The organism is Actinacidiphila paucisporea (assembly GCF_900142575.1).
GTDB classification, from domain to species: Bacteria; Actinomycetota; Actinomycetes; order Streptomycetales; family Streptomycetaceae; genus Actinacidiphila; species Actinacidiphila paucisporea.
The window spans coordinates 169,307-284,323 of record NZ_FRBI01000007.1 but is presented as its reverse complement, the minus strand read 5'-3'; the positions used below and the strand labels follow the sequence as shown (position 1 = coordinate 284,323).

Genomic DNA, 115,017 nt, shown 5'->3' with positions numbered 1-115,017 from the left:
GGCCGCTGATCACCTTCTACGACGACGCCACGGGCGAGCGGGTCGAACTGTCGGTGGCCACCACCGCGAACTGGGTCGCCAAGACCGCCAACCTGCTCCAGGACGAGCTGGGGGCACAGCCCGGTGACCGGCTCGCGCTGCTGCTGCCCGCGCACTGGCAGACGGCGGTGTGGCTGCTGGCCTGCTTCTCCACGGGCGTGGTCGTCGAACCGGGCGGCGACCCCGCCGGCGCCGACCTCGTCGTCAGCGGACCCGACACGCTCGAACAGGCACGGGCCTGCGGCGGCGAGCGCGTGGCGCTGGCGCTGCGCCCGCTGGGCGGCCGCTTCCCCCAGGCGCCCGTCGGCTTCGTCGACTACGCCGGCGAGGTGCCCGGGCAGGGCGACCGCTTCGTGCCGTACGCGCCCATCGGTGCGGGCTCGCCGGCGATGCGGCTCGCCGGCGAGGGCGCTCTGACCGGCGGGGAGGTCGTGGAGCGGGCCGTCGCCGCCGCCGAGGCGCACCGGCTGGCGCCGGGGGCGCGGGTGCTGTCCCGGCTGCCCTACGACACGTGGGCCGGGCTGGCGGCCGGGCTTCTCGCGCCGCTCGCCGTCGGCGGGTCGGTCGTCCTGTGCCGTAACGCTGCCGCTTTGGGGCCCGAACAACTCGCGGCGCGCGAGGCGACTGAGCGGGTCACGCTGACCCTCTGACCCGCGCCCCTTCCGGGCGGCCCCCGTTTCACGCGCACGGTCCGCTGTGGCTTGTCGCGCAGTTCCTCGCGCCCCTGAGGGGGTGCCCCTTGCCGGGGCGTTGTCTCTTTCCCGCCGTCGGGGCTGGGCGCGCGGTTCCTCGCGTCCCCAGGGGTGCTCAGGGGGTCTCTGGGGCTGGAGAGGCAGGGGGTTGGGGCCCCTGAGGAGCAGCTCGCAGGGGGAGGCAACCAAGGCGGGGATTCGAGTGTCTGAACGAGTGGCGTACCGGCGCACGAGTCCGGGGGGGCGCATGGATGAGGGATGGGCGGAGACGTGACGTCAGCAGAGCCTCCGGCGGAGGACGTTTCGGATCCGGCGCCGCCGCGTCGGAATTACCGGTGGCTCAAGGTGCTGGCGGCTGTCACCGCCCTGGTCGTGCTGGCCCTCGCCGGAGGCGTCTGGTACCTGTACCAGCGGCTGGACGGGAACATCACCACGGACACCGCGACCGAGGTCCAGTTGAAGGTGCACGCCTCGGAGCGGCCCACGCAGGGGCCGACGTCGGCGGAGAACATCCTGCTGCTGGGCTCCGACAACCGCGGTGACGGCAACGAGAAGTACGGCGAGGACAGCGGCACACAGCGCTCTGACACCGCGATCCTGCTGCACCTGGCGGCGGACCGGCACAGTGCGACGGCGATGAGCATTCCGCGCGACCTGATGGCCCATGTGCCGAGCTGCGACAAGCCGGGCGGGGGCAAGACCGAGGCGAGGCTGGAGCAGTTCAACTGGGCCTTCGAGTTCGGCGGCGCCGCGTGCACGATCCGTACGGTCGAGGACATGACCGGCATCCGTATCGACCATCACCTGATCGTGGACTTCTCGGGGTTCAAGAAGATCGTGAACGCGATCAACGGCGTCGACGTGTGCCTGGCGGAGCCGGTGCACGACACGAAGGCGCACCTCGACCTGCCCGCGGGCCGGCAGACGCTGAACGGCGAGCAGGCGCTCGGCTATGTGCGGGCCAGGCACGGTTTCGGGGACGGCAGCGACACGGAGCGGATGGACCGTCAGCAGGGCTTCCTCGGGTCGCTGTTCTCCAAGGTCAGCAGCAACGGCGTGCTGCTCAACCCCACGAAGGTCTACCCGGTGCTGTCGGCGGCGACGTCGTCGCTGACCGCGGATCCGGGCCTGGACTCGCTCAGCGAGCTGTACGGCCTGGCGCGTGACATCCAGCGGATACCCGCGGGGCAGCTGCGCTTCCTGACGGTGCCGCGCGAGCAGTACACGCTGGACCGCAACCGCGACCAGTTGGTGCAGCCCGCCGCTGACCGGCTCTTCGCGGCGCTGCGTGACGACGTGCAGGTCACGGTGACGCCGGACGGGAAGGCCGACAGCGGGAAGCCGGGCTCGACCGGCACCGCGGCCCCGGGCGGCACGCCCACCGCGAGCGGTACGCCGGGCACCACGGCGCCCGTTTACCGCGGTACGACCGCTGATGCCGACATCTGCGGCAAAGCCTGATGAACTAGAGTGAGCGGTCGGCCGCCCGTGGACGGAGGGACCCGATCGACCGTGGACGCGGAGGAGTCCGGGTACGTCGACCCGGCTGACCAGTGGGTGCTCGACCCGGTGACCGGCCTGTACGAGCTGCGTCTTGACGCGCCGTCGGAACCGGTGTCCGCCCCCGCACCCGCGCCGGCCGAGCCCGTGCCACCACGACGCGCCCGGTCCGCCGCCGTACGCGCTCCGGCCGGCCGCGCGGGTCGTGGCGGGCGGCGGGCCGCTCCCGCGGCAGGCTCGCGCCGCCGCAAGGCCAGGTCGCGCAGGCCGCCGGCCCTGGTGTGGGCGGTGGGCGCGGCCTGCGCCGTGCTGGTCGCCGGCGTGATCGCGGGGATCGCCGCGCTGGGGCGGGGCGATGGGCCGAGCATCCACACCGTGGACATCGGCGCCGCCGGCAGCAAGGACCCCGTCCACACCGGTGCGATGAACGTCCTGGTGCTCAGCCGCAAGCCGGCGGACACCGCCGTGCTGCTGCACCTTGCCGCGGACCGCGGCAATGCCACGGCGCTGGGCATTCCGCCGGCATTGGTGACGGACATCCCGGACTGCCGGGTCGGGGGCGGCACGGTGAAGGGCGCGAAGCAGCAGCCGTTCTCCGCCGCGCTGGCCGGGCGCGGCCCGGGCTGCGCCCTGCGGGTGGCCGAACAGGCGACCGGGCTGCCCGTGGACCACGTCGTGCTGGTCGACTACGCGGCGGCGCGGGCCGCCTCGACCGGGATCGCAGCGGCTGACCTGTGTGTCGACCGCACGCTGGCCGACCCGCGGAATCTGACCGCGCTGGCCCGTACCGCGCCTGCCGCGCTCACCACCGACGCCCCGCTGGGCAGCGTGAAGGCGCTGGGGGCGCTGGCCGGCGCGATGGGCGCAGCCGATCCCGAGCACCTGACCTTCGCGACGGTGCCGGTGGCCGACCGGGCGAAGGCCTCGCAGCTCTACGCCCTGCTGGCGCACGATGTGAACCTGTCGCCCGACCACCCTGCCGCGGCCGACCCGAAACTGGTCGGCCCGAAGGCGACACCGCACAACACCCGGGTGGAGGTCTACAACGGCACGGGGGTCTTCGGCGCCTCGCAGGACGTGCTGACCTGGCTGCAGAACAGCCAGGGTGTCAACCGGTCGACCAACGGCGGCGACGCCCATGGCAGAGCGCCGAGGACGACTCTGCAATATGCACCCAATCAGGCCGACCAGGCCCGCTCTCTCGCCGCGATGATGGGCCTGCCCGCGTCCGCGCTGGTCCCCGGCACGAAGGACGCGGCGCCCCGGGCGAACATGACGCTCACCTTGGGCGCGGACTTCACGGCGCCCGGCGTCCCGGTCGGGCCGCCCACCGCGCCGCCCAAGGGCGTGGCGCTGACACCCGCGTCCGCCGTCCACTGCTGACCCCGCAATGCAGGCGCACATACGTGCGAAGACGGACATCCGCAGCAAAGAACGGTGAAAAGCTGCTGAAAGACCACGCCAATTCCGGGCGGAGTTGCGGTCATTTGTCCGCTTGTCAGTGGATCGGACCTCCCGGGATCATCCTCCGGCGCCACTTCGGGCGACTACTGTAAGCGATCCGGCGGTTACCAGACGGAGGGCCCGAGGGACCGTGGACACGCAAGGCCGAGACGACATCGATCCGGCGGACCAGTGGGTCATCGACCCGGCGACCGGCGCCTACCGACGGCGGCAGCGACCGGAGCAGGACCCGGCGCGGAAGGCCGGCCTGCCGCGGCAGGCCGGCCGCGCGCCCACCGCCCCCGCGACCGTGCCGGCGCCCAGGACCCGCCGCACACCCGGCGCCGATGGTCCCGCGGGGCGCAGGAAGGGGCGCCCGCCCGGCAGGGGCCCGTCCCGGCGCAGGAAGGCGCTGCTGTGGACGGCGGGCTCGCTGGGCCTGGTCCTGGTCGCCGTCGGGGTTGGCGGCTACCTGGTCTACGAGCACTTCAACGGCAATCTCACCACCGTGGACGTCGGCGACGCGGGCAGCAAGGACGTCCTCGGCGACGGCCCGCTCAACCTGCTGGTCATCGGCACCGACAGCCGCCAGGGCACGGGCGGCGCCTACGGCGACCCGGACAACCTCGGGCACGCCGACACCACCATCCTCTTCCACGTGTCGGCCGACCGCGGCAATGCCACCGCGATGAGCATCCCGCGGGACATCGTCACGAGCATCCCGGCCTGCCCGACCCGGCACAAGGACGGCACCACGACGGTGATCCCCGGCATTCCCGCCGGGCCGACCACTCCCAAGTTCAACGAGAGCCTGGGCGTCGGCGGGCGCGACCCGGGCTGCACGATGCGGGCGGTGACCGCGCTGACCGGGATCCCGGTGGACCACTTCATGATGGTGGACTTCGAGGCGGTCAAGGCACTGTCGACGGCCGTCGGAGGGGTCGACGTGTGCCTGGCCAGGCCGCTGGTCGATCCCAAGTCGCATCTCGACCTGAGCGCCGGGCCGCACCGGATCGAGGGCGAGCAGGCGCTGCAGTTCGTCAGGACCCGGCACGCGCTGCGCAACCAGAGCGACCTGGACAGGATCAAGCTGCAGCAGCTGTTCCTCGGCGCGATGATCCGCAAGATCAAGTCCAGCGGGACCCTGACCAACCCCGGGAAGCTCTTCACGCTGGCGAACGTGGCGACCCGGGCCCTCACGGTGGACAGCGCGATCGGCAGCGTCTCGAAGCTGACCAGCCTGGCCAAGGGCCTTAGCAAGGTCGACGCCAGGCACATCACCTTCACCACCCTGCCGGTGGTCGACAACCCCGCCGAGAAGGTCCACGCCACGGTCGTGGTCGACCAGGCCAGGGCGCGGCGGCTGCTCACCATGATCAAGGACGACGTCCCGCTCAGCAGGCGCAGGAAGCGGCCGAGGAGCGACGCCCTGCTGCGCGGCCCGAAGGCCGCGCCCGCCGACGTCCGGGTCCGGGTCTACAACGGCAGCGGCATCCTCGGGGCGGCGCGCGGCACGGTGGCCTGGCTGCGCGGCACCGAGGGCGTCGGCAGCCCCGCCAACGGCGGCAACGCCCCCGCACCGGCCGCGCGGACCACCCTGGTCTACGCCCCGGAGCAGGCCGCCCAGGCCCGGGCGCTGGCCGCGATGCTCGGGCTGCCCGGCTCGGCGCTCAGGCCGTCGCCGGGGGCCGGCGGCGCCGGGGGCACGGACCCGGCGGGCACGGCCGGCACAGGGGCCATGGCGCTCACCCTCGGCGCCGACTTCACGCGGGCCGGCGTCCCGGTCGCGGACCCCGACACGCCCCCCGACGGCCTGGACCGGACGGAAGCCGACAACTCGTCCTGTGTGAGTTGATTCACGAAACCTCCCCGTTACCCACGTCGTGTTAAGTCGGGGCCCCTGGACTGCAACTCCGTGCGGCCGAAGGCCGTCTGACAGGAGGACGACCGAGATACGGCCGGCGCAGGGGAGGGTTCTTGATGCGGGACGGGGCAACGGGGGGCCAGGATGCCGCGTCGAACCATGGCGAATACGGCTGGGACGAGGGCCTTTACCGGGACGACGCGCGCGCGTACGCCCCGCAGGGGACGGACTACGGGAGCGCTCAGGTGCCGGGGCCGAGAAGCCCGCACGGCAGCGGCGACGGCCCCGAGCCGATACCCGGCGGACCTGGCGCGGGCGGCGCCGACAGCGGCCCCGCGGGGCACGGCGGCGGGCGCGGCCGGGGGCATGCCGCCGGCCAGGGCAGCGGGCACCGCAGGGGCGGCCCGCGGCGGCAGCGCAGCCGTAAGCGCAAGGTGCTGCGCTGGGTGGCGATCGTGGCCGCGGTGGGTGTGCTGGGCACGGCGGGGGCGGCCTACGGCTACTACGAGTACCTGTCCGGCAAGATCCGCAAGGGCGAGCGGGTCAGCGGCAAGACGACCGTGGCCAAGCCGAAGGCCAACGCCAACGGCAGCACGGCGATGAACATCCTGATCCTCGGCTCCGACAGCCGGCTCAGCGCGGACGACCAGAAACTCGGCGGCGCCGCGGACAGCGAGGGCGCACGGGCGGACGTGATCATGATCGCCCACCTGTCCGCGGACCGCAGCAACATGTCGGTGGTCAGCATTCCCCGCGACACCCGGGTGGACATTCCCGAGTGCGAGGACCCCAAGACCCACCACGTCTATCCGAAGTACAACAGCATCATCAACGCCTCACTCGGCCGCGGCGGCCCCGGCTGCACGCTCGCGACCGTGCAGAACCTCACCAACGTCTACATCGACCACTGGCTGATGATCGACTTCTCGGGCGTGGTGAAGATGGCCGACGTCCTCGGCGGCGTGGAAGTGTGCGTCCAGCACAGCGTCTGGGACCGCCCCACCAAATACATCGCCCACGGCGGGTCCGGGCTGAAGCTCCCCAAGGGCAAGAGCATCATCAAGGACAAGCAGGCGCTGCAGTGGCTGCGCACCCGCGACGCCTTCGGTGACGACTCGGGCCGCGCCAAGGCCCAGCACATGTACATGAGCTCGCTGATCCGTACCTTGCGCGGCCAGAACCTCTTCACCAGCCCGGCCCGGCTGAACAAGATCGCCACCACCGCGATGGGCGCCTTCGCGTTCTCCTCGGAGATCGGTACCCCGAAGAAGCTCTACGACCTCGGCATGGAGCTGAAAAGCATCTCGCCGTCCCGGATGACGATGCTGACCATGCCGCACGACGCGGACCCGAAGGACCCGAAGGCGCACTACATACCGTCCGCGGACGCGAGCACCGTGTGGTCGCTGCTGCGCAACGACGTGCCGATGGACGCGGGCGGCAAGGCGAAGGTCCCGGGGGCGGCGAGCGCGTCGCCCACGCCGAGCACCACGACGGGCCCGCCCGCCGCGGCTCCCGCGACGATCCCGGTCACCGTGGTCAACGGCACGGCGGGGACAGCGGGCAACCAGGCCGTCGGCCACCGCGCCACGGCCATCGCGACGGCTCTGAAGACCGCGGGCTTCACCAAGGCCGAGCCGAGCCAGACCGCCGTCCCCAGCCCCGGCACCAGCGTGGTCTATCCGGCCGCCTCCGGTGACCAGGGCAAGGCCGACGCGGCCTCGGTGGCGAAGGCGCTGAAGATCCCGCTGAGCAACGTGAAGCCGTCCACCACCGCGCAGGCCATCACCCTGACGGTCGGCGCTGACTGGAAGCAGGGCACCGACTACAGCTCGACGCTGCCCAAGGCGGGTGGCGTCCCCAAGACCGCGGACGTCGTCAACGGCGCGGACACCACGGGCTGCATGCCCATCCAGCCGATCTACCGCTGGGCGGGCTGACCGGGCCGCACGCGTACGGGAGAGGGGTCCGCCGGAAGCTTCCGGCGGACCCCTCTCCCGTACCGGCGCAAGTGCCTACGGGCGTACGGTCACGCGTCGGCCCGCGCCGACTCCTCGGCGGTTGCGGTGACGGCGGGGCGGCGGCTGGCGATGACCGTACGGGCCAGCGAGCGCGGGCTGGTCAGGAAGCCGTAGCCCCAGCTCATGTGCATGGTGGCCAGCGCGAGCGGTATGCGCAGCCGGGCGCCCGCGCCAAGGCCGCGGCCGGCCGGGAGCGAGCCGACGGTGACGGCCGCGAGATAGGCCGCGGGCACCAGCAGCGCCCACGGCGTCAGCACGGCGCCGACGACGATGCCGGCGGCGTTGGCCAGCACGGCGGCGGGCGCCGCCAGATACCGCAGGTTGACCGAGCCGCGGTGGTAGCGGGTCACCACCCGGCGCCACCGGCCGTAGTCCTTGTACTGCTTGGCCAGGGCGCGGACGGTCGGCCGCGGCCGGTAGGAGACGCGCAGCTCCGGCGAGAACCAGATGAGGTGGCCGGCCCCGCGGATGCGGTAGTTCAGCTCCCAGTCCTGGGCTCGGATGAATTCCACGTTGTAGCCGCCCTGCTGTTCCAGCACCTCGCGGCGGAAGACGCCGAGATAGACGGTGTCGGCGGGGGCGGCGGCGCCACCGGTGTGGAAGGCCGCGTTGCCGACGCCGATCTTCGCGGTCATGGCCGCGGCGACGGCTTCCTCCCAGGCGTTCTCGCCCTCGGCGTGCATGATGCCGCCGACATTCGCCGCGCCCGTCTCGTCCAGCAGGCGTACGGCCGTGGCTATGTAGTCCGGCGAGAGCATGCCGTGGCCGTCGACGCGCACCACGACCGGGTGGCGGGAGGCCTTGATCGCGGCGTTCAGTGCGGCGGGCGTGCGCCCGGTGGGGTTGGGCACCGTGTGGACCCGGGGGTCCTCGGCGACCAGTTCGGCCGCGATCGCGTCGGTGCGGTCCTTGGAGGGACCGAGCGCGATGACGACTTCCAGCTCGCCCGGATAGTCCTGTTCCAGGATGTGCCGGACGGAGTTGCGCAGGTGGCGCTCCTCGTTGAGCACCGGCATGATCACGGAGACGGCCGGGAGCGCGGGGGCATTGGCGGCGTTCATCGCGGCAAACGTTACCGCCAATGGGGGACCCCAGCGCGTGGGGGCAAGGCTGACAGTCCTATTTGTCCCTAGCCTGAACGGGTCTTCCTGCCTGTCCACCGCGGAGGGAACCCGTGCCGCCGACCAGCCGACGTCCAGTCCGCCCCCAACGGCCGCAGCCAGGACGACGGCCGGCGCCGGGCCGGCGTCCTCCCGTCCGGCGCCCTCCCGTCCGGCTGAGCACCCGGATCGTCGGCGGGATCGCGCTGCTGGTGATCACCGCGAGCGGCATCGGCCACGCGGTGGTGACCGGGGTGAACGGGGCGATCGGCCGGGTGGACGCCTTCGGCGGCATGCAGGGCCGCCCCGACGGCAGCAAGGGCATGAACTTCCTGCTGGTCGGGACGGACGACCGGGACAACCTCGCCCCGGACGAGAAGAAGCGCTACCACCTGGGCGGCGCCCCCTGCCACTGCACGGACACGATCATGCTGGTGCACCTGTCGCAGGACCGCTCCCGGGCCAGCGTGGTCAGCATCCCGCGCGACACCTACGTCCTGCTGCCCACCGGGCCCGCGACGCCCGCCCCGAAGGCCGGGACGAAGGACGGCACCAAGGACAGCGCGAAGACCGGCGCGAAGGCCGCGAGCGACGGCAAGAACGCCGAGGAAGGCGCCGGGCCCACCGCTACACCCACCCCCGCCACCAAGCCGGCCAAGCTCAACCAGGCCTACGCGCTGGGCGGCCCCCGGCTCACCGTGCAGACCGTCGAGCAGCTGACCGGCGTCCACGTCGACCACTACCTGGAGGTGGATTTCACCAGCTTCATGAAGACCGTCGACGTCATCGGCGGCGTCCCGGTCTGCACCTCCCGCCCGCTCAAGGACCCCTTCTCGGGCCTGGACCTGCCGGTGGGCACCACGACGCTGAACGGCGGCCAGGCGCTGCAGTACGTGCGCTCCCGGCATCTGGACCCGGCCGCCGACCTCGGGCGGATGCAGCGCCAGCAGCGCTTCCTCGCCCAGGTCATCCACAAGATCACCAGCAGCGGCACGCTCTCCGACCCGCTGCGGCTCGGCAGGGTCGCCTCCACCGTGCTCGGCTCGGTCCGCGCCGACCAGGCCCTGGACAGCCAGGACCTGATCGGCCTCGGCCGCGCCATGAAGGGCTTCTCGCCCGGCTCGTCGGAATTCACCTCGGTGCCGCTGAGCGTCACCAGCTCCAACGTCCCCGGCGTCGGCTCCACCGTGAAGTGGGACGCCCTCAAGGCGGGCCGGCTGTGGGCGACGATCCGCGCCGACCGGCCGCTCACCGCGCCGCGCCCGGCCCCCGGCGGCAGCAGCACGCCCGCGGGCGTGCAGATCGCGGTCGACCCGGCGAAGATCCGGGTACGGGTCGCGAACGGCACCTCCGTCGGCGGGCTGGCCGCGAGCACCCAGCAGGCGCTGCGCGCCACCGGCTTCGCCACCACCGGCGTACCGGCCACCGCGTACCGGCACGTGCCGCACACCGTCATCCGCTACGACCCGCGCTGGGACGACTCGGCCAGAGCGCTGGCCGTCGCCCTGCCGGGCGCGCAACTGGTGCCCGCGGCCGGGCAGGGGCCGGTGATGCGGGTCACGCTCGGCCCGGACTTCGCCATGGCCAGGGTGCGGCCGGTCACCGCGCCGCTGCCCGATCCCGGTGCGCAGCCGGCGCAGGGCGCGCTCACCGGCGACCAGGTGGGCTGCGGCTGAGGCGCGGACCGGCGCCGGCGGGGCCGGGTCAGTCGTCCAGGCCCTCGGCCGCCCGCTCCCTGCGCAGCTCCAGGATCGCCCGGCGACGGGCCAGCCGGTGCGTACGGCGGATCTGCGCCTCCTGCCAGCGGCGCCGGTCCTGCGCGGTCTCCGGCAGGACCGGCGGCACCCGGCGCGGGTGGCCCTCGGCGTCCACGGCGACGAAGACCAGATAGGCGCTCGCGACCTGCTTGGCGGGCCGCCCCGCCTCGTTCCAGCGCTCGGCGACGACCCGGACACCGACCTCCATGGAGGTCTTGCCCGTCCAGTTGACCTGGGCCTTGACCTGGAGCAGGTCGCCGACCCTGACCGGTTCGAGGAAGGCCATCTCGTCCATCGCGCCGGTCACCGCGGGTCCCTCGGAGTGCCGCCCGGCGACCGCGCCCGCGGCGTCGTCCACCAGTTTCATCACCACACCGCCGTGGACGGTGCCCAGCAGGTTGGTGTCGTGGGCGCTCATGATGTGCGACAGCGTGATGCGGGCGGCGGACGTCGGCTTGCCCGGGATCACCGGGACCTGCGCGATGTCCGGGGCTTGCTGGGCCTGCGGCGCGGCAGGCGTCCCCGGGGTGCCGGAGCCTGCGGATGGATCGATCATGACAGCTACTTTATGTCCGTTACGAAACCGCTGCGGCCGGTGGCCGAATGCATCGGATCTGCTACAGAACCGCCCTGGATTCAAGGTCCCACGCCGCAGCCGGGCACACTGACGGACATGAACGGTTGGAGCGATGACACCGAGCAGCGCAGGCTCTCCGAGCCTCCGCTGCCCCCAGAACTGTCGCCGCGCCGGGCCGCCGCTGCCTCGGGCGGGGTCCCGGCGCAGCCCACTCGCCGCCCCGCGCAGGGAGACCGGCTGCCGCCCGGCGCGATCCCGCAGCCCGGCAGCGGAGGCGACGGCTACGGCCCGCCGGCCACCGGCGGCCCCGGCGCCGCGGGACCGCGTGCCCCGCGCTGGAGCACCCGCAGGAAGATCGGCTACACGGCCCTCGGCCTCGTCGTGGCGCTGCTCGTGGTGTCCGTCTCGACGTACTTCTGGGCCGACTCCAAGGTGCGGCGCGAGGTCGACCTGAGCAAGGTCGAGGACCGCCCGGCGGCCGGCGAGGGCACCAACTACCTGATCGTCGGTTCGGACAGCCGCGAGGGGCTGACCAAGCAGGACGAGAAGACTCTGCACACCGGTGCCGCGTCGGGCCAGCGCACGGACTCGATGATGATCCTGCACACCGGCAGCAACGGCACCACGATGATGAGCCTGCCGCGTGACTCCTACGTCACCATCCCGGCCTTCACCGGGCAGCAGTCGCACAAGCGGTACGCGGCCTCCACGCACAAGCTGAACCGCGCGTACTCCGACGGCGGCCCGGAGCTGCTGACCAGGACCATCGAGTACAACACGGGCATCCACATCGACCACTACGCCGAGATCGGCTTCGCCGGCTTCGTGAACCTGGTCAACGCGCTCGGCGGGGTGAACATGTGCCTGGACAAGCCGCTGCACGACAAGGCGTCGGGCGCGGACTTCGCCGCGGGCTGCCAGAAGATGAACGGCCAGCAGTCGCTCGCCTTCGTCCGGCAGCGCCACCAGGAGGCCGACCAGGACCTCGGCCGGATGCGCAACCAGCAGAAGTTCCTGTCGACCCTCGCCCACCAGGCGGCGTCGCCCTCGACGGTGCTGAACCCGTTCAAGCTCTACCCGGTGATCGGCTCGGGCCTCGACACGCTCGTCGTGGACAAGAAGATGAGCCTGCACAATCTCGTGTCGATGTTCTGGGCCATGAAGGGCGTCACCGGCGGCAGCGGAAACTCCGTCACCGTGCCGATAGCCAATGCCAACTACCGGACGTCCAACGACGGTGACGCCGTCAAGTGGGACATGACGAAGGCGAAGACGCTCTTCGGCGAGCTGATCCACGACGACAAGGTCACCGTGACCAAGTAGCCGCCAAGGCCCCCGTGCCGACATGCCGACGGCCCCGGCTCCCCCGCGATCGACGCGGTGGGAACCGGGGCCGTCCGGCGTGTTACGCCGCCTGCCGGGGTGCGGATGTCAGTGACGGCCGGCCGGGTTGCGGCGGCGCAGCATGAAGACCGTGCCGCCACCGGCCGCGACGAGCACCGCGGCGACACCGGCGATCATGCCGGTGTTGCTGCCGCCACCGGTCTCGGCGAGGTTGGACGTGCCACCGGCCGGCGAGGGCGCGTTGGTGTCGGCGACAGCCGCGGCGGGCGCGGTGGTGGTCGCCGTCGGCGTGGGCGCCGCCGAGCTGGCCGTGTCGGACGGCGTCGGAGACGCGGTGGTCGGCGACGGGCTGGGAACGGCGCACGCCGTGGCGGGCGTGGTCACCTCCTTGGTGCCGACGTCACCGCCACCGGTCTTGGTGACGTTCACGGTGTAGACCGTGTTGGGCGCCCACTCGACGGGGAAGGTGAAGGTGACGCCTTCCCTGGTGCCCTTGACGTTCTTCTGGGAGCCGACCGGCGTCGTCCCCTGGGAGACCGTGATGTCGACAGCGGTACCGGAGCCGTCCTGGTCGAGGACCTGGATCACGCCGTGGTGGCTGTCGTCGCACGACGCCGAGGGGGTGAACTCGGTGATGGAGCAGGCAAACGCGCTGCCTGCGACGCCCAGCGCAAGAGCGGCTGCGGCGGAGGCGACGCCGATGGAACGCACCGCTATCGCGGTGCGGCGGTTAATGGACACGTCTTCCCTTCACGGGATCGGAACACAAGCGCGGAAAGAGCCGGTCAGCGAACAGTGCGGCCCCCCGCCCCGCTGATGGCCCCACAGCTTTACAAGCCCCCACGTCCGCTTGTCAATTGATCACAAACCGACCACAACTCGACCCCAAACCCACAAAGAGCACCCGAGTGGGGTGCTCTTCGTGGGGCTGCTGTTACAGAGTTGCTACGCGGGCAGGTTGCGTGCCATGACGATCCGCTGGACCTGGTTGGTGCCCTCGTAGATCTGGGTGATCTTGGCGTCGCGCATCATCCGCTCGACCGGATAGTCGCGTGTGTACCCGTATCCGCCGAGGAGTTGGACGGCGTCGGTGGTGACCGACATGGCCACGTCGGAGGCGTAGCACTTGGCGGCGGCGCCGAAGAAGGTGAGGTCGGGGTCGGAGCGCTCCGACCTGGCCGCGGCGGCGTAGGTGAGCTGGCGGGCGGCCTCCAGCTTCATGGCCATGTCGGCCAGCATGAACTGGATGCCCTGGAATTCGGCGATGGCCTTGCCGAACTGCTTGCGCTCGGCCACATAGCCCTTCGCGTAGTCCAGCGCGCCCTGGGCGATGCCGAGGGCCTGGGCGGCGATGGTGACGCGGGTGTGGTCCAGGGTCTTCATCGCGGTGGCGAAGCCGGTGCCCTCCTCGCCGATGATGCGGTCGGCGGGGATGCGGACGTTGTCGAAGTAGACCTCGCGGGTCGGCGAGCCCTTGATGCCCAGCTTCTTCTCCGGGGCGCCGAAGGAGACGCCCTCGTCGCCCTTCTCCACCACGAAGGCCGAGATGCCCTTGGAGCGCTTGTCGGGGTCGGTGACCGCCATGACGGTGTAGAAGTCGGAGACCCCGGCGTTGGTGATCCAGCGCTTGACGCCGTTGAGCACGTAGGTGTCGCCGTCGCGTACGGCCCGGGTCTTCATGCCCGCCGCGTCGGAGCCCGCCTCGGGCTCCGACAGGGCGTAGGAGAACATCCCCTCCTTGCGGGCGAGCGCGCCCAGGTACTTCGTCTTCAGCTCCTCCGAGCCGGACAGCTGCACCGGGAGCGAGCCGAGCTTGTTGACCGCGGGGATGAGCGAGGAGGACGCGCAGACCCGGGCGACCTCCTCGATCACGATGACGGTGGACAGCGCGTCGGCGCCCGATCCGTCGTACGCCTCGGGGACGTGCACCGCGTGCAGGTCGTTGGCCTCCAGCGCGTCACGCGCCTCCTGCGGGAAGCGGCCCTGCTCGTCCACCTCGGCGGCGAAGGGGGCGATCTTCGCCTCGGCGAGGGAGCGCACGGCGTCCCGCAGCATGTCGTGCTCTTCGGAGGTCCGGAAAAAGTCGAAGTCCGAGGATCCGGCCACAGAGTCTCACTCCCGATGCTAACTACCGTTAAGTAACCGTACAATCCTAGGGCCGGGCCCATGATCAGGCCTACGTGACGTTCCCGACATGAAGGCCGCCGGCCGCCCGACCCGCCCCTCACGACACCCGGCTGCCGAGCGTGTCGAGGCTGTGGGTGGCCACGAAGCCGGCCATAGTGTCGTTGCGCATCGCCTCCCACAGCTCCGCGCCGCCGTTGGCGTCGAGCAGCACGACCGACTGCTTGCCGATGGAGTCGAAGCCCGCGACAGGCGTGTTCATGAAGGCCATGTCCGAGGCGCGCACCGAGCGCAGGTCCCACACCAGGTTGCGCAGCGCCCCGTCGGACAGCCGGTCGTCCACGCTGACCACCGAGGTGACCTGGTCCAGGGTGCGCTTGAGCTTGAGCGGATTGGTGACCGTGCCGCCGGAGAGCGTCTTCGCCAGCACCGCCCGCAGGAAGTTCTGCTGCCGGTGGGTACGGTCGAGGTCGCCGTTCGGCAGGCCGTAGCGCTCGCGTACGTAGTCCAGCGCGTCGGCTCCGTCCATGTGGTGCGGGCCCGCGGTCCACACCCCGCCGGGGCCGTTGCGGCGCGAGACGGTCCTGTCGACGGTGATGTCGACGCCGCCGACCGCGTCGGTCAGCTCCCTGAAGCCGCTCCAGTCGATGACCGCCAGGTGGTCGATCCTGACCTTCGTCAGCCGCTGCACGGTGTCGATCAGCAGCGGCGGGCCGCCCCATGAGAAGGCGGCGTTCAGCTTGGCCATGCCGTGGCCGGGGATGTTCACCCAGGAGTCACGGGGCAGCGAGACGACGTAGGCGTGCTTGTGGTCGGCCGGCAGGTGCACCAGCATCATCGTGTCGCTGCGCTGGGCGCCCGGCTTCCACTCCGGCGCCTCGGCGTCGTTGCCGGTGGTGGGCAGGTCGGAGCGGGAGTCCAGGCCGACCAGCAGGAAGGTCTGGCTGCCGCTCTTCGACGGTGGCGGGAGCGCGTCGGCCGGCACGTCGGTGGGGAAGGCGTGCGGGATGCGCTGGACGCGGCCGGTGTAGTGCTCGTACGCCCAGTAGCCGGTGCCGGCGATCAGCAGGGCGCCGGTGCACAGCAGGATGAGCGCGCCGAACAGCACCCGGCGGGTGCGGCGCCTGATCCGGGCGCGGCGGTCGGGCGGCCCGGGTTTCGCGCCCGGCTCGGAAGGGCCGGCCACCTCGGGTACGTCGCCCGGCTCGGAAGGGCCGGCTGCCCCGGGTGTGGCGCCCGGCTCGGGTATCTCACGTGGCTCAACTGTGTCGCCCGGCTCGGGTATGTCACGTGGCTCGGGAATGTGCGCCGGCTCGGCTATGTCCCCCGGCTCGGCTGTGCCGCCCGGTTCCGCCGTGTCGCCGGGGCCGGGCGCGCCGGGCGGCTCCGCATCCCCTGCCACGCCGGCTCTGTCGTCGTCCTTACCAGCCACGATCGCCCCCACCCCTGCCGTTCCCCACCCCTGTGGTCGAGTCACCGCATTGTGGACCGGCCGACCTGCACGCGCCCCCCGTTTGGCCCAGCCTGTGCCGACTATGCTCTGGCCCATGCCACTGAAGCTCACCGTCATCGGTACCGGCTATCTCGGCGCCACCCACGCCGTCGCCATGGCCGAACTCGGTTTCGACGTGCTCGCGCTCGACATCGAGCCGCGAAAGATCGAGATGCTGTCGCAGGGCCGGGTGCCGATGTTCGAGCCGGGTCTCGAAGAGCTGCTCGCCAAGCACGTGGCGGGGATCGAGGGGTCGAGCGGGCGGCTGCGCTTCACCCTGTCGTGGGAGGAGGTGGCCGAATTCGGCGACGTGCACTTCGTGTGCGTCAACACCCCGCAGAAGCAGGGCGAGTACGCCTGCGACATGAGCTACGTGGACCGCGCCTTCTCGATGCTGGCCCCGCATCTGCGGCGGCACGCGCTGGTGGTCGGCAAGTCCACCGTGCCGGTGGGCAGCGCGGCCCGGCTGGCGGCGCTGCTGGCCGAGCTGGCGCCGGCGGGCGCGGGCGTGGAGCTGGCGTGGAATCCGGAGTTCCTGCGCGAGGGCTTCGCGGTGCAGGACACCCTGCACCCGGACCGGATCGTGGTGGGCGTGACGAGCGAGCGCGCGGAATCCCTCCTGCGGGAGGTTTACGCCACACCCATCGCAGAAGGCACTCCTTTCGTCGTCGCCGACTATCCGACGGCCGAGCTGGTCAAGACCGCGGCGAACGCCTTCCTCGCCACGAAGATCTCGTTCATCAACGCCATGGCCGAGGTCAGCGAGGCGGCCGGCGGCGACGTGGCCAAGCTCGCCGAGGCGATCGGCTACGACGACCGGATCGGCCGCAAGTTCCTGCGGGCCGGCATCGGCTTCGGCGGCGGCTGCCTGCCCAAGGACATCCGCGCCTTCATGGCCAGGGCCGGCGAGCTGGGCGCCGACCAGGCGCTGACCTTCCTGCGCGAGGTCGACTCCATCAACATGCGGCGCCGCACCCACATGGTGGAGATGGCCCGCGAGGCACTGGGCGGCGGTTTCCTCGGCTGCCGGGTCGCGGTGCTCGGCGCGACCTTCAAGCCGGACTCCGACGACGTACGGGACTCCCCCGCGCTCAACGTGGCGGGCCAGATCCAGTTGCAGGGCGGTCAGGTCACCGTCTACGACCCCAAGGGCATGGACAACGCCCGCTCGCTCTTCCCCACCCTCGGCTACGCACAGACGGCTCTGGACGCGGTACGGGGCGCCGACATAGTGCTGCACCTGACCGAGTGGCGGGAATTCCGCGAGCTGGACCCGGGCGAGCTGGCCGACGTGGCGCGCGGCCGCTCGGTGCTCGACGGCCGCAACTCCCTGGACCCGGCCGTGTGGCGGAAGGCCGGCTGGACCTACCGCGCGATGGGCCGCCCGCACGCGTAGGGCAGAGGGCTCGCAGTAACGCGGGCGCAGCGAGCTGCGCAGGCATAGAACCGGTAAAGCCGGGGTGGTCGGCGGCGGTGCCCCCGACCACTTCGTCTACAGTCCTGTAGACGCCGGGTCGAACCGGGAAGTGGCTGCGGCGCACCGGCGCCGGGAATGGCGGTGCCCATGAACGACTCCAGGCCGGGCGGGACCGGCACCCGCCACCGGCGGACGGCCGTACCCCGCGGCGGTGCCGCCGCCGCCACGGCGTGGACCAAGGTGCCGGCCAGGATCACCGTCGGCTTCTGGGTGACCAAGGTGCTCACCACCGGCATGGGCGAGACGACGTCCGACTTCCTCGGCCGCGCCATGAGCCCGGTGCTCGCGGGCGCGATCGGGCTGCTCGGCCTGGCGGCGGCACTGATGCTGCAGTTGCGCGCCCCGCGCTATTCGCCGTGGATCTACTGGTCGGCCGTCGTCATGGTCAGCGTGTTCGGCACCATGGCCGCCGACGTCATCCATGTCGTCGGCGGCATCCCGTACGCCGTCTCCACCGTCGCCTTCGCCCTGCTGCTCGCGGGAGTGCTCATCGCCTGGTACCGCAGCGAGGGCACCTTGTCGATCCACAGCATCAGCACCGTGCGCCGGGAGCGGTTCTACTGGGCGACGGTGCTCACCACCTTCGCGCTCGGCACCGCCACGGGCGACCTGACCGCGGGCACCTGGCACCTGGGCTACTTCTCCTCCGGTGTCGCCTTCGCCGCGCTGATCGCCGTCCCCGCGCTGGGACGGCTGGCCGGCATGAGCGCGGTGGCCACCTTCTGGTGGGCCTACGTGCTGACCCGCCCGCTGGGCGCGTCCTTCGCCGACTGGATGGGCGTGCCCGTCTCCCGTGGCGGGCTCGGCTGGGGCACGGGGCCGGTGAGCCTGGTCCTGGCCGCGGTGATCGCGGTAGCGGTCGGCCTCACCGCCGCCGCGCACCGCAGGTCCGGCGCCGCGGCCGGGGTCAGCCCGCTTCCGGCGCGCTGACCCGCCCGTTCTTCCGGTAGGTCCGCATCTTGGCCCGGCTGCCGCAGATCGCCATCGTGCACCAGCGGCTGCGGCCCGCCGGGCTGCGGTCGTAGTAGACCCAGCGGCAGGTGCCGGCGGCGCAGGCCTTCAGCCGCGGCCAGGTGCCGTCGGCGGTGGCCCGCACGATGGCCGCCGCCACCGCGGCGGCCAGCTCGTCCGCGCCGGCGAGCCCGCCGGCGGGGACCACGGTCGCGCGACCCTCGGCGTCGACGGCCAGCCGCAGCGGTGCGCGCGCCAGCAGCCGGTCCAGGGCGGCCGTGGTGGCGGCGGGGACGTCGGTGCCCGCGTGGGCCGCGCAGACGTCCCGCAGGGCCTCCCGCAGCGTCAGGACGTCGGCGAGGGCGTCCGCGTCGTAGCCGCGCCCCGACAGGCCCCGGCCGCGCGCCCAGTCCGCGGCCTCCTCGGCGGTACGCAACTCCTCGCTGCCGCCCTCCAGGTCCACGGTGTTGACCAGGTCCTGCACGAGCCGCAGCGGTTCGGGCGCGGGATCGCGTACTCCGGGCTGCTCCACCCTTGCCACGTTACCGCCGTACCGCCATCATGAAGTAACGGTTACCGGTAGCACGCCTAAGCCGGTAACACCGTTCCGACGAAAGGACCCGCATGATCGGCCGGCTGAGCGCCGTCGTCCTCGACTGTCCCGACCCCGCCGCCCTTGCCGCGTTCTACGCCGAGCTGGTGGGCGGCACCGTCGAGGTGGAGGACGAGACGTGGGTGGAACTGAACCGCGAGGACGGTCCCGCGCTGTCCTTCCAGCTCGCCCCAGGACACCGGGCGCCCGAGTGGCCCGACCCTGAGCGCCCGCAGCAGTTCCACACGGACATCGCGGTGCCGCGCCCGGAGATGGACGACGCGGAGAAGAAGGTGCTCGCGCTGGGCGCGACCCTGCTGGAGGGCGACCTCGAAGGCACCCGCAACTGGCGGGTCTACGCCGACCCCGCCGGGCACCCCTTCTGCCTGTGCGCCTGCTGAGGCCGCCCGCGCGGCCCTGACCGGGGCCGGACGGGGTCAGCCGACCGGCTGCGCCATGGTCGACGGCCCGCGCTTCACCCGGAGCGCGGCCGCGGCCGACTCCGCGTCGCGCAGCACCCGCACCGCGTTGTGCCACGTCAGCTTGGCCAGGTCGGCGTCCGACCAGCCGCGGCGCAGGAGCTCGGCGACCAGGTTCGGGTAGCCGGCCACGTCGCTCAGGCCGTCGGGTGTGAAGGCGGTGCCGTCGAAGTCGCCGCCGATGCCGATGTGGTCGACGCCGGCCACCTCGCGCATGTGGTCGAGGTGGTCCGCGACGGTCGCCGCAGTGGCTGCCGGGCGCGGGTGCGCCGCTTCGTAGGCCCGCTGGACGGCCATCCCCCGCGGGGTGGTGTCCAGCGGGTGCAGCCCGTGCGCGCGCATGTTGTCGTCGGCCGCCGCGGTCCACTCGATGGCCGCGGGGAGGATGAACTTCGGTACGAAGGTGGCCATGGCCACGCCTCCGTTGACGGGCAGTCGGGCGAGCACGTCGTCGGGGATGTTGCGCACGTGGTCGCAGACCGCGCGGGCCGAGGAGTGCGAGAAGAGCACCGGCGCCTCGGCCACCCGCAGGGCGGCGCGCATGGTGTCGGCGGAGACGTGCGAGAGATCCACCAGCATGCCGAGCCGGTTCATCTCCCTGACGACCTCCTCGCCGAAGGCGGTCAGGCCGCCGGCGGCGGGCTCGTCGGTGGCGGAGTCCGCCCACGGGGTGTTGTCGTTGTGGGTGAGCGTCATGTAGCGCACGCCGAGGGCGTGGAAGGCCCGCAGAACGGCCAGGGAGCAGTCGATGCTGTGACCGCCCTCGGCGCCCATCAGTGAGGCGATACGGCCCCTGCCACGGGCTTCCTCGAGGTCGTCGGCGGTCAGCGCGAGCATCAGGTCGTCGGGATAGCGCTCGGTCATCCGGTGGACGACGTCGATCTGCTCCAGGGTCGCGGTGACCGCGTCCGCGCCGGCCAGTTCCACCGACACGTAGACCGACCAGAACTGGCCGCCGACGCCGCCGGCCCGCAGCCGGGGGATGTCGGTGTGCAGCCGGTCGCTCTGGTCGGCCGAGATGTCCAGCCGGTCGAGGTCGTAGGAGACCTGCTTGCGCAGCGCCCAGGGCAGGTCGTTGTGCCCGTCGACGACGGGGTGGGCGGCGAGCAGGTCGCGGGCGCGGGCGAGGAGGTCCATGCAGGCCAGCCTATGCGGCGGCATACGCCGTCACGCCGCCGCACACGGCGGCGGCGCACACGGCGGCGGCCTACTTGGCGAAGCCGAAGCCCGCCGCGCCGGTCACCTTGGCGCGCAGCCGGCGGCCCTTCTCGGTGGCCTGCTCGTTGAGCGATGCCTGGAAGTCCCGCATCCGCGCCTGCAGCTCCTGGTCGTGCGCGGCCAGGATGCGGACCGCGAGCAGCCCGGCGTTGCGCGCGCCGGCCACCGAGACGGTCGCGACCGGCACACCGGCCGGCATCTGCACGATGGACAGCAGCGAGTCCATGCCGTCCAGGTACTTCAGCGGCACCGGCACCCCGATGACCGGCAGCGGGGTGACCGAGGCGAGCATGCCGGGCAGGTGCGCGGCGCCGCCGGCGCCCGCGATGATCACCTGGAGCCCGCGGCCGGCGGCCTGCTCGCCGTAGGCGACCATCTCGTGCGGCATGCGGTGCGCCGAGACGACGTCGACCTCGAAGGTGACGTCGAACTCCTGCAGCGCGTGGGCGGCGGCCTCCATCACCGGCCAGTCGGAGTCGGAGCCCATGACGATGCCCACCGCGGGCACGGCCGTCCCGCTCGCTTCACTCATCGATCGTCCCTCGCAGGTAGTCGGCCGCGTGACGGGCGCGCTCGCGCACGTCGTCCAGGTCGTCGCCGTAGGTGGTGACGTGGCCGACCTTGCGGCCGGGCTTCACGTCCTTGCCGTACATGTGGATCTTCAGCCCGGGGTCGCGGGCCATGCAGTGCAGATAGCCGGCGTACATGTCGGAGTAGTCGCCGCCGAGCACGTTCGCCATCACCGTCCAGCGGGTCCGCGGCCGCGGGTCGCCGAGCGGCAGGTCGAGCACGGCCCGCAGGTGGTTGGCGAACTGCGAGGTGGCGGCGCCGTCGATGGTCCAGTGGCCGCTGTTGTGCGGGCGCATCGCCAGCTCGTTGACCAGCAGGCGGCCGTCGGCGGTCTCGAACAGCTCGACGGCGAGATGGCCCACCACGCCGAGCTCGCGGGCCACCGTGAGCGCGAGGCGCTGGGCCCGCGCCGAGAGAAGGTCGGGCAGGCCGGGCGCCGGCGCGATCACCGTGTCGCACACCCCGTCGACCTGCACGGACTCCACCACCGGATAGGCCACCGCCTGGCCGTGCGGCGAGCGCACGACGTTCGCGGCCAGCTCGCGCACGAAGTCGACCTTCTCCTCGGCGAGCACCGGCACCCCGGCGCGGAAGGCGTCCGCCGCGTCCGCCTCGGCCCGGACGAACCACACGCCCTTGCCGTCGTAGCCGCCGGTCACCGTCTTGAGGACCAGCGGGTAGCCCGCGGTCTCCGCGGCGAACCGGGTGACGTCCGCCGGGTCGGCGACGATCCGGTTGCGCGGGCAGGGCACGCCGATCTCGGCGAGCCTGGCCCGCATGACGCCCTTGTCGTGCGCGTGCAGCAGCGCGTCGGGCCCCGGGCGTACCACGACGCCGTCCGCCTCCAGGGCGCGCAGGTGCCCGGTCGGCACGTGCTCGTGGTCGAAGGTGATCACGTCGCAGCCCTGGGCGAAGGCGCGCAGCGTGTCGAGGTCGCGGTAGTCGCCGACGGTGACGTCCGCGGCGACCAGCGCGGCCGAGTCCTGTGCGGTGTCGCTGAGAATCCTGAACCTGATGCCGAGCGGGATGCCCGCCTCGTGGGTCATACGGGCGAGCTGGCCGCCGCCGACCATGCCGACTACGGGGAATGTCACGTTTTTTCCTGCCGGTGGTGCACGGGGGCCGATCCCCCGATGATGGCCCTACCAGCGTATCCGGCGTACGACCGCCCGAACGCCGGACGGCTCCGCGGCGACTTCCGGGGGGCGGTTAGCATGAAGGACACCGAAATCCTGCCCCGCCGACCGGCGGCATCGACCATCCCCGACAGACAGGGCCCGAGCGATCACCATGACCGGATTCAGCGCCCTGCGCGGCAAGCTGGCCCTGATGTACCGCGAGATCGCGAAGTTCGGGGCAGTGGGCGGTGTGGGCGTCCTGGTCAACATCGGGGTCTTCAACCTGGTGCGGCACAGCACCGGGCTGCAGACGGTCCGGGCCAGCGTGCTGGCGACACTGGTGTCCATCGCCTTCAACTACCTGGGCTTCCGCTACTTCACCTACCGGGACCGCGGCAAGGCAGGCCGCACCAAGGAGCTGGGGCGCTTCCTGGGCTTCAGCTGCATCGGCCTGGTGATCGAGAACGGCGTGCTGTTCGTGGCGACGTACGGCTTCGACTGGGACAGCCAGCTGCAGAGCAACATCTTCAAATTCGTCGGCATCGGCGTCGCGACGCTCTTCCGCTTCTGGTCGTACCGCACCTGGGTCTTCCGGGCGGTCCCCGCGGGGGACCCGGTGGAGCAGGCCGAGTCCTTCCTGACGGCGGGCGGCGGCGCGACGTGCGCCGGCGCGACCGGCGTGTCCGGGGATCGGCGCAGGCGGCGCAAGGCCGGTGCGAACCGGCGCGTCTGACCGCCGCACGGCCGCCGGCGCTCAGCTGACGATGTCCTCGCGGGGCGGCGGGGGCTGCATCTGCCGGGCGAGGAAGAGGGCGAAGACCGGGGGGTGCTGCTGGAGCAGTTCGAGCCGGCCGCCGTCGGCCTCGGCCAGGTCGCGGGCGAGCGCCAGGCCGAGCCCGGTCGAATTGCGGCCGCTGACCGTGCGCTCGAAGACCCGCGCGCCCAGGTCGGACGGCACCCCGCGGCCCTCGTCGGTCACCTCGACGACCGCCTGGTTGCCGGTCACCCGGGTGCGCAGCCCCACCGTGCCCGCGCCGTGCATCAGCGAGTTCTCGATCAGGGTGGCCAGCACCTGCGCGACTGCCCCCGGGGTGCCCACCGCCCGCAGCGCGGGAGTGCCGGAGCGGACGATGGCCCGGCCCTCGTTCTGGTACGCCGGGCGCCACTCCTCGACCTGCTGCTTGATGACCTCGTCGAGGTCGAAGTAGACCGCGGACCCGGTCCGCGGGTCGCGCGCGTTGGTCAGCAGCCGCTGCACCACGTCGGTGAGCCGCTCGACCTGGCCGAGGGCGATCGTCGCCTCCTCCTTGACCGTCTCCTGGTCGTCGGTGGCCACGATCTCCTCCAGCCGCATCGACAGCGCGGTCAGCGGGGTCCGCAGCTGGTGCGAGGCGTCGGAGGCGAGCCGGCGCTCCGCGGTGAGCATCCGCCCGATCCGCTCGGCGCTGGCGTCCAGCACGTCGGCGATCCGGTCCAGTTCCGGCACGCCGTAGCGGCGGTGCCGGGGGCGGGGGTCACCGGAGCCGAGGCGTTCGGCGGTCGCCGCGAGGTCGCTGAGCGGGCTGGCCAGCCGCTTGGCCTGGCGTACGGCCAGACCGACCGCGGCCAGCACGGCGAGCAGCGCGACGGCCAGGATCACCAGCAGATTGCGGCCGATCTCCTCGCTGACGGTGGAGCGCGACTGCTCCACGGTGACGGACTCGCCGTGGTCGCCGCGCTGGGTGGAGGTGATGACCTTGCCCTTGGGCCGGGCGCCGAGGGTGACCTGCGGGTGGCCGGGCACCTGCACCACCGCGTAGCGGTCGGCGGCGATCTGCCGGTCCAGGCCCTTGGCGTCGATGCTCTCGCCGGCCACGATGCGGTTCTCCACGATGCCGACCAGCCGCACCGCCTCGGACTCGACGCCGTCGCGCGCGCTGCTCTCGATGGTCCTGGTCTCCACGAAGATCAGGGACAGCCCGAAGACGGCGATGACGACGAGCACCACGGCCAGCGTGGAGGAGATGAGACGGCGACGCACGGCGGCGGCGGGTCAGTTCTTCTCGAACCGGAAACCGACTCCGCGAACCGTGGAGATGTACCGCGGGTTGGCCGCGTCGTCGCCGAGTTTCTTGCGCAGCCAGGAGATGTGCATGTCGAGGGTCTTGGTGGACGACCACCATGTGGTGTCCCACACCTCGCGCATCAGCTGCTCGCGGGTGACGACCCGGCCCGCGTCCCGCACCAGCACCCGGAGCAGGTCGAACTCCTTGGCGGTGAGTTGCAGTTCGTCGTCGCCCATCCAGGCGCGGTGCGACTCGACGTCGATCCGCACCCCGTGGGTGGACGGCTGCGCGGGCTCGGTGGTGCCGCGCCGCAGCAGGGCGCGCACCCGGGCCAGCAGTTCGGCAAGCCGGAAGGGCTTGGTCACGTAGTCGTCGGCGCCGGCGTCCAGGCCGACGACCGTGTCGACCTCGTCGGCGCGGGCGGTCAGTACCAGCACCGGGAAGGTGTGGCCCTCGGTGCGGATCCGCCGGCACACGTCGAGGCCGTCCATCCCGGGCAGGCCCAGGTCGAGCACCACCAGGTCGACGGAACCAAGCAGCGCCGCCTCCAGCGCGGTGGGTCCGTCCTCGCGCACCTCGACCTCGTAACCCTCGCGGCGCAGTGCGCGCGCGAGCGGTTCCGAGATGGATGCGTCGTCCTCGGCCAGAAGTACGCGGGTCATGGGCTTGATGGTAGTCCGCGCCCCCCTGGCCCGAGGTGGTGGTACGCCGCTGTCCGCTCACGCCCCCCGCGGCCGCCCCGTGCCGGCCGCGGGGCGGTCAGGACAGCGGCCAGGGGCGCGCGGTGGCGCCCAGCCTGTTCCAGGCGTTGATGACGGTGATCGCCCAGATGAGTTCGGCCAGTTCCTGGTCGCTGAACCGGGCGGCGGCGCGGGCGAAGACCTCGTCACCGACCTGCCCGTCGGCGAGCCGGGTGACGGCCTCGGTCAGCTCCAGCGCCGCCCGTTCGCGGGCGGTGAAGAACGGGGTCTCCCGCCACACCGGCAGCGCGTAGAGGCGGCGTTCGCTCTCGCCGCCCTCGCGGGCGTCCTTGCTGTGGGTGTCGACGCAGTAGGCGCAGCCGTTCAGCTGCGAGGCGCGGGCCCTGACCAGTTCGAGCAGCGGGACTTCGAGGCTGATGTCGCGGGCGGCGGCGTCCAGCGCGTTCATGGCCCGGTTGACGTGCGGGACGAGGGTGTCCACGGCGAGGCGGACGGCGGGGACGACGAGGTCCCCCTCGGTGGTGGCGGCCTTCACGGCGGTGGCGGTCTCAGTGCTCATGACAGTGAATCTACTGACCGAGTGGATCCTGGGTAAGGTCCACTTTCATGGATGATTCCTGGCCCACTTCAGCGGCGGGCGAGCACCGGGAGACCGGTGTGGACCTGCATCTCGACCTGCCGCCCGGCACCTCCCAGGGCCGCAGGGCGGCCCTTGAGCGGGCGCTGCGCGACGCCGTGCGCCACGGCCGGCTCGCCCCCGGCAGCCGGCTGCCCTCCAGCCGCCGGCTGGCCGAGCAGACGGGGCTGTCCCGCGGCACTGTCAAGGCGGCCTACGACCAGCTCACCGCCGAGGGGTACCTGACCGCCCGCCAGGGCTCGGGCACGGTGGTCGCCGACCGCCCGCAGGGACCGTCGCCGCAGCCGCCCGGCAGGTCCGCCGCCACGCGCCCGCCGCGCCACGACCTGCGGCCCGGCAGCCCCGACGTCACGTCCTTCCCCACCTCGGCATGGCTGCGCGCCACCCGCCGCGCGCTGGGCGCCGTGCCGTCCGCGGCCTACGACTACGGCGACCCGCGCGGCAGGGCCGAACTGCGGGCGGCACTGGCCGAATACCTCGGCAGGACCCGCGGGGTGGTCGCCGACCCCGACCGCATCGTGGTCGTCTCCGGTTACGTGCAGGGCCTGGCGCTGCTGACAGCGGTGCTGGGGCGCCCCGTGGTGGGTATGGAGGACCCGGGGCTGCCCTTCCACCGCGAGGTGGTCCGGCGGGCCGGCGGCCGGGTGGTACCGCTGCCGGTCGACGAGCACGGCGCGGGCGCGGGCGGGGACCTGCCGCGGATGGACGCGGTGGTGGTCACCCCGGCCCACCAGTACCCGACCGGCGTCACCCTCCATCCGGCCCGCCGGCACGCGCTCACCGACTGGGCACGGGCCGGCGGCGGTCTGGTGATCGAGGACGACTACGACGGCGAATTCCGCTACGACAGGCAGCCGGTGGGCGCACTCCAGGGCACCGCCCCCGACCAGGTCGTCTACCTGGGCACCGCGTCGAAGACGCTGGGGCCCGCGCTGCGGCTCGGCTGGATGGTGCTGCCGCCGCACCTGGTGCGGCCGGTCGCCGAGGCCAAGCTCTACAGCGATTACCACACCGGCGCCGTGGGCCAGTTGGCGCTGGCCGACCTGATCGCCGACCACGCCTACGACCGGCACGTCCGCGCCTCCCGGCTGCGCTACCGGCGCCGCCGCGACCTGCTCGTCGAGCGGCTGGAAGGCGCCGCGGTGCGCCCCGGCGTGGAACTGCGGGGCATCGCGGCCGGGCTGCACGCGCTGGTCAGCCTGCCGCAGGACGGCCCCGACGAGGCGGCGACGCTGCGCCGGGCCACGGCCGAGGGCCTCGCCGTCGACGCCCTGGGCGGGCACTGGCACGGCGCGGACGGCGGCGACCGCTCCTCCCCCGGTCGCCCGCGGGGACTGATCGTCGGCTACGGCACTCCCGGGGAGGGCGCTTACCCGGCGGCGCTCGCCGCGTTGACGCGCGTGCTGCGGCCTTAGGGCCTACCGGCGCGCTGCGGCCTTCGGGCCCACCGGGGCGTCCTGCGGCCGTAGAACCTGCCGGCGTCTACTGCGGCGGTACGTTCGGCCGGTTCAGGACGGGGCTGCCAGCTCCGCCCAGACGGTCTTGCCCGGCTGGTCGCCGTTGCGGACGACGCCCCAGTCCAGGCACAGGCGCTGGACTATGAACATCCCGTGGCCGCCCGGACGGCCGGCCCGGTGCGGGGTGCGGGGGGCGGGCTCGCCGGGGCCGCTGTCGACGACTTCGAGGCGCAGGGACTTCGGACCGCGGCGCAGCAGCAGCTCTTCCGGGCCGCCGGCGTGCAGGCACGCGTTGGTGACCAGCTCCGAGACCACGAGCAGTACGTCCTCTGCGGCGGCTCTGCGATCGGCGGTCGCGGCGGGCAGCCAGCCCCAGTCGCGCAGCGCCTGCCGGGTGAAGTCCCTGGCCCGTGGCACGATGCCGCTCTCGCCGGTGAGCCGGAGCCGCCGCGCGGTCTCCGCCTCACGGGTCTCCGTCTCGCCGACCTCGGCGGGCTCGCCCGAATCCGGCTCACGGTCATCCGCGGCGAAGGGCCGGGTGGTGCTCATCTAGGCCTCACCTCACGGATGTACGTCTGGGTCCGAACTTCTTCTGCCCGAAGGATCTCCCGGAACACGTCCGGGCGACCACCAAACCTGGGCTGCCTTGCGGCACCGGCCGCGCGTCCCGCCCCCGTAAGCATCCGGCTACTCCCTGAGCGCCTGGTCAAGGGTGTCGTGCAGGGTGAAGACCGCCTCGGCGCCGGTGATCTCCAGCACCCGGGCGACGGTGGGCCGCATCGCGACCAGGTGGACGGCGCCGCCTTCCGCCTCGGCCCGCAGCCGCGCGCTCAACAGCACGTTGAGGCCTGTCGAGTCGCAGAACTCCAGCTGCGAGCAGTCGATCACCAGCCGGTTCGCGCCGGCGTCCATCGCCGTGCCGAGCGGCTCGCTCAGCAGATCGGCGGTGTGGTGGTCGAGCTCACCTGCCGGAGTGAAGACCGCGGTGTGGCCATGCTGCGCGACCTCGACATGCAGCCGGCCGAGACCCGCTGTGTCGACCGCTTCGCGGTCCATTCGCACTCCTTCGCCCTTCGTGACCGACGCGATTGCTGACCCTACGCGTTCCGCCCGTGCGGCGGTAGTCGTCATCATGACGCAACCAGCTCCGCAATGTATCGCACTCACGTACGATAACGCCGAATGTACGGTCAGTGACCACCCGCACCCGGTAGAAACGCCGAAAACTCCCCGATAACTTGCGACTCCCCCGGCAACAGGCGTAGGGGTGGAGGTACGGCATCGGCAATCGGCACAGCCGACCGCCGCAAGAAAGGGAGGACCATATGGCACCCCGGCTCGGCCTGGATCACGAGGACCAAGCGCTGGAGCAGTGCGAGGGGCTTGAGGGGCTCCCGGAGATTCCGCCCTACGACGAGATCGGACCGGTGGACGCGCGCGCCCTGTCCAAGACGCTCTTCGCGCGCCTGCACGGGCTTGAGGAGGGGACCGAGGAGTACGCGTACGTCCGCAACACGCTCGTGGAGCTCAACCTCGCCCTGGTGAAATTCGCCGCGTCCCGGTTCCGCACCCGCAGCGAGCCGATGGAGGACATCATCCAGGTCGGCACGATCGGCCTGATCAAGGCGATCGACCGGTTCGAGCTGAGTCGCGGCGTCGAGTTCCCGACCTTCGCGATGCCGACGATCGTCGGTGAGATCAAGCGCTTCTTCCGCGACACCAGCTGGTCGGTCCGGGTGCCGCGGCGGCTTCAGGAGCTGCGGCTGGACCTGGCGAAAGCCGGCGACGAGCTGGCCCAGCAACTGGACCGCACGCCGACCGTGCGCGAGCTGGCCGCCCGGCTCGACCTGCCCGAGGACGAGGTCATCGAGGGCATGGCGGCGAGCAACGCCTACACGGCCAGCTCGCTGGACGCCCAGCCCGCCGAGGACGACCCGGAGGGCGCGCTCGCCGACCGGATCGGCTACGAGGACCGCGACCTCGAAGGCGTCGAGTACGTCGAGTCCCTCAAGCCGCTGATCGCGCGGCTTCCGCAGCGCGACCGGGCCATCCTGTCGCTGCGCTTCGTCGGCAACCTGACCCAGGCCGAGATCGGCGACGAGCTGGGCATCTCGCAGATGCACGTGTCGCGGCTGCTCACCCGGACGCTGTCACGGCTGCGCCGCGGGCTGCTCGTCGAGGAGTAGGCCGCCGGGCCCCCGCGGGGTCCGCAGCACGCCGTCCTTCCACACCGCCGCCGCCAGGGGCACGCCCGGACGGTAGGCCAGATGGACATGGCTGGGCGCGTCGAGCAGCAGCAGATCGGCGCGGGCGCCCGGGGTGATCCTGCCGATGTCGCTGCGGCGCAGGGCGCGCGCACCGCCGTGGGTGGCGGCGAGCACCGCCTCATCGGGGGTCATGCCCATGTCCCGGACGGCGACGGCGACGCAGAACGGCATGGATGTGGTGAAGGACGAGCCCGGGTTGCAGTCGGTGGACAGCGCGACCGTGGCGCCCGCGTCGAGCAGCCTGCGGGCGTCGGGATAGCGGGCGCGGGTGGAGAATTCCGCGCCCGGCAGCAGCGTGGCCACGGTGGTGTCCGCGGCGCTCGCGAGCGCGTCGACGTCGGCGTCCGCCAGATGGGTGCAGTGGTCGGCCGAGGCCGCCCCCAGCTCGACGGCGAGCTGGACGCCGGGGCCGGGGCCGAGCTGGTTGGCGTGCACCCGCGGGATCAACCCGCGGGACATGCCCGCGGTGAGGACGGCGCGGGCCTGGTCGCCGTCGAAGGCGCCGCGCTCGCAGAAGACGTCGACCCAGCGGGCATGCGGGGCGCACGCGTCCAGCATCGGCCCGGTGACCAGGTCGACGTAGCCGGCCGGGTCGTCGGCGAATTCGGGCGCGACGACATGGGCGCCGAGGTAGGTGACCTCGTCGGTGTGCCGGGCGGCGATCTGCAGGGCGCGGGCCTCGTCGTGGACGGTGAGGCCGTATCCCGACTTGGTCTCCTGGGTGGTCGTGCCCTGCCGGAGCGCCTCGGCCAGGAAGCGGGTGAGGGTCGCGGCGAGCTCCGCGTCGGTGGCGGCGCGGGTGGCGGCGACCGTGGTGCGGATGCCGCCGGCCGTATAGGGCCTCCCCGACATCCTGGCGGCGAATTCGGCGCCGCGCTCCCCGGCGAAGAGCAGATGCGAGTGGGAGTCGACGAAGCCGGGCAGCAGCGCGCGGCCGCCGGCGTCGACCCGGTTGTCGGTGGCGGGTGCTTTGCTGGACGCACCGACCCAGGCGATGCGGTCGCCGTCGATGACGACGGCCGCGGCGCCCGGGATCAGCCCGAGGGGGTCGCGGCTGCCGCCGCTGCCAATCGCGAAGAGGGAGGGATCGTTGGTGACCAGGCTGCCGATATTGGTGATGGCCGTGCTGGTCGCCTTGCCTGCCGCCGCGGCGGTCGTCGTCGTCATCCGTGCTCTCGCTGGCCGGTGGGGTCTGGTCGGGGTCGTCTGGCGGGCCGCACCCGGCGTCGGGGGCGGCCCGCGGGCGCGGGTCAGTCGCGGAGGGCGCCGATCGCGTCGGCCAGCGCGGCCGGCACGTCCTGGACCGACTGGTGCTGCCCGTCGCGGACGATCTGCCGGCCCCCCACCACCGTGTGGCGTACGTCGGCCGCCGTCGCCGCGAATACCGCGGTCTCACCGGCCAGCCGGGCCGGCGGCCCCGCGGTGCGTACGGAGTCCAGCGCGATCGTGGTGAAGTCGGCGAGGGCGCCCGCCTCCAGCTTGCCCGCGTCCGGCCAGCCGAGGCTCGCGTGGCCGTCCTCGGTGGCCGCGCGCAGCAGTTGGGCCGCGGTCCAGTGGCCGCGGGTCCTGGCTCGCAGCCGCTCGTTGAGCTCCACCGCCCGTGCCTCCTCGAAGAGGTCGATCACCGCGTGGCTGTCGCTGCCCAGGCTCATCGGGCAGCCGGCGCGGCGCAGTTGCGGTGCCGGGCCGATGCCGTCGGCCAGGTCCCGCTCGGTGGTGGGGCACATGCACACGGTGCTGCCCGCGGCGCCGAGCAGCGCGGTGTCGCCGGCGGTGAGGTGGGTGGCGTGCACTGCGGTGGTGTTGCGCTGCCAGAAGCCGGAGTCGGCCAGCAGCCGGGTCGGGGTGCGGCCGTGCAGCGCGAGGCAGGCGTCGTTCTCCGCGGTCTGCTCCGACAGGTGGACGTGGGTGGGCACCTCGGCGGTGCGCTCGGCGAAGACCCGGTAGCCGTCGCGGTCGGAGAAGGCCCGCACCGAGTGCACGGCGGCGCCGATCTTCGCGTGGCCCTCGCCCTTGAGCTGCGACCAGCGGTCGTACCAGCGGTCGGCGGTGCCGTCGCCGAAGCGCAGCTGCGGGCCTTCGAGGGGGCGGTAGGAGGTGCGGGTGAAACCGCCGTGCAGATAGGCGGCGTCCAGCAGCGTGATCCTGATGCCGGCCTCGCCGGCGGCGGCGATCAGCGCCTCGCCCATGGCGTTGGGGTTGCCGTAGGGCGTGCCGTCGCCCTGGTGGTGCAGATAGTGGAATTCGCCGACGCAGGTGATGCCGGCCAGCGCCATCTCGGCGTAGACGGCGCGCGCGAGGGTGAAGTAGCTGTCGGGGTCGAGGGCCTGCGCGACGCCGTACATGACGTCGCGCCAGCTCCAGAAGGACGTCGGCGCCGACAGCCGGCCGCCGGCGGGCGCCTGCCCCCCGGCCTCCGAGCCGATCTGCGCGGTGCCGCGCAGCGCCCGGTGGAAGGCGTGGCTGTGGGCGTTGGCCAGGCCCGGCAGGGTCAGGCCGCGCAGCACGGCCGCGCCGGCGGGCGGGCGTTCGACTCCGGTACGGACCTCGGCGATCCGGTCGTCGGCCACGGTCAGGGCGATGCCCGGTTCGGCGTGTGTGCCGAGCCAGGCGTTCTCCAGCCAGTACGTCACCTGCACGCGAGACCTTCCAATACGTCGGCGAGCGCGGACACTCCGGCGAGACAGTCGTCCTCGGCCGCGCTTTCTGCCGGGGAGTGCGAGACGCCGGTGGGGTTGCGTACGAACAGCATGGCGGTCGGAACGGCCGCCGAGAGGATTCCGGCGTCGTGTCCCGCTCCGGTCGGCAGAACGGGTGCCGGTGAACCCGCTCCGAGCAGGGCGGCAAGCCGATCACGCAGGTCGTGGGCGAATTCGACCACCGGGGTGAACGACTCGCGTACGACGCTCACCTCGACGCCGTCCCGGGCGCCGCGCTCCCTGGCCGCGTGCTCGATCGCGGCCACGACCTCGGCGAGCGTCTCCTCGTCGGCGGCCCGTGAGTCCAGCCAGCCGCGGACCCGCGAGGCGATGGCGTTGACGCCGCCCGGCTCGACGGCGACCTTGCCGAAGGTCGCCAGCGCGCCGGCGAGCCGGGCCTTCTTCCTGGCGGCGAGCACCGTGGTGGCGTAGGTCAGCATCGGGTCGCGGCGGTCCACGAGCCGGGTGGTGCCCGCGTGGTTGGCCTCGCCGCGGAAGTCGAAGCGCCAGCGGCCGTGCGGCCAGATCGCCGAGGCGACGCCGACCGGCCGGCCCAGCAGGTCCAGCGCGCGGCCCTGCTCGACGTGCAGCTCGACGAAGGCGCCGATACGGGCCAGGCGCTCGGGGTCGGGGCCGATCGCCGCCGGGTCCCGCCCGGCCTTCTCCATGGCCCGCGCGAGGCTGACGCCGTCGGCGTCCACCAGGTCCCTGGCGTCCTGCGGCGCGAGCCGGCCCGCGGTCAGCCGGGAGCCGACGCAGGCCACGCCGAAGCGGGCCCCCTCCTCGTCCACGAAGTTGACGACGGCCAGCGGCCGCCGCGGCCGGGCGCCGCGGCCGCGCAGCTCGTCGAGGGCGGCGAAGGACGAGACGACGCCGAGCGGCCCGTCGAAGGCGCCGCCGTCGGGCACGGAGTCCAGGTGGGAGCCGGTGACGACCGCGTCGCCCGCCGCGGGATCACCGAGCCAGGCCCACTGGTTGCCGTTGCGGTCCGTCTCGTAGGCCAGGCCCCGGTCCTCGGCCTGCGCCCGGAACCACTCCCGGCAGTCGGCGTCCGCGGGCGTCCAGGCGTAGCGCCTGTAGCCGCCGGTCCCGGCGTGCCTGCCGACCGCGGCCAGCTCCCGCCACATGGTGGCGAAGCCGGCGCCCTCGGCGGCGGACGTCATGAGGATTCCCGCATCGGTACCCGGACGCCGCGTTCGGTGGCGATGTCGCCGGCCCGGTCGTAGCCGGCGTCGACATGGCGGATGACGCCCATGCCCGGGTCGTTGGTGAGCACCCGGCGGATCTTCTCGCCGGCGAGCGCGGTGCCGTCGGCGACGGTGACCTGGCCGGCGTGGATGCTGCGGCCGATGCCGACGCCGCCGCCATGGTGGATCGACACCCAGGACGCGCCGGAGGCGACGTTGACCATGGCGTTGAGCAGCGGCCAGTCGGCGATCGCGTCGGAGCCGTCGAGCATGGCCTCGGTCTCGCGGTAGGGGGAGGCCACGGAGCCGCAGTCGAGGTGGTCGCGGCCGATCACCAGGGGGGCCTTGAGCGTGCCGTCGGCGACCATCTCGTTGAAGCGCTCGCCGGCCCGGTCGCGCTCCCCGTAGCCGAGCCAGCAGATCCGGGCCGGCAGGCCCTGGAAGTGGACGCGCTCGCCTGCCAGCTTGATCCAGCGGGCCAGCGACTCGTTCTCCGGGAAGAGGTCGAGGATGGCGCGGTCGGTCCGGTGGATGTCGGCCGGGTCGCCGGACAGCGCCGCCCAGCGGAAGGGGCCCTTGCCCTCGCAGAACAGCGGGCGGATGTAGGCGGGGACGAAGCCGGGGAAGGCGAAGGCCCGCTCGTAGCCGGCGAGCTGTGCCTCGCCGCGGATGGAGTTGCCGTAGTCGAAGACCTCGGCGCCGGCGTCCTGGAAGCCGACCATCGCCTCGACGTGACGGGCCATCGACTCGCGGGCGCGCCGGGTGAATTCGGCGGGCTCGGCGGCGGCGTAGTCAGCCATGTCGGCGTGCTCGACGCCGAGCGGGAGGTACGCCAGCGGGTCGTGGGCCGACGTCTGGTCGGTGACGATGTCGATGGGCGCCTGCATGGCCAGCAGTTGCGGTACCAGCTCCGCCGCGTTGCCCAGGACGCCGATGGACAGCGGGCGGCGCGCGTCGCGGGCCTCGGTGGCCAGCCGCAGCGCGTGGTCGAGGGAGTCGGCGCGCACGTCGAGGTAGCGGTGCTCGATGCGGCGCTCGATGGCCCGCGGGTCGACGTCGACGCACAGGGCCACGCCGCCGTTCATGGTGACGGCGAGCGGCTGGGCGCCGCCCATGCCGCCGAGGCCCGCGGTGAGGGTGATGGTGCCGGCGAGCGAGCCGTCGAAGCGCTTGGCGGCGACCGCGGCGAAGGTCTCGTAGGTGCCCTGCAGGATGCCCTGGGTGCCGATGTAGATCCACGAACCCGCGGTCATCTGGCCGTACATCGTCAGGCCCAGCGCTTCGAGGCGGCGGAATTCCTCCCAGGTGGCCCAGTCGCCGACCAGGTTGGAGTTGGCGATCAGCACCCGGGGCGCCCACTCGTGGGTCTGCATGACGCCGACCGGGCGGCCGGACTGGACCAGCATCGTCTCGTCCTGCTTCAGGCCGCGCAGGGTGCGGACCATCGCGTCGAAGGAGTTCCAGTCGCGGGCGGCCTTGCCGGTGCCACCGTAGACGACGAGCTTGTCGGGGTGCTCGGCCACCTCGGGGTCGAGGTTGTTCTGCAGCATGCGCAGCGCGGCTTCCTGCTGCCAGCCCAGGGCGCTCAGTTCCGTACCGCGCGGCGCGCGTACCGGCCTCGGTCCCGTCATCGGTGCGGCCTCCTCGTCATGGCATTGAATATTCACATCCTGGCCAGCTGAATAGCTCTAGTCAACAAGGCCCCGCCCCGTGCCCGCCGCGGCTCGCGCGCGGGTGGCGTCGCGGCAGGCCGGGATGGTGGGATGGCGTCCATGACGGACGAGGCGGCGGCACGCAGGGACGACGCGCTGCGCTCAGCGGTGGACAGCGGCCTGGTGAGCGAGGCGGAACCGGTCGTCGGGCTGCTGGACATCGCCGGCATCCGGCAGTCGGCGACCTCCCTGCACGCCGCCTTCGCCACCCCCGGTGTCGCCGTCGAGCACACCTTCGCCGTGAAGGCCGCCTCCCTGGTGCCCGTCCTCGCGCTGCTCGGGCAGTACGGACTCGGCGCGGAGGTGGCCAGCCCCGGCGAACTGGCCCTCGCCCGGGCCGCCGGGATCCCCCCGGAGCGCACGGTGCTCGACTCCCCCGCCAAGACCACCGCGGAACTGCGCGAGGCGCTGGCCCTCGGTATCGCCGTCAACGCCGACAATCCGCAGGAGGTCGCCAGGATCGACGCCCTGCTGGCCGCCGCGCCGTCCGCCTCCCCGATCGGGCTGCGGGTCAACCCCCAGGTCGGCGGCGGCAGCATCGACGCGATGAGCACCGCGACCGCCACCTCCAAATTCGGCGTGGCGCTGCGCGACCCGGGCGCCGAGGAGTGGGTGCTGCGCACCTATGCCGAGCGGCCCTGGCTGAACCGCCTCCATACCCACACCGGCTCCCAGGGCGTGCCGCTGCGGCTGATGGCCGCCGGTGTGCGGGCCGCCTACGACCTGGCGGAACGCATCAACGCCGCCGCCGGCCGCCGGCAGGTCACCGTCCTGGACATCGGCGGCGGCCTGCCCGTCAACTTCGGCTCCGACGACATCACCCCCACCTTCGGCGAATACGCCGACCTGCTGCGCGCGGAGGTCCCCGGGCTCTTCGACGGGCGCTACGGCATCGTCACCGAATTCGGCCGCGCGCTGCTCGCCAAGCACGGCACGGTCCTGGCCCGGGTCGAATACGCCAAGTCCGCCGGCGGGCGGGCGATCGCCGTCACCCACGCCGGCGCTCAGGTCGCCACCCGCACCGTCTTCGCCCCCGACGCCTGGCCGCTGCGGGTCCTCGCCCTGGACCCGCGGGGCCGGCCCAAGGACGGCGACCCGGTGGTCCAGGACGTGGCGGGGCCCTGCTGCTTCGCCGGCGACCTGGTCGCCCGCGGCCGTACGCTGCCGCGACTGGACGCCGGCGACCATGTCGCGCTGCTGGACACCGGCGCCTACTACTTCTCGACGCACTTCGCCTACAACTCGCTGCCCCGCCCGGCCGTCTGGGCCTACACCACCACTGCCGGCTCCGCGCCCGCCTTCTCCCCGGTCCGCCGGGCCCAGTCCCTCGCCGACCTCCTCACCGAGAGCGGCGCGGACCTTCCCCCGCTCACGCCGTAGGACACCACCCGGGACCGCCGGGCTCAGCGCCGGCGGCGGCCGCCGCCGGGTGCGGCGTCACCGGCGGCTATGCCGGTGAACTGGTAGGCGGCCGGGTCGCCGTCGGGCCGCACCCACAGCAGCGCGTCCTTGGTACGTTCGATGCGGGCCAGCCGCAACGACTTGGCGAACAGGCCCGCCCCGACACCGCCGAGGAGCATGCCGCCCGCGCAGGGCAGCACCAGCGAGGACGCCGCCGCCACGACGAAGGCCGCGACCAGCCACCACCGGCGCCGCCGCGTCCAGGCGCGGGCGGTCACCTTGCGGTCCTGCAGGTAGACCGACTTCGCCGCCTTGGTCGCCGCCTCGCCGCGGGCGGCATACCGGCCGCCGCGTACAGCGAAGGCGGCCACCGCGGCGATGATGAACAGCGCCGCACCGGCCATGACGCCGATCCGCCGCCCGGTCGGACTGAACGTCACCGCCGTCCCCGGCACCGCCGCGACGACACCCAGCCACCACAGCCAGGTCCCCGCCGTCCGCACCGTCACCGCCACCCGCGCCAATGTGTAGGCCCCGCGCACCACGTCGCGCCTCCTCCTCCGCCGCGTCCACCGCACGGCATCGCCTGACAAGTGCTGGGAGGCTACTTCGGAATTCTCAGATTTTCGTTAAGACGTACGGATTCGGCCGGCGTCCGTTCGCTCCGCCCGTTCACTCCACGAAGACCCCGCGCGCCGCGGCCTGCGCGTCGAACTCCTCCAGCCGCGCCTGGGCGTCGGGCAGTTCGTCACACATCGACTCCAGCAGCACCCGGCCGAGCAGCATCGGCGCGCACGCCGTGTCGAACGCCAGCCCGGTCCCGACCGCGGCCGGCAGCAGCAGGTCGCTGTGCGCGGCGACCGGCGCGAACGCGCTGTCCGCCACGGTGACCACGGTCAGCCCCGCCTCCCGCGCATGGGCCAGCGCGTCGATCACCTCCCGTGGATGCCGCGGCAGCGCGAAGCACAGCAGGGCGCTGGCGCCCGCCCGCGCGGCCGCGTCGATCCGGTCGGCGAGCATGGTGCCGCCCTCGTCCAGCAACCGCACGTCCGGGTGCACCTTGGCCGCGAAGTACGCGAAGCCGCGCGCCTGCGCCCCGGCCGCCCGCAGCCCCAGCACCGGCAGCGGCACCGAGCCGGCGAGCAGCGCGCCGGCTCGGGAGACCGGCCCGGGGTCGGCGAGCACCGCCGCGAGATGCCGCAGGTTCTCGATCTCGGCGATCACCGCCTGCTGGTACTCGTTGCAGCCCACCTCCGGCGCGGTGGAGGAGGGCGCCACCTCCCGCAGATGCCTGCGCAGCGCCGGATACCCGTCGAAGCCGAGCGCCACCGCGAACCGCGTCACCGACGGCTGGCTGACCCCCGCGAGTTCGGCCACCTCCACGCTGGACAGGAAGGGCGCGTCGCCGGCCCTGCGCACCAGGCAGTGCGCGATCCTGCGCTGGGTGGGGGTCAGCCGGTGTGCCTCGAAGAGCTTCAGCAGCCGGCCCCCGGCACCGCCCGCCGCGCCCGAGGCCCCGCTCTCACCCCCGGCCGCGTTACTCATCGCCGCCCCTCCCTGAACCCGCCCACCGGCACTTATTCACTAGCCCAAGACTCTGCATGACGGTATGCAATTCCGGCAAGAGCCGCGACCGTGCCCGCCTGCCGTACCGCCCGCGTCCGCCCCGCCCATGGCGAGGCCCGTCAGGTCACTCATGCCCGCCCCATGCCCCCTCTTTCGCGTCCCCCGTCGACCGTCGTGGCGCCGCCCGGCCCGCCGGTCACTCACTGCTGTCTCAGCGTAACCGAAAGGGCCGGACAGGTGATCGACACCTGTCCGGCCCTGTGGATAACTCGGCTACCGCAGAAGAACCCGCAGCTCAGCGCCTCTGCGAATCGTCCAGCTCCGAGTCGCGTGCACCGCCGGGACCGCCCCGGCCGGCGCTCCCGCCGGCGCCGGCGACGCTCGCCGAGGCCGTTCCCGCCGGCTCGGTGGCCCGGTCGGCATGCCCCGGCCACCACGCCGCGTGACCGATCAGCGCGGTGAGGCTCGGCGTGAAGAACATCGCCATCACGAAGGCCGCCATCACGATGCCGAAGGCGACCGCGAAGCCCATCTGGGTCAGGAAGGAGTTGCCCGACAGCATCAGCGTCGCGAAGGTGGCCGCCAGGATCACCCCGGCCGCGCCGATCGTCGGACCCGCGTGCCGCAGCGCCATGCTGGCCGCCTCCCGCGGGTCGCGGCCCTCCTTGGCCTCTTCCCTGAGCCGCGCGATCATCAGGATGTTGTAGTCCGTGCCGATGGCGACCACGAACAGGTACATGATGATCGGCAGCAGGAAGATCAGCCCGTCGCCGCGGCCGAAGATCAGCACCGTCGTCCCGAGGGTCGCGCCGAAGCCGAGGCCGACCGACGCGATCAGGTACCAGGGCGCGATCACGCTGCGCAGCAGCAGGCCCAGGATCAGCATGATGAGCACCGCGGCGACCGGGAAGACCGTGCGGTAGTCGTGGTTGACGGCGGCGTTGATGTCCTTGAAGACCGACGAGGAACCGCCGACCAGGGCCTCGGTTCCGGGCGGCGCGCTCTCGTGCGCGACCGTCCTGACGTCGCCGACCGCCTTGATGGCCTGGTCGGTCGCGGCCTCGTACTTGAGCGTCACGGTGAAGTTGGCCGTCGTCCCGGCCTTGTTCAGGTCGGTCTTCCGGTCGAAGGTGACGTCAGCGACGCCGTCGGCCCCGTGCAGCTTGTTCGCGTAGGCGGTGAAGTCACCGGTCAGCGGCTTGCCGTCGGTGCTGGTGAGGTAGACGTCGGTCGGCTCGGCGGCGCCGGCGGAGTAGGCCTTGGCCAGGGTGTCCTGGACGACCATCGACTCCTTGGTCTTCGGGATCGAGCCGGATGCCAGGTCGTAGGACGCCTTGTAGCCGAGGGTGCCCAGCGCGAGCAGCACCATGACCAGGCCGGAGACGATCGCGACCATCCCCGACCTGCGGCCGACCAGCCGGCCGATGGCGGCGAAGCGGGTGCCGGTGGGCTCCTGGTGCCACTTCTTGCCGGGCCAGAACAGGGCGCGCGGCGGGATCACCGAGCAGATCGCCGGGAAGAGCGTCAGACCGGCCACCAGGGTGACGGCGACCAGGATGGCCAGCGCGGGACCGAGCTGGGTGAGGAAGCCCAGGGTGGACAGCGCCAGCGCGCAGAAGGCGATGATGACCGCGCCGGCGGCCGAGGCGATCGCCTCGCCGACCCTGGTGACGCTGTTGATCATCGCCTGCTTGGGTTCGTCACCCGCCCGCAGCCGTTCCCGGTAGCGGAACATCAGGAAGAGGAAGTAATCGGTGCCGACACCGAGCACCACCACGATCAGCAGCGCGGAGATCGAGCTGTTGGCCTGCAGTCCGAAGACCTTGGTCGCGTCGGCGATGAGCGCGTTGGAGACCGTGAAGACCACGCCGAGCAGCAGGATCAGCGGCATCACGGCGATCAGCGGGGACCTGAAGATGATCGACAGCGTGATGATGATGATCAGCAGCGAGCCGATCAGGGCCACCGCGTCCGAGGTCTTGCCCGCGTCCTGCTGGTCCAGGTTCTGCGCGGCCTGACCGCCGACCTGCACCTTCAGCGCGGTGCCCTTTGCCAGCGCCGTGGAGTCGGTGCGCAGCTCCTTCGCCGCGTCGGCCTGCTTCGGCTGGCCCTGGGACTTCTTGTCCATCTGGACCAGCGCGGTGTCGTACTTGCCGTCCTTGGACGGCGAGCCGCCGGTCACCTTCTGGACCTGGTCGATCTTCTTCTGACCGAGTTCCGTGGTGATCCTGGCGATGTCGGCCTTGTCGGTCGCCGTCAGCTTGCCCTGGTCGGCGCGCTGGTAGAGCACGATCGCGGACGGAGTGAAGGCCGAGGGGAAGGCCTTCTCCTGCAGGTCCATGGCCTTGATGGATTCGTAGCTGCTCGGCAGGAAGCTGCTCTCGTCGCTGTTGGACGGCAGGCCGGGCGCGGTCGCGATGATCGCGACCGCCGCGATCAGCCACGCGACGATGGTCCATACGGGATGGCGGACGACTGTGCGTCCGATGCGGTGGAACATGCGGTGCTGCCTCCATGGCAGGACGTATCACCGCCACCCTTCGGAGCGGGACCGGGGTATCGGCGACCCGGGCGGCCTGGGGCGGCCACCCGGTTGGTGCGGGCATCGTTGTCTGGGCCTGAGCTTACTTGCCGCCCGGCTAGCAGCAACCGCCGGGTGGGACGGCCCCAGCGGTCCTGAGCGGCCCGCGCGCACAGACCCGTGGCTCTACCCCTATCCCGGTCAGGCGGGGGGCAGCAACCGCTTTTGCGGCTTGCCCATGGCATTGCGCGGCAGCTCAGCGAGGAAATGGACGGTACGCGGCCGCTTGTGCACCGACAGCCGCGCGGCCACGAAGTCCGTCAGCTCCGCCGCGCTCACGCCCTCCGCCACCACGTAGGCGACGATCTGCTGCCCCAGGTCCGGGTGCGGCGCCCCGACGACGGCCGCCTCCCGTACCGCCGGATGGTCGAGCAGGGCGTTCTCCACCTCTCCTGCGCCGATCCGGTATCCGCCGGACTTGATCATGTCGGTCGACGCCCGGCCGACGATCCGGTGGGTGCCGTCCGCGTCGACCGCCGCGATGTCGCCGGTCCGGAACCAGCCGTCCGCGGTGTACGACGCCGCCGTCGCCTCGGGCCGGCCCAGGTAGCCGTCGAAAAGGGTGGGGCCTTGCAGTTGGAGCTCGCCGACGCCGTCGGCGGAATCGGCGATCCGGGTGGTGATCCCGGGCAGCGCGGTGCCGACCGCGCCGGGCCTGCGCTCGCCGTCTGCCCGCGCGCTCACCGTGATCAGCGTCTCGGTCATGCCGTAGCGCTCCACCGGCTCGTGCCCGGTCAGCGCCCGCAGGTCGCGGAAGACCGGCGCGGGCAGCGGCGCGCTGCCCGACACCAGCAGCCTGGCGCCGGCCAGCGCCCTCGCCGCGGCCTCGTCGCGCACCACCCGGTGCCAGACGGTGGGCACCCCGAAGTAGAGGCTGCCGCCCGCCGCCGCGTAGGCCTGCGGGGTGGGCCTGCCGGTGTGCACCAGCCGGCTGCCGGTACGCAGCGCGCCGAGGACGCCCAGCACCAGGCCGTGCACATGGAAGAGGGGCAAGCCGTGGACCAGGGTGTCGTCCGCGGTCCATTGCCACGCCTGCGCAAGGGCGTCGAGGTCGGCGGCAATGGCCGCGCGCGAGATCATGACGCCCTTCGGCGGCCCGGTGGTGCCCGAGGTGTAGAGGACCAGTGCCGCGTTCCCGTACGGCGCCGCGTCCGTGTCCGTCACCGACGCGGCCGTGCACGCGCGCGCCGGGAAGTCCGCGCGTTCGGCGAAGTCCACCGGCACGACCTCGGCGCCGGAGTCCCGCAGGATGTGCTCGCTCTCCGCGGGACCGGCGTCGGGCGCCAGCGGCACCACGGGCACCCCGGCGAGCAGCCCGCCGACCACCGCGGCCACCGTCTCCAGGGACGCCGTGGCCCTGACCGCGAAGGCCTCGGCCCCCGCCACCCTGCGGGCGACAGCGCCGGCCGCGCCGAGCAGGTCCTCGTAACCGCAGCTCCGCCCGTCGACGGTCAGCGCGTCCGCCCGGTCCGTTCCCCCGTGAAGGGCGGTCAGCAGCGGTACGTCGGCCATGGCGGGGTCCTCCTGCGGGACGGCTGGCCCCCGGGGAAGTCGGGGGCTAACCCCAGTGTCGCCCACCGTCCGCGCTCTCTACGGTGGGCGCATGGACGCCCGCGACCCGGAACTCAGCAAAGAACTCTCCGCCACCTTGCAGGCCCGCAAGGATCTCGGAGCGGAGTACGAGTCTGAACTCATCGACTCGTTCATGGAGAAGGTGACAGAGCGGCTCGACAACCGTGTCGAGCAGCGGGTGCGCCGCGAACTCGCGCAGCAGCAGACATCCTTCGCCCGCGCCGACCGCCGCTCGATCGGCCCTCCGCAGCCCAGCGCGCGCTTCGCCCGCTACGGATTCGCCGGCTTCACCATGATCCTGGCGATCCCGCTGTCGGCCATCGGCGCGGTGAACGCCGGCACGGCAGGGCTGTTCATCAGCTGGGCGGGCATCGTGGGGGTGAATCTCGCCCAGGGGCTGAGCAGCGCCTGGGCGAAGGCCCGTCAGGACGAGGACTGACGGGCGGACATGTTGATCGCGGGGACCGCCGCACCCCCGGAGCGAGTCCGGAGGGCGGGACGACGGCGGTCCCCGCGAGGGACGCGAGCCGGGTCAGGACCGGGCGAGCGCGTCCGGGTCACCATGGAGTCCGGGAGCCGCTCCGGAGGTCCTTGGCGCCGTTCGCGTGCCGTCCGGGCCGGCGAATCGCCTGCCCTTTCGACATCACCCAATCTGCCGGACGCTTGTTAAGCCCGTGCTGCGCGTACGTGTCGCGGGTGTACCAGTTCCGCGAATCCCCGCCGCCTCCGCGCATACCGCGGGGACCGGCGGGGCAACGGGCGCATCGCTCAGGCCGCGCCGTGCCCGGCCAGGAAGGCCAGCAGGTCCTGGCGGCTGACGACACCGGTCGGCTTGCCCTCGACCAGCACGATCGCCGCGTCGGCACCCTCCAGCACGGTCATCAGGTCGGCGACCGGCTCGCCGGAGCCGACCTGCGGCAGCGGCGGGCACAGGTGCTTCTCGAGCGGGTCCTCCAGGGTGGCGCGCTTGGAGAACAGCGCGTGCAGCAGGTCGCGCTCCACGATCGAGCCGATCACCTCGGCGGCCATCACGTCGGGGTGTCCGGCGCCCGGCTTGACCACAGGCATCTGCGACACGCCGTATTCGCGCAGCACCTCGATCGCCTGTCCGACCGTCTCGTCCGGGTGCATGTGGACCAGTTGCGGCATGCCGCCGTCCTTGTGCGCCAGGACGTCGGCCACCCGCGCCTCGCCCTCTCCCTCGTCGAGGAAGCCGTGCGAGCTCATCCAGACGTCGCTGAAGATCTTCGACAGGTACCCCCGGCCGCTGTCGGGCAGCAGGACGACGACCACGTCGTCGGGGCCGAGCCGCTCGGCGACCCTGAGCGCCGCCACGACCGCCATCCCGCACGAGCCGCCCACCAGCAGGCCCTCCTCGCGGGCCAGCCGCCGGGTCATCTGGAAGGAGTCCTTGTCGGAGACCGCCACGATCTCGTCGGCGATGTCCCGGTCGTAGGCGCTCGGCCAGAAGTCCTCGCCGACGCCCTCGACCAGGTACGGCCGCCCCGAACCGCCGCTGTAGACCGAGCCCTCGGGGTCGGCACCGACCACCTGGACCCGGCCCTCGCTGACGTCCTTGAGGTAGCGGCCGGTGCCGGAGATGGTGCCGCCGGTGCCGACGCCCGTCACGAAGTGCGTGATCCGCCCGTCGGTCTGCTGCCACAGCTCGGGTCCGGTGGACTCGTAGTGCGACAGCGGGTTGTTGGGGTTGCTGTACTGGTCGGGCTTCCAGGCGTTCGGGGTCTCGTGCACCAGGCGGTCGGACACGTTGTAGTACGAGTCCGGGTGCTCGGGGTCGACGGCCGTCGGGCAGACGACGACCTCGGCCCCGTACGCCCGCAGGACGTTGATCTTGTCCGTGGACACCTTGTCCGGGCAGACGAAGATGCAGTGGTAGCCCTTGCGCTGGGCGACCAGGGCCAGCCCCACACCGGTGTTGCCGGAGGTGGGCTCGACGATGGTGCCGCCGGGCTTGAGCTCGCCGCTTCGTTCCGCGGCCTCGATCATGCGCAGTGCGATGCGGTCCTTCACCGAACCGCCGGGGTTGAAGTATTCGACCTTGGCCAGGACGGTCGCCTGGATGCCCTCGGTCACACTGTTGAGCTTCACCAGCGGGGTGTTGCCGACGAGGCTGATCATCGAGTCGTGAAACTGCACCGTAGTGTCTCCGGGTTCTCCGTGTTGGTGGGGCAAGCCTAGGCGCTCGCACACGGTCGGAGGCGAAACGTGGACGACGCGGACACCGTTGACGTTGCCGGGGATGCTCTTCTGGGCAACAGGTTCTTGTACCGGCTAGTACACAGGAGGTGAGCGGGCTCGATGTCGAGGGCGAGGGTGGCACGGCGGATCGCGACCGCGGCGGCGTTCGGCGGCGGCGGGATCAGCCTGCTGAGCGGGGCGGCGGTCGGCCTGGTGCTGGCGGAGGTCCGGCTGGCCAAGCGCGTCGTCGGCGGCTCGGGCGACGTGCCGCCGCGGGCCGACGGCCGGTACGGTTCCGCGTTCGCGCACCGCAGGGGCGAGCCGCCGCTGCGGCTGGTCTTCCTCGGCGACTCGACCGCCGCGGGGCAGGGCGTGCACCGGGCCAGGGAGACCCCTGGAGCACTGCTCGCCTCCGGGCTGGCGGCGGTCGCCGAGCGGCCGGTGAAGCTGGTCAACGTCGCACAGCCCGGCGCCCAGTCCGACGACCTGCCGCGCCAGGTCGAGCTGGTCCTCGACCCGGCGGCGCCGCCGCCCGACGTGGCGGTGATCATGATCGGCGCCAACGACGTCACCCACCGTATGCCGCCCGCCCTCTCGGTTCGGCTGCTCTCCGACGCGGTACGCCGGCTGCGCGCGGCCGGCGCGGAGGTGATCGTCGGCACCTGCCCGGACCTGGGATCGGTGGAACCCGTCTACCAGCCGCTGCGGTGGCTGGCCCGGCGGATGAGCCGGCAGCTGGCCGCCGCGCAGACCATCGCCGTGGTGGGGGTGGGCGGGCGCACGGTCTCGCTCGGCGACCTGCTGGGCCCGGAGTTCGAGGCCAGGCCGCGCGAGCTGTTCGGGCCGGACAACTTCCACCCCTCGGCCGAGGGGTACGCGACCGCCGCCATGGCGATGCTGCCGACGCTGTGCGCCGCGCTCGGCGTGTGGCCGCAGGCCGACGAGCGGCCGGACGTGCGGCGCGGCGAGGGCTTCCTGCCGGTCGCCCAGGCGGCGGCCGAGGCGGCCGCGGAGGCCGGCACCGAGGTCACCCCGGCGCAGGAGGCGGTGTCCGGGCCGCGCGGGCGCTGGGCGCTCATCAAGCGGCGCAGGAGGCGGCTGCTGTCGCAGGAGCACCCCGAGCAGGACGCCGGCGACGCGACGAACGGGGGCGCGACCGACGAGGAGGACGCCGCCCACCGGTCGGCTTAGCTCCCGTCCGGACAGGGTACGGGCGTAACATCATCGGGTAAGCAAGCGCTCAGAAAGTAGCCCGCATCACAGCGGCCGCCTGGTGACTCACTGCGATACGTACGGGTAACTTTCCAGAGAGTCCGCGCCTGCGTACCGGCGGCCAGGCAGTGGGGACACTGCAGGCGCCGCGCAGCCGCCGCACCGAGCACCACGCCCGCCCGCAGCTCGCCGAGGAGTGTCGCGATGCCAGAAGCCGTCATCGTCTCAGCCGCCCGTTCGCCCATCGGTCGCGCCTTCAAGGGGTCGCTCAAGGACCTGCGACCCGACGACCTGGCCGCCACGATCATCAGCACGGCGCTCGCCAAGGTGCCGCAGCTCGACCCGCGCGACATCGACGATCTGATGCTGGGCTGCGGCCTGCCGGGCGGCGAGCAGGGCTTCAACCTGGGCCGGATCGTCGCGGTGCAGATGGGCATGGACCGCCTGCCGGGCTGCACCGTCACCCGCTACTGTTCCTCATCCCTGCAGACCACCCGCATGGCGCTGCACGCCATCAAGGCGGGCGAGGGCGACGTCTTCATCTCGGCGGGCGTCGAGATGGTCTCGCGGTTCACCAAGGGCAACTCCGACTCCCTGCCCGACACGATGAACCCGCTGTTCGGCGACGCCGTCGCGCGTACGGCGGCGCGGGCCGAGCAGAGCGGGGCGGACTGGCACGACCCGCGCGAGGACGGCCTGGTGCCGGACGCGTACATCGCGATGGGGCAGACGGCGGAGAACCTGGCGGCACTCAAGGGCGTCACCCGACAGGACCAGGACGAATTCGGCGTGCGGTCGCAGAATCTGGCCGAGAAGGCGCTGGGCAACGGATTCTGGGAGCGCGAGATCACCCCCGTCACGCTGCCTGACGGCACCGTGGTGGCCGCGGACGACGGTCCGCGGGCGGGAGTGACCCTGGAGGGCGTCCAGGGCCTCAAGCCGGTCTTCAGGCCCGACGGCACGGTGACCGCGGGCAACTGCTGTCCGCTCAACGACGGCGCCGCCGCGCTGGTGATCATGTCCGACACCAAGGCGCGCGAGCTGGGCGTCACCCCGCTGGCCCGGGTGGTCTCCACCGGCGTGTCCGGGCTGTCCCCCGAGATCATGGGCTACGGGCCGGTCGAGGCCTCGCAGCAGGCGCTGCGCCGGGCCGGGATGTCGATCGGCGACATCGACCTGGTCGAGATCAACGAGGCCTTCGCGGCGCAGGTCATCCCGTCCTACCGCGACCTGGGCATCGACATTGACCGGCTGAACGTCAACGGCGGCGCCATCGCGGTCGGCCACCCCTTCGGCATGACCGGCGCGCGCATCACCGGGACGCTGATCAACAGCCTGCAGTTCCACGACAAGCAGTTCGGCCTGGAGACCATGTGCGTCGGCGGCGGGCAGGGTATGGCCATGGTGATCGAGCGGCTGTCGTGACCCTGCGCGATCGACCGACTCCGCAGTGCGGAGCTGTGACGTAAGTCGCAATCAAATCGCCCCCGGGATGTGATTTTCTCCCGGGGGCGGCGCATTGTTGCAGGTCAGACTCTATATACAAAAACTGGACAGCCTCCCAGAACCACCCAACTCATGACTTTCCGCACTGCGGAGGCCAGGGGTTTACCGGCACAGTGATGTGAGGGGAAAGTTTCGTCCACTGCTCAGGTGGGCATTGCTCGGGTCGCGTCAATCGGGAGAACGTCAGTGAGTGCCAACTTCACCGTCCTGCTGGTCGCCGCGGGTCTCGCCGTGGCGGCGGGTTCCGCCGCTCTGCTCTCCACCCGTGGCGTGCGCCGCGAGCTGTCCGCGCTGCGTCAGGACCTGGCCGGCCTGCGTCTGCCGGAGCAGCGTGCGTCGGCGGGCGACATCAGGACCGCGGTGGCCGACGCCCTGGCCGACGAGCGGGAGCGCGAGCTGGCCGAGGCCCGCGCCTTCTGGGCCGAGCAGGAGGCCCGTGAGACCGCGGGCGACGGCCCCCATCATTTCCGCGGCGGCCTCTACGGCGCCGCGGCGGACGGCGCACTGGCCGGCGGCGACTACGAGGTGCCGCCGGTGCTGCCCTACCTGCCCCGGCAGGCCGACTTCGCCGGACTCGACGCCGCGTATGACGCCGGGCTCGAAGGCGACACGGCGGAGGCACCCGAGGCGACGCTGCCGGCGCCGGGCGTGATCCCGCACCCGTCGGGCCCCGACTACGCGCCCTCCCCGGTGGTCGCCTCGCAGGACCAGACCGCGGAGCGGCTCGCGGACCTCGCCGACGCCCGGGTGCCGCTGTCCGACGTCCGCCCGGGTCCGCTCGGCACGCTCGACGTCTACGTCTTCGCCGACGGCACCACTTTGTGCATGACGCCGGGACACCGCGAGACCGCGCTGCGGCTGTGCGACGCCCTGGACCGCGGTGACGTCCCGGTGCTGCGCGGCGGTTCCGCGATAGCCGGCGCCTACGCGCTGACCTTCGCCTTCGGCGAGGAGAGCGTCTACGTGCTCGCCGACCGGGTCGTCGCCTCGCTGTAGAGCCGTGGCTCCGCGCGGCTGCCGCTCAGTCGATCGCCCGGGCCGCCCGCGCCACCCGCTCGCGCGCCTCGACCAGCAGGGCGCGGTGCTCGGGAAGCCGCGCCGCGGCGATCAGCTCCCGCCCGGCGAGGGCGAGTTGGTCGCCCACCACGAAGACACCGTCGTCCGGCATGACGTACGGCTCGCGCCCGGGGAATTCCAGCGACTGCGCCTCGTGGTCCAGCCAGCGCGCCAGTTCCAGTCCCGTGGCCGCGGCGCCCGCCTGGAGCCTGCGCTGCGGAAGTGACCGCAGGCGCCCCGCGAGCCGCTCCACGGCGGCGCCCAGATCGCCGCGCGGGTCGGTGTGCGGGTCGGCTTTCTGATCGGCGTTCTGATCGGTGCGCTCCGGCATGACGCGACCCTACCGGGGTACGGAAGTCAGCCTCGCACCCATATCCGCACGTCCACGATGGTTGCCAACGGCCGACCACTGGGGCACGGTGGGGTGACCGGACCACATACCGGAGGCGCCGATGTCCCAAACGCACTTCTCCGAGGAAACCCACCGGAATCTGCTCGACCGCATCCCGCACTGCACCGGCCGCGAGGTCAGCGACTGGCTGTCGGCCCTTGCCGACGGGCCGTCGTTCTTCCGCTTCGACGAGAAGGTCAGTTGGCTCCGCTCGGAGCACGACCTCTCGTACGGCCACGCCAAGGCCATCGTCCACGAATACGATCTGCGGCGGGCCGCGCGCAATCTGCTCTGACCCCGCCCCACACGGCGCCGACGGGCTGCCGGGAAGCGGTGCTTCCCGGCAGCCCGTTCAGCCGTCCGACCGGCCGGCTGTCGCAGCGTCAGCCGCACCGCATCGCGGTCAGTCGCGCAGGATCGCGATCAGCTGCAGCAGCTGCACATAGATCCACACCAGCGACAGCGTCAGCCCGAAGGCCGCCAGCCAGGACTCCTGCCGCGGAGCGCCACCCCTGATGCCGTCCTCGACCTGCTTGAAGTCCAGGGACAGGAAGAAGGCGCCCAGCGCGATGCCGATCAGGCAGAAGACGATGCCCAGGGGGCCGGTGCGCAGCCCCAGGCCGTCGGCACTGCCGAAGGCGGCGAAGAGCAGGTTGACCACCATCGCCAGGACGAAGCCGATGGCGACGGCGAGGCCGATCCGCTGGTAGCGGGCGGTGACGCGGATGATCCGCGCCCTGTAGGCGACGAGCATGCCGGCGAAGATCGCCATGGTGCCGAGCACCGCCTGCACCGGGGCGCCTTGCCACGCCTCGTTGTAGACCCGGCTGAACACTCCGAGGAAGACACCCTCGAAGAGGGCATAGCCGAGAATCAGCGCGGGTACGGGCCTGCGCTTGAAGGACTGGACCATGGCCAGCACGAACGCGAGAAACGCCGCGCCCCCGGCCAGGCCGATGTGGTCGGGCAGCGCCACCCAGCCGAGGACCGCGCCCACCACGAGGGTGCCGAGCGTCAAGCCGGTACGCGTGACGACGTCGTCGATCGTCATCCGCCCGGTCTGCGCGGGGCCCGCGGCCGGCGCCGCGTACATCTGCTCCATGCCCTCGGCGGTGAGGGGCCGGTCGTAGGGGTTGCGCGGCGCCTGCGCATAGGGGTTGCCGCCCTGCGGGATGCCGCCGGGCACGCCCTGGGCGCCGCGGGCACCCTGCGCCTCGAAGCCGGCGTAATCATTCCCGCGGGTGAAGCCCCGCCGGGAGAAGACCGGGTTGCTGCTCCTCATCTCACTCCTCCATGGCCGCGTCCTGCAGCTCTGCGTCAAGGGTAATGGCTTGGCAAAGAGTCGGCCCGCCTCCGAACGGTGATCTTCCCCGCATGCCGATCCGCACTCCCGCCACCCCGGCATTCCCCTCGCACGCAGGACGCGGTCCACACGTCCGGCGCTATTCACGGTGGACGGCGGCGCTCCGGCGCGGTATCACTGAGGAGTGCAGACGAACGTGCGTTCGAACACCAGGGAGCAGGCCATGCCACGCCCCGATCACACCCGCGCCCTGCACGCGGCCCTGCTGACCGCCGCCCGCGGTCTGCCCGTCATCCCGCTGTCCCGTACCAAGCTGCCCGCGGTCCGCTCCCCGCACCGCGACGAGCCGCGATCCGCGGCAATGTGCCGCGGCGAGTGCGGCAGGCCCGGGCACGGCGTGTACGACGCCAGCACCGACCCGGTCCGTATCCGCGCCCTCTTCGCCGTGGCGCCCTGGGCCACCGGCTACGGGGTCGCGTGCGGTCGCGGGCCGCATCATCTGATCGGCCTCGACCTCGACGTCAAGCACGGCGCCGACGGGATCGGCGCCCTGCGCACGCTGGCCGAGGCGCACCGTTTCGCGGTGCCCGACACCGTCACCGTGGCCACCCCCAGCGGCGGCCGCCACCTGTGGCTGACGGCGCCGGGTCCGGTGCCCAACTCGGCGGGCAGGCTCGCCCCCGGCATCGACATACGCGGCGAGGGCGGTTACGTGGTCGGCCCGGGTTCGCGCACGGTCGCCGGCCGCTATCTGCTCGCCCCCGGCTCCGCCGGCCACCCGCTGGCCGCGGCACCCGACGCGCTGCTGCGGCTCGCCGCTCCCCCGCCGTCGCCGCACGAGCGGCAGCCCCGGCATGCGGCAGGGCCGCGCCATCCCGCCGAGAAGCGGGCCGCGGCCCTGGTCAGGTTCGTCCTGGACTCCCAGGAAGGGGAGCGCAACGGGCGGCTGTTCTGGGCCGCCTGCCGCGCCTACGACGCCGGACTCGGCGACGCGCTGGCGCCGGCCCTGGTGACGGCCGCGGTGCACACGGGGCTGAGCGAGCGCGAGGCCGCCGCCACCGTGGCGTCGGCCGGACGGCTGCGTGCCGCCCCGCACCGGTGATGCGGGGCGGCCGTCGCCGGCCTGGCGTCAGGCGCCGTCAGGCGAGGACGCGCTGGTGCAGGGCGGTCACCGCCTTGCGGGCCGAGCTGAACGCCCCGTGCTGCCAGGCGTCCATGTAGGTGAGCCAGTCACCGGCGAAGTAGACGTGCCCGGTGGGTTCGTTGAGCGGCCTGTACCGCACGTGGTCGGGGCCGCCGGGAGTGCTGTGCCAGGCCGCCTCCTGGTAGGGGAACTGCCGCCAGTGGTGGGAGAAGGACGTGGCCAGTTCGCTGCGGTATTTCTCTCCGTATATCTTCACGCCCGCCGCCACGGCGCGCGCCTCCCGCTCCTTGGGGCTGAGCGGGGCGTAGGAGTCCGCGCGGGAGCCGGTGTTGTAGTAGCCGATGAGCACACCGCGCTCACCGTGGAAGCCGTACGACGGGTGCCAGATGTGGGTGACGTCGAGATCGGTCTCGGTGATGCCGCCGTAGATCCGGTGGTCGGTCTCCCACCAGCGGGAGCGGTATTCCAGGCCGATCTTGGCGGCGGAGGAGGGCGTGATGGCCTGCAGTGCGCTCTGCACGTCCTGGCCGAGGTTGTGCGGGACCTTGGCCAGGATGTTCGGCGGCATGGCGGCCACGCAGTAGTCGGCGTCGAGGACCCGCGTGCGGCCGCCCTGGGTGTAGGTCACGCTGACGCCGTGCGCCTTGTCGGTGATCTGGGTGACGGCGCAGCCGGTGCGCACCTTGTGCGTCCCGATCGCCCCGGCCAGTGCGTGCGGTATACGGTCCATGCCGCCGACCGGCTGGAACATCAGCATGGCCTGGTCGAATTCGAACTCGAAGGCGAAATAGCGCCCGACTCCCGAGGCGAAGATCTCCGACGCGCTGGGTACGTCGCCGTTCACGATGCCCGGAGTGCCGGCGGCAGCCGGCCAGACGGAATAGCCGCGACGGGAACTGCCGGTGTAGTCCAGCGTATTGCCGAGGTCCCCGTAGTCCTTGAGGAATTCCATCAGGCGTTCCCGGTCGGCCGCGGTGAGTGCCTGGTCGAGAGCGCCCTGGTCGGAGGCCTTGGCAAGGAGCTCGGTCACGTAGCCGAAGACGTCCGCCTTGGCCGCCCGGTAGCGCATCGGCGCGGTCATGCCGGCCGACTCGTTGTAGAGGTAGGTGTCCGCGTTGACGTTGGTGAAGACCTCGATGGGCACGCCGAGTTCACGGCAGTAGTCGAGGGTGATCATCCACTGGGCGATGCGCGCGGGGCCGGCGTTCATGTACTGGCCGTCGGAGAAGCGCGCGGTCTGGTGGTTGCCGTACAGGTCGGTGGTGCTGTCGCCGCCTCTGACGGTGAAGTTGCGGCCGCCCGGCCGGTCGCGCGCCTCCAGGATCGTACAGTCGTAGCCCGCCTTGCCGAGTTCGTAGGCGGTGGTCAGGCCCGCTATGCCGCCGCCGAGCACGACAACCTTGGCGGCGGCCCTCCCGGTGAGGGTGAAGTCGCCCCGTCGCGGGGCGCGGAAGGCCGCGTCACGGGACGCCGCCTCTGCGGTGGGTGTGAGGCCGAGTGCACCCATGGTGGCGAGCATCGCGCCCGCCCCTCCTGTCGCGCCGACGGCACGCAGGAAGGCACGTCGATTGAACTGGGTCATCTGTCATGTCCCCTTTCACTACTGGCGCAGGGGACTTTGGCAGCGCGGCGTTACACGTGATCGTTCGGCACATGTCGCCGATGTAAGGGGAAGCTCCCCCAGGCGCCCACTACAGGGCTTCCGCAACCCGCCCGCGGGGCCGTGCGGCCGGCCGAGAACGGCCGACCGTGGCATGCCGGAGCACGGGCGCCACAGGACGCCGTGCGGTGCGTGCGGTGCATATGGTGCGGGAAAGCCGGTGCTGCCACAGGGTGCCGCGTCGCCCGGCGTTCGGGGGCGCCACGCGCCCTTCCCGCCCTTCTCGCGGACCTACCACCCTGGGGTGAGGTGCCCGGAGCCGGACTTGAACCGGCACGCCCACGACGGGGCAGCGAGGTTTAAGCTCGCCGTGTCTGCGTTCCACCATCCGGGCCGGCGGGGCGCAGAGAAAAGCGTATCGGGGACGGCGGATCCGAACAGGGCGCCTCAGTTGTCATGTTGTCTTATTTTAGGGGTTACTGACGTCGCATCAGCCTCTTCAAAGGACAAGTCAGGCTGTCCAGGACGTCAACACCGCGTCCACAGTTGCCCCGCGCAAGTGACGTGAAATCGCTCCCCCAACCACCGCAAACGCGCCAACACAGCCCTCCCGGTGGCGCGTCCCGGCCACGCGCCTCGGCTGGGTCCTGTCAGGCGCGTCCCGTCCGGCCGGCGCCGCCTAGAACAGCCAGCCGCGGCGGGTCGGCGGCATGGCGGACGTGCCGTCCGCGTCCGTGCGTACCGCGAGCACCTGGTTGACGCCGATCCGGTTGCGCTCGAAGGACAGCGCGGACGCCGCCATGTAGAGCTGCCAGACCCTGGCCCTGCCGACGGTGGCCGCGCGCGCGGCCTCGGCCCAGTGCGCCTCCAGGTTGGACACCCAGGCGCGCAGGGTGCGCCCGTAGTGCTCGCGCAGCGCCTCCATGTCCCGCACCTCGAAGCCGGCGTCCTCCAGCCGGGCGACGGTCGCGCCGACCGGGGCGAGTTCACCGTCGGGGAAGACGTAGCGGTCGATGAAGTCGTCGACGCGGTACGCCTCCTCGTCGCGCATCGGCCGCCGCGCGATCTGGTGGTTGAGCAGCCGCCCACCGGGCCGCAGCAGGCCGTACAGCGTGCGCGCGTACTCCAGGTACCGCTCGCTGCCGACGTGCTCGGCCATGCCGATGGACGAGATCGCGTCATAGGGGCCGTCGTCGACGTCGCGGTAGTCCTGCACCCGGATGTCGACCCGGCCGCTCAGCCCGGCCTCCGCGACGCGCTTGCGGGCGAAGGCGGCCTGCTCCGCGGACAGGGTGATGCCGGTGGCGTGGACGCCGTAGTGCTCTGCCGCGTGCAGCACCATCGAGCCCCAGCCGCAGCCGACGTCCAGCAGCCGCTGCCCCTCGCGCAGGCTCAGCTTGCGGCACACCAGGTCGAGCTTGGCATATTGCGCGGCTTCAAGTGTGGTGTCCTCTCCCGGCCACACAGCGCACGAATAGACCATGCTCGGTCCGAGGAGCAGCGCGTAGAAGTCGTTGCCGACGTCGTAGTGGTGGGCGATGGCCGCCTTGTCGCGGCGCTTGGTGTGGGCGATGCCGGAGCGCCGGCGCACCTCCTCGGGCGGCGGCGGGGGCGGCAGTCCCGGACCTGCCAGCGCCAGGGCCTCGCGGACCAGGCGGTAGCTGCCGGGATCGCGCACCAGGTCCGCGAGGCGGCGGGCGGTCCGCACGACGCCGCCGGCCGCCGGGTCCGGCTCGTCGCGCCCCCACAGCAGCCCGGACATCCGGTCGAGGACCTCGTAGAGATCACCGTCCACCGTGAGGTCGCCGGCCACCCAGCCGCGGGCCAGGCCCAGTTCGCCGGGCCGCCACAGCAGCCGGCGCAAGGCGCGGCGCCGGCGGAACACCAGGACAGGTGCGCCGGGCGGCCCGGCCTCGCTGCCGTCCCAGGCGCGCACGCGCAGCGGGAACGGTCTGGAGAGGGCGTGTTCGGCGAGCTCGAAAATGCGATAAGCCGCGTCAGCCATGCTTCTGAGCCTACGACTGAAAACCGCCGTTGGCCCGTGAATCTACATTGCGGATACACGCACTTCGCTCGGACGGCGGTTGCCACCGGGTGCCAGGACGCCGTAAGGGCGCCCGCACCACGGATGGCGGGCGCCCTTACGGCGTTGTGCACGGTGCGGCCTGCGCCGCGTGGCGGGTCAGGCCGCGCCGGCCTTCTCGGTCTCGGCGGCCTTCGGCTGCTGGACGACGGCCGGGGCCGGGGCCGGTCGGGCTGCCTCGTAGAACTCCTCGCGGGGGTTCTCGATGGCGCCGAGCGAGACGACCTCGCGCTTGAGGAACATCCCCAGGGTCCAGTCGGCGAAGACCCGGATCTTGCGGTTCCAGGTCGGCACCGCCATGCCGTGGTAGCCGCGGTGCATGTACCAGGCCAGGCGGCCCTTGACCTTGATCTTGGCCTTGCCGACCACGATCATCGCCACGCCCTTGTGCAGCCCGAGCCCGGCGACCGCACCCTTGTTGGCGTGCTTGTACTCCTGCTGCGGGAAGCCGCGCAGCCGGGAGATCACGTTGTCGCCGAGCACCTTGGCCTGGCGCAGCGCGTGCTGGGCGTTCGGCGGGCACCAGGCGCCCTCGCCCGCGGCGAGGTCGGGGATCTGGGCGTTGTCGCCCGCGGCCCAGATGTAGTCGGTGCCGCGCACCTGGAGCGTCGGGGCGGTGTCCACGTGGCCGCGCGGGCCGAGCGGCAGGCCGAACTTCGCCAGAGCCGGGTTCGGCTTCACGCCCGCCGTCCACACGAGGGTGGAGGCGTCGACCTCAAGGCCGTTGGCGAGCACCACGTGCTTGTCCACGCAGGACTTCATCGAGGTGTTGAGGTAGACCTCGATACCGCGCTCCTGGAGGTGTTCCAGGCCCCACTTGCCCAGCTGCGGCCCGACCTCGGGAAGGATCTTGTCGGCGGCGTCGACCAGGATGAAGCGCATGTCCTCGCGCTTCACGTTCGGGTAGTACTTGGCCGCGTCGCGCGCCATGTCCTCCACCTCGCCGATGGTCTCCGCACCCGCGAAGCCACCGCCGACGAAGACGAAGGTCAGCGCCTTGCGGCGGATGTCCTCGTCGGTCGTGGAGTCGGCCTTGTCCAGCTGCTCCAGCACGTGGTTGCGCAGGCCGATCGCCTCCTCGACACCCTTCATGCCGATCCCGTTCTCGGCCAGGCCGGGGATCGGGAAGGTCCGGGAGACCGCGCCGAGCGCCATCACCAGGTAGTCGAAGGGAAGCTGGTAGGACTCGCCGACCAGCGGCTCGACCGTGGCGACCTTGCGGTCCTGGTCGATGTCGACGACCCGCCCGGTCAGCACCTCGGCCCCGGGCAGCACGCGCCGCAGCGGGACGACGACGTGACGCGGGGAGATGCTGCCTGCTGCCGTCTCGGGAAGGAAGGGCTGGTACGTCATGTACGAGCGCGGGTCGACGACCGTGACGGTCGCCTCGCCGTACCGCATCTTCTTCATGATGCGACGCGCCGCGTACAGGCCGACGTAACCGCCGCCTACTACGAGGATCCGTGGACGCTCCGTGGTGCTCATGCATCGAGTATCCAACACCTGCGGGGGGGTACCTCGTGAGCCCCTTCACAAGGACCTGGACACCCTGTGCTACCCTGCCCGGTTTCGCGACCAGGCACGACGTGCCCCGCACCCGCCGCACCGCGCTCGGCAACCTTGCACCGGGCGCTGATCAGCACGAATCGCGCGGTGTTCAACGGTCGGCGGGGCCCTTGTCACACCACCGAAACACACCGCGGCCAAGGATTCCCCGGGTCCCGCGGGCTCACGCCTTGGAAAATCGGGCCGCGGAACGGGAACTTCATGTGAAGAGTTTCACAAAGCTTTCTCCGTGGACCCGCCGGCCGCGGCGAAGGCGATGCCGTCGAGGATGTCGTGCTCGCTCACCACGACCTCCCCGGCACCAGTGTGCTCCATGATCCGCAGCAGGATCAGAGCGCCCGCGCCGATCACGTCGACCCGGCCCTCGTGCATGACCGGGATGGCCGCGCGCTCGTCGTGGGTGGCCGCGAGCAGCCGCTCGGTGACCGCCCTGACCTGGGCGAGGCTGATCCTGGCGTGGTGAATGGCCAGCGGGTCGTACGCGGGCAGGTCCAGCGCGACGGCGGCGACCGTGGTGACCGAGCCGGCCAGGCCGACCAGCGTACGGGCACGGTCCATCGGCACGGTGCGGGACGCCTCGGCAAGGGCCGCGTCGATGTCTGCGGTCATCGTGGCGACGATCTCGGGCGTCGGCGGGTCCACCGGCCGACCGTCCCGCACGATGTGACGCTCCGTCAACCTGACGCAGCCGATGTCGACCGACCGCGCCGCCGTCACCGAATCGGAGCCGAGCACGAACTCGGTCGAGCCGCCGCCGATGTCGACCACCAGATACGGCGTCAGCAGGCCGTGCTCCCCGGTCAGTTCACGGGTGGCGCCGGTGTAGGACAGCTCCGCCTCCTGGTCGCCGGTGATCACCACCGGCTCGACGCCCAGCAGGTCCACCACACCACGCACGAAGTCGTCGCGATTCTCCGCGTCGCGCGACGCGGACGTGGCCACGAAGCGGATACGGGACGCCGGGACGCCGTACCGCCGGATCACCTCGGCGTATTCGCGGCAGGCGGCGAAGGTGCGCTCCAGCGCCTCCGGCGCCAGCCGCCCGGTGCGGTCCACGCCCTGGCCGAGCCGGACGATCCGCATCCGCCGGTCCAGGTCCTTCAGCTCGCCGGTCGCCGGGTCCACGTCGGCGACCAGCAGCCGGATGGAGTTGGTGCCGCAGTCGACGGCGGCCACACGGGTGGTCATGAGGTCTCCTCGCTCGGGCCGGTCCCGTCGGCGGGACCGGCCGCGCCGGTGCCCGCCGCCTCCTGCTGCAACGGGACGCACGGCCCCTTGGCCCACCAGTCGGGCAGCATCGCCAGCGCCTCGTCACCCAGCGGGTTGACGCCGGGACCGGCGGCCAGGGAGTGGCCGACCAGCACGTGCAGGCACTTCACCCGGTCGGGCATGCCGCCCGCGCTGGGAAAGCCGTCGAGCACCTCGACAGCGTCCCGGCGGGCGATGTAGTCCTCGTGCGCGGCACGGTAGGCCGCCGCCAGGTCCGGGTCCTCGGCCAGGCGCGCGGTCATGGTCTTCATCACCCCGTCGGCCTCCAGCGTGCCGATCGCGGAGGCGGCCCGCGGGCACGTCAGGTAGTACAGCGTCGGGAAGGGCGTGCCGTCCTCCAGCCGGGGCTGGGTTTCGACCACGTCGGGATTGCCACACGGGCAGCGGTGCGCGACCGCGCGCAGGCCCCGCGGCGGGCGGCCGAGCTGCGCCCGGACGGCGGCGGCGTCCGCGGGGGTGGCGGGGACGGGATGGGGCTGGGAGGAGTTCATGTGCCGTTCTGTGTCTCGTGGCCGTCTGTGGGGGTCTGTGCGCCGGCCTCGCGGCCGGCGGCGGTCCGGAGGCGTCAGCGCCGCGGCGGTGCTGCGGCGTCGGCATGGTCCACGCCGTCCCACAGGTTCGCGTACCAGGGGCGGTGGGCCGCCGCGGCTGCCTGGCCGCCGCCGTCACCGGGACTGCCGGCGCTCTTGTGCCGGGTGCCCGATGTGCCGGCGGTCGGCGTGGGATTCGCCACGGAGTACCCGTCCTCACCCGGCATCACATAGTGCAGCTGCTTGCGGGCCTGGGTGCGGACGTACTCCGGGTCCTGCCAGCGGGCCTTCTGCTCGCGCAGTTCCTCGACCTTCTGCTTCGCCTGCTGCGCCTCGCGGCGCTGGTCGGCGATGTCGGAACGCTGCGCAATGTACTGCCGCATCGGATAGGCGAGGGCGATCACCAGGGCGCACAGCACCAGGGCCAGCAGCGCCGCCCGTCCGGTGAGCTTGTTGCGGCGGGCCGGGCGCCGGGCCGCCGCGGCACGGTAGACCCGCGCGTGCGCCTCCTGCCCGATGGCCTTGAGCCTGGCCGCGGTGGAGAACCGTTCGGACCCCACGCCGTCGCTCCCCTCATACGTCCCGCAGAACGTACGTACGTCCTACCGGACCGAACATACTGCCCCGCCCGTCCGTACGCCGGTACGTCCCCGCCCACGGTACGGAACCGGTGCGGGGACGTACGGACGTCAGGGGCGTGCGCCCGCGATGTCAGCCCTTGAAGCGCGGGAAGGCGCTGCGGCCGGCGTAGACCGCCGCGTCGTCGAGGATCTCCTCGATGCGCAGCAGCTGGTTGTACTTGGCGACGCGCTCGGAGCGGGCCGGGGCGCCGGTCTTGATCTGGCCGCAGTTGGTGGCGACGGCCAGGTCGGCGATGGTGACGTCCTCGGTCTCGCCGGAGCGGTGCGACATCATGCACTTGTAGCCGTTGCGCTGGGCCAGCTCGACCGCGTCCAGGGTCTCGGTGAGCGAACCGATCTGGTTGACCTTCACCAGCAGCGCGTTGGCCGTGGCGTTGTCGATGCCCTTCTGCAGGCGCTCCGGGTTGGTGACGAACAGGTCGTCGCCGACGATCTGCACCTTGGCGCCGAGCTTGTCGGTCAGCACCTTCCAGCCGGCCCAGTCGTCCTCGAACAGCGGGTCCTCGATGGACACCAGCGGGTAGGCGGCGACCAGCTCCTCGTAGTACTCGGTCATCTCGGCGGCCGACTTCTCGCCGCCCTCGAACTGGTACTTGCCGTCCTTGTAGAACTCGGAGGCGGCCACGTCCAGGGCGAGCGCGATGTCCTGGCCGGGAGCGTAGCCGGCCTGCTTGATCGCTTCGATGATCAGGTCGAGCGCGTCGCGGTTGGAGCCGAGATTCGGCGCGAAACCGCCCTCGTCGCCCAGACCCGTGGACAGGCCGCGGGTCTTGAGCACGCCCTTGAGCGTGTGGTAGACCTCGGCGCCCCAGCGCAGTGCCTCGGAGAAGGACTCCGCGCCGATCGGCGCGATCATGAACTCCTGGATGTCGACGTTGGAGTCCGCGTGCGACCCGCCGTTGAGGATGTTCATCATCGGGACCGGCAGCACATGGGCGTTCGGTCCGCCGAGGTAGCGGAACAGCGGGAGGTCGGAGGCCTCGGAGGCGGCGTGCGCGACCGCCAGCGACACGCCGAGGATGGCGTTGGCGCCGAGCGAGGACTTGTCGGGGGTGGCGTCCAGGTCGAACATCGCCTGGTCGATGAGCCGCTGCTCGGTGGCGTCGTAGCCGACCAGCTCGGGGCCGATCTGCTCGATGACGGCGAGGACGGCCTTCTCGACGCCCTTGCCCTGGTAGCGGTTCTTGTCGCCGTCGCGGAGTTCGAGGGCCTCGAAGGCGCCGGTGGAAGCGCCGGAGGGCACTGCGGCGCGGCCCGTGCTGCCGTCATCGAGGCCGACCTCGACCTCGACGGTGGGGTTGCCTCGCGAGTCGAGGATTTCCCGGGCTACGACGACGTCGATGGACGGCACGTTGTCTCCTTCAGATGATGTCTTCTCGTCTTTTCCGGGACGAGCCTAACCGCCCGGGGCCCCCGCGCCGGTTCCCGGCCCGGCCCCTGAGACGGAAAACCGGCCGGGTACGCGGCGCCCGGGGGCATGCCGCGTACCCGGCCGGTCCGGCGAGGGTGTGCCGGGCGGTCAGCCCAGGTGCAGGTGCTCGCCCGGGTAGATCAGGTTGGCGTCCTTGACGGTGTCCTTGTTGAGCTCGAAGAGCTTGTGCCAGCCGCCGGCGACGTGGTGGCTCTTCGCGATGCGCGACAGGGTGTCGCCGGCAACGACGGTGTAGTCACCCTTGCGGCCGGCGTTCCGCTGCCAGTCCGTGGCGCTGTGCTTGGCGGGCTTGGCGGCGGCCTTGGCCGGGGTGCTCTTCGCCGGGGTGGTCTTCTTGGCGGGCGTGGAGGTGCTCGCCGAGGAGGACGAGCCGCCGGGGTTGACGTCGGGCGACGGGCCGCCCGCGGTCAGGCCGCCGGCCGAGGCGCAGGACCAGGCGCCGGGGCCCTGGAGTGCGAGCAGCTTCTCGGCGACCGCGATCTGCTGGTCCTTGGTGGCCAGGTCGGCGCGGGAGGCGTACTTCAGGCCGCCGGCCGCTTCCCAGCTGGACTGCGAGAACTGCAGGCCGCCGTAGTAGCCGTTGCCGGTGTTGATCGACCAGTTGCCACCGGACTCGCACTGGGCGACGGCGTCCCAGGTCGCCACGGAGGCGGCCGAGGAGGACGTGGCGCCGATCAGCGGTACGGCGATGGCGGTACCGGCGACACCGGCGAACGTGGCGAATCGGACCATCTTTGAGGCACGACGGTGCTTACCCATGTGTGTGTCCCTCACCGACGCCTACGAGGTCAGCTGTCGGGTTCGGACGTGAGTTGCCCGGCCGGCACCGCGAAAAGGACGCGGATACCCGGCTTCACCCCGAGCCGGACCGGTGGCGTGCGCGTGGCAGCGGTGCTGTCCGTGCTGCGCGGCGCAATGCCTCTGGTCCGGCGGAAGACCGTGGGTCCCCCGCTCCTGCCTGCGGCGCTCTCGCGTCGACTGTTCCCGTCGTGCGGCGGCAGGACTCGGCGTTCCGCTCCGACGGGGCCCGCTGTGGCGAGCGCTTAGACGTTAAGCACACCGGCCCCCGTTGAACAAACACTCGCGTTTCGGGCGCCAACTGCCGTCAGGGATTCGGGGAGTGGGAGAACCCGCAGGTCGGAGGGCCGGATTTCAGCAGGGAGCGAGCAACCGGTCACAGGTTCGGCGAGAGCCTTGTCACATCGCCGCACGGCACGGAAATACCCTACGTCCGTTTTGTCACCAGGCTTGCGCGGCACGGGATTTCGACTCCGCGAGCGTCACGGCTCAACCGAGATCGAGGATCTGTCCGGGTTTGATGAGGTTTGGATTGTCGCCGATCACTTGGTGGTTGGCGTCGTAGAGCCGAGCCCAGCCACCCGCGACATCCTGGTCGGCCGCGATCCCGGACAGGGAGTCACCCGCGCCGACCTTGTACGTACCCGGAACCGTATCCGGCGCCGTGTCCGTATTGCCGGTGTTGCCAGGGTCGTTGGCATCCGAGGCCTTCGCGGTGACCCCGGTGGTTTCGGTACGGCTCGCCCGGTCGGCCACGGCCAGCGCCTCGTCGGAGGGGCTGTACGGGCGCGCGTGGCGGCCGCCCCCGTCCGCGGGCGTACTGGGGGCCGTGGGAGCCGTCGAGGCGGCGGGAGGGACGCTCTGGGTGGGTGTGCCGGGGTCCGCGGGGGGCGGCGTCGACGTGCCCGCGCCGGGGTCGGTCGGCGTGCCCGCGGCCGGCGGCGCGGGGGTCGTGGGCGCCGTCGTCGGCGTGGTCGGCTTGCCGGGAGCGGTGGGCGTGGCCGGAGTCGTCGGGGTGGCGGCGGGCGTGCCGGTGTCCGCGGGCGTGCCCGGCGTGGTCGGTGTCGCCGGCGTGCCCGGGTCGGCCGGGGTGGCGGGCGGCGGCGTGACGGTGGTGGGCGCGGTGCTGCCCGGGTCGACGTCCGGCTTCCGGGTGTCCCCGACCAGTCCGGTGGTCTTGTCGCAGCCGGGCCAGGCGTCGGGACCGAGGTCGGCCAGCACCTTCTCGGCCACGGTTATCTGCTGCGCCCTGGTGGCCATGTCGGGTCGCGGGGCGTAGGCCGTGCCGCCGTACTGGCTCCAGGTGTCCTGGGTGATGGCGAGGCCGCCGTAGAAACCGTTGTGCGTGTCGGCGTTCCACATGCCGCCGCTCTCGCACATCGCGACCCTGTCCCAGGTGCCGGCGTCCGCGGCGTGCGCGGCACCCGCGCCCAGCAGGGGCAGCGCGAGTCCGGCGCCGGTCGCCGCGACCGTCACCATGGCCGCGGGGGCCTGGCGGGGGCGTCGGTGCCTGCCGTTCCCTGACGAGAGCATGCGGTCGCCTTTCTTCACAGCCTTACGCGCCCGGCGCGGCCGCCGTCACCGGCATCTGCCGCGCACCGAGGGGACCGGCGCGTCCCGCGAGCCGTACGTGCCTCGCGTTGACCGCAGAACGTAGCGGTGTTGGCCAGCGGATCACAAGTCGATGTAGCGCGCATCACGTAGGGGTCACGCCGGTGACACGCGGTCAGTTCCTCTGCCCCGCCTCGGGGGTGAAGGCCACCGGCAGTGTCCGCAGCCCCCGCATGATCAGACCGCCGCGCCAGCGCAGATCGCCGGGATCGGCGGCGAGCCGCAGATCCGGCAGCCGGGTGAGCAGCGTCGCCAGTGCGGTCCTCGCCTCCAGCCGGGCCAGCGGCGCGCCGAGGCAGTAGTGGATGCCGTGTCCGTAGCCCAGATGTGGATTGTCCGCCCGTGCGAGGTTTACGGAGTCCGGCGCGGAGAAGCGCGCGGGATCGCGGTCGGCGGCGGCAAGCACCACAAGAACCGGGTCCCCGGCCGCGATCGGCTGGCCGCCCACGGTCAGCGCGGTGGTCGCGTAACGCCAGGTCGCCAGCTCCACGGGACCGTCATGGCGGAGCAGTTCCTCGACCGCCGTCTCCAGCAGGGCCGTCTCGCCTGCGGCGAGGGACGCCTGCAACTCCGCGCGGGGGCCCGGGTGTGTCAGCAGGGTGTGCATCCCGTTGCCGATCAGGTTGACCGTCGTCTCGAAGCCGGCGAAGAGCAGGATGAAGGCCATCGCCGCGGCCTCGTTCTCCGTCAGGTGCTCGCCGTGGTCGCTCGCCCTGATCAGGCCGGAGATCAGGTCGTCGGGCGCCCCGCCGTCCGCGCCGCCGGCCGCGGCCGGCTCGGCGCGCTTACGGTGGATCAGCTCGACCAGATACGCGCGCATCCGCTTGACCGAGCGCGCCACCCCGCCGCGCGGGCCGCCACCATGGCGGATCATCATCCCGGCCCAGTCCCTGAAGTCGTCCTGGTCCTCGGCGGGCACGCCCAGCAGGTCGCAGATCGCGTAGATGGGCAGCGGAAAGGCGAACTCGTGGATCAGGTCCGCCTCGCCGCGGGCCGCGAAGCCGTCCACGAAACGGTCCGTCAGCTGCTGCACCCGCTCCCCGAAGCCGGCCACCCGGCGCGGGGTGAAGGCCTTCGACACCAGACGGCGCAGCCTGGTGTGGTCGGGCGGGTCGATGTTGAGCAGATGCGTCATCAGGTCCGCGCTGCGCTCGCCCGGAATGCCGGTCTTCCCGCGCGCTCCCGGCGACTCCGCGTGATGCACCGGGTTCTTGCTCAGCCTCGGGTCCGCCAGCGCCTCACGGGCGTCGGCGTACCGCGTGACCAGCCAGGCCTCGACGCCGCTGGGCAGCGTCGTGCGGTGCACCGGGGCGTGCTCGCGCAGCCAGGCGTATGCCGGGTAGGGGTCGGTGGCGAACTCCCAGGTGAACAGCTCGGGCGTGGCGGCGGGGTCGGTCATCCCCCGACCGTACGTGAACCGGCCTACCGCTCCGGCTCGTCGTCCCCGGCCGCCCCCGCCCCTTGGCCGCCACCGCTCCCGGCGCCGGCCTCCGCCTCGCGTATGGCCGCGCGATAGCGGCGTGCCGCGTGCCGCAGCGCCGCTTCCGGGTCGATGCCGGCCGACTGGGCCGTGGCGGCCTCGGCCAGCAGGTGGTCACCGAGGGCGGTCTCGTCGTCGTAGAGCGGGGCCGGCGGAGTGACCGGCAGCGGCAGGCCCGCCTCCCTCGCGCGGCCGGCGAGCTTGGCCGCCAGGGCCAGCGCGGGGGATGCGAGCGGGACACCGTCGGTGACCGAGTCGCGGGCCTTCTCGACACCCTTGAGCCGTGTCCAGTTGGCCCGCACCTGCTCGGGCGTCTCGGCCACCTCGTCGCCGAAGATGTGCGGGTGCCGGTGGACGAGCTTGGCGACCAGGCCCGCGGCCACGTCGTCGATCCCGAACGGCTCGTCCGGGTCGTCCTCGGCGATCGCCGCGTGGAAGACCACCTGGAGCAGCACGTCGCCCAATTCCTCGCGCACCGCCTCCCGGTCGCCCTCCTCGATCGCCTCGACCAGCTCGTACATCTCCTCGATGCCGTATTTGGCCAGGTCCTCGTGGGTGCGCAGGCTGCTCCACGGGCACTCGGCCCTGATCCGGTCCATCACCTGCACCAGGTCCAGCAGCCGCGCGCCCGGCAGGTCGTAGGACCCGGGCAGCAGCTCCAGGTCGGGCATCGCGACCCGCCCGGAGCCGCCGAGCGCGGCCAGCTCGTCGGTGACGGACCGGTCGCCCTCGCCGCCGCCCGCCGGCAGGTAGACGACCGTACGGCCGCCGGATGTCGCCTCGGCCAGCTCCCGGCCGGTGGGCGCCGCCACTTCGACGCCGACGCCCGCCTCGCGCAGGAACGGCAGGTGCGGGTGGTCGGGGTCCGCGCACAGCACCCGGTCGGCGGCGCGCAGCGTCTGCCACGCCGGCCAGGACAGCTGCCCGGGGGCGACCCGGTGGCTGGTGGTGAGCAGGATCAGCCGGCCGGGGCCGCCCGCGGTGTCGTCGACGTCGTTCACACCTCGAACGTACCGCGACGGTCGGACAACGGCGTCACGCCGCCGGCGCCGCCTGGCTCGGCGTCCTGGTGACCACCCACGGGTCGGTGGCGTCGCCGATGATGGCCTTCTTCGCGTCCCAGGCGCCGTACCGCGGGTTGACCTTCACGCCCAGGCGGTCCGCGGTCTTGGCGATGGCGCTGACGATCGCGCTCTGCCCGCCGTCGCTGCCCGGCTGGAAGCCCAGGCTCACGATCAGCTTGCCGACCAGCGCGTTCGTACGGAAGAAGCTGTCGGCGCCGGACGGGACGATGTCGTACTGCTGGAGCAGTGCCGCGTCCAGCGCCTGCTCGCTGCCGCCGAACTGCTGCAGCGCGGCCGCGTGCTGCTGCTGCACCTCGCCGTCGCTGACCCGCACCCCGGCGTCCGAGGCGGCCCGCTCGATGACGGTGTTCTGCACCAGCATGCTCAGCGTCTGGGTCGAGAGCTTGCCGCCCGCCGAGACCAGCTGGTCGGCCTGCGGCGAGGAGGCCTGCGCCGCCCGTACCTCGTTGACCTTGTTCTGCAACGTGGACACGGTGATCCGCTGGCCGCCGACCACGGCCGCGGCACCTGGCTGCGCCGGACCCGACCCGCACGCGGTGAGGGCGGGCGATGCCAGCAGCAGCGCGGCTGCGGTGATCGAGACGGCGGTGCGGCGGCGGACCATGGGTGCCTCCCGGCAGGGAACAAGCCTCACGATGCTGATGTGATGATCGAGCACGAGGATATTGATCCCGGGGCGCCGATATCCAGCACTACGCCGAACAGGATCCGCAACAGCCGCGCAAGAAGCCGTGCCGGAGCGGTCGGCGCCCGGACCGGGGAGGCGGATCAGCCGGTCGGCAGCGGCTCGCCGGGGCAGCCGTTGAGGACCTTGCGCATGGCGTCCCTTTCCGCGGAGGTCACCCACACGCCGTACTTCCTCTTGACCGCCACCTGGCGCGCCACATAGGCACAGCGGTAGGCGGCGTTCGGCGGCAGCCAGGTCGCGGTGTCGCCGTCGCTCTTGCGGCGGTTGGTCGACGAGTCGACAGCCAGCAGGTTGAGCGGGTCGTTGGCGAAATCCTCCCGCTTGCCGTCCGTCCACTGCGCGGCGCCCTTCTGCCAGGCGTCGGAAAGGGCGACGGCGTGGTCGATGTCGACCTTGCTCGCCCCGCGGGTGTAGGTGATCCGCTTGCCGGTGTACGGGTCGGCGAGGGTGCCCGAGGTCACGATGCACTTCTTGGCCCCGTCGCGGAACGACGTCTGGCGCAGATCGCGTTTGAGTATGTCGTCACGGGTGTCGCAGTGGTTGTGGTCGGTGTCGGCCCACGCAGGGCCGAACCTGTCCCGCGTGTAACCGGTCTTGGGCGCCCGGCCCTTCACCGTCAGCCCGCCGACCGCGGCGAGGGCGCTTCCCTTGCCGCCGTGGCCGCTCGGGGCGCCCGCGCCCGGCGGTGTGGCGCTGCCGGTACCCGCGCCGACCGTCGGGTCCTTGCAGCCCGCCAGGGTGCCGCCCAGGGCGACCGCGAGAGCCGCCGTGCAGACCAGGGTGCGGGCGGTCCCGGTGTTCTTGTACGCCGTCTGCGCCATCTGCGCCTCTCAAAAATCGTCCGGGAGCCCCGGGGCCGGTCGGGTGGGTCGGCGGGCCGGCCTGCCGGGTGCGCCGAGGGTGCGATGAGCGGAAGAACAGTTCGTCAACTGCCTTCCCCCTTCGGCGGAGAGTACGGCTCCCGCGGTGCCGCTCCTACCGCGGACTGCGACGACGGGACCGCTGTCGGCGCGCCGCGGTCGGCACCGGCCGTCGTCATCGCCAAGCTGGTAACACCCTGAATCAGGGCGAAACGGTCAAGCCGTGAAGTACGGCGGGGCGGCCGACGCGAAGGAGGACCCGCGCATGGACGGCGACAGGGACAGTGCGGAGGCCGTACTGCCGGCCCAGGAGTCCAAGGCGCGGCACATTGCCACGCCCGCACCTGTGCGCGAGGCGGCGGCGGTCGCGGTGCCCCCACGCCGGCGGCGGTGGCTGCCGGCCTGGCTCGACCCGTGGCTGCTCGCCACGGGCTTCCTCGCCCTCTACGCGGCACTGTCGCTGTCGCGCTACCGCCGGATGGAGACGATGTCCTGGGACCTGGGCATCTTCGAGCAGGCCGTACGCGGCTACGCCCGTCTGCACGCCCCCGTCGCCGACCTCAAGGGGCCGGGCTTCAACGTGCTCGGCGACCACTTCAGCCCGATCACCGCACTGATCGCACCTTTCTACCGGCTCTTCCCGACCCCGGCGACCCTGCTGCTGGCGCAGGCAGTGCTGTTCGCGCTCTCCGTCGTACCCGTGACGCGCACCGCGGGCCGTCTGCTCGGCCGTGGACGCGGGGTGGCGGTGGGGGCCGCCTACGGGCTGTCCTGGGGGGTGCAGCGTGCGGTCGACTTCGACTTCCACGAGATCGCCTTCGCCGTGCCGCTGCTCGCCTTCTCGCTGGCGGCCGTGCTGCGACGGCGCTGGCGCACGGCCATGGGGTGGGCGGTGCCGCTGGTGCTGGTCAAGGAGGACATGGGCGCGGCGGTCGCGATGATCGGCGCGGTGGTGTGGCTGCGGGCCGGCGGCGACACGATCCGCGGCCCGAAGGGCGGCGGCGCCGTGCGCACCTGGGCGCTGAGCCTTGCCGCCTTCGGGGCCGTCGCTTCGGCGTGGGAGGTCAGCTGGCTCATCCCGGCCTTCCACGGCGCCGGCTACGACGCGCTGAACCACATCAACGGCGACGGCACGCTCACCACCCACGTCCCGCCGGTCACCGCGCTGCGCACGGTGCTGTGGATGCTGCTGCCGGCCGGCGGCCTGCTCGCGCTGCGCTCGCCGCTGCTGCTCGTCGCGCTGCCGACGCTCGGCTGGCGCTTCCTGTCGTACTACCCGGAGAACTGGGGCACGGCCTGGCACTACAACGCCGTGCTCATGCCGGTGGTCTTCCTCGCCGCGGTGGACCGCGCCGCGGCGATCGGCGCCGCCGGACCCGGCCGCCGGACGCCGCCCTGGCTGCGCTCCTCCGTCCGCGCGCTGCCGGCGGTGATGCTGGGCGCCGCGCTCGCCCTGAGCACCCAACTGCCGGTGGCCGACCTGACCCACCGGGCCGCGTATCAGGTCGACGGCCCCACCAGGGCGGCCAAGCGGGCGCTCGCCGAGATCCCGAACGGCGCCACGGTGGAGGCGAACGTCGGCCCCCTCAGCCGCCTGGTGCGGCGCACCACCGTCTATTGGGTCGGCCAGACCGGCAGCCTGGCACCGGACTACCTGGCCTTCGAGAACCGCTCGGACTGGCTGCAGGACCCGGTCGGCTACGCCGACCAACTGCATCCGCAGGCCCGCTACTCACTGGTCGCCGACGCCGGCGGCTACGTGGTGCTGCGCCGCGACTGACCTGGAGCCCTGCCCGCGCCCGGGAGCCGGCCCTGGTCCTAGCCCTGGACCTGGCCGAGCCAGGCCAGCGTCCTGCGGATCTCGGCGGGGAAGGGGTGGTGCGGGCCGTGCACACGGCCCGCGTCGTAGAGGAGCCGGGTGAGGACGTCGCGCGCGGCGGCCCGGTCGCCGACGGACAGCAGCAGGTGGGCGGTCCTGCGGCGGATGTCCAGCGGTGTGCCGGGGCTGGTGCCGGCGTACTGCTCGAAGTACGGGAGCAGCACCCGGTATTCGGCCAGCGCGGCCCTGGGGTCGCCGAGGTGCTCCAGGCACTGCGCCGCCTCGTAGCGGAACTGCAGCGCCTGGCGGTCGGCGCCCCCGTACTGCGAGGCGAACTCGTCCGACAGCCGCCGCAGTTCGGGCAGCGCCCTGCGGTACTGCCCGTCCTCCATCAGCGTCGCCGCATACTGCTTGCGCAGGGCGCGCAGGACCGGCGAGTGCTCGCCGTGCTTCTCCGCGGCGGCCGGGATGATGCCGCCGAGCAGGTCGACGGCCTGGGTGATCCGGCCCGCGTCCAGCAGCCGCTTCACCTCGTCGACGGCCGTGGCCAGGTCGGCGCCCTTCGGCGCGTGAGCCGGCTGCGGGGGCGGCGGCGCGGGCACGGCGGCAGCCGGCGCCGCGACATGGTCCGGCCAGGGCGCCTGGGGCCGCAGGAAGGGCCGCGTCGGGTCGAGCGGGCCCGGTGCCCGGTGCGCGGACCCAGGCGGCGGCAGCAGCGCGGCCAGTTCGCGGTAGACGTCCTGAGCGCCGGCGGGCCGGTGCTGCGGGTCCTTGGCCAGCAGCCGCAGCACCAGCGACTCCAGCGGATCCGGCACTTCGGGACGCAGCTGGCGCAGCGGCACGGGCGCCTCGTACAGATGCCGGTGCAGCACCCCGAGCGCCGTGGTGCCCGCGAACGGGACGTTGCCGCTCAGCAGTTCGTGCAGCAGCACGCCGAGCGCGTACAGGTCGGTGCGCGGCCCGACCGCGCCGCCCATCGCCTGCTCCGGCGCCATGTACGCCGGGCTGCCGATCGGCGAACCGGTGTGCGTCAGCCGGGTCGTGTCGGTGTCCATCACCGACGCCACACCCAGGTCGAGCACGGTGAGGGTGCCGTCCGGCCGGACCATCACATTGCGCGGCTTGAGGTCGCGGTGGACTATCGGCACCGCGTGGACCGCCGACAGCACGGCGCACAGCTGCGCCGCCACCCCCACGGCCCACGGCCACGGATAGGGCTCGTGCTCGGCGAGATGGTCGCCGAGGTCGGCGCCCTCCACGTACTGCATCACCAGATACAGCTCGTCGCCGTCCGCCCCCGCGTCATGGACCGTCACCAGACCCGGGTGGTCGACCTGGGCGGTGACCCGGCACTCCCGGTCGAACCGCCGGCGCAGCTCGCCCGCGTCCGCCCCGCCGGCGACCTTGTCGGGCCGCAGCAGCTTCACCGCCACCCGACGGTCCAGCCGCCGGTCGTAGGCGGTCCACACCTGGCCCATACCGCCCTGCCCGATGACGGTGGCCAGTTCGTACCGGCCGGCGATGAGCCGACCGATCACCGGCCCTCCTCCTTGCGCAGATAGTCGCTCAACTCGTCCAGCTCGGCCCGCACCTGGTTGATCCGCGGCGCCGGCGGCTGGGCGGGCGCCGGACTCTGCGGGGGCATCGGCGTCCGGTTCGGCATCCCGGTCCGGCTGGGCATCTGCGTGGACTCGGGTATGCCACCGTGCACCGGGCCCGTGTGCACCGGTCCGGGCATCGGGCCGTACCCGCTCGCATACGGATTCGGCGGATAGCCGGTGGGCGCCCCGTAGCCGGCCGGCCGGGTGTTCCCGCGCCTGATGTCCATGACGAGGAAGTAGGCGGGGGTGCCGAACATGCACACCAGCACGGTGAGCGTGCCCACGTTGGACTGCCAGCTGTCGGTGTTGTCGTGGGCCAACCCGATCAGGAGGTAGCCGACGATGATCGCGACGATGTCGAACACCATCAGCGCCCAGTCCAGCGGGTGCCGCCGCACGAGGGCCAGCCTCAGCAGCGAGCCCCAGGCGAGGAAGCCGATCGACAGCACCGGCAGTGCGGTGAAGAGCACGCGCAGCCAGATCGCCGCCGCCTGACCGGCGGGGCGGGGCTGCGGCGGGGCGATGCCGGGGCCGTACATCTGGTGCTCCTGGTCGTCGAAGCGGGTGACTAGTCGAGAGCGTATCGGCCACAACAGACAGGCGGCGCCGGTTCTTCGACGGCCTGTGGACAACTATCCGGGCCGCACCGTCCCGTCGGTCAGCCCGTCGTAGAGGCCCTGGACGAGCTGGTCGCCGAGCTGGGTCGCCTGACGCAGCGTCTCCTCGAAGGCCGCCAGGGTCCGGAAGCGCTCGCCGTACCGCCGCTGGTCGGCCAGTGGCAGCCGTGGCACCTGGAGGCGGCGCACGTCGAGCCGGGTGGAGGTCGAGGCGAAGCTGCTGGCCTGGCGGTTGTTGGCGGTGCCGCGCAGGAATCCGGCGAGGAACCACGGGTCGAGGGCAGCGGCGTCCGGGCGCAGCACGTACACGTTGCGGCCCAGCGCCGCGCCGGCCGAGGCACCCTCCACCACTCTGGCCACCGCGCCGCCGCCGAGGATCGGCACCACCACGTCGCCCTCCTCGACGAGCACCGGCTCCTCGGCGGAGCCGTCCGGCCGGCTCGGCGGGAGCAGGCCGGTCGGACCGCTGCCGGCGACCACGTCGTGCTCGGTCAGCACGGCGTGGGCGGCGGCGGAGCCGTCCGCGCCGGCGGTGCCGCCGCCGCCGGCCCGCATCAGCAGGGCGCCGGCCCTGGCCAGTTCGCCGACGGTGGTGGTCGGCCAGCGGGCGGGCTCGCCGGCCGCCGGAGGGGCGGGGGCTATCTCCGCCGTGCGCCGCAGGGTCATCGCCAGCCGGTCCCGCACGGATTCCAGCGCGGCCGCGCCGCCTTCCGCGGTGGGCGGCGGCAGATGCCGTGCGGGCGTCACGTCCACGTCGTCGTCGAGCAGTTCGATGACGGGCAGCGTGCGGTTGACCCCGGGGCGGTCGGGAACCGACCCGTGCCGGTCGAAGGCAGTCCAGGCGTCGAGGACCGCGGCGCTGACGGCGTACCAGGGCGCTTTCTCCGCACCGTGTCCCGGTATCCCGGCCGTGTCGAACACCAGCAGCTCTCCCGGGGGCCGCTGCTCGGGGTCCGGTTTGCGCAGCACCCACAGATGGAGCGGGAGTCCGTGCGGCGGCGCCGCTCCCGCGGGCAGCGCCACGACCGCGCGCAGCGCACCGCGGCGCAGCAGGTCGGCACGGACCCGGCGGCCGGAGCGGCGGGACGCGGCGGCGGGCGGCATGAGCATCACCACGGTGCCGCCGTCCCGCACGTGGGCCAGCGAATGCTGGAGCCAGGCCAGCTCCGATTCGGTGCGGGCCGGGAATCCGTACTCCCAGCGCGGGTCGTAACCCAGCTCGTCGTGCCCCCAGTTCCGATCGTTGAACGGGGGATGGCAGAGCACGGTGTCGACGACCAGCTCGCGGAAGGCGTCGTCCCGCAGGCTGTCCCCTGATCCGACCCGGACGCGGACGGCCGGGTCGGTGGCCATCGCCAGCCGCAGCGCGGTGAGCGAGGCGAGCTCGGAGTCGATCTCCTGCGCGTGCACGGACTCGGTGGGAGAGGCGGCGCGCAGCAGGGCCCCGCTGCCGCAGGCGGGGTCGAGCACCCGGCCAGGGCCTTCGCCGGCGAGCGCGGCCATCAGTTCGGCAGGGCCTTGCGGAGTGAGGGTGAAGTGTCGCGGGTTCGCGTCCAGGTAGCGGCCGAACAGGAACTCGTAGGTCTGGGCCGGGCCGGTGTCCTCCGCGAATTTCGCGGTCGTGCGCAGCAGCGGCACGGCGTCGTCGAGGCTGTCCGGCAGCCGCACCGGGTGCTCGGGGCCGAATCGTGCCGCCAGCGCCGTCTCCATCTCGGCCGGCAGCCTGGCGGCGAGCTCGTCGTCGGTCGCGGCGCTGTAGCTGACGGAGATCGCGGGGTCGCCCTGCATGATCATCAGCAGGGATCCCGCGATGCGCAAGGCGGCGGGCACCCCCTCGGGATGGCTGTCGGCCCGCTGCCAGAGCCGCTCGTGCAGCGGCACAAAGGGGAGCTTGCCCTGCTCGCGGAGCCAGCGCTCGACGGCGGGCAGCTCGTAGGTGGGACTGGTGTCCGTCCCGCCGACCGGCCGGGGAAAGTCGTCGTGGCGCCGGCGCCAGTTGCTGACGGCGGCCCTTCCGACGCCTGCCAGCCTGGCGATCCCCGCCGCTGTCACCTCACTCGCATGCTCGGGCACGGTCCTCTCCTTCCTCCGGTTCGTCCGCGATCTCTGTACGCGTGTTGGCGAGCATACCCAGGGCCCGTGGACGGACCCCTTCACGGCGTGAACATCACTCATTTGAGAAATAGTGTTGACTCGGTTCACAAGGGAATGCTGTCATAGTGACAACGGTTCACGGGGCCATCGGGGCCCGCCGACCACAGGGGGGAATTCCCATGTCCAAGCTGTCTCTCACCCGGATCGCCGCCGCGGGCGCGGTCGCCGCCGTCCTCGCGATCGGCACGGCGGCCTGCAGTCCCGCGGACGACTCGGCGTCCTCGACCGGCTCGGCCGGCGACAAGGCGACCACCACCGCCTCGTCCGCCCCCGCGTCCGCGCCCGCGAAAAAGAAAGAGGGCAAGCCGGCGGCCAAGCCCGCCTTCAAAGGCAACGGCACGTTCCAGGTCGGCACCGACATCCAGCCCGGCACCTACCGGACGAGCGGGAACGACGACGGCATGTGCTACTGGGAGCGGGCCAAGGACGCCAAGAACGACACCGATTCCATCCTGGCCAACGACACGGTCGCCGGCAGCAGCTACGTGACGATCAAGCCGACCGACAAGGTCTTCACCTCGACGGACTGCAAGGACTGGTATCCCGCGGGGGCGGCCAAGCCCAGCGCGCCGAAGACGTCGATGGGCGACGGCATGTACAAGGTGGGCACGGACATAGCCGCCGGCACCTACAAGGCCAAGGGTGGCGAGACCTGCTACTGGGAGCGCAACAAGGACGCGCTGCACGACGTGGACTCCATCAAGGCGAACGACAACGTCACCGGCCAGGCCGTGGTCACCATCACCGCCAAGGACGCCTACTTCAAGACGGCCGACTGCGGCACCTGGACGAAGACCGGCTGAGCGTAAGGCCGCGCCCCGCCGCCGGAGCCCCCGCCGCCCCCCGAGCCGCCCGGACCGGCGGGCGGGCGGGCACGGCGGGACGGCGGACCGGCGGGGACGGAGGCCGCGCCCGCGGGAGGGGTGCCGGACCAAGGCGGGCAGGCTCGTCCGTCCCATGGGTCCCGCGCGGACAGTGTCGTCCCGTATCTTTTCCCGCAGACCCCGACCCCGCTTCCTCGGGAGGACGACGATGGACAGGGCCGAGGCCGTCATACCGCAGACGAAGGGTGGCGAGGCCGCGCCGCGCGCCGCCTTGCCAGGCTCCACCGGCCTTGCGGGGCTGCGACTGCGGATCGCGGGGGCGCGGCTCGACCCGTATCTGCTGGGTGCCGTCTTCTTCGGCGCGTACGTCCTGCTGTCGCTGGTCCGGTACCGCCGGATGCTGACGATGTCCTGGGACCTGGGCATCTTCGAGCAGGCCGTGAAGGGGTACGCCCATCTGCAGGCGCCGACCACCCAGCTGAAGGGCCCGGGCTTCAACGCGCTCGGCGACCACTTCAGCCCGGTCACCGCCCTGATAGCCCCCTTCTACCGGGTCTTCCCGAGCCCGGCGACGCTGCTGGTCGCCCAGGCGCTGCTCTTCGCGCTGTCGGTGGTCCCGGTCACCCGGGGCGCCGCGCTGCTGCTGGGGCGGGGGCGCGGGCTGGCCGTGGGCGCGGCGTACGGCTTGTCGTGGGGGGTGCAGCGGGCGGTCGACTTCGACTTCCACGAGATCGCCTTCGCCATGCCGCTGCTGGCCTTCTCGCTGGAGGCGCTGGTCCGCAAGCGCTGGGCGGCGGCGATGTGGTGGGCACTGCCGTTGGTGCTGGTCAAGGAGGACATGGGCGTCACGGCCGCGACGATCGGCGCGATCGTCTGGTGGCGCACCCGCGAGGCGGCGGAGCCGGGTGCGTCCGTCCCGGCGCAGGCGGCCGCGGCGGACGAGCGGAGGGCGGCCGGCGGATCCCCGGGCGACGGGGTCGGACCGGACGGGACGGAGCAGGGCAGCACGCCGGAAGGAGGTGACCAGGTGGAGGCGCCGCTGAGCGACGCACAGCGGTACGGGCCATGGGCGATCGGGCTGATGGGCTTCGGAGTGGCGGCGTCCGCGCTGGCCATCGGGGTGCTGATCCCCGCCTTCCACGGCCCCGGCTACGACGCGTTCAACCACATCAACGGCGACGGCACGATGACCGGGCGCATCCCGTTCGGCACCGCGCTGCGGACCCTGCTGTGGATTCTGCTGCCGACCAGCGGGCTGCTGGCGCTGCGGTCACCGCTGATCGTGGCGGCGCTGCCGACCGTCGGGTGGCGGTTCCTGTCCCACTACCCGGAGAACTGGGGCACGGCCTGGCACTACAGCGCGGTGCTGATGCCGGTGATCTTCCTGGCCCTGGTGGACGCGGCGGACCGGTCCCGGCGGAGCCCGCGGCCGTGGCTGCGGTCGTACGCGTCGGGGGTGCCGGCCGCGGCGGTCGGCGCCGCCATGGCGCTGACCTTGTCGCTGCCCCTGGCCTCACTCGGCCACACCGACACCTACAAGGTCGACGCGCGCACCAAGGCGGTGGAGAAGCTGCTCGACCTGATACCCGACGGCGCCACCGTGGAGGCGAACGTCGGGCCGATCAGCCGGCTGGTGCACCGCACCACCGTCTACTGGGTCGGCGGCGCGAACGGAGTGGTGCCGCAGTACATCGCGCTGGACAACTCCAGCGGGTGGGTGCCGGACCCGGTGTCGTACGGCACGTCGCTGCACCCCGGCGCGACCTACACCGAGATAGCCAACCAGGACGGCTATGTGATCCTGCGCCGCAGCTAGGGCCTGGTGAACCGGGTGCCGGCCGGATCGCCGTCGAGCGGGCGGCCGACCGGGTAGTCGACGTAGGCGAAGTGGCGGCTGTCGGGGGACCAGCTGTTGACGTTGAGACTGCCCTGGCCGCCGAAGAAGGCGAGCAGGTCGCGAGGGGCGCCGCCGGCGGAGTCCATGAGGCGCAGGACGACGTCGCGGTCGGCGGGGTGGCCCTCGGTGCCCGGCGGGAAGCTGATGAAGAGGATGTGCCCTCCGTCGGGCGAGGGATGGGGGAACCAGTTGACGCGTTCGTCGGACGTCAGCCGGGTCAGTTCCGAGCCGTCGGGGCGCATGCGGAAGAGCTGGGCGTGGCCCGGGGTGGCGGCGCCGTGCTCGGAGTTGAAGAGGATCCAGTCGCCGTCCGGGGTGAACTCCGGGCCGTCGGCGGGGGCCGGGGTGTCGGTCAGCCGGGTGTCGGGGCCGCCTGCCGAAGGGACGGTGAAGATGTTGCGGTAGCCCCATTCGTCGCCGCCGTGGGGTTCGACGCCGACGTAGGACAGGGTCAGGCCGTCCGGTGAGACGCCGTGCAGGAAGTGCCGGAAGGGGCCGGGGCCGCGGTCGTTGGTGACCCGGCGGGCCGGGCCCCCGGTGAAGGGCACCGCGTGGATGTGCCCGTCGCCGGCTGACAGGTAGAGGGTGGCGCCGTCCGGCGAGAGCACGTGGTCGTTGTTGGCGTCGGTGATGCCGCCGGTGTCGATGACCTCGGGCAGCACGCCGTCGGCGGGGCTGCTGCCGGCGGGGATCCGCAGCAGCAGACCGTCCTGGTTGACGACCAGCCAGCGGCCGTCGGGGGACCAGTTCGGCGCCTCCAGGGCGCTGTCCGCGGTCTCGTACACCAGCCGCGGCTCACCGCCGTCGATGTCGCCGACCAGCAGCCGGGCGCGCTGCCCGGGTGCCAGCGGCCGTACGTTCGTCCCCGCACCGGTGATCGTCACGCCCGCACTGTAACCGCGGGCGGGGCGGCGGTCGCCGGCCGGGGGCGACGGGCGGGATCGAAGGAGAAGGGGACAGGGAACGGAAGGGAGAGGGACGGTGCGGGAGTCATGTGCCCAGGACGGTGGTCAGGAAGTCCGCGGTCCACTCGAGCAGTTCCCGGCCCACCACCGGCTTGCCGCCGATGCGGGCGGTGGACGGACGGGGCACCAGGACCTGGCGGGCGGCGGGCTTGAGGACGGCGCGCGGGTGGAGCCTGGACAGCCGCAGCTCCTGCGACTCGCGCAGCTCGACCGGGCCGAAGCGGACGTTGGCGCCCTGCAGGGTGATGTCGGTGACGCCGACCTTGCGGGCCAGCATCCGCAGGCCGGCCACCAGCAGCAGGTTCTCCACCGGTTCCGGGAGCGGGCCGTAGCGGTCGACCAGTTCCTCGCGGACGGCGGTGACGTCCTCGGCGGAGTTGGCGGCGGCGATGGCCCGGTAGGCCTGCAGGCGCAGCCGCTCGCCGGGGGCGTAGTCGTGCGGGACGTGGGCGTCGACCGGCAGCTCGATCTTGACCTCGAGCAGTGTCTCCTCCGGCTCGCCGCCCGACTCCAGGGCCGAGCGGTAGTCGGCGACGGCCTCGCCCACCATCCGTACGTAGAGGTCGAAGCCGACGCCCGCGATGTGGCCGGACTGCTCGCCGCCGAGGAGGTTGCCCGCGCCGCGGATCTCCAGGTCCTTCATGGCGACGTACATGCCCGCGCCCATCTCGGTGTGCTGGGCGATGGTGGCCAGCCGTTCGTGCGCGGTCTCGGTGAGCGGCTTCTCGGGCGGGTAGAGGAAGTAGGCGTAGCCGCGTTCGCGGGAGCGGCCGACCCTGCCGCGCAGCTGGTGCAGTTGGGACAGGCCGAAGGTGTCGCCGCGTTCCACGATCAGGGTGTTGGCATTGGGGATGTCGATCCCGGACTCCACGATCGTGGTGGAGACCAGCACGTCGAAGCGCTTCTCCCAGAAGTCGACCACGACCGACTCCAGGGCCGACTCCCCCATCTGCCCGTGGGCGGTGGCGATCCGCGCCTCCGGCACGATCTCGCGCAGCCGGGCGGCGGCCCGGTCGATGGACTCGACCCGGTTGTGGATGTAGAAGACCTGGCCCTCGCGCAGCAGTTCACGCCGGATGGCGGCGCCGATCTGCTTCTCCTCGTACGGTCCGACGAAGGTCAGCACGGGGTGCCGCTCCTCCGGCGGGGTGGTGATGGTGGACATCTCCCGGATGCCGGTGACCGCCATCTCCAGGGTGCGCGGGATGGGGGTGGCGGACATGGTCAGCACGTCGACGTTGGCGCGCAGCTTCTTGAGCTGCTCCTTGTGCTCGACGCCGAAGCGCTGCTCCTCGTCCACGACGACCAGGCCGAGGTCCTTGAAGCGGGTCTCGGCGGAGAAAAGCCGGTGGGTGCCGATGACGATGTCCACCGACCCGTCGAGCAGCCCTTCGAGCACCGCCTTGGCCTCGGTGTCACTCTGGAAGCGGGACAGCGCCCGCACGTTGACCGGGAACTGCGCGTAACGCTCGGAGAAGGTCCCGAAGTGCTGCTGCACCAGCAGCGTCGTGGGCACCAGGACGGCCACCTGCTTGCCGTCCTGCACGGCCTTGAAGGCCGCCCGCACCGCGATCTCGGTCTTGCCGTAGCCGACGTCGCCGCAGATCAGGCGGTCCATGGGCACGGACTTCTCCATGTCCTCCTTGACCTCGGCGATGGTGGTGAGCTGGTCGGGGGTCTCCGCGTAGGGGAAGGCGTCCTCCAGCTCGCGCTGCCAGGGGGTGTCGGGCCCGAAGGTGTGGCCGGGCGCGGCCATCCGGGCGGAGTACAGCCTGATCAGGTCGGCCGCGATCTCCTTGACCGCCTTCTTCGCCCGCGCCTTGGTCTTCGTCCAGTCCGCGCCGCCCAGCCGGTGCAGCGTCGGGGCCTCGCCGCCGACGTATTTGGTGATCTGCTCCAGCTGGTCGGTGGGCACGAACAGCCGGTCGCCCGGCTGGCCGCGCTTGGCGGGGGCGTATTCGACGACCAGGTACTCGCGGGTGGCGCCCTGGACGGTGCGCTGCACCATCTCCACGTAGCGGCCGACGCCGTGCTGCTCGTGCACGATGTAGTCGCCGCCGACCAGCGTGAGGGGGTCGATGGTCTTGCGGCGCCGGGACGGCATCCGGCCCATGTCCTTGGTGGAGGACCGCTGCCCCGACAGGTCGGTCTCGGTCAGCACCGCGAGCCGCAGTCCCGGGTCGATGAAGCCGTGCTCGATCGAACCGGTCGCGACATGCACCACGGAGGGCGCGAGCTCGGTCAGCTCGATGTCGAGCCTGGCCGCGATGCCCTCGCCCGCCAGCACCTCGGCGACCCGGGCGGCCGGCCCGTGGCCCTCGGTGACGTAGACGGTCCGCCAGCCGTCGGCGATCCAGCCCTTGGTGTCGGCCAGCGCCCGCGCGGTGTCACCGCGGTAGAGCTCGGGGGCGCGCATGCCCAGCTTGAGGGTGTCGCCGTCCAGGTCGTCGGCCTCGTCGGCGGCGAAGGGGCTCACCGACCACCACGGCACGCCCAGCTCGCGGGCCCGCTCGCGGACGTCGGCGATCGGCCACAGCGACGCGGCGCCCAGATCGATCGGCGCCTCGCCGCCGCCGGCCGAGGCCGCCCAGGACGCCTCGAGGAACTCCTGCGAGGTCGCCACCAGGTCGGCGGCCCGGGTCCGTACCCGTTCCGGGTCGCACACCACGGTCATCGACCCGGCGGGCAGCACGTCGATCAGCAGCTCCATGGCGTCCACCAGCACCGGGGCCAGCGACTCCATGCCCTCGACCGCGATGCCCTCGGCGATCTTGTCCAGCAGTTCGTGCAGCTCGGGGTGCTCGGCGGCCAGCTCGGCGGCCCGCGCCCTGACGTCGTCGGTGAGCAGCAGCTCGCGGCACGGCGGCGCCCACAGGCCGTGTTCCGCGACCTCCAGCGACCGCTGGTCGGCGACCTTGAAGTAGCGGATCTCCTCGACCTCGTCGCCCCAGAACTCGACCCGCAGCGGGTGCTCCTCGGTCGGCGGGAAGACGTCCAGGATGCCGCCGCGCACCGCGAACTCGCCGCGCTTCTCGACCAGCTCGACCCGCGCGTACGCGGCCGCCGCCAGGCCGTCGACGATCGCGCCCAGGTCGGCGGTGGCTCCATTGCTCAGCGCCACGGGTTCCAGGTCGCCCAGGCCCTTGACCTGCGGCTGGAGCACCGAGCGGATCGGGGCGACCACGACCTGGACGGGGCCGGCCGACGGGTCGTCGGCCCGCGGGTGCGCGAGGCGGCGCAGCACCGCGAGCCGGCGGCCGACGGTGTCGCTGCGCGGCGACAGCCGCTCGTGCGGCAGCGTCTCCCACGCCGGGTACTCCACGACGGAGTCCGGCGGCAGCATCGAGCGCAGCGCCGCGGCGAGGTCCTCGGTCTCACGCCCGGTGGCGGTGACGGCGAGCACCGTGCGGTGCGCCTTGGCGGCGAGCGCCGCGACGGCCAGTGGGCGGGCTGCCGGCGGGCCGACGAGGTCCACATGCGGCCGCGATCCGGAGACCGCGGCCTGGACCGCCTCAGCGAGGGCGCTGTCGGCGACGGCTGCGTCGACCAGACCGTTGAGACTCATACAGGTTCCGTCCCGGGGTGTGCGTATGGGGGCGCCGCCCTCTTGCGTCCGCGGGCAACGCGAACCGCCCGACACGTGTCACGGGCCGGGGGTCTCTCCAGCGTACGGCCTCCGGCCCGGGTTCACCGCCGGACCGGCGCAAGGCAGCTCCATGCGCCGGTCCGGCGGGCGGGCGCGCGGCCCGCATGGCACGGGCACCCCCGCGCCCTGGCGGGGCACGGGGGTGCGGGGGTGGCGGGGTGCTGGGCGGCGGCGCTAGTCCGTCGCGATGGCGTTCAGCACGTTCATGCGGCCCGCCCGGAAGGCCGGGAGGAGGGCGGCGAGCAGGCCGACCACCGCGGAGCCGATGAAGACGACCACGATCGTCGTCCAGGGGATCTGCAGGATGCCCAGGCCCTGGGAGGCCAGGACCCGCTGGCCGGTGGCGCCCCAGCCGAGGCCGAGGCCCAGTCCCACCAGGGCGCCGAAGAGCGCGATGACGACCGACTCCAGGCGGATCATCCGGCGCAGCTGCCGCCGCGAGGTGCCGATGGCCCGCATGAGGCCGATCTCCCGGGTGCGTTCGACCACCGACAGCGCCAGGGTGTTCACCACGCCCAGGATGGCGACGATGATCGCGAGGCCGAGCAGCGCGTAGATCATGTAGAGCAGCTGGTTGACCTGGCTCTGGATCAGGTCCTTGTAGTCGGCCTGGTCGCGGACGTCGATCTGCGGGTAGGCCTTGACGGACGCCTTGAGCGAGGCGTAGGCCTGCTTCTCCTTACCGTCCACCGCCTTGGCGAACATCATGAAGTCGCCGGGCATCTTGTCCGCGGGCAGGTAGCTGCGGGCGGTCGCGATGTTCGTGAACATCGACCCGTGCTCGATGCTGGTGTCGTCGCTGGTGATCGCGGCGACCTTGAGGTGGGCGGCCCTGCCGCCGGTCATGAGCACGGTCAGCTCGTCGCCGAGCTTGACCTTGTGGTCCTTGGCGAAGCCCTCGGGCACGGACATCGCGTCCTTGCCGTAGGCGTCGGCGAGCTTGCCCTGGACGGTCTTGAGCTGCAGGTCCTGCGGGTAGGTCGGGTCGGCCGCGCTCAGGTTGGTCTTGACGGTGCCGCCGGACGGCAGCGTGAGTTTGGCGTTGACGACGGTGTAGTGGGTGAAGTGCTCAATGTCCGTGGTCGAGGTGAGCGCCTTCTCGGCGGCCGGGGTGAGGGTCTGGTTGCCGTTGTTGCCGACCTGGACGATGAAGTCCGCGCCGACCGACTTGTCGAGCTGGTCGTTGGCGGAGGCCACCATGGACGAGCCGACCACCGACATGCCGGCCACCAGGGCCAGGCCGATCATCAGCGCGGAGGCGGTGGCGCCGGTACGCCGCGGGTTGCGCAGCGCGTTGCGCTCGGCGAGGCGTCCCATCGGGCCGAAGAAGCGCAGCACGACCGCGCTCACCGCGCGGACGATCACGCCGGCGAGCAGCGGGCCGACGATGACGAAGCCGACCAGGGTGAGCAGCACGCCAAGGCCCAGCAGGCCGCCGCCGGAGGAGGCCTTGTCGGCCTGTCCCGCGCCGATCAGGGCCAGCGCGCCGGCCGCGCAGACCAGGATGCCGATCGCGGCGCGGATCCGTCCGGCCCTGCCGTCGGCCGGGGTGCCGGCGTCCCGCAGTGCGGCCATCGGGGAGATCTTGCCCGCCCGGCGGGCCGGGATGTAGGCCGAGACCACCGTGACGATGACGCCGATGGCCAGGCCGATGATCGGGGTGATGGCCTTGATGGTCAGCTCGGAGGTGTCGAGCTTCATCCCGACCTTGCCCATCAGGTTCATCAGCCCGATGGCCAGTCCGATGCCGCCGCCGATGCCGAGCACCGAGCCGGTGACGCCGAGCAGCACCGCCTCGATCAGCACCGATCTGTTGACCTGGCGGCGGCTGGAGCCGAGCGCCCGCATCAGCCCGATCTCCCGGGTGCGCTGGGCGACCAGCATGGAGAAGGTGTTGACGATCAGGAAGATGCCGACCAGGACGGCGATCCCGGCGAAGCCGAGCATCGCGTACTTCATGAAGTTCAGGAAGCCGCCGAGGTCGTCCTGGTCCTTCTTCTTGGTCTCGGCCGCGGTGTCGATGGTGTAGCCGCTGCCGATGGCCGCCTTGACGTTCTGCTTGAGCTGGTCGTCGGTGGTGCCGGCGGTGGCGGTGAGGCCGAAGCCGGTGTATTCCGACGTGTTGCCGAGCAGTTTGGCCTGGGCGGTGGCGGTGTCGATGTAGACGACGGCCGCGCCCGGGTTGGTGGTCTTGAAGGTCGCGATGCCGGAGATGGTGACCTTGAAGTCGCCGGGGGCCGCGATGACCCGCAGCGTGTCGCCGATCTTCAGGTCGTGCTTCTTGGCGGTGTCGGCGTCGAGGACCGCCTGGTCGGAGCCCTGCGGGATGTGGCCGGAGGAGATCTCCACGGCCTTGGTCTCCGTCGGGTCCCAGTTGCTGACGATGGTCGGGGCGCCGGACGACGGGCTGATCTTGTCGTTGTGCGCGTCGGCGACCGTGACGTCGTCGCTGGTGACGTCGGGGTCGGACTTCGCGACGCCCGCCACCTTCTCCAGCTTCTGCTGGAGCGAGGCGGGCACGGCGTCCGGCATGCCGGTGGCCTGCCGGTCGTCGACCTTCTTGGCGCTGATGGTGACGTCGGAGGCGGTGGAGCCGAAGAGCTTGTCGAAGGTGGCGGTCATGGTGTCGGTGAACACCAGGGTGCCGCAGACGAAGGCCACCGAGAGCATGACGGCGATCGCCGAGAGGGCCATCCGGCCCTTGTGCGCGAAGAAGTTGCGCACCGAGGTCTTCAGGACGGTCACGAGGTCCTCCCGCGGCCGTCGAAGGACTTCATGCGCTCGAGGACGGACTCGGCGGTCGGGTTGGCCATCTCGTCCACGATCCGGCCGTCGGCCAGGTAGAGGACGCGGTCGGCGTAGGAGGCGGCGACCGGGTCGTGGGTGACCATGACGATGGTCTGGCCGAGTTCGTCGACCGAGCGGCGCAGGAAGCCGAGCACTTCGGCGCCGGCCCGCGAGTCGAGGTTTCCGGTCGGCTCGTCGCCGAAGATGATCTCGGGGCGTGCGGCCAGGGCGCGGGCGACGGCCACGCGCTGCTGCTGGCCGCCGGAGAGCTGGGTCGGGCGGTGCTTGAGCCGGCCGGCCAGGCCGACGGTCTCCACGACCCGGTCGAACCACTCGCGGTCGACCTTGCGGCCGGCGATGTCCATCGGCAGCGTGATGTTCTCCGCCGCGTTGAGGGTCGGGAGCAGGTTGAAGGACTGGAAGATGAAGCCGATCTTGTCGCGGCGCAGCTGGGTGAGCTTCTTGTCCTTCATGCCGGTGATCTCGCTGTCGCCGACCCAGATACGACCCTCGGTGACCGTGTCGAGTCCGGCGAGGCAGTGCATGAGCGTGGACTTGCCGGAGCCGGAGGGGCCCATGATCGCGGTGAAGCGGCCGCGGGCGATGTCGACGTCGACCGCGTCCAGCGCGACGACCTTGGTCTCACCCGCGCCGTACGACTTCGTCACGGAGCGCCCCGCAGCGGCAACAGCCGAACGTTCTCCGTTGCCCCCGGACTTGGGAATCGTTACTGCCGTTGTCACTGTGTCTCCTGTGTCGTGTGCGTCAGATGTGTCGTCGTGGATCGGGCTCTGCTGTGTGCACCAGCCTGCTGGAGCCGGCCGGGCGGGGCGATGGGGAAGGTCTCCGTCTTGCTGGTGGGGCTATCCCCACCCCGCTCTATGACCGTAGGGAGCGCATAAGGCCCGAACGTCATCCGCCGGTACGAACCTGGGCCCGCCCCAAGTAGGTGCCTCCCCTTAGGGGACGACCGGCGTCAGGGCGTACCGGAGTAAGGGGCAGGGGTCGCGGCCCAGCTCAGCGCAGGTGCGGGGGCGGCTCAGCCGGCGGTGAGGGTGAGCCGTACGGTACGGCCGCCGCCGATCAGGGTGGCCAGCGCGAGGTCGATGTCGGGGCCGGCGTACCAGTCGCCCGCGTGGTCGATGCCGTAGACCCGGCCCTCGGCGTCGATGGCCAGCAGGGCGCCGGAGCCGGGCTCCTCACCGAGCGGGCTGACCTCGGTCTCCAGCGCCCGGCCGAGGTCGGCGAACGTCCGCGCCATGTGCAGGCCCACCAGCGGGTCGACGGTGACCGCGCTGGGCGCGACCTGCCGGCCGGGACCGGAGGCGGGAGGGTAGGCGAGCCCGCCGAATTCGGCCCACGCCTCGACGGCGGCCGGGAAGACGGCGTGCCGGTGCCCGCCGGGTGAGACATGGTCGCGCAGCAGGTCGGCCCACTCCTCGGCCTGCTTGATGTCCCAGCGGCCGGGCTCCCAGCCGCCGGCCCGCAGGGCCGCGTCGACGCCGGCCGGGAAACGCACACTGACTGCCATCGGGGTCTTCATTCCCCCTCTGCCGACGGGTCGACGGCCCGCACGCCGAAGTGCGCGAGCAGCGGTCCGCAGGAGCGGCACGGCGGCGCGTACGCGCCGTGCGCGGGGTCGCCGTCCTCGCGTATACGGCGGGCCGTCAGCTTCGCTCCGCGCAGCGCCTTGCGGGCCTCGCCCTGGGTCAGGGGGCGGCGCGAGGCCCGCTTGCTCCGCTGCGCCTCGACCGCGGCCAGATGGCGTGAAATGAGCACCGGCTCCGCGCACCGGCCGGTGAAGCGCTCCCGCTGGACGGTGGGCAGCGCGTCGAGGAACTCCTGCACGATCGGGTGCAGGACGGGCGGCTGGTCGCCCTTGGCTCCGGTGCAGGTCAGCACCTCGTCGCGGATGGACAGTGCGGCGGCGACCGCGGGCAGGATGCCGTCCCTGCGGTGGCGCAGCGGCGGCGGCCCCTCCCGGTGCCTGGGCGCGCTCCAGTTCAGCCTGGGGTCGGCGGTTCCCGCCGGCGGCAGTTGAGTTGTCATGTTTTACGTGCATCCCTCCGTCCGCCCGCCGGGGCGGGCGATCCCCCGTATGTCGATCAGAGTGCCAAACGGGCCACGCGATGGGGAAGCGGAACGCGGCGCCGCGCCCATTGTGTGTGGGCCATGTCACCGTCGGGTGACCGAACGCCGACACAGCAGGCACAGCGCGTACACAGCGAACACATGAACGGCACATCCGAAGCGCGTAAACGCATAGGCGGGCCGGCTCCGTACACAGCGGCGCCCACGCGTCCACGGCGTACATTGCCGCGTCGCGGACACCGGCACCGGACCACCCGCCGTCCGCGGGCCCCGCACAGGCGGGGCACAGCGTCAGGCCCGGCATGGACGCGGGGCACCGCGGGCAGGGAGGATCGGCAGTCGGCCCGCTCGCGCGGGTCCCCCCCACACCGCCGAACCAGGGAATGTGACCTCGATGCACAAGACCCGGCTCCGTCTGGCCGCCGCCGCGCTCCCCGCGCTGCTGCTCGCCGCCGCCTGCTCCTCCTCCTCGGACTCCACGAAGGGCCCCGACGGCACGTCGACCATCCTCAGCGGCAAAGCGCCGCTGACGACCGCGCAGCTCAGCAAGGCCCTGGTCACGGACTCCGACGTGCCCGGCTGGACGATCCAGCCGTCGCAGACCGCCGACTCCTCCGACACCTCCAGGCTGACCGCGGACAAGCCGGTCTGCCAGCCGCTGGCCGACATCACCAGCAGCAATCCGAGGATCCACCGGATGGCCTTCGTCGGCGCCGCCTTCGCCAAGACCACGGCGACCAGCGGCGCGACGCCCGAGGTGATCAACCAGATGCTGGTGGCCAGCCACGCGCCGGGCGACGCGAAGAAGGTCATCGAGTCGGTCAAGACCGCGCTCGCCGGCTGCACGGGCTTCACCGCGACCGACAGCACGGGCACGAAGACGCCGTTCACCGTCAGCAAGGGCCCCGCGGTGCCGACCGGCGACGAGTCGGTCTCCTATCAGATGAACGACGCCGCGGACAAGAAGACCGGTGCGGCGCTGGTGGCCGTCGTGCAGACCGGCGACACGGTGACCGCGTACGTGTCGGTGAAGTCCAGCGGCGGCGCGGGCCCGCTGCCCATCGACGTGGTGCGCAAGCAGAGCGAGAAGCTCAAGGCGGCGCTCGCGGCGAGGAAGTAGGCGAAGCGGGAGGAAAGACCGCAGGGCCTGTGAGCAGCCCCACAGCGGAGAGGGCGGCCCGGTTGCCGTAAAGTCGCGCGGCAACGGGCCGCCGCCCGTGGGAACGCCGTCGCCCGTGGGACGCCGGGGACGGACACGACACAGGGGATCGCATCGATGCCGATACGCGCAGACCATCGTCTACTGACCGGTAGGCGGGCCGTGGCCGCCGCCGCGCTGCTGCCCGCCCTCGCGCTCGCGACCGGCTGCGGCGGCGGAGGCGGCGACGACAAGCCGGGCCCGGTGGCTTCCGGCGCCGTGCCCATCGCCAAGCTGACGTCGGCCCTGCTGACCTCCTCCGACGTGCCGCACGTCCAGGTGCTGCCGGCCGGCAGCAAGGACCTGCTGCTGGGCGCCGCGGCGAAGGCCGACGTGCCGGCCTGCCAGCCGGTGGTCGACCAGTGGACCAGCCGGCCCAAGCACCCGCGGCAGGTCTACACCGGCGCGATGGTCACCGACACCACGGACCCGGACAAGGGCGCCAAGGCCATCTCGCTGACCGTCATCGCCTCGTACAAGGTGGGCGACGCGAAGGCGGTCCTCGACGACCTGACCGCGGCGCTCGCCGTCTGCCACGACTACGCGGTGACGCGCGGCGGGGTGACCACGCACTTCCAGGTCAAATCCGTGGCCGGCGACCCCGGGCTCGGCGACCAGCGGGTGTCGTACACGATCGGCGACACCTCCAAGGGCGCCGCGGGCCAGGTGCTGGTGACCGTGATCAGGGCCGGCGAGACGACGGCGGCCTTCGAGACGGTGCGCACCGACCACAAGCCGGCGACGCTGCGCCGCACGATCCCGGTCAAGCAGGTCGCCAAACTCCGCACCGCGGCCAAGGGCAACTGACGGGCCGGTGCGGACCGGCACAACTGCCGGTCAGCGCACTTGCGACAGGTGATGACCTCAGGCCCTAGGCTGTCCGTCATCACCCGTACGCACCAGGGGGCAGCAGTCATGACGACAGGTCGGCAAGGGCTGGGGGCAGCGCCTCCCGACCCCGGAGCGGGGGGTCGGACCGCGCCGCCGAACGCGGCCTACGCCGGGCAGGTCGTGCACTTCCCGGATCCGCTCCGGGCCGGCCGCCACCCGCAGGGTGTGTGGATCGACGACGAGGGGCATCCCGACTTCTCGCCCTACGCCCGCGCCGCGGCCGAGATTGCCGAGCCCCCCGAGGGCTTCGGAATCGACGAACTGCGTTTGACCGACTACGTCTCGGCGAATGCCGCGCTGCATGCCGCGGGCCACGAGTTGTGGGGCAACCTGCCGCCGGTGGCCACCCCGCACGGCTGGACCTGGCACCACGTGGCGGGCGGCCGCCGGCTCGAACTGGTGCCCGCCGAGGTCAAGGCGCTGCTGCGGCACCACGGCGGCCTCGCGGAGTCCGTCGCCGACCCCGCCAAGCGCGGCACCCGCCCGCTCCAGGAGACCCGGCCGGTGCATTTCGCGCTGCCCAAGGACCCGGTGGCGGTCAGCGAGGCGCAGGTGCGCGACGTCGAGGAGGAGTTGGGCTACCGGCTGCCGGGCTCCTACCGGGCCTTCCTCAAAGCGGCGGGCGGCTGCGCGCCGCGCGGGGTGGCGCTCGACCCGGAGTTGGGGCTGCTGATCGACCAGCCGTTCTTCACCGTCCGCGACACCGCGGCGGCCAATGACCTGGTCTACGTCAACAAGTGCCTGCGCGACCACCTCACCAAGGACTACCTGGCGATCGGCTACGTCCAGGGCGGGCTGCTCGCGGTGCGGGTGAAGGGCGCGGGCGCGGGCTCGGTGTGGTTCTGCGCCTACGACGACGCGCGCGACGGCGACCACTGGGACAGCCCGGCGGACCGGGTCGCCGAACTGCTGCTGCCGTGCGGCGACTCGATCGACGCCTTCCTGCTGCGGCTCGCGGGCAACCCGCCGGAGCTGGAGACGGTCGCGAACCTGATGGTCGACGGTGGTTTCGCCACCGCCGCCGCGGTGGAGGGGTGAGCCGGACATGGTGACTTTCGCTCAGGCGCAGGAGCGCGCGGAGCAGTGGATCAACGGCGACGTGCCGCCGTACGAGCACCGCGACGTCCGGGTCAGGGAGTTCGACCTCGGCTTCGTCATCTGGTCGGAGCCGCGCGAGGGCGGCCCTTCGGCGGACGACGGCGGGGGCGTACGGGTGGTCATCGCCCGGGACAGCGGGGACGCCACCTTGTGGCCCGCCCTGCCCATCGGCGAACTGATCCGCCGTTACGAGGAGGAGTACGGCGCAGTGCCGAACGACGCGGCCCCCGAGCCGCCCCAGCGCATCGACCTGGAGGCGACGTCCTTCCTGCTGAGCCCGCCGCAGTGGCTGCAGGACGCGGCGGACCGCATGGGCATCCCGGACCGCAGGTCCGACAGCAGCAGTAGCAGTGACAGCAGCCGCAGCGACAGCGGCGACGACGGCTCGGCGACGCCGTCGGACACCGGGGATTCCGCGGGCCGGATCGACTACCGGCGACCCGCCGCCGCGCAGAGCACGCCCCAGGAGCCCGACGGTGAGCGGCCCGCGGCCGCGTCCGAGGGGCCGGGCGGTGTCGACTACGTACGCCGGTCCGCGGCCGTGCCCGAGCAGAGCGGGCCCCAGGACGGCGGCAGTTGGGCGGGCAAGACGGTCAGCGACTCCGGCGGGGGCGAGTCGGTGCCGGTCCCCGCCACCGTCTTCGCACCGCCGCTCAGCGGCGCCGACCTGCGGGAGGAGCCGCCGCGGCCCGACTCGTCCGAGGCGCGCACCAAGCTGCTGCCCGGCGGCAGCGGCCGGCCCCAGGCCGGCGGCCCGGACCGGCAGACGCCTCCCCCGGCGCACGGCGGGGTGCCGCACACGATGGGCGGCTCCGCCTATCCCCCGCCGAGCGGCCCCGGTGTCCCCCTGCCGCCGCCGTCCCTGGGGGCACCGGCGGGCGGAAGCGCCGGCAATATACCGAGCGGTGCCGCGGACATCTCGGGCCTGGAGACGGCGAAGGCGGTGCGCGGCAATGTACCGCCGGCTCCGCCGTCCCCGCAGGGCGGTACGCCGCCGCCCCCGCCGCCTTACGCGGGCGGTCCGACGCCCCCGGCGGCCGGCGACCCGCACTATGCCGCCACCATGCTCGCGGGGCCCGGCGCCGGCGCGCCGCACGTGCCCTTCGCCGGGATGCCCGGCGGTGGTACGCCGCCCCCGCCGCCTTATGCGGGCGGCCAGAGCACCCCGCCCCCGCCGCCTTATGCAGGCGGTCAGAGCACCCCGCCCCCACCGCCGCCCTATGCCGGCGGCGGACCCGGCACACCTCCGCCCCACGCGGGCAACGACCCGCACTACGCCGCGACCATGATGGCCGGCCCCGGCACCCCGCCGCCCGCGCCCTTCGCGGGAGGACCCGGTGGCGGTACGCCCCCGCCCCCGCCGCCTTACGCGGGCGGTCCGACGCCTCCGCCGCCCGCGGCGGGCAACGACCCGCACTACGCGGCCACCATGCTGGCCGGCCCCGCGGTCACCGGGCCCGCCATGGGCGGTGCGCCGCCCCCGCCGCCCGGCCCCTTCGCCGGTGCCTCCCAAGCCCCTCAGCCTCCGCCGCCCGGCCCGTTCGCCGGTGCCCCCCAAGCACACCAGCCCCCGCCGCCGCCCTATGCGGGCGGGCCGGCCGCGCCGCCGCCCGCGCCCGCCTACGGCTACCCGCAGCCGCCGGCCGGTGTGCCGACGGTGGGGCCCGGCTACATGGCGGTGCTGCGCTACCGCGGCCAGGACGGCAGCGAGCAGCAGATCATCCGGCGCTCCGCGCCCGGCACCCCGCATCCCGAGTGGCAGATCCTGCACGAGCTGCGGTCAGCCGGGGTGCGCCCCGAGCAGGTGCTCGAACTGCACACCGAGCTGGAGTCCTGCGACCTGCCCGGCGGTTACTGCACCCGGATGATCAGGGAGACCTGGCCGCAGGTGCGGATCAGCCACACCGCGCCTTACGGGCGGGACCACGCGAGCCGCCGGCAGGGCGTGCAGCACCTGTTGACGCACCAGGGCGAACTGCACCAGGTGGCGGGGGCCCCGGCCCGCCCGCAGCCGCAGCGGGTGCCGATGCCGGATCCGCACACCGTGCTGCGGGTGCCGCCGGTCGGCCTCGACGTGATCGGGCAGGAGCTCGCCGGTGCCTTCGGGCCGCCCGGGGTCTTCCGCTTCGACCAGCGGGCCGTCTCCCGGCAGGGGGTGCCCGACATCGTGGCGCAGACCCTGATGTGGGCCGGGCTGCCGGTGGACTTCGGGCCGTTCTTCTGGGCGCAGGCACAGCCCGGCCAGCCGGTGCCGACGCTCGCCGAGCTGGCCGCCTCGCGCGGTGTGCAGCCGGCTGCGGACGCGGGCTCGTACCTGGTGATGGGCAACGACTTCGGGCGCCAGCTGTGCGTGCAGTACGGCACCGCGCACATCGTGGCGCTGCCGCTGGAGGCGGGGCCGCCCGGTTCGCCGCCCGCGGCGCCGCAGTTCGTCAACTCCAGCCTGCCCGAGTTCGCCCGCAGCCTGGCGCTGCTCGGCCGCATGTGGCGGCTGCGGATCGGGCTCACGCCCGAGCAGGCGGGCCGCTGGACGGTGGACTTCCAGGCGGAGCTGGCCGCTCAGGACCCGGCGGCGATCGCGTCGCCGGACAACTGGTGGTCGGTGCTGATCGAGCAGATGTGGGACGGCCTGCTGTAGCGGCGGCAACGGCCGGACGGTTTCCGGCGGTACGGGCCGCAGGGCCGGGTGGAGGGGTGTGCATCCCCTCCGCCCGGCCCTCCGGCGTTTTCCGGGTAGGAGAACAGTTCGGAGTGTCGTAGCTCGTACAATTCGGTCATAAGTCATAAATAGACGCGAGGGAACGGCGAGGAGCAGCAGCGGTACGCCAGCGGTAAAAGGGGCAGACGGATGAGCAGCAACACGACCGCATCGTCAACAGGCTTCGAGCAGGCGCGCGGGCGCAGCCACGGCTACCGCCCCGACCAGGTCGACCGATTCCTCGAAGAACTGTCCGAGGACCGCGACGCCGCCTGGGAGCGGGCCGCCCGGCTCACCGTCCTCGCCAACGAGATGGAAGCCGAATGCGCCGCCCTGCGCGAGCAGGTCGGCGCCCTGCCGCCGGACGGCTTCGAGTCGCTGGGCCCCGGCGCCCAGGAGCTGATGCGGCTGGTCGAGGAAGAGGCCGCCGCCGTAAGGGAACGCGCCGAGGTCGAGGCGCAATATGCCAGGGACGCCGCGGAGACCGCCCGCCGCACCCTCCAGGACGAGGCGCGCGCCGCCGCCTCGGCCCGGCTCGCCGCGGCGGAGGACCAGGCCGAGCGGACGCTCGACGAGGCGTGCAGCCGCGCCGCCGAGATCCTCGGCCACGCCCGCGGCGAGGCCGACACCGTACGGGGCGAGGCCGGTCAGACGCTCGACGCCATGCGGCAGGACGTCGAACGCAGCGAGGCCGAGGCCGACAAGGAGCGGCAGGAGCGCCTCGACGCCCTCGAACACGAACTCGGCGAGCACGACGCCGGCGTCGACAGCCGCCTCGCCGACCTGCTCGCCGACGCCGAACGGCGGCTGGACGCGGCGCACAAGGAGCGGGCCGCCGCCGAGGAGGCGCTGCGCACGCAGCAGGACGAGGCGGAGGAGCGGGCCGCCTCGATGCTGGCGCAGGCGCGGTCGCACGAGGAGCAGGTGCGGCGGGAGAGCGAGCGGTTGCTGCGCGAGCACGAGGAGCACCGCGACGAGATCCGGTCCCATTTGGCGCATGTGCGGGCGACGCTGGCCTCGCTCACCGGGCGGGGCGGCCCGCCGGCCGAGGACTGACGCCCGGACTCTCCTCCGCGCCCCCGGTGGTCACTCGCCGGGAGGGCTCACCCGCTGCGCAGCGGCACCATCGCCGAGACGCGGAAGCCGCCGTCCGCGGTGGGGCCCGCGGCGAAGCCGCCGCCGTGGGCCGTGACGCGTTCCTTCATGCCGAGCAGGCCGTGGCCGCCGCTGGGAAGGGCGGCCTGCGGGGTGCCGTCGGAGGGGCCGTTGGTGATGAGGACCGCGACCTCGGCCTCGCGGTAGGCCAGGCGTACGACGGCGTTGGCCCCCGCCGCGTGCTTGTGGACGTTGGTGAGGGCCTCCTGCACGACGCGGTAGACGGTGGCCTCGATACGGGGGCCGCAGGGCCGCTGGGCGCCCTCGACGGTCAGTTCGACGCCCATTCCCGCGGCTTGCGACTCCTCGACCAGCGCGGCGAGCCGGGCCAGGCTCGGACCCTCCGCGTCGGGCTCGGGGCGCATCGCGGGGATCACCGGCGCCGGCGCGGAGGCGGTACGCAGCACACCGAGCATCTGGCGCAGTTCGGTGAGCGCCTGCCGTCCCATGTCGCCGAGCATCTCGGCGCTGGCCGACGCCTTCTGCGGGTCCTTGAGCGCGACCGCCTTGAGCGCCGCGGCATGCACGACCATCAGGCTCACCCGGTGCGCGACGACGTCGTGCATGTCGCGGGCGATCCGGGTGCGCTCCTCGGCCCTGGCGCGCTCGGCGCGCTCCGCGGCCTTCTCGGCGAGCAGTTCCAGCTCGCGCTCCAGGCCGTCGGCCCGTTCCCGCAGGCTCTCCACAAGGCGGCGCCTGGCGCGTACGTAGAGGCCGAGCAGAACCGGGGGGCCGGTCAGGCCGAGGGCCATCAGGGCGGCGACGACCAGCGTCAGCGGCATGTGCAGGGAGCTGCTGCTGTCGGGGTCGCGCAGATTGTCCTGGAACTGGAGGAAGGCGACGAGCATGGTGCCGAAGCCGTTCATCCCGGCAAGTGCGGCGGTGATGCGCCGCGGCACCTCGGAGGCGGCCAGCGTGTAGAGGCCGACCAGGGAGAGCAGGAAGCCCATCTGGGCCGGCGTCATGGCGATGCCGACCAGCACCACCGCGACCGGCCAGCGCCGCCGCAGCACCAGGACCGCGCCGACGAGCACACCGAGCAGCGCGCCCGCGCCGGGGAGGATGCCGGTGCGGTCGGCGAAGGTCGCGCCCTCGAAGGCGCACTCGATCGCGGAGACCCCGGCCAGTGCCACGTCGAGGACGAACCCGCGCCGCCGCTGCCACCACCACCAGCCGGGGCGGCGCGCCACTGCGACGGCGACCGCCGCGGCTCCCCCGGCGCCGTCGCCCGGTACGTGCGCCCCCGTCGTACTCATGGCGTCCAGCGTATGCGGTGCCCGCAACGGGGCACCGGCCGCGTACCGGGGCGTCACCCGCGGGTCGCCCGCCGTCCGTCCGGGCGATGCCTGCGGTACGGACACCGGAAGCACGCGGGAAGGAAGTCGCAAGGACGCGGTGTCCGCCTGGTGGGCTGGCCGTCTCGCCGCAGCGACCGCGACCTATCCTTGAACGGCCGGACAGCGCGGTCCGCGAGTACGCCGTCCACTTACCCTGCACAAGGAGCCGCACCTGTGAGCAGCGCCGACACCGCCCCGGACAGCAGTACCGCAAGCAGTACCGCCCTGCGTGCCGACATCCGACGCCTGGGAGAGCTGCTCGGCGGCACCCTGGTGCGGCAGGAGGGCCAGGACCTGCTCGACCTCGTCGAGAAGGTCCGCGCACTGACCCGCAGCGACGGGGAGGCCGCCGCCGCACTGCTCGGCGACACCGACCTGGAGACCGCCGCGAAGCTGGTCCGGGCCTTCTCCACCTACTTCCACCTGGCGAACGTCACCGAGCAGGTGCACCGCGGCCGCGAGCTGCGCTCCCGCCGCGCCGTCGAGGGCGGCCTGCTCGCCCAGACCGCGGACCTGCTCAAGGAGGGCGACGCCGAGCACGTACGCGAGTCGGTCCGCAACCTCAACGTGCGGCCGGTCTTCACCGCGCACCCCACCGAGGCGGCCCGCCGCTCGGTGCTGAACAAGCTGCGGCGGATCGCCGAGCTGCTGGAGCAGGATGGCCAGGGCGAGGGCAGCACCGGCGACCGGCGGCGCGCGGACCTGCGGCTGGCCGAGAACATCGACCTGCTGTGGCAGACCGACGAGCTGCGGGTGGTCCGCCCCGAGCCGGCCGACGAGGCGCGCAACGCGATCTACTACCTGGACGAGCTGCACGCGGGCGCGGTCGGCGACGTCCTGGAGGAGCTGGCCGCCGAGCTGGAGCGGGTCGGCGTGCCGCTGCCGCCGCAGACCCGCCCGCTGACCTTCGGCACCTGGATCGGCGGCGACCGGGACGGCAACCCCAACGTGACACCCGAGGTCACCTGGGACGTGCTGATCCTGCAGCACGAGCACGGCATCACGGACGCGCTGCAGCTGGTCGACTTCCTGCGCGGCGCGCTGTCCAACTCGATCCGCAACTCCGGCGCGAGCAGCGAGCTGCTCGACTCGCTCGCCACCGACCTGGTGGCGCTGCCCGAGATCAGCCCGCGCTACAAGCGGCTGAACGCCGAGGAGCCCTACCGGCTCAAGGCCACCTGCATCCGGCAGAAGCTGATCAACACCCGCGAGCGGCTGGCCGCGGGCACCCCGCACGTCCCGGGCCGCGACTACCTGGGCACCGCGGGGCTGCTCGACGACCTCCAGCAGATCCAGGCCTCGCTGCGCGCCCACCGCGGCGGTCTGATCGCCGACGGGCGGATGGACCGTACGATCCGCACCCTGTCGGCGTTCGGCCTGCAGCTGGCGACGATGGACGTACGCGAGCACGCCGAGGCCCACCACCACGCGCTGGGCCAGCTCTTCGACCGGCTCGGCGAGGAGTCCTGGCGGTACGCCGACATGCCGCGCGACTACCGCCGCAAGCTGCTCGCCAAGGAGCTGCGCTCGCGCCGCCCGCTGGCGCCGACGCCCGCGCCGCTGGACGAGGCGGGCGCCAAGACGCTCGGGGTCTTCCACACCATCAGGGAGGCCTTCGAGCGCTTCGGGCCCGAGGTCGTGGAGTCGTACATCATCTCGATGTGCCTGGGCTCCGACGACGTCTTCGCCGCTGCGGTGCTCGCCCGCGAGGCCGGGCTGATCGACCTGCACACCGGGGTCGCCAGGATCGGCATCGTGCCGCTGCTGGAGACCACCGACGAGCTGAAGATCGCCGACAAGCTGCTGGACGAGATGCTGTCCGACCCGTCCTACCGGCGGCTGGTGTCGCTGCGCGGCGACGTGCAGGAGGTGATGCTCGGTTACTCCGACTCCTCGAAGTTCGGCGGCATCACCACCTCGCAGTGGGAGATCCACCGCGCCCAGCGCCGGCTGCGCGACGTGGCGCACCGGCACGGGGTGCGGCTGCGGCTCTTCCACGGCCGCGGCGGCACCGTCGGCCGCGGCGGCGGCCCCTCGCACACCGCGATCCTCGCCCAGCCCTGGGGGACCCTGGAGGGCGAGATCAAGGTGACCGAGCAGGGCGAGGTCATCTCCGACAAGTACCTGATCCCCTCGCTGGCGCGGGAGAACCTGGAGCTGACGGTCGCCGCCACGCTCCAGGCGTCGGCGCTGCACACCTCGCCCCGGCAGTCCGACGAGGCGCTGACCCGCTGGGACGCGGCCATGGACATCGTCTCGGAGGCCGCGCACGGCGCCTACCGCAAGCTGGTCGAGGACCCCGACCTGCCGCCGTACTTCTTCGCCTCCACCCCCGTCGACCAGCTCGGCGAGCTGCACCTGGGCTCGCGCCCGTCCCGCCGCCCGGACTCCGGCGCGGGCCTGGACGGCCTGCGGGCCATCCCGTGGGTCTTCGGCTGGACGCAGTCCCGGCAGATCGTCCCCGGCTGGTACGGCGTCGGCACGGGCCTGAAGGCGGCGCGCGAGGCCGGCCTGGACTCGGTGCTGGAAGAGGCGCACGGCCAGTGGCACTTCTTCCGCAACTTCCTGTCCAACGTCGAGATGACGCTGGCCAAGACCGACCTGCGGATCGCCCGCCACTACGTCGAGACGCTGGTGCCCGACGAGCTGCGGCACGTCTTCGAGACGATCGAGGCCGAGCACGAGCTGACGGTGCGCGAGGTGCTGCGGCTGACCGGCGAGTCGGAGCTGCTGGCCGCGAGCTCGGTCCTGGCGCAGACCTTCCACATCCGCGACCAGTACCTCGACCCGATCTCCTACCTCCAGGTCACCCTGCTGGCCCGGCAGCGCGCGGCCGCCGCGAGCGGCGAGGAGCCGGACCCGCTGCTGTCCCGGGCCCTGCTGCTGACGGTCAACGGCGTGGCCGCGGGCCTGCGCAACACGGGCTGACACCGGCTGACACCGGCGGGCGCCGGTCGTGAGCACGCCGCCGCCCCGAGCCTGTCGAGGCCCGGGGCGGCGGTGTGCTCTGCGGCGGCGGCGCCCGCCGGTCAGTTCTTGCGGTGGCCGATCAGCCGGGGCTTGGGATCCAGGCCCGACAGTCCGTTCCACGACAGGTTCACCAGGTGGGCGACGACGTCGGCCTTGTCGGGGTGCTGGGTGTCCACCCACCACTGGCCGGTCAGGGCCACCATGCCGACCAGGGCCTGGGCGTACATCGGGGCGAGCTTGGGGTCGAAGCCGCGCTGCTTGAACTCGTGGCCGAGGATGTCCTCGACCTGGGTGGCGATGTCGCCGATGAGCGAGGCGAAGGTGCCGGTGGACTGGGCGACCGGCGAGTCGCGGACCAGGATGCGGAAGCCGTCGGTGTACTGCTGGATGTAGTCCAGCAGCGCGAAGGCGGCCTGTTCGAGCAGTTCGCGCGGGTGGCCGCCGGTGAGGGCGCTGGTGACCATGTCGAGCAGCCGGCGCATCTCCCGGTCGACCACGACGGCGTAGAGGCCCTCCTTGCCGCCGAAGTGCTCGTAGACCACCGGCTTGGACACGCCGGCCTTGTGAGCGATCTCCTCGACGGACGTGCCCTCGAAGCCGCGCTCCGCGAACAGCGTCCGACCGATGTCGAGCAGCTGCTCGCGGCGCTCCTTGCCGGTCATACGGACCCGGCGCGTGCGGCGCGCGGCGGTTCCCGGGGGAACCCTGGGGGTCGTCGTCGCCCTGTCGTCTCTGCCGTCGCTCACGGACCAATCATGCCGCTTCGCTGACCTCTTCCTGGCGTCGGGCGGCAATCCGCTCCGGGGTCGGCCAGCGGACGTCGCTCGCCCAGCCCGCCATCTCGAACCAGCGGATGATCCTGGCGCTGGAGTCGACCTGGCCGCGCAGCACTCCGTGCCTGGCACAGGTGGGGTCGGCGTGGTGGAGGTTGTGCCACGACTCGCCGCAGGAGAGCACCGCGAGCCACCACACGTTGCCCGAGCGGTCGCGCGACTTGAACGGGCGCTTGCCGACCGCGTGGCAGATGGAGTTGATCGACCAGGTCACGTGGTGCAGCAACGCCACCCGAACGAGCGACCCCCAGAAGAACGCCGTGAACGCCCCGTACCAGGACATCGTGACCAGGCCGCCCACCAGCGGCGGCAGCAGCAGCGAGAGTGCGGTGAACATCCAGAAGTCGCGGGAGATGCGGCGGATCGCGGGGTCCGCGATCAGGTCGGGGGCGTATTTGTTCTGCGGGGTCTGCTCCTCGTCGAAGAGCCAGCCCATGTGTGCCCACCACAGGCCCTTCATCAGCGCGGGCAGCGTCTCGCCGTAGCGCCACGGGCTGTGCGGGTCGCCCTCGGCGTCGCTGAACCTGTGGTGCCTGCGGTGGTCGGCGACCCAGCGCACGATCGGGCCCTCGACGGCCATGGAGCCCGCGACGGCCAGCGCGATCTTCAGCGGCCGCTTGGCCTTGAACGAGCCGTGGGTGAAGTGCCGGTGGAAGCCGATCGTGATGCCGTGGCAGCCCAGGTAGTACATGCCCACCATCAGGCCCAGGTCGAGCCAGCTCATACCGCGGCCCCAGGCCAGCGGCACCGCGGCGGCCAGCGCCACGAAGGGGATGCAGATGAAGATCAGCAGTGCGATCTGCTCGATCGAGCGCTTGCTCTCGCCACCTAGGGTGGCGCTGGACCGCGGTTCCTGTCCTGACGTCCCGGGATCCGGTTCCCGGGACTCGGTGATCACGTCCGTCTGTGTGGTCATGTCTGTCCCTCGCGGATATGGAAGTGGGGGGCTGTTATCTGCGGTTACGTCCGTAACCTACGCCGCCGTAAGTATTGCAGCGGTGCACGGCGGAGGACAGGACCGTGTGGGTCGTCCACCGAACGATCTCCTACCCGGATCTCCGTCGCGTCCACCCCGCCGGGTACGGCATGATGGGACCGACCGGCCCGGTCTCCCCGACGCGATATCGGGAAGGCCGAGTTGATCCGCCGTGGTGTAATGGCAGCACTGGGGCTTTTGGTGCCTTAAGTCCGGGTTCGAATCCTGGCGGCGGAGCAGCACATGGTCGTATGCGGGAAGGCCTCGGTATCCTGCGGGAGTCCCGCACTCGAAGCCCAGGAGTCTCCCCCGTGAGCGCCACACGTCCGGCTGCCGTCGTCGTCCTCGCCGCGGGTGAGGGCACTCGCATGAAGTCGGCCACCCCCAAGGTCCTGCACCCGATCTGCGGCCGCTCCCTGCTCGGCCACGTGGTCGCCGCGTCGCGCGAGCTGGACCCAGAGCAGCTGGTCGTGGTCGTCGGACACGGGCGCGAGCAGGTCGTCGAGCACCTGTCGGCGGCCGACCCGGCCGCGCTGACGGCCGTGCAGCAGGAGCAGAACGGCACCGGGCACGCGGTCCGCGTCGGCCTCGACGAACTCTCCGCGCAGGGCGCCGTCCTGGACGGCACGGTCGTGGTGACCTACGGCGACACCCCGCTGCTGACCGCGGGGACGCTCGCCACCCTGGTGGCCGCGCACCGGACCGACGGCAACGCGGTGACGGTGCTGACCGCGAAGGTCCCCGACCCGACCGGCTACGGGCGGATCGTGCGGGATCTGACCGACGGCCAGGTCACCGCGATCGTCGAGCAGAAGGACGCCTCGCCCGACCAGCTGACCATCAGCGAGATCAACTCCGGCGTCTACGCCTACGACGCCGCACTGCTCGCCGAGGCGCTGACCAAGATCACCACGGACAACTCGCAGGCCGAGGAGTACCTGACCGACACCCTGGCGATCCTGCGCGAGGCCGGCCACCGGGTGGGCGCGTACACGGCGGCGGACCACCGGGAGATCGCCGGGGTGAACAACCGGGTGCAGCTCGCCGAGGCCCGCCGGGTCCTCAACGACCGGCTGCTGCACCGCGCCATGCTGGACGGCGCCACCATCGTGGACCCGGGGTCCACCTGGCTGGACGCCGACGTGGTGCTGGAGCCCGACACGGTCATCCACCCCAACACCCAGCTGCTCGGCCGCACCACGGTGGCGACCGGCGCCGAGGTCGGCCCGAACTGCACGCTCACCGACACCGCGGTCGGCGCGGGCGCCCGGATCTCCAACGCGGTGGCCCAGGAGGCGGAGGTCGGCCCGGAGGCGAACGTCGGACCGTACGCGTATCTGCGGCCCGGCGCCAAGCTCGGCCGGGGCGCCAAGGCGGGGACGTACGTCGAGATGAAGAACGCCTCGATCGGCGACGGCACCAAGGTGCCGCACCTGAGCTATGTGGGTGACGCCACCATCGGCGAGCACACCAACATCGGCGCGGCCAGCGTCTTCGTCAACTACGACGGCGAGGCCAAGCACCACACGACCATCGGCAGCTACTGCAAGACCGGCTCCGACAACATGTTCGTCGCCCCGGTCGTGGTCGGCGACGGCGCCTACACGGCGGCCGGCTCGGTGATCACCAAGGACGTGCCCGCCGGCTCGCTCGCGGTGGCCCGCGGGCAGCAGCGCAACATCGAGGGCTGGGTCGCCCGCAAGCGGCCGGGCAGCGCTGCCGCGCAGGCCGCGGAGCGTGCCGAGTCGGCCGGGAGCGACGCGTCGAACGGGTGAGTGAGCGCCGTCTCATCAGCCCCTCCGAGGTGCACGGATGCGCCGGAGGGGGCGTACCGTGTGGGGTGCACACAATTCCGCCAGCACGCCCACTTCTGGGCGACGCTGTGTCGAACACCAGTCGAACACCAAGGAGACGGTGCAGTGACCGGGATCAAGACGACCGGTGAGAAGAAGTTGATGCTCTTCTCCGGCCGCGCCCACCCCGATCTGGCGGAGGCGGTGGCACGGGAACTCGGCGTCGAGCTGGTGCCGACCAAGGCTTTCGACTTCGCCAACGGCGAGATCTATGTGCGGTTCCAGGAGTCGGCGCGCGGCGCCGACTGCTTTTTGATCCAGAGCCACACCCGTCCCATCAACCAGTGGATCATGGAACAGCTGATCATGCTGGACGCCCTGAAGAGGGCTTCGGCGCGCAGCATCACCGTGATCGTGCCCTTCTACGGCTACGCCCGGCAGGACAAGAAGCACCGCGGCCGCGAGCCGATCTCGGCCCGGCTGATGGCCGACCTGTTCAAAACGGCGGGCGCCGACCGCATCCTGACCGTCGACCTGCACACCGACCAGATCCAGGGCTTCTTCGACGGCCCGGTCGACCACCTGTTCGCGCTGCCGATCCTGGCGGACTACGTCGGTGCGAAGGTCGACCGCAACAAGCTGACCGTCGTCTCGCCGGACGCCGGCCGGGTCAGGGTCGCCGACCGCTGGTGCGACCGGCTGGGCGCCCCGCTGGCCATCGTGCACAAGCGCCGCGACCCGGACGTCGCCAACCAGGTGAAGGTCCACGAGGTCGTCGGCGACGTCAAGGGCCGGGTCTGCGTCCTGGTCGACGACATGATCGACACCGGCGGCACGATCTGCGCCGCCGCCGACGCGCTGTTCGCCAACGGCGCCGAGGACGTCATCGTCACCGCCACCCACGGTGTGCTGTCCGGTCCCGCCGCCGACCGGCTGAAGAACTCGAAGGTCAGCGAGTTCATCCTGACCGACACGCTGCCGACTCCCGGCGAGCTGAACCTCGACAAGATCACCGTGCTGTCGATGGCGCCGACCATCGCCAACGCGGTGCGCGAGGTCTTCGAGGACGGCTCGGTGACCAGCCTGTTCGAGGACTCGCACTAGAGCCCGCCGCAGAATCGGTACGTCACCGGTCCTGCACCGTAGATCGATTTCGTCCGGGGCCTCCCCGCCGGTTACGCTGTGCGCGTTGCTCGGCGAGGGAGGCCCCGGACGCATGTCGGTCCGGACCCGGCTCCGTTATCGACGCGCTCCTCGTGAACCGTGGATCGGCCCGTCGGGGCCGGGCGACCGTACCGTCTGCCATCACGAGGAGTGAACCTCATGTCCGAGGTCAAGATCGCCGCCCAGCTGCGCACCGAGTTCGGCAAGGGCGCCGCCCGCCGTATCCGCCGTGCCAACCAGGTCCCCGCCGTCATCTACGGCCACGGTGCCGACCCCAAGCACGTCTCGGTCCCCGGCCACGAGCTGCTGCTCGCGCTGCGCACCGCGAACGTCCTGATCGCGCTGGACATCGACGGCAAGTCCGAGCTGGTCATCCCCAAGGCCGTGCAGCGCGACCCGCTGCGTGGCTTCCTCGAGCACGTCGACCTGCTGTCGGTCAAGCGCGGCGAGAAGGTCACCGTCGAGATCCCGGTCAACACCGAGGGCGAGCTGGCCCCCGGCGGCAACCTGCTGGAGCACGTGCTCAACACCCTGCCGGTCGAGGCCGAGGCCACCCACATTCCCGAGGGCGTCACGGTCAGCGTCGAGGGCCTGGAGGCCGGCGCCTCCATCCTCGCCAAGGACATCGAGCTGCCCAAGGGCACCACGCTGGCCGTCGACGAGGACGCCGTCGTGATCCAGGTCGTGGCCGCGCAGGCCGAGGCCGCCGAGGAGACCGAGGAAGAGGAGGGCGCCGAAGAGGCCGCTCCCGCCGAGGAAGCCGCCTCCGAGGAGGCCTGATCCGGCGTCGCCGTCAGGCGACTCCCGGCCGCCGCCGTACCCTTCGGGGTGCGGCGGCGGCCGCACGTCCACCCCGTGAGTGCGTGAGCCCCGAGACCTGGAGACGTGGATGAGCGACAGCACAGCGCCCTGGCTGGTGGCCGGCCTGGGCAATCCGGGGCCCGAGTACGCGGCGAACCGGCACAACATCGGCTTCATGGTCGCCGACCTGCTCGCCGAGCGGATCGGCGGGCACTTCAAGCGTTCCGGCAAGGCGCAGGCGCACGTCGTGGAGGGCCGGATCGGTCCGCCGGGGCCCGGGAGCCGCCGGGTGGTGCTGGCCAAGCCGATGACCTACATGAACCTGTCCGGCGGCCCGGTGACCGCGCTCAAGGACTTCTACAAGGTGCCGACCGAGCAGATCATCGCCGTGCACGACGAGCTGGACATCCCCTACGCCACGCTGCGGCTCAAGCTCGGCGGCGGCGACAACGGCCACAACGGGCTGAAGTCGATCACCAAGTCGCTGGGCGCGGACTATCTGCGGGTACGGGCCGGCATCGGCCGGCCGCCCGGGCGGATGGACGTGGCCGCCTTCGTGCTCAAGGACTTCTCGGCGGCGGAGCGCAAGGAGCTGGACTGGTTCGTGGACCAGGCCGCCGACGCCGTCGAGGCGCTGGTCGCGGACGGCCTGGAACGCGCGCAGAGCACGTACAACAGCTGACCGGCGGTCCTGGCCGCCGGGTTTGACCGGACGGCATGCGATGGCCAAAGATCGCCCGCATGGTCGAACGGAGCCGTTCCCGCCGGATGGCGGAAGGCGCGTGGGGGCTGGTGCTGCTGGCCCGGGTGGTCGGCGTGGGCGCGGCGGTGGCGCTGCTGCTGGTGTCCGGCGTCTGGGACTCCTGGCGGACCGCGCAGCACGTGATGCTCACCAAGGGCCGCGAGCGCGGCACGATGACCCTGGTCGACTGCGGCGACTCCCTCTGCACGGGACCCTTCGCCCCCAAGGGCACCGCCGTCGCCCGTGCCCGGGTCACCATCAGCCTGCCGATCCGGCACACCACCGGCGCGAAGATACCCGTCGCCGTCGAGCCCGGCACCGACAAGGTGGTCAGGGCGGGCTGGGGCGGCGTCCTCTTCGCGTGGGTGCCCTTCGGCGGCGCCCTGCTGCTGGCGGCCGTGGTGCTGGCCGGCGGCCTGCGCATGCGCCGCACCGCCTGGGCCCTGGCGGGCCTGGGCGCGGCCCTGCTGACCGGTGCCTTCCTGACCCTGTAGCCCCGTCCCCGGGCCCTGGAGGGCGCGGGGACGGGGCTGGGGCGGGGCTGGGCGCCGTCAGGTCGCCGGCGGACCGGAGGCGGCGGTCACCGCGCGGCCACCGGTGTGGCGGTGCGGGCGACGGCGAATATCCGGCGGAAGGGGAAGACCGTGCCGTGGGCGCCCGGCGGATACGCCTTGCGCAGCAGGTCGCGGTACTGGCCGACGAATTCCCGGGCCGCGCCCGGGTCGCCGTCCAGCGCGGTGAGCACCGGGCGCAGGGCGGTGCCCTTGGTCCACTCCAGGACCGGGTCCTCGCCCTGGAGCAGCTGCACATAGGTGGACTCCCAGACGTCCACCTCCGCGCAGCCGAGCACGGTGAGGCGCTCCAGGTAGTCGGCGGGGCTGAGGATGTGCACATAGCGGCGGCCGTGCCCGTCGAGCCGGCCGCGCCACTGCGGGGTGTCGCACAGCTCGGCGAGCAGTGCGTGGCTCGGCGCGGTGAAATTGCCGGGGACCTGGAAGGCGAGGGTGCCGCCGGGGGTGACGCGGTCGAGCCAGTCGCCGAAGCGGTCGGCGTGTCCGGGCACCCACTGGAGCGCGGCGTTGGAGACGATCAGGTCGTAGGGCTCGTCCGGCGTCCATTCGGCGGCGTCCGCCCGGCGGAAGTCCATGGTGCCGCCGCCGGGCGTCGGCCCGGCATATTGCGCAGCCGAGGCGAGCATCTCCTGGGAGCTGTCGAGGCCGGTGATACGGGCGGCGGGCCAGCGGTCGGCGAGCAGCGCGGTGACATTGCCTGGCCCGCAGCCGACATCGGCGATACGGGGGGCGTCGCCGCCGGGCAGCGCGGTGATGCGGGCGAGGAGATCGAGGAACGGCCGGGTGCGGTGGGTGGCGTGCCGGAGATACTGGTGTGGGTCCCACGTCGGTGCTGCGTGCATCGTTCGTACTCCCTGGGTGGTACGGAACCGCTGCCGAAAACGGAGGGGGAGGTTCTGCCCTCAGATCCCAGGCTCCACCCGCCAATATCTTGATGTCAAGAGACTTCATATCGACAGACCTATTACACTGATCTCCATGGAGGACGAGGTCGACCGGCTGGTCGCTGCATGGCGCCGAGAGCGCCCCGACCTCGACGTCGAACCGCTCGAGGTGCTCAGCCGGGTCAGCAGGCTGGCCAGGCACCTGGACCGGGCCCGCCGGCTGGCCTTCGCGGAGCACAACCTGGAGCCGTGGGAGTTCGACGTGCTGACCGCGCTGCGCCGCGCGGGCACCCCGTATCAGCTCTCGCCCGGACAGCTGCTCACCCAGACGCTGGTCACCTCGGGCACGATGACCAACCGGATCGACAGGCTCGCCGAGAAGCGGCTGGTCGAGCGGCTTCCCGACCCCTCGGACCGGCGCGGGGTGCTGGTCAGGCTCACCCCGGCAGGCCAGGACCGCGCCGACCGCGCGCTGGCCGGCCTGCTCACCCAGGAGCGCGCGATCCTGGGCGAGCTGAGCCGGGCCCAGCGGGCCGAGCTGGCGGCGCTGCTACGACAGCTGACCGCGCCTTTCGACAACGTCCCCACCTGAGGGGACCAGTTCCACCGGACCCACGCCGGCCCGCCGGGCCAGCGCCACGGCCGCCAGCGTCGAGTGCACGCCCAGCTTGCCCAGCACGTTCTGCATGTGCGTGCGGACCGTGTGCGGGGACAGGAACAGCCGCTCCGCGACCGCCTTGCGGCCCAGACCCGCGACCATGCAGCGCAGCACCTCCTGCTCGCGCGGCGTCAGCGACTCGACCAGCTGCTCGCTCTCGGTGCGGTGCCTGCGCGCCGCGGTCAGCTCCCGCAGCACGCCGGTCAGCAGCGCGGGCGGCAGATGCGTCTCGTCCCGCAGCACCCCGCGCACCACGGCGAGCAGCCGGGACAGCGAGCAGTCCTTGGCGACCCAGCCGGACGCCCCGGCCTGCAGCGCGCAGGCCGCGCGGTGCGGGTCGTCGCGCTCGGCCAGCACCACCGTGCGGGTGCCCGTGTGCTCGGCGCGGACCCGCTCGACCAGCGCGAGGCCGTCGATGACGGGGTCGCGCGGCTCGGGCCGCCGCTGCTCCGACAGCGGTGGTACCGCGGCCAGTTGCGGCCGGTCCCGCGGACCTGTGCCCAGGTCCGCGTCGACCAGCAGTACGTCGTAACGCCGTCCGTCGACGGCGGCCCGGTCCAGGCAGCGCTGGGCGGCGGGCCCGCTGCCGGCTGCCGACACGTCGACGTCGGATTCCGCCGCGAGTGCGGCGGCGAGCGACTCGGCGAAGATGCGATGGTCATCGACGACGAGCACGCGGATTCGTCCCACGGACACCACTCCCGCTGTACGGCACTCCCCCAGTGGCGGGGCGTCATCGCCTGGGATCCGGCACCCGCGTCGAGGCCGCCGCCCCGGGCACGGGTGCCGAATCCCGTGCGTCTCGCCCCCTGATGAACGCCGGCCCCCACCGGCGCTGTGGGAAAAGCGTAGGGGTTTCCCCGCACATTGGCGCCGTCTTGACGGAACTTGCCCGTCCGGGCAGGATTCGCACCCCTCCGCCACGGGACGCCGGCCCCCTGCGGGAGGCGGCGCCCCCGGGGAAGCGGGGAACCGCGCGACCCGCCGCGGCCACCGGCCGAGCGCGCCCGTGCGGCGCCGGCCGCACGTCAGAGGCATCCCCGGCCCTGCGGGGCCGCCGTCCCGAGCGGCTGACCGGGGTCAGGACAGGCGGTGGGCGCCGCCGGAAGGGGTGGAGGGGAAGAGGCGGGCCGCCGGGAGGGCGGAGCGGATGGCGGCGGTGACCGCGGGGACGTCCGCGGTGGCGACCAGGGCGATCGCGGAGCCGCCGAAGCCGCCGCCGGTCATCCGGGCGCCGAGCGCGCCGCAGGCGAGCGCGGTGTCGACCACGAGGTCCAGTTCGGGGCAGGACACCTGGAAGTCGTCCCGCAGGGACAGGTGGCCGGCGGTGAGGACGGGGCCGATGTCGCGGATGCGCCCGGCGTCCAGGAGGGCGATGACGTCCTCGACGCGGCGGTTCTCGGTGACCACATGCCGGGTCAGGCGCCGCAGGCGCTCGTCGGGGAGGGCGTCGAGCGCGTCGCTCAGGCCGGCGTAGGGCACGTCGCGCAGCGCGGCCAGGCCGAGCGCGGCGGCGGCGGCCTCGCAGCCGGCCCGCAGTGAGGCGTAGGCCCCGTCCGCGTGGGCGTGCTTGACGCGGGTGTCGGCGACCAGCAACGTCAGGCCCTGGCCCGCCAGGTCGAGCGGCACCTGGCGCTGTTCGAGGCCGCGTACGTCCAGGTGCAGGGCGTGCCCCTCGGCGCAGCACGCGGACGCGGTCTGGTCCATGACGCCGACGGGCGCGCCCACGTACACGTTCTCCGAGCGCTGGCAGAGCAGCGCGAGCTCCTGCCGGCTCATCGACACGCCGTGCAGGTCGCACAGGGCGAGCGCGGTGACGACCTGGAGGGCCGCGGAGGAGGACAGGCCGCCGCCGACGGGCACGGTGCTGTCGTAGTGGATGTCGGCTCCGCCCACGGGGTGCCCCGCCTCGCGCAGCGTCCACAGCACGGCGGCGGGGTAGGTGGCCCAGCCGGCGGCGGCGCCGGGGGCGAGGTCGTCGATCCGCAGTTCGACCACGCCGCCGTCCATGTCGGCGGAGTGCACCCGCAGCAGTCCGTCGTCGCGGCGGGCGACCGCGGCCCTGGTGGTCTGCGGGATCGCGAAGGGCAGCACGTGGCCGTCGTTGTAGTCGGTGTGCTCGCCGATCAGGTTCACCCGGCCGGGGGCCGCCCAGCTGCCTTCCGGCGCCCGGCCGTGGACGTCCTTGAAGGCTATGCCGAGGTCCGTCATCGTGCGTCCTCCCCGAGGGATTGGGCGAAGGTCCAGGCGTCGCGGACGATGTCCGTGAGGTCGGTGCGGGTGGGCCGCCAGCCGAGCCGGTCGTGCGCGCGCTGCGCGGAGGCGACCAGGGCGGCGGGGTCGCCGGCCCTGCGCGGCCGCGCGGTCTCGGGGATGGGGTGCCCGGTGACCCGGCGGACGGTGTCGATGACCTCGCGGACGGAGAATCCGCTGCCGTTGCCGAGGTTGCAGATCAGGTGCTCGCCGGCGGTGGCACGGTCGAGCGCGAGCAGGTGCGCCTCGGCGAGGTCGGCCACGTGGATGTAGTCGCGCAGGCAGGTGCCGTCGGGCGTGGGGTAGTCGTCGCCGAAGACGGCGATGGCGTCCCGCCGGCCCTGGGCGACCTGGAGCACCAGCGGGATCAGGTGCGACTCGGGCTGGTGCCGCTCGCCGTAGGCGCCGTACGCGCCGGCCACGTTGAAGTACCGCAGCGACACAGCGGCCAGGCCGTGGGCGGCGCACTCGCCGCTGATCATGTGGTCGACGGCGAGCTTGGTGGCGCCGTAGGGGTTGGTGGGGGCGGTGACGGCGTCCTCGGTGATGGGGATGGACGCGGGCTCGCCGTAGGTGGCCGCGGTGGAGGAGAAGACCAGCGTGCCGACCCCGGACTCGCGCATGGCGTCGAGCAGTTCGAGGGTGCCGCCGACGTTGTTGTGCCAGTATTTGGCCGGGTCGGCGACCGACTCGCCGACCTGCGAGGACGCGGCGAAGTGCAGCACGGCGTCGTAGGAGCCGTCGAGCACCTTGGCCGCGTCCTGGACCCGGCCCTCCACGAAGTCGGCGCCGTCCGGCACTCCCTCGCGAAAACCCGTGGACAGGTCGTCGAGGACGGTCACCTGGTGCCCGGCCGCCAGCAGGTGGGCGCCCACCACCGAGCCGACGTATCCGGCTCCACCGGTGACCAGCAGCTTCCTGGGGTTGTTCTTCACTGGCTCGCTACCTCTCGCAGTCGCTGCGCGGCGACCTCCGGGGGCACGTCGTTGATGAACGCGCCCATTCCCGATTCGGACCCCGCAAGATACTTCAGCTTGCCCGACGTGCGGCGAATCGTGAAAAGCTCCAGATGCAGCCCGAAGTCGCGCCGCCCGGGGGCGTCGAAGGGCGCCTGGTGCCAGCCGGAGATGTACGGGGTGGGCGGCTGGTCGGGGCCGAAGATGCGGTCGAAGCGGCGCAGCAGCTCCAGGTAGACGCGCGGGAATTCGGCGCGCGCGTCCTCGTCGAGGGCGAGCAGGTCGGGCACCCGGCGGCGCGGGAAGAGGTGCACCTCGTACGGCCAGTGGGCGGCGTGCGGGACGAATGCGGTCCAGTGCTCGGCGGCCAGCACGATCCGCCGGCCGTCGGCGGCCTCGTCGGCGAGGACGTCGTCGAAGAGGTTGCGGCCGGTGCGCTCCCGGTGCTCGTCGAGCGTGCGCAGCATCAGCGCGGTGCGCGGGGTGACGAAGGGGTAGGCGTAGATCTGGCCGTGCGGGTGGCCGAGGGTGACGCCGATCTCCTTGCCGCGGTTCTCGAACGGGAAGACCTGCACGACGCCGGGCAGTTGGGACAGCTCCCTGGTGCGGTCGACCCAGGCGTCGAGCACCAGGCGGGCGCGGGCCTCGGTGAGGTCGGCGAAGGAGGCGTCGTGGTCGGAGGTGAAGCAGACCACCTCGCAGCGCCCGGCGCCGCCGGCCAGCGAGGGGAAGCGGTTCTCGAAGACGACGACCTCGTAGTCGGTGTCGGGTATCTCGCTGAGCCGTCCCCCGGAGTCCGACGGGCACAGCGGGCACTGGTCGGCCGGCGGGTGGTAGGTGCGGCCCTGGCGGTGCGAGGCGATGGCCACGGTGTCGCCGAGCAGCGGGTCGTGGCGCAGTTCCGAGTGGGTGGCGACGGGCTCCAGCGGACGGCGGTCGACGGCGTCGCGGACGACGGGGTCGGCCGTGTCGTCGGCGTCGTAGTAGATCAGTTCGCGGCCGTCCGCGAGCCGGGTCGTCGTCTTCTTCACCCTGCAGACCCCTCACACCACAATCACCCAACATAACCGCACACAATGAATCATGACAGAACAGCGCAGTCAATGCGCGGGGGCGGGTGAAGTTGAGTTCATAAGCTGCACGGCGCGCGGTGTCGGTTTCGGGCACAACCAAACAAAGCCGAACAGATGACTGAACGGATCGGCCCGCCCCGCCGTCCCGACGGCGCTCAGGCCGCCGGGCCGGCGCGTCCGGGCCGGGTCCTGGCAGGCGGGCTCAGCGCCGCCCCGGGGCCGCCGCGCGGTCCAGCAGGCCCGTACGGGCGGCCAGCGCGGCCGCCTCCAGGCGGGAGCCGACGCCCAGCTTCATCAGCACCCGCTGCACATGCGTACGCGCGGTGCTCGGCGCTATCCGCATCCCGGCGGCGATCAGCCGGGTGTCCTCGCCCTCGGCGACCCGCACCAGCACCTCGACCTCGCGCGGGGTCAGCATCTCCAGCAGCCGCATGCCCTCGTCGTCCGGCTGCCGCGCGGGGTTGAGCAGCTCGGCGAAGGCGCCCTGGAGCAGCGGCTGCGCCACCGCGACCTCGCCGGCCCGGGCCTTGGCCATGGCGCGCTCCACGCCCTCGATGCGCTCGTCGTGGCGCACGTAGCCCGACGCGCCGGCCGCGAAGGCCGCCGCGATGCCGCGGGGGTCGGGGACGGGGCCCAGCACGACCACCGCGACGGCGGGCCGCTCCCGCCTGATCCTGGCGACCGCGTCGAAGGCGCCGGGCTCCGCGGGGGCCGCCGTACCGAACAGGCACACCTCGGGCGACCGGGTCAGCACCAGCTCCGCCGCACCGCCCGCGGGCGCGGATGCGGCCAGCACCCGGTGCCCGCGCAGCTTCAGCGCCGAGGCCAGCGCCTCGGCGAGCAGCCGGTGGTCGTCGACCACCACGAGGCGTACGCCCATGTCGGCCATCCCCCATCCCCCCGGGGGTCCGCTCCGCCGCCGCCCCCGTTCCCTGTGCATACCGCGCCCGAGCCGGTCCCAACCGCGCCCCCGCACGGTATGAGCCCAGGCCGCGAAGTTACACGCTTGCCCCATGAACGCGCGCCCCCAACCGGGCAGAAACTTGCCGGAAGTCCGGACTGCCTGCCGGTGGGGGGCGCGGGTCGTGCAACTGCGGATCCCCGGGACCCGCCGGACGGTCAGTGGTATTCGACCAGGTACTTCTGGTCGTCGTTGCCCTCGTAGACGGTGTGGCATGCCACGAAGAAGTGGCCGGCGTGCCAGTACGGGTAGTTCTCCAGGTCGGAGATGTCGACGTGGTCAGAGGCGCCGTCGGCGAAGCCCGCGTACTTCTTCATCGCGCCGTTCGCCGGGTCGATGGTGACCAGCTGCCCGGGCACGTCGTAGTCCGGCGGCTCCAGGGCGAGCACCTGGCCGTCCACGAAGTCCAGCCCGACGATGTCCTCCTTGTCGGCCGGCTTGGCGACCCACTTCTGCTTGCCGTCGCTGGTGTTGAAGGCGACGATGCCGCTGAGCACCTGGCCCTTGCTGTCGCCCTGGCTGCGCAGCGTCAGGTAGACGGTGTCCTTGCTGACCAGGATGTTGTGCACGTCCTGGGCGCCGTTGTCGCCGAGCGAGATGTCGTACTTGTCGGTACCCAGCGAGATCCTGGACTGCATACGGCCGCCGACGAGGGTGACGACGTCGGTGCTCCTGCTGTTCTCGGTGCCGAGCACCACCACGACCGGGTCGGTGGACACGATCGCGTTGACCTCGGTGCCGGTCGGCGCCTCCCACGACCACTTCGACTTGCCGTGGTTTTCCGGGTCGATGACCTGCACCTTGTAGGTCTTGAAGTCGCAGTTGACGATCACCACGAACTGGCTGCCGCCGGCGTAGCCGTCGTCCTCGCAGTTGCCGTTGCCGCCCTGCCACAGCACCGCCTGGGTGGACAGCCGGTAGCCGATGGATCCGCTGAGCCAGTCGACGCCGACCGTGTCACCGCTGATCGCCATCTGCGAGTAGTCGAAGTCGGTCTTGCTGCCGGTGGCTCCCGGCAGCTTCGCCGACCACTTCTGCACACCGGTCGTCAGGTCGAAGGCCATCACCTGGTTGCAGCTGGGGCCGTACTGGATCGCCGCCAGGTTCTTGTACGTGTCCTTGGCCGCCGCGCAGTCACCGCGGGAGGCGGCGGGCAGCGTCCAGGCGGGGTTGCCGGTGCCGAGGTCGTAGGCGACGACCTTGTCGATCTGCTGCTTGACCACGTATCTGTCGGTGAACCAGATGCCGAAGACCGTCTTGAGGTTGTCCTTCTCCGCGACCTTGTCGGCCGGCTTGTCCCAGCCGAACTGCAGCTGGGTGGAGTGCGGCGCGGCGGTCGGGCCTGCGCTGCTGCTCTGCGCGACCGGCCCCGGGCCCGGCTTGGAGTCACCGCTGCCCTTGGTCGCGAGGTAGACACCGCCGCCGATCACCAGGACCGCGGCCACCACGGCCGCGACGACGATCAGCAGCTTGCTGTTCGACCGCCCGCCGCCCGGAGCGCCCGGATACGGCTGCGGGGCCGGGTAGCCGTACGGTCCCTGCGGCGGCACCTGGCCGTACTGCGGCTGGCCCGGGAAGGGCGGCGGGGGCTGGGCGCCCGCGTACGGGGGCGGCGGGCCCTGCGGCGGGAAGGCCGCCTGGGCGGGCGCCTGCGCGTACGGGTTCTGCGCCGGCGGCACCGGCTGCGCGTACGGGTTGCCGGCGGCGGGCGGCGGGCCCGCCGCCGGGTAGCCGTAGCCGCCGGCCGGGGGCGACAGCGGGTAGCCGTAACCCTGCGGCGGGTTCTGCGGCTGCTGCTGCGGTTGGGGTTGCGGCGCCTGCGGGGGTCCCGGCGGGGGCGGTACCGCTCCGTCGGACGACTTCCCGAACTCGGGCGGGTTGCCTGGCGGCGGGGGCGGTTGCGACATGAGCGGGACCTCTTCGAACGGGCTTCGGGGTCGGGTTGGCGAAAAATCTTTCTATCACCCCGGCACGCTTGCCCCTGTTGGCCGCCGCTGTTCCGTTACCGCCCTGCTACACGTTCTCCCCCACCGTCAGGCCGCGGCCTACTGCCCTGTGTCGTCGGCCAGTTCGAGCCACCGCATCTCCAGGTCCTCACGCTCCTCGCGCAACGCCCGCAGCTCCGCGTCGATCTCGGCGACCTTCGCGAAGTCGGTCGCGTGCTCGGTGATCCGGGTGTGCAGCACCTTCTCCTTGTCGCCGACCTTGTCCAACTGCCGCTCGATGCGCTGCAGCTCCTTCTTCGCCGCCCGGGTGTCGCCGGTCGGCCTGTCCTTCGCCGGCGGCGCCGGCGGCACGGCGGCCTCGGCGATCGCCCGACGGCGCTCCAGATACTCGTCCACCCCGCGCGGCAGCATCCGGAGCGCCTGGTCGCCCAGCAGCGCGAAGGTCCGGTCCGTGGTGCGCTCCAGGAAATACCGGTCGTGGCTGATCACGGCCATCGACCCCGGCCAGCCGTCCAGCAGGTCCTCCAGCTGGGTCAGCGTCTCGATGTCCAGGTCGTTGGTCGGCTCGTCGAGGAAGAGCACGTTCGGCTCGTCCATCAGCAACCGCAGCAGCTGCAGCCGGCGCCGCTCACCGCCGGACAGGTCGCCGACCGGCGTCCACTGCTTCTCCTTGGTGAAGCCGAACTTCTCGCACAGCTGACCCGCGGTCATCTCCCGGCCCTTGCCGAGGTCGACCCGCTGCCGTACCGCCTCCACCGCCTGGAGCACCCGCCAGGTCGGGTCGAGCTCCGCGACCTCCTGCGACAGGTAGGCCAGCCGCACCGTCTTGCCGACCACGACCCGGCCCGCGGCCGGCTGCTTGTCGCCGTCGCTCACCGCCGCGTCGGCCAGCGCCTTGAGCAGCGAGGTCTTGCCCGCGCCGTTCACCCCCACCAGGCCGACCCGGTCGCCCGGCCCGAGCTGCCAGGTGATGTGCCGCAGCAGCTGCTTCGGACCGGCCGTGACCGATACGTCCTCCAGCTCGAAAACGGTCCTGCCCAGCCGCGAGTTGGCGAACTTCATCAGCTCCGCGGTGTCCCGCGGCGGCGGCACGTCCTCGATCAGGGCGTTCGCCGCCTCGATCCTGAACCGCGGCTTCGACGTGCGCGCCGGGGCGCCCCTGCGCAGCCACGCCAGCTCCTTGCGGACCAGGTTCTGCCGCTTGGTCTCCTCCGTCGCCGCGATGCGCTCCCGCTCGGCGCGGGCGAAGACGTAGTCGCTGTAGCCGCCCTCGTACTCGTAGACGGTGCCGCGCTGCACGTCCCACATCCGGGTGCACACCTGGTCCAGGAACCAGCGGTCGTGCGTCACGACCACCAGCGCGGACCTGCGGGCCCGCAGGTGGGCGGCGAGCCAGGCGATGCCCTCCACGTCCAGGTGGTTGGTCGGCTCGTCCAGCACGATCAGGTCCTGCTCGTCGATCAGCAGCTTCGCCAGCGCGATACGCCGCCGCTCGCCGCCCGACAGCGGACCGATCACCGTGTCGAGCCCCGCCGGGAAGCCCGGCAGGTCCAGGCCGCCGAACAGCCCGGTGAGCACGTCCCTGATCCGGGCGTCCCCCGCCCACTGGTGGTCCGCCCGGTCCCCGACGACCTCGTGCCGCACGGTCGCCGCCGGGTCCAGGCTGTCGTGCTGCGTCAGCACCCCGAGCCGCAGCCCGCCCTGATGCGTCACGCGCCCCGCGTCCGGCTCCTCCAGCTTCGCGAGCAGCCGCACGAGGGTCGTCTTGCCGTCCCCGTTGCGCCCGACGACCCCGATCCTGTCCCCCTCGGACACCCCCAGGGACACGGCGTCCAGCAACGCCCTCGTGCCGTACGTCTTGCCGACGGCTTCGACGTTGACCAGGTTGACGGCCACTTCGCGTCTCTCCAAGCGCAGGGAATCTCTCTCCCCCTCACCCTAATCGCCCGGCGACCGGGCCCCCTCCCACCGGCGACCCCCGCCCGGTGGGGACCGAGGTCACAGGAGGGTGGCGCCCGGTGCCGGGGACAGGGCCGGGTAAGCCCCGGCGGGGAAGGCGGCGGCCAGGGCCGTGGCCGCGGCCTCGGAGGGGGCGAGGAAGGCGCAGGTCGGGCCGGAGCCGGAGACGAGCGCGGCCAGGGCGCCGGCCGCGAGGCCGGCGGCGAGGGTGCCGGCCAGAGCGGGCCGCAGCGAGACGGACGCGGCCTGGAGGTCGTTGGACAGCGCCGCGGACAGCGCCGGGGCCGAGCCCTCCCGCAGGGCGGCGACGAGCGCCGGGTCCGCGCCGGGCGCGGCAAGGTCCGCGGCGAGGTCGCTGCCCCCGCCGGCCCGCCGCAGGCGGTCGCACTCCCGGTAGACGTCCGGCGTCGACAGCCCCCCTTCCGCGACCGCGAAGACCCAGCGGAATTCCCCGCCGACCTCCAGCGGCGTCAGGATCTCCCCGCGCCCCGTCCCGAGTGCGGCGCCCCCGACCAGCGAGAACGGCACGTCGCTCCCCAGCTCCGCGCACAGCGCGAGCAGCTCCTCCCGGGGCGCCCCGAGTCCCCACAGCGCGTCGCACGCGACCAGCGCGCCCGCCGCGTCGGCGGACCCGCCCGCCATCCCCCCGGCCACCGGGATGTCCTTGTCGATGTGCAGGTGCACATCCGGCTCGACGCCGTACCGCTTGGCGAGCGCGACCGCGGCCCGGGCGGCGAGGTTCGTCGCGTCGAGCGGGACCCTGGCCACGTCCCGCCCGGCCGCGGTGATGCGCAGCCCGTCCGCGGGCGCGGCGGTGACGTGGTCGTAGAGCCCGACCGCGAGGAAGACGGTGGCCAGGTCGTGGAAGCCGTCGGGGCGCCGGCCGCCGACGGAGAGCTGGACGTTGACCTTGGCGGGCACGCGGACGGTGACGGCGCTCACGGGCGGGGGCTCCTCATCTACGGCAACGGCTGCGTCTTCGACTGCGCTACGGCTACGGCTACGACTGCGGCTGCGGCTTGTGTTCTGCGACGGCGGCGAATTCCTCGACCGTCAGTGCC

Annotated in this window: 95 protein-coding genes, 2 tRNA genes and 1 riboswitch (2 of these 98 only partly in view); of the genes, 36 read left to right on the top strand and 61 right to left on the bottom strand. The window is 72.5% G+C overall.

Annotated elements, in window-relative coordinates:
* The 5 genes from BUE44_RS14275 to BUE44_RS14255 all read left to right on the top strand — a co-directional run.
* Positions 1-689 carry the 3' portion of a TIGR03089 family protein gene (locus BUE44_RS14275; RefSeq protein WP_073497993.1) on the top strand. 67 nt of this gene lie to the left of the window's left edge, so only the last 689 of its 756 coding nucleotides appear in the window; its start codon lies beyond the left edge, outside the window; its stop codon occupies positions 687-689.
* 300 nt (positions 690-989) lie between these two features.
* Positions 990-2,192 carry an LCP family protein gene (locus BUE44_RS14270; protein WP_073497991.1) on the top strand — a complete coding sequence of 401 codons (1,203 nt, stop codon included), beginning with the start codon at positions 990-992 and terminating at the stop codon, positions 2,190-2,192.
* Between the two features lie 51 nt (positions 2,193-2,243).
* Complete coding sequence (locus BUE44_RS14265) at positions 2,244-3,614, top strand: LCP family protein (protein ID WP_073497989.1); 1,371 nt, start codon at positions 2,244-2,246, stop codon at positions 3,612-3,614.
* 211 nt (positions 3,615-3,825) lie between these two features.
* The gene (locus tag BUE44_RS14260) at positions 3,826-5,529 is read left to right on the top strand and encodes an LCP family protein (protein ID WP_073497987.1); all 1,704 of its coding nucleotides are present in this window, start codon (positions 3,826-3,828) and stop codon (positions 5,527-5,529) included.
* Positions 5,530-5,654: 125 nt separating this feature from the next.
* A complete protein-coding gene (locus BUE44_RS14255) occupies positions 5,655-7,478 on the top strand; it encodes an LCP family protein (protein ID WP_079189717.1) in 1,824 nt (607 codons plus the stop codon).
* 89 nt (positions 7,479-7,567) lie between these two features.
* Here the strand turns inward: BUE44_RS14255 and BUE44_RS14250 are convergent, their stop codons facing one another.
* Positions 7,568-8,620: a glycosyltransferase family 2 protein gene (locus BUE44_RS14250; RefSeq protein ID WP_073497985.1), complete on the bottom strand. Its 1,053-nt coding sequence runs from the start codon at positions 8,618-8,620 to the stop codon at positions 7,568-7,570.
* Between the two features lie 113 nt (positions 8,621-8,733).
* On the opposite strand from BUE44_RS14250, the gene BUE44_RS14245 reads away from it, so the two are divergent.
* A complete protein-coding gene (locus BUE44_RS14245) occupies positions 8,734-10,335 on the top strand; it encodes an LCP family protein (RefSeq protein WP_200804414.1) in 1,602 nt (533 codons plus the stop codon).
* 28 nt (positions 10,336-10,363) lie between these two features.
* Here BUE44_RS14245 and BUE44_RS14240 read toward each other — a convergent pair whose 3' ends face one another.
* On the bottom strand, positions 10,364-10,834 hold the full coding sequence (locus BUE44_RS14240; RefSeq protein WP_073498087.1) for an acyl-CoA thioesterase: 471 nt from the start codon (positions 10,832-10,834) through the stop codon (positions 10,364-10,366).
* 255 nt (positions 10,835-11,089) lie between these two features.
* On the opposite strand from BUE44_RS14240, the gene BUE44_RS14235 reads away from it, so the two are divergent.
* Complete coding sequence (locus BUE44_RS14235; protein WP_073497981.1) at positions 11,090-12,316, top strand: LCP family protein; 1,227 nt, start codon at positions 11,090-11,092, stop codon at positions 12,314-12,316.
* A 108-nt stretch (positions 12,317-12,424) separates the two neighbouring features.
* On the opposite strand, the gene BUE44_RS14230 is transcribed toward BUE44_RS14235, so the two are convergent.
* The 3 genes from BUE44_RS14230 to BUE44_RS14220 form a co-directional block, all read right to left on the bottom strand.
* Positions 12,425-13,078 carry an LAETG motif-containing sortase-dependent surface protein gene (locus BUE44_RS14230; protein WP_073497979.1) on the bottom strand — a complete coding sequence of 218 codons (654 nt, stop codon included), beginning with the start codon at positions 13,076-13,078 and terminating at the stop codon, positions 12,425-12,427.
* 204 nt (positions 13,079-13,282) lie between these two features.
* Positions 13,283-14,443 (bottom strand): acyl-CoA dehydrogenase family protein, encoded by a 1,161-nt coding sequence (locus tag BUE44_RS14225; RefSeq protein WP_073497977.1) that lies wholly within the window; start codon positions 14,441-14,443, stop codon positions 13,283-13,285.
* A gap of 118 nt (positions 14,444-14,561) precedes the next feature.
* The gene (locus BUE44_RS14220; RefSeq protein ID WP_235002135.1) at positions 14,562-15,647 is read right to left on the bottom strand and encodes an LCP family protein; all 1,086 of its coding nucleotides are present in this window, start codon (positions 15,645-15,647) and stop codon (positions 14,562-14,564) included.
* A gap of 361 nt (positions 15,648-16,008) precedes the next feature.
* Between BUE44_RS14220 and BUE44_RS14215 the strand changes: the two genes are divergently transcribed.
* Entirely contained in the window at positions 16,009-17,349 is a 1,341-nt protein-coding gene (locus tag BUE44_RS14215; protein ID WP_073498083.1) for a UDP-glucose dehydrogenase family protein, read from the top strand.
* 168 nt (positions 17,350-17,517) lie between these two features.
* Positions 17,518-18,360 carry a COG4705 family protein gene (locus BUE44_RS14210; RefSeq protein WP_073498081.1) on the top strand — a complete coding sequence of 281 codons (843 nt, stop codon included), beginning with the start codon at positions 17,518-17,520 and terminating at the stop codon, positions 18,358-18,360.
* On the opposite strand, the gene BUE44_RS14205 is transcribed toward BUE44_RS14210, so the two are convergent.
* Positions 18,338-18,913 (bottom strand): CGNR zinc finger domain-containing protein, encoded by a 576-nt coding sequence (locus BUE44_RS14205; protein WP_073497975.1) that lies wholly within the window; start codon positions 18,911-18,913, stop codon positions 18,338-18,340. The two genes, BUE44_RS14210 and BUE44_RS14205, sit on opposite strands and share 23 nt — an antisense overlap.
* Positions 18,914-19,005: 92 nt before the next feature.
* On the opposite strand from BUE44_RS14205, the gene BUE44_RS14200 reads away from it, so the two are divergent.
* Positions 19,006-19,374, top strand: coding sequence for a VOC family protein (locus BUE44_RS14200; protein ID WP_073497973.1), 369 nt, complete (start codon positions 19,006-19,008; stop codon positions 19,372-19,374).
* A gap of 36 nt (positions 19,375-19,410) precedes the next feature.
* On the opposite strand, the gene BUE44_RS14195 is transcribed toward BUE44_RS14200, so the two are convergent.
* The 3 genes from BUE44_RS14195 to BUE44_RS14185 form a co-directional block, all read right to left on the bottom strand.
* The gene (locus tag BUE44_RS14195) at positions 19,411-20,589 is read right to left on the bottom strand and encodes a dipeptidase (protein ID WP_073497970.1); all 1,179 of its coding nucleotides are present in this window, start codon (positions 20,587-20,589) and stop codon (positions 19,411-19,413) included.
* 70 nt (positions 20,590-20,659) lie between these two features.
* Positions 20,660-21,202 carry a 5-(carboxyamino)imidazole ribonucleotide mutase gene (purE, locus tag BUE44_RS14190; protein WP_073497968.1) on the bottom strand — a complete coding sequence of 181 codons (543 nt, stop codon included), beginning with the start codon at positions 21,200-21,202 and terminating at the stop codon, positions 20,660-20,662.
* Positions 21,195-22,334, bottom strand: coding sequence for a 5-(carboxyamino)imidazole ribonucleotide synthase (locus BUE44_RS14185; protein WP_073497966.1), 1,140 nt, complete (start codon positions 22,332-22,334; stop codon positions 21,195-21,197). The genes purE and BUE44_RS14185 overlap by 8 nt, the downstream gene beginning before the upstream one ends.
* Before the next feature lie 196 nt (positions 22,335-22,530).
* Here BUE44_RS14185 and BUE44_RS14180 point away from each other — a divergent pair, with 196 nt between their 5' ends.
* On the top strand, positions 22,531-23,091 hold the full coding sequence (locus BUE44_RS14180) for a GtrA family protein (RefSeq protein WP_079189714.1): 561 nt from the start codon (positions 22,531-22,533) through the stop codon (positions 23,089-23,091).
* 21 nt (positions 23,092-23,112) lie between these two features.
* Here BUE44_RS14180 and BUE44_RS14175 read toward each other — a convergent pair whose 3' ends face one another.
* The 3 genes from BUE44_RS14175 to BUE44_RS14165 form a co-directional block, all read right to left on the bottom strand.
* Positions 23,113-24,378 carry an ATP-binding protein gene (locus BUE44_RS14175; protein WP_073497964.1) on the bottom strand — a complete coding sequence of 422 codons (1,266 nt, stop codon included), beginning with the start codon at positions 24,376-24,378 and terminating at the stop codon, positions 23,113-23,115.
* Positions 24,379-24,390: 12 nt separating this feature from the next.
* A complete protein-coding gene (locus tag BUE44_RS14170; protein WP_073497961.1) occupies positions 24,391-25,065 on the bottom strand; it encodes a response regulator transcription factor in 675 nt (224 codons plus the stop codon).
* Positions 25,066-25,162: 97 nt separating this feature from the next.
* The gene (locus BUE44_RS14165; protein WP_079189713.1) at positions 25,163-25,663 is read right to left on the bottom strand and encodes a carboxymuconolactone decarboxylase family protein; all 501 of its coding nucleotides are present in this window, start codon (positions 25,661-25,663) and stop codon (positions 25,163-25,165) included.
* A gap of 47 nt (positions 25,664-25,710) precedes the next feature.
* Here BUE44_RS14165 and pdxR point away from each other — a divergent pair, with 47 nt between their 5' ends.
* The gene (gene pdxR / locus BUE44_RS14160; RefSeq protein WP_073497959.1) at positions 25,711-27,156 is read left to right on the top strand and encodes a MocR-like pyridoxine biosynthesis transcription factor PdxR; all 1,446 of its coding nucleotides are present in this window, start codon (positions 25,711-25,713) and stop codon (positions 27,154-27,156) included.
* A 93-nt stretch (positions 27,157-27,249) separates the two neighbouring features.
* Here the strand turns inward: pdxR and BUE44_RS14155 are convergent, their stop codons facing one another.
* Complete coding sequence (locus BUE44_RS14155) at positions 27,250-27,747, bottom strand: ATP-binding protein (RefSeq protein WP_073497957.1); 498 nt, start codon at positions 27,745-27,747, stop codon at positions 27,250-27,252.
* 138 nt (positions 27,748-27,885) lie between these two features.
* Complete coding sequence (locus tag BUE44_RS14150) at positions 27,886-28,254, bottom strand: STAS domain-containing protein (RefSeq protein ID WP_073497955.1); 369 nt, start codon at positions 28,252-28,254, stop codon at positions 27,886-27,888.
* Between the two features lie 269 nt (positions 28,255-28,523).
* Here BUE44_RS14150 and BUE44_RS14145 point away from each other — a divergent pair, with 269 nt between their 5' ends.
* The gene (locus BUE44_RS14145) at positions 28,524-29,384 is read left to right on the top strand and encodes an RNA polymerase sigma factor SigF (protein ID WP_073497952.1); all 861 of its coding nucleotides are present in this window, start codon (positions 28,524-28,526) and stop codon (positions 29,382-29,384) included.
* Here the strand turns inward: BUE44_RS14145 and hutI are convergent.
* From hutI to hutU, 4 genes are all read right to left on the bottom strand, one after another.
* Complete coding sequence (hutI, locus tag BUE44_RS14140; RefSeq protein ID WP_073497950.1) at positions 29,349-30,632, bottom strand: imidazolonepropionase; 1,284 nt, start codon at positions 30,630-30,632, stop codon at positions 29,349-29,351. The two genes, BUE44_RS14145 and hutI, sit on opposite strands and share 36 nt — an antisense overlap.
* An 83-nt stretch (positions 30,633-30,715) precedes the next feature.
* On the bottom strand, positions 30,716-32,104 hold the full coding sequence (locus BUE44_RS14135; RefSeq protein WP_073497948.1) for a formimidoylglutamate deiminase: 1,389 nt from the start codon (positions 32,102-32,104) through the stop codon (positions 30,716-30,718).
* Positions 32,095-33,327, bottom strand: coding sequence for an allantoate amidohydrolase (locus BUE44_RS14130; RefSeq protein ID WP_073497946.1), 1,233 nt, complete (start codon positions 33,325-33,327; stop codon positions 32,095-32,097). The genes BUE44_RS14135 and BUE44_RS14130 overlap by 10 nt, the downstream gene beginning before the upstream one ends.
* Positions 33,324-34,982: a urocanate hydratase gene (gene hutU, locus BUE44_RS14125; RefSeq protein WP_073497944.1), complete on the bottom strand. Its 1,659-nt coding sequence runs from the start codon at positions 34,980-34,982 to the stop codon at positions 33,324-33,326. The genes BUE44_RS14130 and hutU overlap by 4 nt, the downstream gene beginning before the upstream one ends.
* A gap of 132 nt (positions 34,983-35,114) precedes the next feature.
* Between hutU and BUE44_RS14120 the strand changes: the two genes are divergently transcribed.
* Positions 35,115-36,443: a type III PLP-dependent enzyme domain-containing protein gene (locus BUE44_RS14120; RefSeq protein WP_073497942.1), complete on the top strand. Its 1,329-nt coding sequence runs from the start codon at positions 35,115-35,117 to the stop codon at positions 36,441-36,443.
* A 23-nt stretch (positions 36,444-36,466) separates the two neighbouring features.
* Here the strand turns inward: BUE44_RS14120 and BUE44_RS14115 are convergent, their stop codons facing one another.
* From BUE44_RS14115 to BUE44_RS14100, 4 genes are all read right to left on the bottom strand, one after another.
* Positions 36,467-37,009, bottom strand: coding sequence for a hypothetical protein (locus tag BUE44_RS14115; RefSeq protein ID WP_073497940.1), 543 nt, complete (start codon positions 37,007-37,009; stop codon positions 36,467-36,469).
* Between the two features lie 127 nt (positions 37,010-37,136).
* Positions 37,137-38,009 (bottom strand): MurR/RpiR family transcriptional regulator, encoded by an 873-nt coding sequence (locus tag BUE44_RS14110; protein ID WP_073497938.1) that lies wholly within the window; start codon positions 38,007-38,009, stop codon positions 37,137-37,139.
* Between the two features lie 316 nt (positions 38,010-38,325).
* Positions 38,326-40,530, bottom strand: a complete 2,205-nt coding sequence (locus BUE44_RS14105; protein WP_073497936.1) for an MMPL family transporter — start codon at positions 40,528-40,530, stop codon at positions 38,326-38,328.
* A 222-nt stretch (positions 40,531-40,752) separates the two neighbouring features.
* Entirely contained in the window at positions 40,753-42,123 is a 1,371-nt protein-coding gene (locus BUE44_RS14100) for an AMP-binding protein (RefSeq protein WP_073497934.1), read from the bottom strand.
* A 91-nt stretch (positions 42,124-42,214) separates the two neighbouring features.
* Here BUE44_RS14100 and BUE44_RS14095 point away from each other — a divergent pair, with 91 nt between their 5' ends.
* The gene (locus tag BUE44_RS14095) at positions 42,215-42,622 is read left to right on the top strand and encodes a hypothetical protein (protein WP_073497932.1); all 408 of its coding nucleotides are present in this window, start codon (positions 42,215-42,217) and stop codon (positions 42,620-42,622) included.
* 329 nt (positions 42,623-42,951) lie between these two features.
* Here the strand turns inward: BUE44_RS14095 and BUE44_RS14090 are convergent, their stop codons facing one another.
* Positions 42,952-44,340, bottom strand: a complete 1,389-nt coding sequence (locus tag BUE44_RS14090; protein WP_073497930.1) for a cystathionine beta-synthase — start codon at positions 44,338-44,340, stop codon at positions 42,952-42,954.
* 162 nt (positions 44,341-44,502) lie between these two features.
* On the opposite strand from BUE44_RS14090, the gene BUE44_RS14085 reads away from it, so the two are divergent.
* From BUE44_RS14085 to BUE44_RS14075, 3 genes are all read left to right on the top strand, one after another.
* Complete coding sequence (locus BUE44_RS14085; protein WP_073497928.1) at positions 44,503-45,573, top strand: SGNH/GDSL hydrolase family protein; 1,071 nt, start codon at positions 44,503-44,505, stop codon at positions 45,571-45,573.
* Positions 45,574-45,798: 225 nt separating this feature from the next.
* On the top strand, positions 45,799-47,019 hold the full coding sequence (locus BUE44_RS14080; protein ID WP_073497926.1) for an acetyl-CoA C-acetyltransferase: 1,221 nt from the start codon (positions 45,799-45,801) through the stop codon (positions 47,017-47,019).
* A gap of 267 nt (positions 47,020-47,286) precedes the next feature.
* Positions 47,287-48,096: a hypothetical protein gene (locus BUE44_RS14075; protein WP_073497924.1), complete on the top strand. Its 810-nt coding sequence runs from the start codon at positions 47,287-47,289 to the stop codon at positions 48,094-48,096.
* A gap of 25 nt (positions 48,097-48,121) precedes the next feature.
* Here BUE44_RS14075 and BUE44_RS14070 read toward each other — a convergent pair whose 3' ends face one another.
* Positions 48,122-48,487, bottom strand: a complete 366-nt coding sequence (locus tag BUE44_RS14070) for a hypothetical protein (protein WP_322940059.1) — start codon at positions 48,485-48,487, stop codon at positions 48,122-48,124.
* Between the two features lie 121 nt (positions 48,488-48,608).
* Between BUE44_RS14070 and BUE44_RS14065 the strand changes: the two genes are divergently transcribed.
* Positions 48,609-48,842: a DUF4287 domain-containing protein gene (locus BUE44_RS14065; protein WP_073497922.1), complete on the top strand. Its 234-nt coding sequence runs from the start codon at positions 48,609-48,611 to the stop codon at positions 48,840-48,842.
* A 108-nt stretch (positions 48,843-48,950) separates the two neighbouring features.
* Here the strand turns inward: BUE44_RS14065 and BUE44_RS14060 are convergent, their stop codons facing one another.
* Entirely contained in the window at positions 48,951-49,829 is an 879-nt protein-coding gene (locus BUE44_RS14060; protein WP_073497920.1) for a Bax inhibitor-1/YccA family protein, read from the bottom strand.
* 244 nt (positions 49,830-50,073) lie between these two features.
* On the opposite strand from BUE44_RS14060, the gene BUE44_RS14055 reads away from it, so the two are divergent.
* On the top strand, positions 50,074-50,952 hold the full coding sequence (locus BUE44_RS14055) for a bifunctional DNA primase/polymerase (RefSeq protein ID WP_073498074.1): 879 nt from the start codon (positions 50,074-50,076) through the stop codon (positions 50,950-50,952).
* Positions 50,953-50,989: 37 nt separating this feature from the next.
* Here the strand turns inward: BUE44_RS14055 and BUE44_RS14050 are convergent, their stop codons facing one another.
* The 14 genes from BUE44_RS14050 to BUE44_RS13985 form a co-directional block, all read right to left on the bottom strand.
* A complete protein-coding gene (locus BUE44_RS14050; RefSeq protein WP_107415710.1) occupies positions 50,990-52,513 on the bottom strand; it encodes a flavin monoamine oxidase family protein in 1,524 nt (507 codons plus the stop codon).
* A gap of 391 nt (positions 52,514-52,904) precedes the next feature.
* Positions 52,905-52,988 (bottom strand) — tRNA-Leu (locus BUE44_RS14045).
* Between the two features lie 285 nt (positions 52,989-53,273).
* On the bottom strand, positions 53,274-54,599 hold the full coding sequence (locus BUE44_RS14040) for an SAM-dependent methyltransferase (RefSeq protein WP_073497916.1): 1,326 nt from the start codon (positions 54,597-54,599) through the stop codon (positions 53,274-53,276).
* A gap of 177 nt (positions 54,600-54,776) precedes the next feature.
* Positions 54,777-56,162 (bottom strand): NAD(P)/FAD-dependent oxidoreductase, encoded by a 1,386-nt coding sequence (locus BUE44_RS14035; protein ID WP_073497914.1) that lies wholly within the window; start codon positions 56,160-56,162, stop codon positions 54,777-54,779.
* A 294-nt stretch (positions 56,163-56,456) separates the two neighbouring features.
* A complete protein-coding gene (locus BUE44_RS14030) occupies positions 56,457-57,431 on the bottom strand; it encodes a Ppx/GppA phosphatase family protein (protein ID WP_073497912.1) in 975 nt (324 codons plus the stop codon).
* Complete coding sequence (locus BUE44_RS14025) at positions 57,428-58,003, bottom strand: DUF501 domain-containing protein (protein WP_073497910.1); 576 nt, start codon at positions 58,001-58,003, stop codon at positions 57,428-57,430. Before BUE44_RS14025 ends, BUE44_RS14030 begins: the two co-directional genes overlap by 4 nt.
* 74 nt (positions 58,004-58,077) lie before the next feature.
* Positions 58,078-58,602 carry an FtsB family cell division protein gene (locus BUE44_RS14020; protein ID WP_073497908.1) on the bottom strand — a complete coding sequence of 175 codons (525 nt, stop codon included), beginning with the start codon at positions 58,600-58,602 and terminating at the stop codon, positions 58,078-58,080.
* Between the two features lie 151 nt (positions 58,603-58,753).
* Positions 58,754-60,034: a phosphopyruvate hydratase gene (eno, locus tag BUE44_RS14015; RefSeq protein ID WP_073497906.1), complete on the bottom strand. Its 1,281-nt coding sequence runs from the start codon at positions 60,032-60,034 to the stop codon at positions 58,754-58,756.
* A gap of 168 nt (positions 60,035-60,202) precedes the next feature.
* Complete coding sequence (locus tag BUE44_RS14010; protein WP_073497904.1) at positions 60,203-60,874, bottom strand: transglycosylase family protein; 672 nt, start codon at positions 60,872-60,874, stop codon at positions 60,203-60,205.
* A gap of 3 nt (positions 60,875-60,877) precedes the next feature.
* Positions 60,878-61,091, bottom strand: a riboswitch (cyclic di-AMP (ydaO/yuaA leader).
* A 311-nt stretch (positions 61,092-61,402) separates the two neighbouring features.
* Complete coding sequence (locus tag BUE44_RS39525) at positions 61,403-62,446, bottom strand: transglycosylase family protein (RefSeq protein ID WP_073497902.1); 1,044 nt, start codon at positions 62,444-62,446, stop codon at positions 61,403-61,405.
* Between the two features lie 193 nt (positions 62,447-62,639).
* Entirely contained in the window at positions 62,640-63,923 is a 1,284-nt protein-coding gene (locus BUE44_RS14000; protein ID WP_073497899.1) for a cytochrome P450 family protein, read from the bottom strand.
* Between the two features lie 23 nt (positions 63,924-63,946).
* A complete protein-coding gene (locus BUE44_RS13995; RefSeq protein WP_073497897.1) occupies positions 63,947-65,005 on the bottom strand; it encodes a nucleoside triphosphate pyrophosphohydrolase in 1,059 nt (352 codons plus the stop codon).
* A gap of 34 nt (positions 65,006-65,039) precedes the next feature.
* Entirely contained in the window at positions 65,040-65,693 is a 654-nt protein-coding gene (locus BUE44_RS13990; protein WP_073497895.1) for a SurA N-terminal domain-containing protein, read from the bottom strand.
* Positions 65,694-65,857: 164 nt separating this feature from the next.
* Positions 65,858-66,598, bottom strand: a complete 741-nt coding sequence (locus BUE44_RS13985; protein ID WP_073497892.1) for an HNH endonuclease family protein — start codon at positions 66,596-66,598, stop codon at positions 65,858-65,860.
* Positions 66,599-66,902: 304 nt separating this feature from the next.
* Here BUE44_RS13985 and BUE44_RS13980 point away from each other — a divergent pair, with 304 nt between their 5' ends.
* On the top strand, positions 66,903-68,417 hold the full coding sequence (locus BUE44_RS13980) for a DUF2079 domain-containing protein (RefSeq protein WP_079189722.1): 1,515 nt from the start codon (positions 66,903-66,905) through the stop codon (positions 68,415-68,417).
* A 38-nt stretch (positions 68,418-68,455) separates the two neighbouring features.
* Here the strand turns inward: BUE44_RS13980 and BUE44_RS13975 are convergent, their stop codons facing one another.
* The 3 genes from BUE44_RS13975 to BUE44_RS13965 all read right to left on the bottom strand — a co-directional run bounded on the left by BUE44_RS13975 (position 68,456) and on the right by BUE44_RS13965 (position 72,747).
* Positions 68,456-69,994 carry a serine/threonine-protein kinase gene (locus BUE44_RS13975; RefSeq protein WP_073497890.1) on the bottom strand — a complete coding sequence of 513 codons (1,539 nt, stop codon included), beginning with the start codon at positions 69,992-69,994 and terminating at the stop codon, positions 68,456-68,458.
* Positions 69,991-70,596: a hypothetical protein gene (locus tag BUE44_RS13970; RefSeq protein WP_073497888.1), complete on the bottom strand. Its 606-nt coding sequence runs from the start codon at positions 70,594-70,596 to the stop codon at positions 69,991-69,993. The genes BUE44_RS13975 and BUE44_RS13970 overlap by 4 nt, the downstream gene beginning before the upstream one ends.
* Before the next feature lie 93 nt (positions 70,597-70,689).
* Positions 70,690-72,747 carry an N-6 DNA methylase gene (locus BUE44_RS13965; RefSeq protein WP_235002133.1) on the bottom strand — a complete coding sequence of 686 codons (2,058 nt, stop codon included), beginning with the start codon at positions 72,745-72,747 and terminating at the stop codon, positions 70,690-70,692.
* 200 nt (positions 72,748-72,947) lie between these two features.
* Here BUE44_RS13965 and BUE44_RS13960 point away from each other — a divergent pair, with 200 nt between their 5' ends.
* Positions 72,948-73,631 carry a hypothetical protein gene (locus BUE44_RS13960; RefSeq protein WP_073497884.1) on the top strand — a complete coding sequence of 228 codons (684 nt, stop codon included), beginning with the start codon at positions 72,948-72,950 and terminating at the stop codon, positions 73,629-73,631.
* 229 nt (positions 73,632-73,860) lie between these two features.
* Positions 73,861-75,468 (top strand): DUF2079 domain-containing protein, encoded by a 1,608-nt coding sequence (locus BUE44_RS35780; RefSeq protein WP_159450250.1) that lies wholly within the window; start codon positions 73,861-73,863, stop codon positions 75,466-75,468.
* Here BUE44_RS35780 and BUE44_RS13950 read toward each other — a convergent pair.
* The 6 genes from BUE44_RS13950 to BUE44_RS13925 all read right to left on the bottom strand — a co-directional run bounded on the left by BUE44_RS13950 (position 75,465) and on the right by BUE44_RS13925 (position 84,996).
* Positions 75,465-76,433 carry a TolB family protein gene (locus BUE44_RS13950; RefSeq protein ID WP_200804412.1) on the bottom strand — a complete coding sequence of 323 codons (969 nt, stop codon included), beginning with the start codon at positions 76,431-76,433 and terminating at the stop codon, positions 75,465-75,467. The two genes, BUE44_RS35780 and BUE44_RS13950, sit on opposite strands and share 4 nt — an antisense overlap.
* Before the next feature lie 106 nt (positions 76,434-76,539).
* Complete coding sequence (gene mfd / locus BUE44_RS13945; protein WP_073497882.1) at positions 76,540-80,079, bottom strand: transcription-repair coupling factor; 3,540 nt, start codon at positions 80,077-80,079, stop codon at positions 76,540-76,542.
* A gap of 255 nt (positions 80,080-80,334) precedes the next feature.
* Positions 80,335-82,905 (bottom strand): ABC transporter permease, encoded by a 2,571-nt coding sequence (locus BUE44_RS13940; protein ID WP_073497880.1) that lies wholly within the window; start codon positions 82,903-82,905, stop codon positions 80,335-80,337.
* The gene (locus BUE44_RS13935; protein WP_073497878.1) at positions 82,902-83,690 is read right to left on the bottom strand and encodes an ABC transporter ATP-binding protein; all 789 of its coding nucleotides are present in this window, start codon (positions 83,688-83,690) and stop codon (positions 82,902-82,904) included. The genes BUE44_RS13940 and BUE44_RS13935 overlap by 4 nt, the downstream gene beginning before the upstream one ends.
* A gap of 296 nt (positions 83,691-83,986) precedes the next feature.
* Positions 83,987-84,478, bottom strand: coding sequence for an SUKH-3 domain-containing protein (locus BUE44_RS13930; protein ID WP_235002132.1), 492 nt, complete (start codon positions 84,476-84,478; stop codon positions 83,987-83,989).
* Positions 84,479-84,486: 8 nt separating this feature from the next.
* The gene (locus BUE44_RS13925; protein ID WP_073497874.1) at positions 84,487-84,996 is read right to left on the bottom strand and encodes a YwqJ-related putative deaminase; all 510 of its coding nucleotides are present in this window, start codon (positions 84,994-84,996) and stop codon (positions 84,487-84,489) included.
* A 436-nt stretch (positions 84,997-85,432) separates the two neighbouring features.
* Between BUE44_RS13925 and BUE44_RS13920 the strand changes: the two genes are divergently transcribed.
* The 5 genes from BUE44_RS13920 to BUE44_RS13900 all read left to right on the top strand — a co-directional run bounded on the left by BUE44_RS13920 (position 85,433) and on the right by BUE44_RS13900 (position 91,979).
* A complete protein-coding gene (locus BUE44_RS13920; protein WP_073497872.1) occupies positions 85,433-86,158 on the top strand; it encodes a sensor domain-containing protein in 726 nt (241 codons plus the stop codon).
* A gap of 156 nt (positions 86,159-86,314) precedes the next feature.
* Entirely contained in the window at positions 86,315-87,043 is a 729-nt protein-coding gene (locus BUE44_RS13915; protein ID WP_107415709.1) for a sensor domain-containing protein, read from the top strand.
* 108 nt (positions 87,044-87,151) lie between these two features.
* A complete protein-coding gene (locus tag BUE44_RS13910; protein WP_073497868.1) occupies positions 87,152-88,165 on the top strand; it encodes an SMI1/KNR4 family protein in 1,014 nt (337 codons plus the stop codon).
* Positions 88,166-88,172: 7 nt separating this feature from the next.
* The gene (locus BUE44_RS13905; RefSeq protein WP_073497866.1) at positions 88,173-90,863 is read left to right on the top strand and encodes an SUKH-4 family immunity protein; all 2,691 of its coding nucleotides are present in this window, start codon (positions 88,173-88,175) and stop codon (positions 90,861-90,863) included.
* A 210-nt stretch (positions 90,864-91,073) separates the two neighbouring features.
* On the top strand, positions 91,074-91,979 hold the full coding sequence (locus BUE44_RS13900; RefSeq protein WP_073497864.1) for a coiled-coil domain-containing protein: 906 nt from the start codon (positions 91,074-91,076) through the stop codon (positions 91,977-91,979).
* Between the two features lie 47 nt (positions 91,980-92,026).
* Here BUE44_RS13900 and BUE44_RS13895 read toward each other — a convergent pair whose 3' ends face one another.
* Entirely contained in the window at positions 92,027-93,334 is a 1,308-nt protein-coding gene (locus tag BUE44_RS13895) for a sensor histidine kinase (protein WP_073497861.1), read from the bottom strand.
* A 255-nt stretch (positions 93,335-93,589) separates the two neighbouring features.
* On the opposite strand from BUE44_RS13895, the gene ppc reads away from it, so the two are divergent.
* On the top strand, positions 93,590-96,343 hold the full coding sequence (gene ppc, locus BUE44_RS13890) for a phosphoenolpyruvate carboxylase (protein ID WP_073497859.1): 2,754 nt from the start codon (positions 93,590-93,592) through the stop codon (positions 96,341-96,343).
* 101 nt (positions 96,344-96,444) lie between these two features.
* Here ppc and BUE44_RS13885 read toward each other — a convergent pair whose 3' ends face one another.
* On the bottom strand, positions 96,445-97,047 hold the full coding sequence (locus tag BUE44_RS13885; protein WP_073497857.1) for a TetR/AcrR family transcriptional regulator: 603 nt from the start codon (positions 97,045-97,047) through the stop codon (positions 96,445-96,447).
* A 91-nt stretch (positions 97,048-97,138) separates the two neighbouring features.
* Positions 97,139-98,134: an acyl-CoA desaturase gene (locus tag BUE44_RS13880; protein WP_073497855.1), complete on the bottom strand. Its 996-nt coding sequence runs from the start codon at positions 98,132-98,134 to the stop codon at positions 97,139-97,141.
* Positions 98,135-98,360: 226 nt separating this feature from the next.
* On the opposite strand from BUE44_RS13880, the gene BUE44_RS13875 reads away from it, so the two are divergent.
* The 6 genes from BUE44_RS13875 to BUE44_RS13850 all read left to right on the top strand — a co-directional run bounded on the left by BUE44_RS13875 (position 98,361) and on the right by BUE44_RS13850 (position 103,188).
* Positions 98,361-98,431: transfer RNA gene (locus tag BUE44_RS13875), tRNA-Gln, on the top strand.
* A gap of 74 nt (positions 98,432-98,505) precedes the next feature.
* Entirely contained in the window at positions 98,506-99,969 is a 1,464-nt protein-coding gene (glmU, locus tag BUE44_RS13870) for a bifunctional UDP-N-acetylglucosamine diphosphorylase/glucosamine-1-phosphate N-acetyltransferase GlmU (RefSeq protein ID WP_073497853.1), read from the top strand.
* A gap of 144 nt (positions 99,970-100,113) precedes the next feature.
* Positions 100,114-101,091 (top strand): ribose-phosphate diphosphokinase, encoded by a 978-nt coding sequence (locus tag BUE44_RS13865; protein WP_073497851.1) that lies wholly within the window; start codon positions 100,114-100,116, stop codon positions 101,089-101,091.
* A gap of 219 nt (positions 101,092-101,310) precedes the next feature.
* Entirely contained in the window at positions 101,311-101,931 is a 621-nt protein-coding gene (locus BUE44_RS13860) for a 50S ribosomal protein L25/general stress protein Ctc (protein WP_073497849.1), read from the top strand.
* 109 nt (positions 101,932-102,040) lie between these two features.
* On the top strand, positions 102,041-102,634 hold the full coding sequence (pth, locus tag BUE44_RS13855; protein WP_073497847.1) for an aminoacyl-tRNA hydrolase: 594 nt from the start codon (positions 102,041-102,043) through the stop codon (positions 102,632-102,634).
* A 59-nt stretch (positions 102,635-102,693) separates the two neighbouring features.
* Positions 102,694-103,188: a hypothetical protein gene (locus BUE44_RS13850; RefSeq protein ID WP_200804411.1), complete on the top strand. Its 495-nt coding sequence runs from the start codon at positions 102,694-102,696 to the stop codon at positions 103,186-103,188.
* Between the two features lie 86 nt (positions 103,189-103,274).
* Here the strand turns inward: BUE44_RS13850 and BUE44_RS13845 are convergent, their stop codons facing one another.
* Positions 103,275-104,108, bottom strand: a complete 834-nt coding sequence (locus tag BUE44_RS13845) for a trans-aconitate 2-methyltransferase (RefSeq protein WP_073497843.1) — start codon at positions 104,106-104,108, stop codon at positions 103,275-103,277.
* 136 nt (positions 104,109-104,244) lie between these two features.
* Here BUE44_RS13845 and BUE44_RS13840 point away from each other — a divergent pair, with 136 nt between their 5' ends.
* Positions 104,245-104,742 (top strand): MarR family winged helix-turn-helix transcriptional regulator, encoded by a 498-nt coding sequence (locus BUE44_RS13840; protein ID WP_073497841.1) that lies wholly within the window; start codon positions 104,245-104,247, stop codon positions 104,740-104,742.
* Here the strand turns inward: BUE44_RS13840 and BUE44_RS13835 are convergent.
* From BUE44_RS13835 to rsmA, 9 genes are all read right to left on the bottom strand, one after another.
* On the bottom strand, positions 104,701-105,498 hold the full coding sequence (locus BUE44_RS13835) for a response regulator transcription factor (RefSeq protein ID WP_073498067.1): 798 nt from the start codon (positions 105,496-105,498) through the stop codon (positions 104,701-104,703). The two genes, BUE44_RS13840 and BUE44_RS13835, sit on opposite strands and share 42 nt — an antisense overlap.
* A 390-nt stretch (positions 105,499-105,888) precedes the next feature.
* Positions 105,889-107,019: a galactokinase gene (galK, locus tag BUE44_RS13830; RefSeq protein WP_073497839.1), complete on the bottom strand. Its 1,131-nt coding sequence runs from the start codon at positions 107,017-107,019 to the stop codon at positions 105,889-105,891.
* On the bottom strand, positions 107,016-107,996 hold the full coding sequence (gene galE, locus BUE44_RS13825) for a UDP-glucose 4-epimerase GalE (protein ID WP_073497837.1): 981 nt from the start codon (positions 107,994-107,996) through the stop codon (positions 107,016-107,018). The genes galK and galE overlap by 4 nt, the downstream gene beginning before the upstream one ends.
* Positions 107,993-109,048 carry a galactose-1-phosphate uridylyltransferase gene (galT, locus tag BUE44_RS13820; RefSeq protein ID WP_073497835.1) on the bottom strand — a complete coding sequence of 352 codons (1,056 nt, stop codon included), beginning with the start codon at positions 109,046-109,048 and terminating at the stop codon, positions 107,993-107,995. The genes galE and galT overlap by 4 nt, the downstream gene beginning before the upstream one ends.
* A gap of 244 nt (positions 109,049-109,292) precedes the next feature.
* Entirely contained in the window at positions 109,293-109,970 is a 678-nt protein-coding gene (locus tag BUE44_RS13815) for a helix-turn-helix transcriptional regulator (RefSeq protein WP_073498064.1), read from the bottom strand.
* 239 nt (positions 109,971-110,209) lie between these two features.
* The gene (locus tag BUE44_RS13810; protein ID WP_073497833.1) at positions 110,210-111,958 is read right to left on the bottom strand and encodes a PQQ-binding-like beta-propeller repeat protein; all 1,749 of its coding nucleotides are present in this window, start codon (positions 111,956-111,958) and stop codon (positions 110,210-110,212) included.
* 138 nt (positions 111,959-112,096) lie between these two features.
* Positions 112,097-113,893: an ABC-F family ATP-binding cassette domain-containing protein gene (locus tag BUE44_RS13805; RefSeq protein ID WP_073497831.1), complete on the bottom strand. Its 1,797-nt coding sequence runs from the start codon at positions 113,891-113,893 to the stop codon at positions 112,097-112,099.
* A gap of 102 nt (positions 113,894-113,995) precedes the next feature.
* On the bottom strand, positions 113,996-114,898 hold the full coding sequence (locus BUE44_RS13800; protein ID WP_073497829.1) for a 4-(cytidine 5'-diphospho)-2-C-methyl-D-erythritol kinase: 903 nt from the start codon (positions 114,896-114,898) through the stop codon (positions 113,996-113,998).
* Positions 114,899-114,956: 58 nt separating this feature from the next.
* Positions 114,957-115,017 carry the end of a 16S rRNA (adenine(1518)-N(6)/adenine(1519)-N(6))-dimethyltransferase RsmA gene (rsmA, locus tag BUE44_RS13795; protein WP_073497827.1) on the bottom strand. It continues 809 nt past the right edge of the window, so the window shows 61 of its 870 coding nt (coding positions 810-870); the start codon falls outside the window, past its right edge; its stop codon occupies positions 114,957-114,959.

Excerpts from the sequence above, each read along its gene's own strand:
- BUE44_RS14030 (WP_073497912.1), bottom strand. The coding sequence starts at position 57,431 with ATGACCACCCGTGTGGCCGCCGTCGACTGCGGCACCAACTCCATCCGG.
- mfd (WP_073497882.1), bottom strand. The coding sequence starts at position 80,079 with ATGAGTCTCAACGGTCTGGTCGACGCAGCCGTCGCCGACAGCGCCCTC.
- pdxR (WP_073497959.1), top strand. The coding sequence starts at position 25,711 with ATGGATGATTCCTGGCCCACTTCAGCGGCGGGCGAGCACCGGGAGACC.
- BUE44_RS14050 (WP_107415710.1), bottom strand. The coding sequence starts at position 52,513 with ATGCTCGCCACCATGGGTGCACTCGGCCTCACACCCACCGCAGAGGCG.
- BUE44_RS13915 (WP_107415709.1), top strand. The coding sequence starts at position 86,315 with ATGCCGATACGCGCAGACCATCGTCTACTGACCGGTAGGCGGGCCGTG.
- BUE44_RS13860 (WP_073497849.1), top strand. The coding sequence starts at position 101,311 with ATGTCCGAGGTCAAGATCGCCGCCCAGCTGCGCACCGAGTTCGGCAAG.
- hutU (WP_073497944.1), bottom strand. The coding sequence starts at position 34,982 with ATGACGGGACCGAGGCCGGTACGCGCGCCGCGCGGTACGGAACTGAGC.
- galK (WP_073497839.1), bottom strand. The coding sequence starts at position 107,019 with ATGACGGACCTCGGCATAGCCTTCAAGGACGTCCACGGCCGGGCGCCG.
- BUE44_RS14150 (WP_073497955.1), bottom strand. The coding sequence starts at position 28,254 with ATGGACCGCGAAGCGGTCGACACAGCGGGTCTCGGCCGGCTGCATGTC.
- BUE44_RS13985 (WP_073497892.1), bottom strand. The coding sequence starts at position 66,598 with ATGGCGCAGACGGCGTACAAGAACACCGGGACCGCCCGCACCCTGGTC.
- BUE44_RS14095 (WP_073497932.1), top strand. The coding sequence starts at position 42,215 with ATGGACGCCCGCGACCCGGAACTCAGCAAAGAACTCTCCGCCACCTTG.
- BUE44_RS14040 (WP_073497916.1), bottom strand. The coding sequence starts at position 54,599 with ATGGCTGACGCGGCTTATCGCATTTTCGAGCTCGCCGAACACGCCCTC.
- BUE44_RS14120 (WP_073497942.1), top strand. The coding sequence starts at position 35,115 with ATGGCGTCCATGACGGACGAGGCGGCGGCACGCAGGGACGACGCGCTG.
- BUE44_RS14110 (WP_073497938.1), bottom strand. The coding sequence starts at position 38,009 with ATGAGTAACGCGGCCGGGGGTGAGAGCGGGGCCTCGGGCGCGGCGGGC.
- BUE44_RS14035 (WP_073497914.1), bottom strand. The coding sequence starts at position 56,162 with ATGAGCACCACGGAGCGTCCACGGATCCTCGTAGTAGGCGGCGGTTAC.
- BUE44_RS14270 (WP_073497991.1), top strand. The coding sequence starts at position 990 with ATGGGCGGAGACGTGACGTCAGCAGAGCCTCCGGCGGAGGACGTTTCG.
- BUE44_RS13880 (WP_073497855.1), bottom strand. The coding sequence starts at position 98,134 with ATGACCACACAGACGGACGTGATCACCGAGTCCCGGGAACCGGATCCC.
- BUE44_RS14065 (WP_073497922.1), top strand. The coding sequence starts at position 48,609 with ATGTCCCAAACGCACTTCTCCGAGGAAACCCACCGGAATCTGCTCGAC.
- BUE44_RS14100 (WP_073497934.1), bottom strand. The coding sequence starts at position 42,123 with ATGGCCGACGTACCGCTGCTGACCGCCCTTCACGGGGGAACGGACCGG.
- BUE44_RS14010 (WP_073497904.1), bottom strand. The coding sequence starts at position 60,874 with ATGGGTAAGCACCGTCGTGCCTCAAAGATGGTCCGATTCGCCACGTTC.
- BUE44_RS13990 (WP_073497895.1), bottom strand. The coding sequence starts at position 65,693 with ATGGTCCGCCGCCGCACCGCCGTCTCGATCACCGCAGCCGCGCTGCTG.
- BUE44_RS14155 (WP_073497957.1), bottom strand. The coding sequence starts at position 27,747 with ATGAGCACCACCCGGCCCTTCGCCGCGGATGACCGTGAGCCGGATTCG.
- BUE44_RS13905 (WP_073497866.1), top strand. The coding sequence starts at position 88,173 with ATGGTGACTTTCGCTCAGGCGCAGGAGCGCGCGGAGCAGTGGATCAAC.
- BUE44_RS13960 (WP_073497884.1), top strand. The coding sequence starts at position 72,948 with ATGTCCAAGCTGTCTCTCACCCGGATCGCCGCCGCGGGCGCGGTCGCC.
- BUE44_RS14145 (WP_073497952.1), top strand. The coding sequence starts at position 28,524 with ATGGCACCCCGGCTCGGCCTGGATCACGAGGACCAAGCGCTGGAGCAG.
- BUE44_RS13910 (WP_073497868.1), top strand. The coding sequence starts at position 87,152 with ATGACGACAGGTCGGCAAGGGCTGGGGGCAGCGCCTCCCGACCCCGGA.
- BUE44_RS14255 (WP_079189717.1), top strand. The coding sequence starts at position 5,655 with ATGCGGGACGGGGCAACGGGGGGCCAGGATGCCGCGTCGAACCATGGC.
- pth (WP_073497847.1), top strand. The coding sequence starts at position 102,041 with ATGAGCGACAGCACAGCGCCCTGGCTGGTGGCCGGCCTGGGCAATCCG.
- BUE44_RS14070 (WP_322940059.1), bottom strand. The coding sequence starts at position 48,487 with ATGCCGGAGCGCACCGATCAGAACGCCGATCAGAAAGCCGACCCGCAC.
- BUE44_RS14170 (WP_073497961.1), bottom strand. The coding sequence starts at position 25,065 with ATGACCCGCGTACTTCTGGCCGAGGACGACGCATCCATCTCGGAACCG.
- BUE44_RS14200 (WP_073497973.1), top strand. The coding sequence starts at position 19,006 with ATGATCGGCCGGCTGAGCGCCGTCGTCCTCGACTGTCCCGACCCCGCC.
- BUE44_RS13885 (WP_073497857.1), bottom strand. The coding sequence starts at position 97,047 with ATGACCGGCAAGGAGCGCCGCGAGCAGCTGCTCGACATCGGTCGGACG.
- BUE44_RS14000 (WP_073497899.1), bottom strand. The coding sequence starts at position 63,923 with ATGACCGACCCCGCCGCCACGCCCGAGCTGTTCACCTGGGAGTTCGCC.
- BUE44_RS13845 (WP_073497843.1), bottom strand. The coding sequence starts at position 104,108 with ATGCACGCAGCACCGACGTGGGACCCACACCAGTATCTCCGGCACGCC.
- BUE44_RS13810 (WP_073497833.1), bottom strand. The coding sequence starts at position 111,958 with ATGTCGCAACCGCCCCCGCCGCCAGGCAACCCGCCCGAGTTCGGGAAG.
- BUE44_RS14180 (WP_079189714.1), top strand. The coding sequence starts at position 22,531 with ATGACCGGATTCAGCGCCCTGCGCGGCAAGCTGGCCCTGATGTACCGC.
- BUE44_RS14025 (WP_073497910.1), bottom strand. The coding sequence starts at position 58,003 with ATGAACTCCTCCCAGCCCCATCCCGTCCCCGCCACCCCCGCGGACGCC.
- BUE44_RS13980 (WP_079189722.1), top strand. The coding sequence starts at position 66,903 with ATGGACGGCGACAGGGACAGTGCGGAGGCCGTACTGCCGGCCCAGGAG.
- BUE44_RS14060 (WP_073497920.1), bottom strand. The coding sequence starts at position 49,829 with ATGAGGAGCAGCAACCCGGTCTTCTCCCGGCGGGGCTTCACCCGCGGG.
- BUE44_RS14210 (WP_073498081.1), top strand. The coding sequence starts at position 17,518 with ATGAACGACTCCAGGCCGGGCGGGACCGGCACCCGCCACCGGCGGACG.
- BUE44_RS13930 (WP_235002132.1), bottom strand. The coding sequence starts at position 84,478 with ATGGCAGTCAGTGTGCGTTTCCCGGCCGGCGTCGACGCGGCCCTGCGG.
- BUE44_RS13925 (WP_073497874.1), bottom strand. The coding sequence starts at position 84,996 with ATGACAACTCAACTGCCGCCGGCGGGAACCGCCGACCCCAGGCTGAAC.
- BUE44_RS14235 (WP_073497981.1), top strand. The coding sequence starts at position 11,090 with ATGAACGGTTGGAGCGATGACACCGAGCAGCGCAGGCTCTCCGAGCCT.
- BUE44_RS13970 (WP_073497888.1), bottom strand. The coding sequence starts at position 70,596 with ATGTACGGCCCCGGCATCGCCCCGCCGCAGCCCCGCCCCGCCGGTCAG.
- BUE44_RS13895 (WP_073497861.1), bottom strand. The coding sequence starts at position 93,334 with ATGAGTACGACGGGGGCGCACGTACCGGGCGACGGCGCCGGGGGAGCC.
- BUE44_RS13900 (WP_073497864.1), top strand. The coding sequence starts at position 91,074 with ATGAGCAGCAACACGACCGCATCGTCAACAGGCTTCGAGCAGGCGCGC.
- BUE44_RS14215 (WP_073498083.1), top strand. The coding sequence starts at position 16,009 with ATGCCACTGAAGCTCACCGTCATCGGTACCGGCTATCTCGGCGCCACC.
- BUE44_RS14250 (WP_073497985.1), bottom strand. The coding sequence starts at position 8,620 with ATGAACGCCGCCAATGCCCCCGCGCTCCCGGCCGTCTCCGTGATCATG.
- purE (WP_073497968.1), bottom strand. The coding sequence starts at position 21,202 with ATGAGTGAAGCGAGCGGGACGGCCGTGCCCGCGGTGGGCATCGTCATG.
- BUE44_RS13850 (WP_200804411.1), top strand. The coding sequence starts at position 102,694 with ATGGTCGAACGGAGCCGTTCCCGCCGGATGGCGGAAGGCGCGTGGGGG.
- BUE44_RS14055 (WP_073498074.1), top strand. The coding sequence starts at position 50,074 with ATGCCACGCCCCGATCACACCCGCGCCCTGCACGCGGCCCTGCTGACC.
- BUE44_RS14085 (WP_073497928.1), top strand. The coding sequence starts at position 44,503 with ATGTCGAGGGCGAGGGTGGCACGGCGGATCGCGACCGCGGCGGCGTTC.
- BUE44_RS13840 (WP_073497841.1), top strand. The coding sequence starts at position 104,245 with ATGGAGGACGAGGTCGACCGGCTGGTCGCTGCATGGCGCCGAGAGCGC.
- BUE44_RS14080 (WP_073497926.1), top strand. The coding sequence starts at position 45,799 with ATGCCAGAAGCCGTCATCGTCTCAGCCGCCCGTTCGCCCATCGGTCGC.
- BUE44_RS39525 (WP_073497902.1), bottom strand. The coding sequence starts at position 62,446 with ATGCTCTCGTCAGGGAACGGCAGGCACCGACGCCCCCGCCAGGCCCCC.
- BUE44_RS14240 (WP_073498087.1), bottom strand. The coding sequence starts at position 10,834 with ATGAGCGCCCACGACACCAACCTGCTGGGCACCGTCCACGGCGGTGTG.
- BUE44_RS35780 (WP_159450250.1), top strand. The coding sequence starts at position 73,861 with ATGGACAGGGCCGAGGCCGTCATACCGCAGACGAAGGGTGGCGAGGCC.
- BUE44_RS14105 (WP_073497936.1), bottom strand. The coding sequence starts at position 40,530 with ATGTTCCACCGCATCGGACGCACAGTCGTCCGCCATCCCGTATGGACC.
- BUE44_RS13920 (WP_073497872.1), top strand. The coding sequence starts at position 85,433 with ATGCACAAGACCCGGCTCCGTCTGGCCGCCGCCGCGCTCCCCGCGCTG.
- hutI (WP_073497950.1), bottom strand. The coding sequence starts at position 30,632 with ATGACGACGACGACCGCCGCGGCGGCAGGCAAGGCGACCAGCACGGCC.
- BUE44_RS14195 (WP_073497970.1), bottom strand. The coding sequence starts at position 20,589 with ATGGACCTCCTCGCCCGCGCCCGCGACCTGCTCGCCGCCCACCCCGTC.
- BUE44_RS14130 (WP_073497946.1), bottom strand. The coding sequence starts at position 33,327 with ATGACGTCCGCCGCCGAGGGCGCCGGCTTCGCCACCATGTGGCGGGAG.
- BUE44_RS14165 (WP_079189713.1), bottom strand. The coding sequence starts at position 25,663 with ATGAGCACTGAGACCGCCACCGCCGTGAAGGCCGCCACCACCGAGGGG.
- BUE44_RS13815 (WP_073498064.1), bottom strand. The coding sequence starts at position 109,970 with ATGGGCGTACGCCTCGTGGTGGTCGACGACCACCGGCTGCTCGCCGAG.